At 37.5% G+C, this 115343-nt stretch carries 88 protein-coding genes, 1 tRNA gene and 1 pseudogene (1 of these 90 running past the window's edge); 46 read left to right on the forward strand and 44 right to left on the reverse strand.

Annotation, left to right across the window (positions count from 1 at the left end):
- Positions 1-394: 394 nt before the first annotated feature.
- Together PSF86_RS16190 and PSF86_RS17910 are read left to right on the forward strand one after the other, a co-directional pair.
- Complete coding sequence (locus tag PSF86_RS16190; protein ID WP_277901139.1) at positions 395-715, forward strand: Arm DNA-binding domain-containing protein; 321 nt, start codon at positions 395-397, stop codon at positions 713-715.
- Positions 705-1226, forward strand: a complete 522-nt coding sequence (locus PSF86_RS17910; protein ID WP_407933344.1) for a phage integrase SAM-like domain-containing protein — start codon at positions 705-707, stop codon at positions 1224-1226. The genes PSF86_RS16190 and PSF86_RS17910 overlap by 11 nt, the downstream gene beginning before the upstream one ends.
- Here PSF86_RS17910 and PSF86_RS16195 read toward each other — a convergent pair.
- The 7 genes and pseudogenes from PSF86_RS16195 to PSF86_RS17960 all read right to left on the reverse strand — a co-directional run.
- A complete protein-coding gene (locus tag PSF86_RS16195) occupies positions 1203-2492 on the reverse strand; it encodes a BamA/TamA family outer membrane protein (RefSeq protein WP_277901140.1) in 1290 nt (429 codons plus the stop codon). The genes PSF86_RS17910 and PSF86_RS16195 overlap by 24 nt on opposite strands.
- A gap of 80 nt (positions 2493-2572) precedes the next feature.
- Complete coding sequence (locus PSF86_RS16200; protein ID WP_277901141.1) at positions 2573-3364, reverse strand: hypothetical protein; 792 nt, start codon at positions 3362-3364, stop codon at positions 2573-2575.
- Between the two features lie 133 nt (positions 3365-3497).
- A complete protein-coding gene (locus PSF86_RS16205) occupies positions 3498-5867 on the reverse strand; it encodes an arylsulfatase (RefSeq protein WP_277901142.1) in 2370 nt (789 codons plus the stop codon).
- A 214-nt stretch (positions 5868-6081) separates the two neighbouring features.
- A complete protein-coding gene (locus PSF86_RS16210) occupies positions 6082-7548 on the reverse strand; it encodes a DUF1254 domain-containing protein (RefSeq protein WP_277901143.1) in 1467 nt (488 codons plus the stop codon).
- 78 nt (positions 7549-7626) lie between these two features.
- The gene (locus PSF86_RS16215; RefSeq protein ID WP_277901144.1) at positions 7627-8697 is read right to left on the reverse strand and encodes a DUF1254 domain-containing protein; all 1071 of its coding nucleotides are present in this window, start codon (positions 8695-8697) and stop codon (positions 7627-7629) included.
- Positions 8698-9318: 621 nt separating this feature from the next.
- On the reverse strand, positions 9319-10875 hold the full coding sequence (locus PSF86_RS16220; RefSeq protein WP_277901145.1) for an arylsulfatase: 1557 nt from the start codon (positions 10873-10875) through the stop codon (positions 9319-9321).
- Between the two features lie 415 nt (positions 10876-11290).
- Positions 11291-11708 (reverse strand): annotated as a pseudogene (locus PSF86_RS17960) (IS982 family transposase); the annotation flags it as partial.
- A 155-nt stretch (positions 11709-11863) separates the two neighbouring features.
- Between PSF86_RS17960 and PSF86_RS16225 the strand changes: the two are divergent.
- The 13 genes from PSF86_RS16225 to PSF86_RS16285 all read left to right on the forward strand — a co-directional run bounded on the left by PSF86_RS16225 (position 11864) and on the right by PSF86_RS16285 (position 28309).
- Positions 11864-12643: a gluzincin family metallopeptidase gene (locus PSF86_RS16225; RefSeq protein ID WP_277901146.1), complete on the forward strand. Its 780-nt coding sequence runs from the start codon at positions 11864-11866 to the stop codon at positions 12641-12643.
- A gap of 5 nt (positions 12644-12648) precedes the next feature.
- Positions 12649-13299: a CPBP family intramembrane glutamic endopeptidase gene (locus PSF86_RS16230; RefSeq protein WP_277901147.1), complete on the forward strand. Its 651-nt coding sequence runs from the start codon at positions 12649-12651 to the stop codon at positions 13297-13299.
- 175 nt (positions 13300-13474) lie between these two features.
- Positions 13475-14260 carry a phosphatase PAP2 family protein gene (locus PSF86_RS16235; protein ID WP_277901148.1) on the forward strand — a complete coding sequence of 262 codons (786 nt, stop codon included), beginning with the start codon at positions 13475-13477 and terminating at the stop codon, positions 14258-14260.
- A gap of 164 nt (positions 14261-14424) precedes the next feature.
- Complete coding sequence (locus PSF86_RS16240) at positions 14425-15654, forward strand: TolC family protein (RefSeq protein WP_277901149.1); 1230 nt, start codon at positions 14425-14427, stop codon at positions 15652-15654.
- Positions 15655-15656: 2 nt separating this feature from the next.
- Positions 15657-16580, forward strand: coding sequence for an efflux RND transporter periplasmic adaptor subunit (locus tag PSF86_RS16245; RefSeq protein WP_277901150.1), 924 nt, complete (start codon positions 15657-15659; stop codon positions 16578-16580).
- Positions 16577-19588: an efflux RND transporter permease subunit gene (locus PSF86_RS16250; RefSeq protein ID WP_277901151.1), complete on the forward strand. Its 3012-nt coding sequence runs from the start codon at positions 16577-16579 to the stop codon at positions 19586-19588. Before PSF86_RS16245 ends, PSF86_RS16250 begins: the two co-directional genes overlap by 4 nt.
- A 42-nt stretch (positions 19589-19630) precedes the next feature.
- Positions 19631-20308: a response regulator transcription factor gene (locus PSF86_RS16255; RefSeq protein ID WP_277901152.1), complete on the forward strand. Its 678-nt coding sequence runs from the start codon at positions 19631-19633 to the stop codon at positions 20306-20308.
- Positions 20309-21565: a sensor histidine kinase gene (locus PSF86_RS16260; RefSeq protein ID WP_277901153.1), complete on the forward strand. Its 1257-nt coding sequence runs from the start codon at positions 20309-20311 to the stop codon at positions 21563-21565. It begins immediately after the preceding gene.
- Between the two features lie 97 nt (positions 21566-21662).
- Positions 21663-24086: a TonB-dependent receptor gene (locus tag PSF86_RS16265; protein ID WP_277901154.1), complete on the forward strand. Its 2424-nt coding sequence runs from the start codon at positions 21663-21665 to the stop codon at positions 24084-24086.
- 66 nt (positions 24087-24152) lie between these two features.
- On the forward strand, positions 24153-24605 hold the full coding sequence (locus tag PSF86_RS16270) for a PepSY-like domain-containing protein (RefSeq protein ID WP_277901155.1): 453 nt from the start codon (positions 24153-24155) through the stop codon (positions 24603-24605).
- Positions 24606-24725: 120 nt separating this feature from the next.
- Entirely contained in the window at positions 24726-26732 is a 2007-nt protein-coding gene (locus PSF86_RS16275) for an LTA synthase family protein (protein ID WP_338424037.1), read from the forward strand.
- Positions 26729-27610: a diacylglycerol/lipid kinase family protein gene (locus PSF86_RS16280; protein WP_277901156.1), complete on the forward strand. Its 882-nt coding sequence runs from the start codon at positions 26729-26731 to the stop codon at positions 27608-27610. The genes PSF86_RS16275 and PSF86_RS16280 overlap by 4 nt, the downstream gene beginning before the upstream one ends.
- A gap of 213 nt (positions 27611-27823) precedes the next feature.
- Positions 27824-28309: a phosphatase PAP2 family protein gene (locus PSF86_RS16285; RefSeq protein ID WP_277901157.1), complete on the forward strand. Its 486-nt coding sequence runs from the start codon at positions 27824-27826 to the stop codon at positions 28307-28309.
- 94 nt (positions 28310-28403) lie between these two features.
- Here PSF86_RS16285 and PSF86_RS16290 read toward each other — a convergent pair.
- The 5 genes from PSF86_RS16290 to PSF86_RS16305 all read right to left on the reverse strand — a co-directional run bounded on the left by PSF86_RS16290 (position 28404) and on the right by PSF86_RS16305 (position 31040).
- Positions 28404-29526 (reverse strand): IS3 family transposase gene (locus tag PSF86_RS16290; RefSeq protein WP_277901158.1). Its coding sequence is split into 2 segments (ribosomal slippage): positions 28404-29274 and positions 29273-29526, totalling 1125 coding nucleotides; the frame shifts between segments, so codons are not numbered across the junction.
- Between the two features lie 47 nt (positions 29527-29573).
- The gene (locus tag PSF86_RS16295; protein WP_277901159.1) at positions 29574-29843 is read right to left on the reverse strand and encodes an IS3 family transposase; all 270 of its coding nucleotides are present in this window, start codon (positions 29841-29843) and stop codon (positions 29574-29576) included.
- The gene (locus PSF86_RS17915) at positions 29788-30354 is read right to left on the reverse strand and encodes an IS3 family transposase (RefSeq protein WP_407933339.1); all 567 of its coding nucleotides are present in this window, start codon (positions 30352-30354) and stop codon (positions 29788-29790) included. Before PSF86_RS17915 ends, PSF86_RS16295 begins: the two co-directional genes overlap by 56 nt.
- Before the next feature lie 66 nt (positions 30355-30420).
- Positions 30421-30705 (reverse strand): transposase, encoded by a 285-nt coding sequence (locus PSF86_RS16300; RefSeq protein WP_277901160.1) that lies wholly within the window; start codon positions 30703-30705, stop codon positions 30421-30423.
- A gap of 253 nt (positions 30706-30958) precedes the next feature.
- Positions 30959-31040, reverse strand: a tRNA-Leu gene (locus PSF86_RS16305).
- Between the two features lie 199 nt (positions 31041-31239).
- Here PSF86_RS16305 and PSF86_RS16310 point away from each other — a divergent pair.
- From PSF86_RS16310 to PSF86_RS16330, 5 genes are all read left to right on the forward strand, one after another.
- On the forward strand, positions 31240-32628 hold the full coding sequence (locus tag PSF86_RS16310) for a dipeptidase (RefSeq protein WP_277901161.1): 1389 nt from the start codon (positions 31240-31242) through the stop codon (positions 32626-32628).
- A 375-nt stretch (positions 32629-33003) separates the two neighbouring features.
- On the forward strand, positions 33004-34392 hold the full coding sequence (locus tag PSF86_RS16315) for an aminopeptidase P family protein (RefSeq protein ID WP_277901162.1): 1389 nt from the start codon (positions 33004-33006) through the stop codon (positions 34390-34392).
- An 18-nt stretch (positions 34393-34410) separates the two neighbouring features.
- On the forward strand, positions 34411-36642 hold the full coding sequence (locus PSF86_RS16320; RefSeq protein ID WP_277901163.1) for a S9 family peptidase: 2232 nt from the start codon (positions 34411-34413) through the stop codon (positions 36640-36642).
- Between the two features lie 112 nt (positions 36643-36754).
- Positions 36755-37165, forward strand: coding sequence for a hypothetical protein (locus PSF86_RS16325; protein WP_277901164.1), 411 nt, complete (start codon positions 36755-36757; stop codon positions 37163-37165).
- Between the two features lie 72 nt (positions 37166-37237).
- Positions 37238-38338 carry a DUF4407 domain-containing protein gene (locus PSF86_RS16330; protein WP_277901165.1) on the forward strand — a complete coding sequence of 367 codons (1101 nt, stop codon included), beginning with the start codon at positions 37238-37240 and terminating at the stop codon, positions 38336-38338.
- A 9-nt stretch (positions 38339-38347) separates the two neighbouring features.
- Here PSF86_RS16330 and PSF86_RS16335 read toward each other — a convergent pair whose 3' ends face one another.
- From PSF86_RS16335 to PSF86_RS16355, 5 genes are all read right to left on the reverse strand, one after another.
- Positions 38348-38920 carry a sensor histidine kinase gene (locus tag PSF86_RS16335; RefSeq protein WP_277901166.1) on the reverse strand — a complete coding sequence of 191 codons (573 nt, stop codon included), beginning with the start codon at positions 38918-38920 and terminating at the stop codon, positions 38348-38350.
- Between the two features lie 104 nt (positions 38921-39024).
- Positions 39025-39438: a hypothetical protein gene (locus tag PSF86_RS16340; protein ID WP_277901167.1), complete on the reverse strand. Its 414-nt coding sequence runs from the start codon at positions 39436-39438 to the stop codon at positions 39025-39027.
- A gap of 6 nt (positions 39439-39444) precedes the next feature.
- The gene (locus PSF86_RS16345) at positions 39445-39924 is read right to left on the reverse strand and encodes a hypothetical protein (RefSeq protein WP_277901168.1); all 480 of its coding nucleotides are present in this window, start codon (positions 39922-39924) and stop codon (positions 39445-39447) included.
- On the reverse strand, positions 39890-40054 hold the full coding sequence (locus tag PSF86_RS16350) for a hypothetical protein (protein WP_277901169.1): 165 nt from the start codon (positions 40052-40054) through the stop codon (positions 39890-39892). Before PSF86_RS16350 ends, PSF86_RS16345 begins: the two co-directional genes overlap by 35 nt.
- 38 nt (positions 40055-40092) lie before the next feature.
- A complete protein-coding gene (locus PSF86_RS16355) occupies positions 40093-40287 on the reverse strand; it encodes a hypothetical protein (protein WP_277901170.1) in 195 nt (64 codons plus the stop codon).
- Positions 40288-40596: 309 nt separating this feature from the next.
- Here PSF86_RS16355 and PSF86_RS16360 point away from each other — a divergent pair, with 309 nt between their 5' ends.
- The 4 genes from PSF86_RS16360 to PSF86_RS16375 all read left to right on the forward strand — a co-directional run bounded on the left by PSF86_RS16360 (position 40597) and on the right by PSF86_RS16375 (position 45181).
- Entirely contained in the window at positions 40597-41385 is a 789-nt protein-coding gene (locus PSF86_RS16360; RefSeq protein WP_277901359.1) for a DUF3050 domain-containing protein, read from the forward strand.
- 94 nt (positions 41386-41479) lie between these two features.
- Positions 41480-42376: a metallophosphoesterase family protein gene (locus PSF86_RS16365; RefSeq protein WP_277901171.1), complete on the forward strand. Its 897-nt coding sequence runs from the start codon at positions 41480-41482 to the stop codon at positions 42374-42376.
- Between the two features lie 2 nt (positions 42377-42378).
- Positions 42379-44475 carry an outer membrane protein assembly factor BamB family protein gene (locus PSF86_RS16370; RefSeq protein WP_277901172.1) on the forward strand — a complete coding sequence of 699 codons (2097 nt, stop codon included), beginning with the start codon at positions 42379-42381 and terminating at the stop codon, positions 44473-44475.
- Between the two features lies 1 nt (position 44476).
- A complete protein-coding gene (locus PSF86_RS16375; RefSeq protein WP_277901173.1) occupies positions 44477-45181 on the forward strand; it encodes an SGNH/GDSL hydrolase family protein in 705 nt (234 codons plus the stop codon).
- A gap of 2 nt (positions 45182-45183) precedes the next feature.
- Here PSF86_RS16375 and PSF86_RS16380 read toward each other — a convergent pair whose 3' ends face one another.
- The 4 genes from PSF86_RS16380 to PSF86_RS16395 form a co-directional block, all read right to left on the reverse strand.
- Positions 45184-45513, reverse strand: coding sequence for a 2Fe-2S iron-sulfur cluster-binding protein (locus PSF86_RS16380; protein ID WP_277901174.1), 330 nt, complete (start codon positions 45511-45513; stop codon positions 45184-45186).
- Between the two features lie 185 nt (positions 45514-45698).
- Entirely contained in the window at positions 45699-46751 is a 1053-nt protein-coding gene (locus PSF86_RS16385; protein WP_277901175.1) for an NAD(P)/FAD-dependent oxidoreductase, read from the reverse strand.
- Positions 46752-46919: 168 nt separating this feature from the next.
- On the reverse strand, positions 46920-47159 hold the full coding sequence (locus PSF86_RS16390) for a NifU family protein (RefSeq protein ID WP_277901176.1): 240 nt from the start codon (positions 47157-47159) through the stop codon (positions 46920-46922).
- Positions 47160-47172: 13 nt separating this feature from the next.
- Positions 47173-48300: an Mrp/NBP35 family ATP-binding protein gene (locus PSF86_RS16395; protein ID WP_277901177.1), complete on the reverse strand. Its 1128-nt coding sequence runs from the start codon at positions 48298-48300 to the stop codon at positions 47173-47175.
- Positions 48301-48667: 367 nt separating this feature from the next.
- Here PSF86_RS16395 and vap15 point away from each other — a divergent pair, with 367 nt between their 5' ends.
- On the forward strand, positions 48668-48898 hold the full coding sequence (gene vap15 / locus PSF86_RS16400) for a type II toxin-antitoxin system VapB15 family antitoxin (RefSeq protein ID WP_277901178.1): 231 nt from the start codon (positions 48668-48670) through the stop codon (positions 48896-48898).
- On the forward strand, positions 48879-49307 hold the full coding sequence (locus PSF86_RS16405) for a putative toxin-antitoxin system toxin component, PIN family (RefSeq protein ID WP_277901179.1): 429 nt from the start codon (positions 48879-48881) through the stop codon (positions 49305-49307). Before vap15 ends, PSF86_RS16405 begins: the two co-directional genes overlap by 20 nt.
- 138 nt (positions 49308-49445) lie before the next feature.
- Here the strand turns inward: PSF86_RS16405 and PSF86_RS16410 are convergent, their stop codons facing one another.
- The 3 genes from PSF86_RS16410 to trmB form a co-directional block, all read right to left on the reverse strand.
- On the reverse strand, positions 49446-49775 hold the full coding sequence (locus PSF86_RS16410; RefSeq protein WP_277901180.1) for an MGMT family protein: 330 nt from the start codon (positions 49773-49775) through the stop codon (positions 49446-49448).
- Positions 49776-49865: 90 nt separating this feature from the next.
- Positions 49866-50510, reverse strand: a complete 645-nt coding sequence (locus PSF86_RS16415) for a LysE family transporter (protein ID WP_277901181.1) — start codon at positions 50508-50510, stop codon at positions 49866-49868.
- Positions 50510-51184: a tRNA (guanosine(46)-N7)-methyltransferase TrmB gene (gene trmB, locus PSF86_RS16420; protein ID WP_277901182.1), complete on the reverse strand. Its 675-nt coding sequence runs from the start codon at positions 51182-51184 to the stop codon at positions 50510-50512. Before trmB ends, PSF86_RS16415 begins: the two co-directional genes overlap by 1 nt.
- Before the next feature lie 70 nt (positions 51185-51254).
- On the opposite strand from trmB, the gene PSF86_RS16425 reads away from it, so the two are divergent.
- Positions 51255-52406 carry a glycosyltransferase gene (locus PSF86_RS16425; RefSeq protein WP_277901183.1) on the forward strand — a complete coding sequence of 384 codons (1152 nt, stop codon included), beginning with the start codon at positions 51255-51257 and terminating at the stop codon, positions 52404-52406.
- Here PSF86_RS16425 and PSF86_RS16430 read toward each other — a convergent pair.
- Positions 52359-53420, reverse strand: coding sequence for a sensor histidine kinase (locus PSF86_RS16430; protein ID WP_277901184.1), 1062 nt, complete (start codon positions 53418-53420; stop codon positions 52359-52361). The genes PSF86_RS16425 and PSF86_RS16430 overlap by 48 nt on opposite strands.
- A gap of 77 nt (positions 53421-53497) precedes the next feature.
- Complete coding sequence (locus PSF86_RS16435) at positions 53498-54184, reverse strand: response regulator transcription factor (RefSeq protein WP_277901185.1); 687 nt, start codon at positions 54182-54184, stop codon at positions 53498-53500.
- A gap of 272 nt (positions 54185-54456) precedes the next feature.
- On the opposite strand from PSF86_RS16435, the gene PSF86_RS16440 reads away from it, so the two are divergent.
- The 4 genes from PSF86_RS16440 to PSF86_RS16455 all read left to right on the forward strand — a co-directional run bounded on the left by PSF86_RS16440 (position 54457) and on the right by PSF86_RS16455 (position 60022).
- Complete coding sequence (locus tag PSF86_RS16440) at positions 54457-57171, forward strand: TonB-dependent receptor (RefSeq protein WP_277901186.1); 2715 nt, start codon at positions 54457-54459, stop codon at positions 57169-57171.
- Positions 57172-57206: 35 nt separating this feature from the next.
- Positions 57207-58406 (forward strand): beta-helix domain-containing protein, encoded by a 1200-nt coding sequence (locus tag PSF86_RS16445; RefSeq protein WP_277901187.1) that lies wholly within the window; start codon positions 57207-57209, stop codon positions 58404-58406.
- A gap of 132 nt (positions 58407-58538) precedes the next feature.
- Positions 58539-59513: a LuxE/PaaK family acyltransferase gene (locus PSF86_RS16450; RefSeq protein ID WP_277901188.1), complete on the forward strand. Its 975-nt coding sequence runs from the start codon at positions 58539-58541 to the stop codon at positions 59511-59513.
- 62 nt (positions 59514-59575) lie between these two features.
- Positions 59576-60022, forward strand: a complete 447-nt coding sequence (locus PSF86_RS16455; RefSeq protein WP_277901189.1) for a YHS domain-containing (seleno)protein — start codon at positions 59576-59578, stop codon at positions 60020-60022.
- A 9-nt stretch (positions 60023-60031) separates the two neighbouring features.
- Here the strand turns inward: PSF86_RS16455 and PSF86_RS16460 are convergent, their stop codons facing one another.
- Positions 60032-60892 carry a hypothetical protein gene (locus tag PSF86_RS16460; protein WP_277901190.1) on the reverse strand — a complete coding sequence of 287 codons (861 nt, stop codon included), beginning with the start codon at positions 60890-60892 and terminating at the stop codon, positions 60032-60034.
- A 199-nt stretch (positions 60893-61091) separates the two neighbouring features.
- Between PSF86_RS16460 and PSF86_RS16465 the strand changes: the two genes are divergently transcribed.
- Positions 61092-62111, forward strand: coding sequence for a LacI family DNA-binding transcriptional regulator (locus PSF86_RS16465; protein WP_277901360.1), 1020 nt, complete (start codon positions 61092-61094; stop codon positions 62109-62111).
- Between the two features lie 41 nt (positions 62112-62152).
- Here the strand turns inward: PSF86_RS16465 and PSF86_RS16470 are convergent, their stop codons facing one another.
- From PSF86_RS16470 to PSF86_RS16490, 5 genes are read right to left on the reverse strand one after another with little or no spacing between them, the layout of a single operon-like run.
- Positions 62153-63052, reverse strand: a complete 900-nt coding sequence (locus PSF86_RS16470) for a GyrI-like domain-containing protein (protein WP_277901191.1) — start codon at positions 63050-63052, stop codon at positions 62153-62155.
- Between the two features lie 15 nt (positions 63053-63067).
- Positions 63068-64426 (reverse strand): vanadium-dependent haloperoxidase, encoded by a 1359-nt coding sequence (locus tag PSF86_RS16475; protein ID WP_277901192.1) that lies wholly within the window; start codon positions 64424-64426, stop codon positions 63068-63070.
- A 4-nt stretch (positions 64427-64430) separates the two neighbouring features.
- On the reverse strand, positions 64431-67691 hold the full coding sequence (locus tag PSF86_RS16480) for a VCBS repeat-containing protein (RefSeq protein WP_277901193.1): 3261 nt from the start codon (positions 67689-67691) through the stop codon (positions 64431-64433).
- Positions 67684-71037, reverse strand: coding sequence for a VCBS repeat-containing protein (locus PSF86_RS16485; protein WP_277901194.1), 3354 nt, complete (start codon positions 71035-71037; stop codon positions 67684-67686). The genes PSF86_RS16480 and PSF86_RS16485 overlap by 8 nt, the downstream gene beginning before the upstream one ends.
- Positions 71034-74255, reverse strand: a complete 3222-nt coding sequence (locus PSF86_RS16490; RefSeq protein WP_277901195.1) for a VCBS repeat-containing protein — start codon at positions 74253-74255, stop codon at positions 71034-71036. Before PSF86_RS16490 ends, PSF86_RS16485 begins: the two co-directional genes overlap by 4 nt.
- A 348-nt stretch (positions 74256-74603) precedes the next feature.
- On the opposite strand from PSF86_RS16490, the gene PSF86_RS16495 reads away from it, so the two are divergent.
- Positions 74604-75887 (forward strand): sensor histidine kinase, encoded by a 1284-nt coding sequence (locus tag PSF86_RS16495; protein WP_277901196.1) that lies wholly within the window; start codon positions 74604-74606, stop codon positions 75885-75887.
- Positions 75884-76570: a response regulator transcription factor gene (locus PSF86_RS16500; RefSeq protein WP_277901197.1), complete on the forward strand. Its 687-nt coding sequence runs from the start codon at positions 75884-75886 to the stop codon at positions 76568-76570. The genes PSF86_RS16495 and PSF86_RS16500 overlap by 4 nt, the downstream gene beginning before the upstream one ends.
- Before the next feature lie 53 nt (positions 76571-76623).
- Here the strand turns inward: PSF86_RS16500 and PSF86_RS16505 are convergent, their stop codons facing one another.
- The 6 genes from PSF86_RS16505 to PSF86_RS16530 all read right to left on the reverse strand — a co-directional run bounded on the left by PSF86_RS16505 (position 76624) and on the right by PSF86_RS16530 (position 88857).
- Positions 76624-78228 (reverse strand): RagB/SusD family nutrient uptake outer membrane protein, encoded by a 1605-nt coding sequence (locus PSF86_RS16505; RefSeq protein ID WP_277901198.1) that lies wholly within the window; start codon positions 78226-78228, stop codon positions 76624-76626.
- An 11-nt stretch (positions 78229-78239) separates the two neighbouring features.
- Positions 78240-81329 (reverse strand): SusC/RagA family TonB-linked outer membrane protein, encoded by a 3090-nt coding sequence (locus PSF86_RS16510; protein ID WP_277901199.1) that lies wholly within the window; start codon positions 81327-81329, stop codon positions 78240-78242.
- Between the two features lie 240 nt (positions 81330-81569).
- Positions 81570-83003 carry an alpha-amylase gene (locus PSF86_RS16515; protein WP_277901200.1) on the reverse strand — a complete coding sequence of 478 codons (1434 nt, stop codon included), beginning with the start codon at positions 83001-83003 and terminating at the stop codon, positions 81570-81572.
- Between the two features lie 214 nt (positions 83004-83217).
- A complete protein-coding gene (locus PSF86_RS16520) occupies positions 83218-84288 on the reverse strand; it encodes a SusF/SusE family carbohydrate-binding protein (protein ID WP_277901201.1) in 1071 nt (356 codons plus the stop codon).
- Positions 84289-84304: 16 nt separating this feature from the next.
- A complete protein-coding gene (locus tag PSF86_RS16525; protein WP_277901202.1) occupies positions 84305-85933 on the reverse strand; it encodes a RagB/SusD family nutrient uptake outer membrane protein in 1629 nt (542 codons plus the stop codon).
- Between the two features lie 11 nt (positions 85934-85944).
- Positions 85945-88857, reverse strand: coding sequence for a SusC/RagA family TonB-linked outer membrane protein (locus PSF86_RS16530; protein ID WP_277901203.1), 2913 nt, complete (start codon positions 88855-88857; stop codon positions 85945-85947).
- Positions 88858-89156: 299 nt separating this feature from the next.
- Between PSF86_RS16530 and PSF86_RS16535 the strand changes: the two genes are divergently transcribed.
- The 8 genes from PSF86_RS16535 (at position 89157) to PSF86_RS16570 (ending at position 100716) form a co-directional block, all read left to right on the forward strand.
- Entirely contained in the window at positions 89157-90179 is a 1023-nt protein-coding gene (locus PSF86_RS16535; RefSeq protein WP_277901204.1) for a LacI family DNA-binding transcriptional regulator, read from the forward strand.
- Positions 90180-90387: 208 nt separating this feature from the next.
- On the forward strand, positions 90388-91761 hold the full coding sequence (locus PSF86_RS16540) for an MFS transporter (RefSeq protein WP_277901205.1): 1374 nt from the start codon (positions 90388-90390) through the stop codon (positions 91759-91761).
- A gap of 10 nt (positions 91762-91771) precedes the next feature.
- Positions 91772-92431: a beta-phosphoglucomutase gene (gene pgmB / locus PSF86_RS16545; RefSeq protein ID WP_277901206.1), complete on the forward strand. Its 660-nt coding sequence runs from the start codon at positions 91772-91774 to the stop codon at positions 92429-92431.
- Between the two features lies 1 nt (position 92432).
- On the forward strand, positions 92433-94727 hold the full coding sequence (locus tag PSF86_RS16550) for a glycoside hydrolase family 65 protein (RefSeq protein WP_277901207.1): 2295 nt from the start codon (positions 92433-92435) through the stop codon (positions 94725-94727).
- A gap of 107 nt (positions 94728-94834) precedes the next feature.
- Positions 94835-96679 carry a glycoside hydrolase family 13 protein gene (locus tag PSF86_RS16555; protein ID WP_277901208.1) on the forward strand — a complete coding sequence of 615 codons (1845 nt, stop codon included), beginning with the start codon at positions 94835-94837 and terminating at the stop codon, positions 96677-96679.
- A gap of 76 nt (positions 96680-96755) precedes the next feature.
- Positions 96756-98555, forward strand: a complete 1800-nt coding sequence (locus PSF86_RS16560; RefSeq protein WP_277901209.1) for an alpha-amylase family protein — start codon at positions 96756-96758, stop codon at positions 98553-98555.
- A 107-nt stretch (positions 98556-98662) separates the two neighbouring features.
- The gene (locus tag PSF86_RS16565) at positions 98663-99415 is read left to right on the forward strand and encodes a glycerophosphodiester phosphodiesterase (protein WP_277901210.1); all 753 of its coding nucleotides are present in this window, start codon (positions 98663-98665) and stop codon (positions 99413-99415) included.
- Between the two features lie 38 nt (positions 99416-99453).
- Positions 99454-100716: a BaiN/RdsA family NAD(P)/FAD-dependent oxidoreductase gene (locus PSF86_RS16570; RefSeq protein ID WP_277901211.1), complete on the forward strand. Its 1263-nt coding sequence runs from the start codon at positions 99454-99456 to the stop codon at positions 100714-100716.
- A gap of 50 nt (positions 100717-100766) precedes the next feature.
- On the opposite strand, the gene PSF86_RS16575 is transcribed toward PSF86_RS16570, so the two are convergent.
- Positions 100767-101240, reverse strand: a complete 474-nt coding sequence (locus tag PSF86_RS16575) for a TspO/MBR family protein (RefSeq protein WP_277901361.1) — start codon at positions 101238-101240, stop codon at positions 100767-100769.
- 147 nt (positions 101241-101387) lie between these two features.
- Here PSF86_RS16575 and PSF86_RS16580 point away from each other — a divergent pair, with 147 nt between their 5' ends.
- From PSF86_RS16580 to PSF86_RS16590, 3 genes are read left to right on the forward strand one after another with little or no spacing between them, the layout of a single operon-like run.
- Positions 101388-102470, forward strand: coding sequence for a diphosphomevalonate decarboxylase (locus tag PSF86_RS16580; RefSeq protein ID WP_277901212.1), 1083 nt, complete (start codon positions 101388-101390; stop codon positions 102468-102470).
- A gap of 31 nt (positions 102471-102501) precedes the next feature.
- Positions 102502-103440 carry a mevalonate kinase family protein gene (locus tag PSF86_RS16585; RefSeq protein ID WP_277901213.1) on the forward strand — a complete coding sequence of 313 codons (939 nt, stop codon included), beginning with the start codon at positions 102502-102504 and terminating at the stop codon, positions 103438-103440.
- A gap of 13 nt (positions 103441-103453) precedes the next feature.
- Positions 103454-104362, forward strand: a complete 909-nt coding sequence (locus tag PSF86_RS16590) for a geranylgeranylglycerol-phosphate geranylgeranyltransferase (protein ID WP_277901362.1) — start codon at positions 103454-103456, stop codon at positions 104360-104362.
- A gap of 43 nt (positions 104363-104405) precedes the next feature.
- Here the strand turns inward: PSF86_RS16590 and PSF86_RS16595 are convergent, their stop codons facing one another.
- From PSF86_RS16595 to PSF86_RS16605, 3 genes are read right to left on the reverse strand one after another with little or no spacing between them, the layout of a single operon-like run.
- A complete protein-coding gene (locus tag PSF86_RS16595; protein WP_277901214.1) occupies positions 104406-106358 on the reverse strand; it encodes an OmpA family protein in 1953 nt (650 codons plus the stop codon).
- A 12-nt stretch (positions 106359-106370) separates the two neighbouring features.
- Entirely contained in the window at positions 106371-107297 is a 927-nt protein-coding gene (locus tag PSF86_RS16600; protein ID WP_277901215.1) for a PorP/SprF family type IX secretion system membrane protein, read from the reverse strand.
- Between the two features lie 52 nt (positions 107298-107349).
- Positions 107350-111981 carry an Ig-like domain-containing protein gene (locus PSF86_RS16605; RefSeq protein WP_277901216.1) on the reverse strand — a complete coding sequence of 1544 codons (4632 nt, stop codon included), beginning with the start codon at positions 111979-111981 and terminating at the stop codon, positions 107350-107352.
- A gap of 431 nt (positions 111982-112412) precedes the next feature.
- Between PSF86_RS16605 and PSF86_RS16610 the strand changes: the two genes are divergently transcribed.
- Positions 112413-113282 (forward strand): pseudouridine synthase, encoded by an 870-nt coding sequence (locus tag PSF86_RS16610; protein ID WP_277901217.1) that lies wholly within the window; start codon positions 112413-112415, stop codon positions 113280-113282.
- On the opposite strand, the gene PSF86_RS16615 is transcribed toward PSF86_RS16610, so the two are convergent.
- Entirely contained in the window at positions 113268-114629 is a 1362-nt protein-coding gene (locus PSF86_RS16615) for an MptA/MptB family glycosyltransferase (protein WP_277901218.1), read from the reverse strand. The genes PSF86_RS16610 and PSF86_RS16615 overlap by 15 nt on opposite strands.
- Positions 114630-114700: 71 nt before the next feature.
- Positions 114701-115343, reverse strand: partial view of a cellulose synthase family protein gene (locus PSF86_RS16620; protein WP_277901219.1) — the 3' end only. The gene runs 839 nt beyond the window's last position; the window shows 643 of its 1482 coding nt (coding positions 840-1482); its start codon lies beyond the right edge, outside the window — the gene reads right to left on this strand; it ends in the stop codon at positions 114701-114703.

Genomic DNA, 115343 nt, shown 5'->3' on the forward strand with positions numbered 1-115343 from the left:
AATTGGTATTCATACGTCTGGTTATCAGACTATAATTTACGCTAAATACAGGATAAAAACAAGCAAATGCTCCTGTATATTCAATAAAAAAGCTGGCCCGGTTATGAGACAGCTTCTTTTTCGTGCGGGTGAAAGGACTCGAACCTTCACACCTTGTGGCACTAGATCCTAAGTCTAGCGTATATTCGCACAAAGAAATCTAAATTACCTGATATATAATTAGTTACATTTTTATTAATCTGCTATAAATATATTTAATAGCATAAAAAATTGATAAATGTTGTACCTATGTTGTACCCGAAAAATCCAAGAAAACATGTATCTTTAGGATGTTATTTGAGTAAATATTTACACAAATGTTGTACCTGATTTGGCTTTCGCAAACAGGTAAGCAATGGCAGCAAGCATACAAATTATTCTTAGAAAAAGACCTAACAGTGAAGGTCTTTATCCGCTTGCCATCAGAATAACTAAGGATCGCCATTCTACATACAAGTACCTTGGTCATTATATCGATATTGAGGACTGGGATGATAAAAATAAACTTGTCAAAGAATCACATTATAATTCAGAAAAACTTAATGAACTTATTCAAATTAAACTAAACGAAGCCCAAAAGAGGATGGTTTCTTTGCAAGCTAAGGATAGGGATGCAACTGCATTTTTTATAAAAAAAGAAATATATAAGCCATCAAAAAAATCTAATTTTTTTTGATCTTGCCAAGGAGCATCTTGATGAATTAGAGGCATATAATAAGCACAACCGACATTCTAGTGATTCAGCTTATATTGGGTATATCTATAAGTTTAATAGGTCAAGACAGTTATCATTTAAAGAAATAGATGAAAGATTTTTAAATAAACTGAAAATCTATTTAATTCAAGAGCATTCTCTTTGTTTAGTATCCATCATGAATGTTTTTGTGCTTGTTAGGATGCTTTATAATAAGGCTATCAAAGCAAGGATTGTTAAAAAGAAACTATATCCATTTGGCAGTGATAAAATTAGAATCAAATTTCCTGAAACTGAAAAGGTCGGTTTAGATATTGATGAAATTCAAAGAATTGAATCCTTGGACAACTTAACATATGGAGAAACTCATACGGTGACAAGCTTTTTATTGATTATAAAGGAAAGAAACTATCCATTGTCAATAAACAAACAGGGGAAATTAAAGAAGTTGAATTTTTTAAAAACATCCCTAAAAATTCTCATTCAATCTTAAAAATAAACCTTTGGTGCCATAACTTCCCCAACCATAATCAATCCCGATATTGGTTCTGGCTTTTTGGCTAATATTAAAACGAAGCCCTAAACCGCCGCCTGGTTCTATATATTCAAACAAATCAATACCATTGCTTTTGCCACTAGCTGTGGTGGCATTGGCGTATAAAACCAGTCCTAAAAGTTTCGGGTTCTTTTTAGAGGCATAAAGGTGCTTTCTGTATTCTACGCCGGTAAACATTAAATGATTTCCTCTAAAGCGTCCTTGCGCATAAGGTTCACCTGTTTTAGAATATTGGTCCCATCCTATTGCTGGAAGGTTCATATATGGCAAATCCCCGGATACAGTAAAATTACCAACCATCCATAAGGCTAGAATATTATTGTTGTCTGGGGTGAAATTGAAATAGTCGCGGTATTCTATCCAGAGTTGCGACGAGCTTTGGTCACTGCCTAAAAACTCTGGATTTATTTTGTATTGTACCATGGCGTAACGACCTTGATACGGGTTGTTGATGTTGTCTCTGGTGTCGTAAACCCCGTTTAAAGACAATCCTACCAAGGTACTTTTGTCTTGTTTAAAACCATAGCGCTCGTTATACGCATAATATGGGGTGATTACTGGAGTGTCTGCCTCCAGATCTAATAATTGATCTTTTATATTTCTAAAGAAATCTAAATGTAGACCAAGACCAGCATAAAACGGCGAATCGTTTATTTGCCTTAGATAGGTTTCGTAAAATCTGAAAAATGAGAACTCCATCATATCGGTTTCCGAAGTGCCTTCAATAGAGCTATCGTCAAAACCAAAATTATTGCTAGCCATTCGTGCTGATTGTGGTCCTGTACCCAAGCCCCAAGTAGGCTGCGATGAGTTTAAGTACCGCCAATCACCTAATAAAATATATTTGTTGTCTTCACCATATATGGTCGATTTTAAGGTGATAATGGTTTGCTTTTTGGTAGTATGCGCCAAACCGAGTAAGGCATTCGATATCTTGGTGGTTTCGGGTTCTCCCAAAAAGCCACTTACCGAAGCGCCTACACCATAAATAAAACCAAACGCAGGATTGGCACCTATAACTGGTACGGGTGAAAAGTAAACGGTTCCTTTAGTGGGAGGTTCTTGTTTTTTTAGTTTTTTGGCTTCCTTTTTAGCTTGTTTACGTTGCTTATTACTTGCAATGGTATCGTTTTGAGCTAGAGCCGAAAAGGATAGCATCATGATAATAATGCAACTGTAAATGATTTTAATATGATGTGTCATAAAACGTTGTGGTTAATGTGATTAATTAAAAATAATTTGTAACTGAAACACCGATTCCCAAGTACCAACAATATCGGGTCTTACGGTGTTATAAAACAGTTGGGCTGCGGCACAATAAATAATTTAGATTCTTCTATTTTAAAGGTTTTTCCAGCACCCCCACCAAGAGAGAGTAACAATTGGTCGCCACTTTCGGCCAGCCAATTGTTAACGATCGTGGCATTACTTTCTAAAAACCAGCCTTTAGCTAAATTGTAATAGGTGAAATATTGAAAGTTAAAGGAATTTACTTTGTTTGTACCTTCACCCCCTAACGACCAATAATTTTGAATGACAAAACCATCCGAAAACGTGTCGCCACCATGGTTGAATAATACGGAAGTCCCCATGCTCACACGGTTGCTCCCTAAAATGGGCTCGGTACGCGTGGGTAATTGAATGGCAGGTCCCACACCCCAACTAATGTTGCCCTTTTTCTCGATGGAAGTAAAGAACCCATTAAATAAAATATTATCCAAACCACCTGCATGCGCTCTACCGCTTTCTTGAGTGGGCGTAGGATAAATAGGTACATGGCTAGACGAATTAGTGGACGAAATAGATTGGAACGAAATAATGGTATAGGTAATCAATTTCAGATTTTCACCTAATCGAAATGGCCAAACCGGCTGAATGGAAAAGGACTGCGCCATACCGCCATCAATAGGCAATAACACTTCCTGCAAATAAATACTGCGTAAACCAGCTATAGGGTCTTGACGTTTTCTGGCCATGTCTTCTACAAAAAGTTGTTCTAGAGCTTCAGTCTGCGAATAAGCGTCCATACAAAATAAACAAATACACAAGCACAAGAATAGATAAAACTGCTTCATAAAGTTTAAATTTAAAACGCTGCAAATGGTTTTCAAGACAGTGTTTGTATGTGAAATTAATTAATGATCTGTCTAATACGGCCCTTACAATAGTTTGCTATTATTTTCTTAGTAATTTCACCAAAATATTTGTTTACATGTTTATATACTTAATCGAAGTCTCTCCAATGGTTCCGTTGAAAGAAAAAGGAGCTTCCTTATGGTAGTCTAGTGAGACAGGCGAGTCGCGGTCTGTTCCAATATCGAAGGTGGCATTACTAGTAAAATGCAAAGACATTCCGTTAGGAACTCGTCCAGAGGCAACTTCTTTACCATCTACACGAATAACCACATCTATAGGGCCTCCAATTTTGTCTATAAGCTTAGATTCTATAGATATTTTCTTTTGTCCAGGTTTGATGGTTTTAGATTGTATTTTGGTTCTTCTTACCATAAACAAATTAAATTCGTAGTGCAGTTGATTGTCTTTAAAGAAGCAAGTAACTCCACCGCCCATTCCTGCTAAGGCGTACAATACGCCATTGGCATTTTCTGGCACATCAACTTCCATTTCAACTAAACTACTTACTTTATCAAGTTTCGGTGCTGTTGATTCAGGCATGTTGGATATAGGGTGGTTAAAAACCCACTCAGTTCTATTTGGTGCAGGGGCATCTTCTGGGTGATAAAGTGCCGTAGACCATAGGCCTCCACCAATAGGTAGATTTTTATTTTTAGCAGATTCGGTTAGAAAAAGGGCTTTCATTTCTTCTAATTTTTCTGGGTATTGGGCAGACACATCGTTGGCTTGCGACCAGTCTTCATCTATATGGTACAACTCCCAGGTATCTGTTAGGGGCGACCATTCTTTAATGCCTTTTGGAATTCCACCAACCCATGGGGTGCGTGGTCCTGGAGCAGAAGCAAACCAGCCTTCATGATAAATGCCTCTGCTGGCCATGATATCGAAAAATTGAGTGGATCTACGCCCCTTTGCTTTTGTATCGTTAAACGAATAGGCTAAGCTTATGCCATCCATAGCGTCTTGGGTAAATCCATTAACCACGTTAGGATGTTGTATATCTAAAAGTTCATAAACAGTAGGGGCAATATCAATACAATGATGAAATTGCGAGTGAGGTTTACCGTCTGGTTTAATCGATTTAGGCCATGATACTGCAAGCGGATTACGAGTGCCTCCAAAATAAGCACCCTGTAGCTTGGTGCCTTGGTATGGAGTGCTTCCGGCCCAGGCCCATCCAGCGTGGTACATATTGTCTGTTAATGCGGAGCCTAAAACATCTAAGCCTCCTATGTCATTCAACGCAGAGATATGTTCTGAAATTTTAGTAGGAATACCATTTTGTGCTAATTGTTCGCTTATGGTTCCGTATAAGCCTTCTGAGGAAGAACCGTTATCGCCCCAGATATAAAAAATAATGGTGTTATCCAGTTCTCCTGCAGCTTCTATTTCATCTAGAATACGTCCCGCTTGTGTATCTGCATGTTCTGTAAACCCAGCAAAAACTTCCATTAAACGACGTTGAAAGGGTTTTTCATTTTCTGGGATGGATTCCCAAGAGGCCATTGTTTCCGCTCTTGGAGTTAGTTTTGCGTTTTCTGAAACCCAGCCAAGTTTCTTCTGGTTTTCAAAAACACGTTTTCTGTATGCATCCCATCCATCATCAAATTTGCCTTTGTATTTATCGGCCCATTCTTTCATGACTTGGTGTGGCCCGTGGGAGGCACCTGGTGCCCAATAAACAAACCAAGGTTTATCTGGTGCATAGGCTTTTTGTTCCCTAAGCCATGTAATGGCATCGTCTGCAATATCCTCAGATAAGTGGTAATGGTCGTTGCCACCAGAGGTTTCGGGGTGGTCCACAAACGTTGTGTTTCGCACCATGGTAGGCTCAAATTGAGAGGCCTCCCCAGCTAGAAAACCATAAAAATACTCAAAGCCATAGCCCGTTGGCCAATAGTCGAAAGGACCTTTTGAGGTAATTTGATCTTCTGGGGTATTATGCCATTTACCAAAAGCTGCCGTGTTATAACCGTAAGCTTTGAGTACTTCTGCCATAGTAGCTGATGTTTTTGGGATAATACCGCTAAATCCATCAAAGTCGTTTGCAATGGCCGAAATTTGTCCGTTGCCTACCCGTGTATGGTTTCGGCCTGTAAGAATTGCAGCTCGGGTAGGGGAGCACATGGCCGTGGTGTGGAAACGGTTATAGGAAATGCCATTTTCAGCCACTCTATCGAGTGTTGGGGTATGAATTTCACCTCCGTAGGTGGTTGGAAAACCGTTACCTACATCGTCAATTAAAATAACTAAAATATTAGGTGCATCATCTGGTAACCTTTTTGGGTCTTCCCGTTTTTGATAACTGGAAGTTTCTATGGTAACCCCTGGTTTAGAAGCCGACGGTGTGGGCGGAAACGGTAAAACATCTTGTGCATTTGCACTAAAGGCAAAAATCAAAAATATGAGGGGGAATAATAGTTTATTATATTTTAGGTACATGATTAATAGTTTTAATTATTAATATTATGGTTATAACTAGAACGTTTTTGTGGTTTTTTAAGTTTTAAGAAAGGAATTGATTGATGGTTCCTTTTTATAAATAATGTTAATCTTGTCCGAATCATGATGGCCATTCCTGTGAATAATAGATTCCAATCATAAATAATAAAACCTCTAAAGTTATAGAAACTAAGAGGTCTATTAATATATTAAGTTACCTCACGTTCTTTGTTTGTGGCGGAGTCCAAGTGCCTTCGTAAATGGCTTTTTTAGGACCATAAGCTCTAATATAAAGTGAATACACGCCTTCTTTAGGCGATGGTAACCAGTTGTTTTTCAATCTGCCTTTTGGAGCATTTGGCTGTACATAAATGGTTAAACTACCATCGGGATTATACACTAAATCTTTGTTTTTAGTCCCTAAAGAATAGCGGTCTATCTCGTTAGGATAAAAGAAATGTTGTTCGTTATAAAGAGTTAAAGACCAAAATCCATTAACAGGGGGTGTTTCCCCTTTTTTAAAAGTCACTTCATAATTGTTACCTCCCGTTAAGCGACCAGCGCTTGAATCGAAATCATTTCCAAAATACATGGTCTCGAATGGAATGTTTGAAAACATATTTCCCTTAGCTGTTGCCGTACGTTGAAAATAGCCAAATCCAAATTCGGCTGCATTCTTTTGCGTGCGCCATCCGTTTCCGGCTTCAACTCCATTGTTTCTAAATTCGAACATAGGTTGAATGATTTCCTTTTCGGTTTCTACAGCAACATCAACTAAGGCTTGTTGTAATTCTGGATTGTCTTTGGCAGCATCCAAAATTTGCTTGATCCAAGCATACATCGCTTCCTCTCCTGGTAGTGCTGGTACTTCTTCCATCACCTCTGGTAGTTGCTCAAAGAATGTTTCTGGTACCACCCATGCGGTCTCGCCTTTACTTCCAGCATTCGGGTCTGGAATGGTTTTCGCTTCGGTCCAATTAATTGTTTTCATTTTACCTGTGTATTCGCTAGCAGGATACTGGACAATTTGGTTAATCAGGGGTTGGATGTCTTTTTTGTCCTGTTTGGTATCATCCATAAATACACGTGGAAAAATAGCTCCTATGTTGGTTGGCGATTGATAGACAGCTTCTACACCTGCTGGTTTTTCACCAGACCAATCCGGTCCAACAAACATATAAAACCCAGGTTTGGTGTTGTACATACTTCCTACTGTAGCAAAGGAATTACTGCGTTGGTCAACAATTTGATACACCCAAAAGCGATCGTCAAAATCAGGGATTTGAATAATAACAGCTGGGTCTTTTTTAAAGTTTAAAAAACCTAGTCCATAAACCACGTCTTGATTCGGACTGGTAATAAAACGTTGTTCTGGCGCCAGATAATCGTGCAGCATGGTATTTTGGTTGCTAGGTGCAACGGGTAGCACGCCACCCATATAACCACGAAATGGCGCTTTACCACCAATTTGTGCTTCTCGGTTGTGCATGTTTACCAAAGGCCATCCCCATAAATAAGCCATCTTACCAATGGCTTTGACGTATTCTTTAGAAAGTGGCGCACCTGGTATTGGTGCTTGGACTTCGCTTGCTTGGGTGGGTTGTGGCACTTGTCCACTATGTTGGGCAAAGCTGCTTATGGTTCCTGCCAAGAGGAAAATAGATAACATAGATGTTTTCATGAGAGTGATGATGTGTTTGTTTAGATCTTCAAGAGTTTGAAAACCATGAAGATCTATGATTAATTAATAGCTTTTAGGTTATTGAACGACTTCTATCTTTACATTGTTCTTGTCAAGATTATGTACATAATCTATAACTTGCTCTGGAGTATCTGGTACGTAAAGACGGATAACCATAGTCCAATTATCCACTGTGTCTAAATTGTTTTTTTGATCTGGACAGTTAAAATAAAAAGTAATCGAACCATCGGTATCCTTTTCGGCATTTCTATCTCTTAAGGCATAGTTTTCTGTGGCTATCCAACCTCTCATATCATAAACTGTAACCGACATAAATCCACCTTTGTCGTATTGTAAAGGCGGTTTTGGTAGTGTAATTTTAGAGCATACACTACTCTTCTTGGCTTCGCCTTCCGGCATTATTTTGGGCCAGTAAATGGCGTGTTCTTTGGGTAAACCAGCCCATCCGCCTGCCGCAGCAATAGTGTAATCTTCTTGGCTAACTACATCAGGAGTTCCGAAGGCTTTCCAAGATCTCACCTTGGGGCCTTGGTACAATAAAGAGTCCCGAACTCTGTCTAATGACGCTTTATCAAACCCTTTTGGTGTGTAGGGTTTGTTGGATTTTGCTTTAATGATGTAAGCGTCTTGGTGTTTGTGCGCATCGGTATAACCCGCTTCGTTTTCGGGGCGGACTTCGGTACGGGTGTTTAGCCATACATAGTTGCCTTTAGTAAGCATGTCTGATGTTATGTGTAAACTATCGCCAGGGTAGAGTACAGCAAAGGTGTATTGATTTTCATCAAAAACCTGTATTACCGAATATTTATCCCACTCCGGATTTATAAGTGTTGCGCCTTCGGAGCAATCTACTACGGCATGACTATATAAACAGTCTTGATTTTCGCGAATGACTACTTGGGTTTTAATGTCGGAATATTCGCGGTGATGGTTAAAGGTGTTTACAGGCACTTCTTTCATTAAATCTGAAAAATAATGGTCGGTTTCGGCCTCGACAAAGTTTTTGGTGGTTACTATAATATTATCAGGCTCTGTTGGTTTTTCTTCCTTCTCAGAAACAGTCTCCTTATTATTTTTTTTGTTATTGTTGGCACAACTTACAGTAAGAAGTAATACTGCAACAATCATAGCAAAAAAATGAATTTTTGTTCTCATTGTACTCTTAATATGGGTTGATACTATATTTGTTGTAGTGTATGGGGAAAGAAATATAATTTAAAGATATGAAGTATTTATAAAAAAATACGATAAACATACATTTATATACAAAAAACAGTTAATTCGATGTTAAAACATTAAAGGTAAAACTTATTTATGATGATTATTTTAAAACTATAGCAGGCTAAAACTACTATCTTTGAGTATATCCAAATTTTGATAAATGGAAAATCTTGTATACAATAAATGAATGGTTAATTCCAGATTAATATATGAAAATAACAATTTTATAATTAAAGTATGATTGATTAACAATCACTTAATTTATCAGTTGCAAAAAACTAATTTATTTTATTGGTTTATTCAAAAAACTCATTATGTTTGCACCGCTTTACAGATAAAGCAATGCAAAAGGAAAGTTCTTTATTAGATGAGTTACTTATTCGGTTATCTGAACATTTAAAATTAGGATAACTCATTGATTTTAAGCAATATGATGTTGGGTTTAGGCAGGTTGCCACCCAGATATTTTTCTAATATAATAAGTACTTTCCACGAAATATTAATGGTTGAAATACCTTAAACGGAACTTTATTTTCCTTCTTGTCCAGCGGTTAAAGATTTCATTACTTCATCTAAATTAAAAGAAGCCGGTCTTTGTCTTGGAGGATACTTTTCGAATGTTTTAATCATTTCCGCGGCGATTGCTTGAGAAGCTCCTCCAGCAAATTGCACAATACCCTCCATCCACTCGTAATAACTATTTGCGTTGTGCTGGGCTCTTTCAAAAGGATCCATGCGTAGATCAAATACCAAAGGTATTCGTAATTGCACAAATGGATACATCCAAACACCAAACTTAGATGATTGTTGTTCCATAAATACTAACTTCCATCTATCATAACGCATAGCGACAAGTTGCCCATCATCGTTCCAGTAATAAAACTCTCTTCTTGGCCAATTTGTAGCTCCATATTGATTTTTAGACTCCTGTTTTTCGTCTGTAAGGAAAGGCAATAAGTTGTATCCGTCTAAATGGACATTGTAGGTTCTGTTTACTCCTTTATAACCATTTAATAGCTCTTGCTTAATGTTTGGTTTTCCAGCTGCGGCCATTAAAGTTGGAACCCAATCATTCCCAGCTACTATTTGATTGACTACCTTTCCAGCTTTGATTTTCCCCGGCCATTTTATAATACAAGGAACGCGATAGCCCCCTTCCCAGTTAGTGTTTTTCTCTCCTCTAAAAGGTGTAATACCGCCATCGGGCCACATATTAAAATGCGGACCATTATCAGTCGTATAAATCACAATGGTATTATCATCTACGCCTAAATCTTCCAACTTTTTTAAGATTTGTCCTACTTGATCATCGTGCTGTACCATTCCATCAGCATATTCATTCAAACCAGTTTTTCCATCATATTTTTCAGGAACATGGGTTACATAATGCATACGTGTAGTATTAAACCAAACAAAAAATGGTTTATCTGCTTGAACCGATTTATCCATGAATTTTTCTGCAGCATCTAAAAACTCCTGATCTACAGTTTCCATTCTTTTCTTTGTTAATGGCCCTGTATCTTCTACTTTCCCATCTGCAGTACTGTGGATAACTCCTCTTGGACCAAATTTCTTTCTAAACTCAGGGTTCATGGGATAGTTGGGATTCTCTGGGGCTTCTTCTGCATTTAAATGATAAAGGTTCCCATAAAACTCATCAAATCCGTGATTGGTCGGTAAAAATTCATCCAAATCCCCTAAATGATTTTTGCCAAATTGACCGGTAGCATATCCAAGAGGTTTTAATAACTCAGCTAAGGTTGGATCTTCTGGTTGAATCCCTAATGTAGATCCTGGTATCCCTACTTTAGTCATTCCTGTACGAACAGGCATTTGACCTGTAATTAAAGCGGCACGACCTGCCGTACAGCTTTGCTCTGCATAATAATCTGTAAAAATAGCTCCTTCATTGGCTAGTTTATCAATATTTGGAGTTGTATACCCCATCATACCGCGATTATTATAGCTTAAGTTCCAATAACCAATATCATCCCCCATAATGATAAGAATATTTGGTCTGTCTTGCCCAATTATAAAATTGAATAAAAATAATGCAACAGGTAAAAGCATAAATTTGTTTCTCATGATACATATTTTATTGATGAAAATAAAACAGTAGGAGGGGGAAGGGAATTAATCCATTGTAAATGTAATTATATAATAGATTATCTAAATATAATATTTTTAACGATTACATAAAAATATTATACTTTTTGTGTCAGTCATTGTCTCCAATAAACTTCTCCGACAATAAAGGAGGGAAGCTTGTCTGAGATATGATAGGGGAAGGCATAAGCGATAATAATGATAGTAAATATTTATTAATTCCGTTGTGCATTTTAAATAATGCTAATTTTATATTATTGAGATTTCTATTAAATAGGAACTTGTTGATATATTGTACAGCCGTAAAAGCGGTTATTTTGAACAATACGCTGGTTTTGAGCCTTTAAAAGCTTTAGCGTAATTATGCCTTATTATAAAATAAATTTAGCTACACTTGTGTTGATAGATAACCTTTGCCTGGAAATATATGGTTTTCCTCTTTACATATCTTTGACCAGGTACTCCGTGATAACTTAAAGACTTCCAAAGGCATGCTATCAAGCAAAAAATAGTCTTCAAGCTCATTAAAACAAGAAGTTAATTTTAACCGTATTTCATTTAGGTTGTCCGCTAATCTTCGTCTTCTTCTATTATATACGCTACGCTTTATCCTTGTCGATAGTTTCTCGGAAAGTTTTCTGGACAGGTCATTTTCACTGTCTATGCCCATATACTCAGCAGTTAGGCTTAGACCATGGGATTCCACCACTTAGGGTTGGTTCTCGGTTTTGATACTTTAAAAGTTGTTCTTTTGATATTTTTCTTAATACTTTCAATATTCTTTCGTAATTTGCATTTAAGTTATTTGTTATTAATGTTTTACAGCTAAAACAAATTACTGATTATCAGTAAGGTGAACAACTTTTCTCTTTTAATTCATAATGCACGACGGGTTAATCCTATTATAAAGTCAAGGTCGGCCATATGATGAAACAGGTATGATTTCAGCAAAAATGTATCGATTAAAATGAAAAAAATTAAAAAGTTCCTTGTTTCCTTTGCAGCTTTGATTCTTGTTTTATCAATAGTATATTTTTCACCTGTAGATAGGAATAATTTTAAGACCCGGCATTTTACCTTTATATATAGTGACAAAATCGATAAGGAATTAATCCTTAAACTTTCAGGTGCATTAGAGGATAATTATGTACGCGTTAGCACTGATTTAAAAACAAAACCTTATCATAATATTGAAGTTTATATTTACGATCAAAGATGGAGATATGTCAAAGCTACCGGGAATTGGAATGCATCAGGTAATATAGAAGGTGTCTCGAAACTTCACTTTATTAAAAAAGCTTGGGGTGAGAATGATGAACAAAAAGTGGCAGTCCATGAATTTGCCCATGCGGTAACATTAAAATTGCTCATAGATCAAGAAACCCTCCCCATGGATTCAAATGTGTTTGATAAGAAATTTTCCTCTTTTCCCATATGGCTTTGGGAGGCGATAAGTGTATATGAAGCGCAACAATTTGTCGACCCGAGCACCTTGTCATATATGGATATGGAACATTACCCGTCTCTCCCAGAACTCGACAAGCGGTTAAAAGGAGGGAAAATTTATAGTTGCGGTTATACTATTATTGAATATATCCTATTTAAATATGGCCGTGACGGTTTTATTCGCCTTATTAAAAATTATGGGGATCTAGAAGCTACTTATCATATAACAGATAATCAATTTTCAAAGGACTGGCATGAATTTTTGATCCAAAAATATATAAAAAGTAAGTACCCGATTTAAACTGTATGAAAACAAAAATAAAGAAAGGCTTACTGGATCTCCTGACAATACTGTTCGTTGTTTTATTTCCCCATTATGTCCCGCTCCCTTTTTATTCGTACGCCATTATCTGTTGGGTAACTGTATGGTGGGTATTGCACAGGCAAAATAAATCATTAAGGGATTTAGGGTTGATAAAAAATGGGGTCACTGTAAAAGTGCTCCTTGCCGGGACGGTTTCGGCCTTAATTTGGGTAGCATTCATGAGGTGGGCTTATCTTCCAGTGGTACGGTATTTTTTTATTGTTCCCGAGTATACGGAGTATAATTTTATTCAGGACCATATATTTACTTTTGTACTTATAACCGTTGCGGCCTGGATAATAGGTGGTTTTTATGAAGAAATTATTTTTAGGGGGTATATCCAAACAACCATTGAAAATTGGCTTGGAGTAAGGAACTCATTTTGGTTCTCCGGTCTTATAACAAGCGTGATATTTGGATTATACCATTGGCAACAGGGATTTTTAGGTGTTATGGCCGCAGCCTTGGGGGGCCTATTCTGGACCTGTTTGTTGAAAAGGTTTGGAAGGAACCTTTGGTACCCCATTTTCTCCCATGCCATTTTTGATACCATTACTTTGACATTGATTTATCTAGGCCTGTTCAATGCATGAAAATTAGTTTGGTAGGGCTGTCTTTGGCGTCCCTTCCAAGGGCACTTTATAAATAAATGAACCTTCCAAAAGGATTTATGTTCTTTAAATCAACTTTAGAATTCAAAAATACATTTGGCAAAACTAAACAGGTACCCGGCTAATTTAATAATGCGGTACCCATTATGCCATGCCCATGAATGTACATTTCGTTAAAACAAAGAGGGGTGTAACTTTTTTAATCCTTTTATTGTCCTTTGCCTGCTTTGGCCAAAAAAGAGCAGACAAGGATTCCATAAATATTAAAGGCCCTACCAATATACGGTTTCAGTATAAATCATTGATCGTGCCTTCCGTTTTGATAGGTTATGGCCTTTTGGCGACGGAGAGCCATACACTTATAGACTTCAACGGAGAAATCAAAGAAGAGGTAAATGAGCATATCGATGAGAAGTTTACCATGGACGATATCTCTCAATATGCTCCTGCCCTGGCGGTATATGGACTTAATATGGCGGATATTAAGGGTAGGAATACCTTAAGGGACAGGACCGTTATATTGGGGACTGCTTATTTGATAATGGGATCGAGTGTTACCGGCTTAAAGGCCATTACCAGGGTAGAGCGGCCCGATGGTACTTCGAGGAACTCTTTTCCTTCGGGGCATACGGCTACGGCCTTTATGGGAGCGGAATTTTTATATCAAGAATATAAGGACGTTTCCGTTTGGTATGGTATGGCTGGGTATGCCGTGGCGGTAGGGACTGGCTTTTTTAGGATTTATAACGACAGGCATTGGTTCAGCGATGTTGTCGCTGGGGCCGGGATCGGGATTCTAAGTACCAAGATTGCATATTGGGTCCATCCGTTTATCAATAAAAAGTTATTTCCCAATCATGTGAAAGAACCGAAGTATGAGAAGGCATTTGCCTCTTTTTATAACGGCAGGGAAGCCGGGGTCGGTGCAGTTATCCGGTTTTGATAATAGGAATGCCAACCATTTTCCAGGACCTGCCTATTAAAACCCCAATGGCAACATCTTTAAAATAACTTTAGAATTGCTAAATATATTTGTTCATTCTATAATGTAAATTTGTGCGTACTATTCTTTTTTATAGCTTTCTGTTTTTGTTTGCTAGTTCTATAATGGGACAAGAGCAAAAGAACCTTAAATATTTTATTAATCAAGCGGAGGAGCATTTACCAAATGTAAAGGAAATTGAAAACCTCAAACGAATCGGGGAGTTGCAATATGAGATTATCAAGGCTCAACATAATGCATTTCAGGTGAATGCAACCACAGATGTGTTGGTAGCCCCTTATTTTAATAATAATGGAAAGTTCATTGACATTACTACAAGCCCCTCTAATAGTGCTTATGGTTATGATGCAGGCATTACAAATGGAGGGCTTTATTCTGTACAGGTTAATATTACCAAAAACTTATTTAATAAAAAATTGGTAGACGGACTTTTATTGCAAAGTAAACTAACCAATGAAGGGATATTGTTATCATCGAGTGCTATGGTGCATACTTTAATAAAAAATATTACTGATACATATATCCTAGCTTATCAACAACAATTAAAAATTGAATTTACCAAAGAGATTCTAGCGGCACTAACACAAAGACTTGATGTGGTTGAGATATTAGTGAAAAACGGAATTCTTTCCAATAGTGACTATTTATTGTTAAAACTTGACATAGATTCAAAAGGTATTGAACAGAAGCAAAACAGGATAGCTTTCAATACTACTATAATTCAACTATTTTCCTTGTGTGGAATTTCAGCTAAAAAAACAGAAAGTTTACTCCCTCCCATCTTGGATTACAAAGAAGCTCCAAAAACTTTCTTTTACCTTAAAAAGTATCGAAATGATAGTTTACAACTCAAGTCTGATGAACAGGTTTTATTAAATCAGTATAAACCAAGTTTATCGCTTTATGGAAATACTGGAGTTAATGCAGTGGAGCTGTCGCATATTGATCATAGAATTGGAGCTAGCGTTGGCTTACATCTTGCCATTCCTATTTATGATGGGAAAAGGCGTAAATATATGTTGGATCAAAATAAATTAAAAAGAGAGAACCTAGAAGGGTATAGAAAAAATGATGCTGTTAAATTAAATAATGATTTAATGGCTTTGGATAATCAAGTGATTGCCTTGCAGAATCAAATTACCTTGCTTAACAAACAATTGGATCAGTATGCCCATATCCAAGAAATCTATAAAGAAAAGTTCGTGCAGGGACAGGTTTCTATTGTTGATTATTTAAATGTTATTCAGAGTTATAAATCGAACATGTATACCAAATTACAAGCACAAACAAATTTATGGCTTTTAAAAAGTCAGTTTAACTATACAAATTGGTAATTATGAAGATAGATATCTCAAAATTATATTTGGTATCCATTTTTTTGATAATAGCGATTGGATGCAATACACCTCCTGTAGATCAAAATAGAACCAAGGCCTTTGTTAGGGTACAAACGGCAACGGTAAATAAAGGAACTATAGATCAATATCGTTTATTTAATGGGGTTACCAAATATCAACGCAAGGAAGATATCCGAGCCAATGTTACGGGTTATATTTCTACAATCAATTTTGAAGTTGGAAATTCTATTCGTAGAGGGCAGGTTTTATGCTATATAAGAACAAAAGAACAACAAGCCCTTGGAGCTGCAATAAGGATAGATAGTACACTGGCTAAACTTACCATTCCCATGGCAATAAAGAGCGAGGCAACCGGTGTTGTTTCCGTTATAAATTATAATGAGAATAGTTTTGTTTCAGAAGGGGATATTATAGCCACCGTTATACAACCTAATTCTTTGACAATACAAGTAAGCATTCCTTTTGATCAAAGTAAAGAAATTATAAAAGAAATGCCTTGTGAAATTGTTTTAAAAGATACCACTATCAATGCTAAAATTAGTCAACAATTACCCATAATTGATCCTTTGACCCAAAACCAACAATTTTTAATTGAAATGCCAAAGATTATTTTACCAGAGAACTTAAAAGTGCAGATTCGGATGTTGGAAAAAATTGCTGAGAATGCGATGGTACTTCCCCGATCTGTCATACAGACTAATGAACTACAAACTAAGTTTTGGGTTATGAAAGTTTTAAATGATTCTTTAGCTGTAAATATTAACGTAATACCACTAATGCAAAATGATTCTTTAGTTCAAGTAAGATCAACTTTGCTAGATTATAAAGATACTATTATTACTAAGGGAGCATATCAATTACAAGATTCCACTGTTGTCCGCATTGAAAACCCTGCACCGTGAATATAAATTTCGTAAAATACAAATATCCCTTTTTGTTTTTAGCAATACTATTGCTAGCTGGTGGCTTTATTTCTTATCAAAAATTGCAAACGGGATTGTTTCCAGATATCACTTTTCCAAAGATTAAAGTGATTGCTGATGCTGGGCAACAACCAGTGGATAAAATGATGACTGCGGTTACCATTCCTCTAGAAAATGTATTGAGGCGAACAGAAGGATTACAATACATTCGGAGTACCACCTCTCGAGGAAGTTGTGAGATTTCCGTATATCTAGATTGGGATACTGATATTAATACAGCCAAAGCCCAAATAGAATCCTATATTAATCAATCACAGGCAAATATTCTTCCGAACACCAATTTTTTAGTGGAAAAAATGAACCCTTCTATATTGCCAGTCATGGGGTATTCCTTAGAGGGAGATAATTACTCCTTAGTTGATTTAAAAAAAATAGCTAAATATCAAGTAAAACCATATTTATCTAGTACAGAAGGAGTTGCTGATGTTGTCGTGGTTGGAGGAAAGGAAAAAGAGTATCAGGTGGTATTGAATCCTATGAAGTTCAATGAGTTGGGGATAGGCATTTCTTCCGTTAAAGATGCTATTATCAATGCTAATATTCTTCAATCTAATGGGTATATAGAGGACCATAATCGTATGTATTTAACACTTATTGATAATGCCATAACTCAAAAATCCGATTTGGAAAACATCCCAATAGTTAATACTTCTACTGGATTTATTCGCTTAAAAGATATTGCTACAATTGAGATTAGAGAGGTAAAAGAATATGTTAGAATATTAGCTAATGGGAAAAACACACCCCTTATTGCCGTAGTAAAGCAACCTACAGCCAATTTAATGGAGGTTTCCGTTGAAATAGAGAAGAAAATTGATGAATTGGCAAACATCTTACCCAAAGGAGTTTATCTAAAACCTTACTATAAGCAAGCCGATTTTGTTGGCAAAAGCATCAGGAGCATTAAAGATGTTCTATGGATAGGACTTTTATTGGCGCTGTCTGTGGTAATTTTATTTTTAAGATCAGTTTCAGCTAGTTTATTGGTACTTCTTACCATTCCTATATCTTTATCACTTACTTTGATGGGTTTGGAGGTTTTGGGATATTCATTTAATATAATGACCCTTGGTGCCATTGCTGCTGCCATTGGACTTATGATTGATGATGTGGTAATCGTGATAGAACAGATACATAAAATTCGGGAGGAATATCTTGAAGAATCTATAGGATTGATTGTCCATAAAAGTATTCACTATTTATTTCCAGCAATGATAGGGTCATCCCTTAGCACCTTGGTCATATTCATTCCATTTATTCTTATGACAGGAGTTGCTGGGGCATATTTCAAAGTAATGGCCTTTACTATGATTATAGCGCTCGTAGCATCCTTTGTTGTTTCATGGCTGATATTACCCGCTTTGGCAATTTTTTTATCTAATAGACCTCATAAAAAGAAAATAAATATACAAAGAACCAAATGGGTTCATTTTATTTTAAAGCGCCCGTTTCTTGGTGTGTCATTTGTTATATTATGTGTTTTAATTTTATTGGTTATTCCTTCTAGATTAACTACGGGTTTTTTACCTGATATGGATGAAGGGAGTATCGTGTTGGATTTCAATAGTCCACCCGGTACTACCTTAAAGGAAACCAACCGTATGCTTGCAGAAGTTAATCATATATTGAATAATCAAGAAGAAGTGGAAGCGTACTCTGCTCGTATAGGAACTCAAATGGGCTTTTTTATTACGGAACCAAACCGAGGGGATTACCTTATTAAATTAAAGGATTCTAAAAGTAAAAATACTACAGCAGTAGCTGATGAAATAAGACAAAAATTAGAGAAATCAGTTCCGCAGCTTACGGTAGATTTTGGTCAGGTTATTGGAGATATGTTGGGTGATTTGATGAGCTCTGTACAACCGATAGAAATTAAAGTATTTGGATCGGATGTGAAAATACTTCAAACACTTTCAAAACAAATTGCTGCTGAGATGGAGCAAGTAGAAGGAACTGTGGATGTAAATGATGGAGTAATTGTTGCTGGCCCCACACTCTCGATAATACCAAATACCTATGCCCTTTCTCAATTGGGACTTACGGTAAATGACTTACAAATACAATTGCAAACACAAATAGAGGGAATAGTGGTAAGTACAATATATGAAAACGAACAAGTAGTGCCGATTCGTTTGGTATATCCCAATGTTAAAAATTTAAGTATTGAAAATATCAGAACTACAAAAATAATTTTACCAAATGGATCACCAATAGCTATTGATAAAGTAGCTAACATAACCTTAGAAAAAGGGGTGGCTGAGATTAATAGGGAAAATCAAAAATCAATGGGCGTGATTACTGCGCGATTAGATCAGCGTGATCTAGGGTCTGCCATAGTGGATATCAAGGATCGGATTGCCCAAAAAATCAGTATGCCACAAGGATATCATTTGGCTTATGGGGGTGCTTATATAGAGCAACAAAGAGCATTTCAGGAATTGTTATTAATTTTAATGAGTGCTATTCTATTAGTTTTTATGATTATTCTCTGTTTGTTTCGAAAACTTAGTATTGCTATTATGATACTCATTATAGGGGTGCTCGGAGTTGCAGGCTCTTTGATAAGCCTCTATATTACAGGAACTCCTTTAAATGTTGGTAGTTATACAGGGATTATTATGATTGTAGGGATTTTAGGGGAAAACAGCATTTTTACCTATTTGCAGTTTTTAGAAACAGATTCTAGGTGGACTGCTTTGAAAAGAATTGAATATGCTATTGCTGAAAGATTACGACCAAAGTTAATGACAACTACAGCTGCAATGATGGCTTTGATTCCTTTGGCACTTGGCATCGGAACAGGAGCACAATTACATCAACCATTGGCAATTGCAGTTATTGGAGGATTATTATTTGCATTGCCACTTTTATTAGTGGTATTACCCACGATGCTTGAATATATTGAAAAAAAGCGAAATCAATAGGCAGAGTATTAATTTTTAAAATGAAAAACTAATTTTAAGGCTATGAAAATATTAATTGCAGAGGACGAATTTTCTTTACAGCAGTCTATTGCTATTTACCTTGAAAAGGAAGGCAATGTATGTGAAGTGGCGTCCGATTTTAATGAAGCGTCTTATAAGATATCATTATATGATTATGATATTGTAATACTAGATCTCAATTTATTGACAGGGAGTGGAATTGATATCTTAAAGCAATTGAAGAAGAAGCAGGGTGCTAATACCGCGGTTATTATTATATCCGCAAACAATTCCTTGGATGATAAATTGGAAGGTTTGGATCTCGGAGCAGATGATTATTTAACCAAGCCATTTCATTTGGCAGAGCTTAATTCCCGGGTGAAGGCAATCTTAAGAAGGCAAATGTTTGGAGGAGGTGCTATTGTTGTTTTTAATGAGATTAAAATAGACACTGATGGACATGTGGTTACTGTGGGAGAAAAAGAAATTGTACTCACAAAAAAGGAATATGATTTGTTACTTTTTTTTGTTACCAATAAAAATAGGGTACTATCCAAGGAAATTATAGCAGAACATCTTTGGGGAGATAATAGTGATTTAATTGATAATTTTGATTTTATTTATGTGCATGTCAATAATTTAAGGAAAAAACTCACGAAAGAAGGTGCAAAATATATTAAAACAGCTTATGGTAGTGGTTATAAATTCATAGAAGATTAAATGAAAAAAAGGAGTAAAAAGATCGGCCTGATACAAAAGACTTCCAGTATTTTTATAATAGTGAGCTTACTGTTAATGTCTTTGAGTTCAATTGCGCTATATTTCTATGTACGAAATATTTTAGAGGCTGAAATTGAAGAGGAGTTGTATTCCACAACCGCTAGGATTGAAAGCATACTAGAGGCGGGTAAAAATCCATATTCATTGCCGCCAGTGGTAGAGGTAGGCACTTCCAAAGAACTCCTTCCTGATATATTGAAAGACACCTTGATCTATGATCCCTCACAAGATGAAATAGAACTATTTAGAGAGCTATCAAGTTTTAAGAGAATCAACAATATTAATTATAAAATATCAGTAAGGGATCTTGTAGTAGAATCTGAAAATATATTAATCGCCATAATCATTTCCTATTTATTAATCATTATAGTTGTTTTTGTAGTGTTGTATTACTTCAATAAAGTGGGGAATTCCTATTTATGGAAACCATTTTTTAATACGCTAGAACAAATAAAACAGTTTTCTCTTACCGCCAAGGAACCCATAGTATTGTCAAGTTCTAATATTAGAGAGTTCAGTGAACTGAACACCCAAGTAAAAATACTTACTGATAAAGTAAGGGCAGATTATAACAATCTAAAGCAATTTACAGAGGATGTTTCCCATGAATTACAAACTCCCTTGGCCATCATGCAGGTTAAAATAGAGAGTGTTATAAATGACGCACCATTAAGCAACCAACAATATGACCAGTTGACATCCATTCAAAAAGATATTAAGCGAGTAACTCAAATGAATAAGGGATTAACACTGCTTACAAAAATAGAGAACAATCAATTTATAAACCCAAAGCAAGTTTCATTGACTTCTATCGTAGAGGAGAATATTGCTAATTTTAAAGAGATATTCCAACAAGATATTCAGTTCGTAAATGAAAATGAGCTTTTGGTGACTATGGATTACCATTTGGCAGAAATTCTTTGTAATAATTTAATTTCCAATGCTATAAAGCATCATATAGGTAGTGGGGATATTGTTATTGAAATTTCTAACAAGAGTTTATCTGTTAGTAATAAGGGGGAGAAACCAATTTTACATGTGGATCAGATATTCAATCGTTTTTATAAAGAAAATGAGAGTGTGAAATCTACTGGTTTGGGGCTTGCCATTGCAAAGAAAATTTGCGATATGTATAATTTCAAACTTACATATTCATTCGACAAAGGAAGCCATATATTTTTGGTTCAATTTTCATGAGTAAATTACTAGCTGTACCCCACTAATTAATAATTTAATTTTCCACTTTAAACCATCTTTAGATTTACTTTTTAGTTTTATTCAAAATTCGAATATAATGGATAAATTAAAGGTACGATTATTGTCTTCCTTTTTGGCAATATTTGGTGTTTGCGAAGCTCAGGAAAAAATAACAGTTTCCGGAAAAGTTAAGGATAGTCAGACCAATGAAGTTTTACCTTATACATCCGTAACAGTAAATAAAGAAACTTCTGGAGCGTTTGTAATAGGAACAATAACAGATGAAGCGGGTGATTTTATGCTAGAAGGATTACCTTTGGGCAATTATAGTATAAACATTTCTTTTGTAGGTTATCAGCAATCGCAACGGAAGATTTATGCAAGTGGGATAAATACTACTTTTACTCTAGGTGTAATTCCACTGAATCCAACATCCGAAGCTTTGGAAGCAGTGGAAGTATCGGTAAAAAGAGAAGTGACTAATGCTGCATTAAGTAAAAAAAGTTTTTCACTTACCGATAATATAGCTAATTCCGGTGGCTCGGTATTGGAAGCTATGAAATCAATGCCTGGTGTTACTTTTGATCAAGAAGGAAAAGTGTTGTTGAGAGGAAGCGATAAGGTCACTGTGCTTATAGATGGAAAACAGTCCAGTTTAACTGGTTTTGGAAACCAAAAAGGATTGGGAAACATTCCAGTTTCAAATATTGATAGGATTGAGATTATTAATAATCCTTCGGCTAAGTATGATGCGAATGGTTTAGCAGGTATTATTAATATTATTTATAAAGAAGAGCAAGAAAGAGGTGTTAATGGAACCATAGGGCTTTCATCTGGAATAGGAGCATTCTCTATACGTAAGGGGGATCTCCCAACCGATCTTGGTTCTTATTATATGAATCCAAAATTAATCCCAAGTATAGATTTTAATTACAGAACTAAAAAGTTTAATTACTTTGTTCAGTCAGAAATTATCATTCAAGAAGCACTTCCCAATAATGAGTTTACAACTAGATTGTATAGTGACGGAAGTGAAATTGCATCCCAAGTTCCAGAAAATAGAAAACAGTTTAGGGCCATCTTAAAAGGAGGCGTTGATTGGAATTTAGATGAGAATAATAGGTTTACTTTTTCAGCGATGTACGATAGAGAAAAGCATATCGATACCTCTCAAGTCGCTTTTATTAACTTAGCTTCCAGTCAAAGAGAGCGATATTATAACTGGAAGGAAGAAGAGATAACAAGTAATATTAATGTGGTTGCAGATTATGAACATTCATTTGAAGAACCTGGGCAAACCTTTAATGCAAACCTACAATATACAAGAGGTTTGGAGGATGAAAGATATTTTTTGAACGATAGTTCTTCCATTCGCATAGGGAGGGATGTTACACATATTAAAGCGGTTGAACACACATTAGGTTTGTCAGCAAATTATGCACAGGCATTGGCAGCAGGGAAGTTGGAGGTTGGTACCAAAGTTAGAGTTCGCCGTCTCCCTGTTGATTATTCTGTTGAAAGAGGAGATAATTCAATTATTTACGAAGGACTTGGAGATTATTCCGATTGGGGAGAGAATCTCTTTGCAGGATATGCAAACTTTGTCTATGAAAGAGCACATTTTGAAATAGAAGCAGGTTTAAGAGCGGAGTATACCCAGGTTTTTTATACCCTTGATCCTGCAAATATTTACTACGATTCCAATGATGATTATGACTATTTTAAATTTTTTCCAAGTATACGATATACTCAAAAACTCAACCAAAATAATAATTTGTCGTTTTTTTATAATCGTCGAATTGATCGTCCTGGAGAAGCAGAACTCAGAATTTTTCCAAAATATGATGATCCTGAACTCTTAAAGGTAGGAAATCCCTATTTACGTCCTCAATACACAGAAGCCATAGAATTGGCACATAAATTTTCATGGAATACGGGTTCTTTGTTTTCCGCTTTATACCATAAAAAGATAACCGATGAATATCGAAGGATCTATAGTGTTGATAATTCAAATCCAACGTATGACATTATCAATAGAATATATCAAAATACAGGAAGGACATTGTCAAGCGGCATAGAGATACTATTTAATCAGGATATTTCTTCTTATTGGGAATTGGGCCTGAGTGCAAATTTTTTCAATAATAAGATAGCAGCCTATACTGGAACTGTCTTGTTTCCCTATGAAAGACCTTTTTATATAGAAGAGTCTAATGCAAATGCAACTATTTTAAAACTAACCAATGAATTTCGGTTACCTTGGGAATTGCAATTTCAGGTGCTAGGGCTTTATTATTCACCAAAGAATATACCACAAGGAAAAGAGCTTTCTCGTTCTTCAATAGATATTGGTGTGAAGAAATTAGTTTGGAATAAAAAAGGAGAGATTGCTTTTTCAATGAGTGATTTATTTAATAATTATGGAATTCGACAAGAAATAAATGAAAGTGATTTTACTGCTTTATATCAGAATTATTACGAGACACAAATAGCGAGAGTCTCTTTCAAATATAAGTTTTAGAAGCTTAAACATTTCTTTAGAATTGGTGATTAACTTTAGTGTTATTAACTAAAAAAATAATACAAAATGAAAGTATTAAATTTATTGTTTATGGGGGTCTTAATTACAGGGCTCAGTGCCTTTGGATATAAAAAAGAGGTTCCAGAAAAAGTGGAAGAAGCTTTTAATAAAAAATTCCCAGAAGCTAAGGGTGTACATTGGGATCAGGAATCTGATCATGAATGGGAAGCAGAATTTAAATGGGACGGTCATCGCTATTCAGCTAATTTTATGGACGATGGAACCTGGAAGGAAACTGAACATGAAATTAAGTTTAAAGAATTACCAGAGAGGGTTCGAATTTCCTTATTCCAGAAGTTCCAGGATTATAAAATCAAAGAGCAGGAAATTTCGGAAACATCTAATGGAACTCTGTATGAATGTGAAATAAAAAAAGGAAAATCAAAACTAGAAGTGGCCTTTGATGAAAAAGGAGAACTTATGAAAAAAGAAGTGTTAACGGAAGAAGAAGAAGATTAGGTTTTGTTTTTTTTCGATTTAGTATAAAGGGATTTGAATTTGTTTTCAAATCCCCTTTTTTTTAAATCAATGCAATCGCATCTTTAATTTTCCTTTAGATTCTGATGATAATTTTACCACTTGAATTTTGATAGAGTTATTTATATGTGGTACAAGTTATCCCCTAAGCGTTTTGAATTATTGAAGGTTTTTGTTCTTTTCTTTGTAGGCCTTTCATCTGTTGTAAGATTAATCTTTTTATTGTGGAACCTAAGTGAGGTTGACGTCGATTTCTTTGATATACTACGAATTTTTATGACAGGTCTATTTTTTGACCTGGGAACAATTTCGTTTTTTACCATCCCTTATCTGCTGTATTTAATGATAATGCCTAATAAATGGGTAGGGAGCTTATTTGACCGAATAGCTACCTATACTGGTTTTACCATAGGAATATTAGTGCTCTATTTTTCTTTTTTTGCAGAAATTACATTCTGGGATGAATTCCATAGAAGATTTAACTTTATCGCGGTAGATTACTTAATCTATACCTATGAAGTAGTTCGAAATATAAATGAGTCCTATCCCTTGCCAATTTTAATTTCTAGTATCTTGTTGTTGACTGTTGGTACCATATATTTAATATATAAGTGCAATAGTTTTGAACATGTTTTTAAAGCACAAATATCATTTAAAACGAAAGTATTATTCTCCTTCCCTTGGGTTGTAATAGCCATTTGCTTTACCATGTTTGTCTCCAATGAAGCTGCTGATTGGTCAGGAAATCGATATAATAATGAACTTTCAAAAGCCGGGATTTATTCCTTTTTTGCCGCCTTTAGAAATAATGAGCTTTCGTATACAGAATTTTACAAAACCCTTACCAAAAATGAATCCTATGCTTTAGTAAGTAAACAATACGAAGCTTCTGGGGATTTAATTGATCGTGAAAAAAATCCTATATATAGAAATATTCCACCTCATGATACACTTCAACGTGGAATAACCCCGAACGTTATATTTATTTGTGTAGAGAGTTTAAGTGCCAAATTCTTAGGAGTATTTGGCAATGAAAAGGGGCTTACTCCGAATTTAGATAAACTTTCTAAAGAAGGTGTTTTATTTTCAAACCTATATGCAACCGGGACTAGAACAGTACGAGGAATGGAAGCTATAACCTTGTCGATACCACCAACACCCGGACGAAGTATTGTCAAAAGAGAACACAATACAGGTATGTTTACCATCGGTGAAGTATTTAAAAATAAAGGATATTCACGTAATTTTTATTATGGAGGGGATGGTTATTTCGATAATATGAATGCCTATTTCAGTGGAAATGATTTTAATATTATAGATAGGGGAAGAGAGTTTTTGATTGGTGATCAAATAAAAACCATTAGAACTAATATTAATGATAACGAAGTAAGCTTTGAAAATGCTTGGGGAGTTTGCGATGAAGATATTTTTAATAAAGTTATACAGCAGGCAGATATACAATCTGTTAGCGGAAAACCTTTTTTTGATTTTATTATGACCACTTCTAATCACAAACCATATACATATCCAGAAGGTAAAATAGACATTCCATCAGGAAGTGGTAGGGATGGTGCAGTTAAATATACAGATTACGCAATTGGAAAATTCATTGAAAAAGCTAAATCGAAACCATGGTTTAATAATACCGTTTTTGTAGTCATGAGCGATCACTGTGCTAGTAGTGCTGGGCGATGGGAACTGGATGTTAAAAACTACCATATTCCTGCCATTATCTATAATTTGCCTAACCAAAGTTCTAAAAAAATAGATAGACTCTGTTCCCAAATCGATATCTTCCCAACATTATTCGGGTATTTTAATTGGAAATATAACTCAAACTTCTTTGGGCAGGATATAACAAAGAAATCTTCAAATACAGCAAGAGCATTTATTGGGAATTATAGAAAATTAGGCCTTTTAAAAGGGAATAATCTTATGATTCTAGGAGATCAAAAGACTGCTAATTTTTATAAATGGGATAATATCACAAATGGTCTTACAATACAAAGCGTATCCAATGACTATTTAAATCAGACGATTTCTTTTTATCAAACTGCTGATGATTTGTATACAAGTGGTAAGCTTACTTTAAAAAGTTTAAAAGAATGAAAAATATTCATTTCATTGTAAATCCAATAGCTGGAAAAGGGAATAAAAATATTGATCAAAAGCTTTTGGATGGCTATTTTCCAAAAGCGCTCTATATATTAGTAATTAAGTATACAAAATATAAAGGTGAGGCTGTTGTGCTAACTCAAGAATCTGTTAGTCAAGGAGCAGATATTATTGTTGCATGCGGTGGTGATGGAACCATAAATGAAGTAGCTTCTGTTTTAGTGAATTCTCAATGTATCTTAGGAATAATACCAATTGGTTCAGGTAATGGACTAGCTTCTCATTTGAATATTCCTAAAAATATTGAAAAAGCCCTCATGATCATTAAGCATCAAGTTACCAACAAAATTGATGTGGGTATCTGTAATGGTAATTATTTTTTTAGTAATACAGGTTTTGGGTTTGATGCCAAGGTAATACGAAACTATGAAGGCTTTAATGGACGTACCCTTAAGAGTTATTTAAAAGCTTGTGCTGTTACTTTTTTTAATGATAAAAAGGATGATTCTCTGGTTGTAACCATTAACGGGACAAAAATGTATAAAGACCCATTTTTAATTTTTGCTTCCAACTCCAATGAACTAGGGTATAATTTTAGTCTTACCCCAAAGGCATCATTAAAAGATGGCCTTTTGGATGTGCTTATAATCCCAAAAATGCAAAAACTACAGTTGGTATGGTTTGGGATAATGTTGATTTTCAAAAGACATCTAAGTATAAAGGGAGTGGTTAGTTATCAAACAAATAAGCTGGACATAATAAGAAATAAAGGGAAGTACCTTGAATCTCAAATGGATGGAGAATATAAAATTTTAGAAGAAATAAAGGTATCCATCGAATTATTAAAAGACTCAATTATAGTGATTAATTAAGTGTATTCTTTAAAACTTTAGAATTTCTTTAGAATCGTGATTTACTTTTGGATACTTAATCCTAAAATAAGCATGCCTATTATATTAAAATTACTTAACTGATAGCATTACCTCATGTATTATCTTTTTAATTCTACTACCAAAATCTTCTATTTTAAAATTCAGAAGTGTTTTATATTTTTTATCTATTTTGCTTGCTTTTGGAATTTGAGATTGTATTCACAAGAAAAAGCGATTGAAACTTCAGGAGATATTCTTTTGTATGCGATGCCAGCTATTTCATTGGGATCAACCCTTATCATAGGTGATAAACAAGGGTCTTGGCAGTTCTTAAAAGGTTTAGCCGTAAATGAAGCTATGACTTTTGGATTAAAACTAGCTATTACTAAACCACGACCCAATGAAGCTAATAATAATTCTTTTCCATCAGGGCATACCTCCACGACATTTCAGAGTGCGGCTTTTATTCAAAAAAGATATGGTTGGAAGTATGGAATACCCGCATATACTTTAGCTGCGTTCACAGGATATAGTAGAATCTATGCAGATCAGCATGATATATTAGATGTCTTGGTGGGAGCGGCAATAGGTGTTGGTAGTAGTTATTTATTTACGAATGAATATCGAAAGGAGCGTATGGAAATTACATTTACATCCAATCGAGATAATATATTACTGGGATTTAATTATAAGTTCTGACACCAATTTTCATTTGTAAATGAGATGTTTTTAATTTATCACTTGTGCCTTTTTAGCAATAAATTGTAGGTGGGCTATTGACCTCCTCCCATATTTAGGTACTGGTCATAACTAGAGAATCTGGGCTATTTTCATTGATTTCAATGTACTCATTGGGTGACATGTCACCCAATGAGCTGTGTGGTCTAAACCCGTTATAGTCTTCCCTCCAAATATCGAACTTTTCTTGAGCATCTTCCCAAGAGAAGAACCAGTTTGTATTTAAACATTCATCTCTGAAAGATCCATTGAAGCTTTCTATAAATGGATTATCAGTAGGTTTTCCGGGTCTTGAGAAGTATAATTCAACATTGTTTTCATAAGCCCATTTATCCAATACTTTACTGATAAATTCACTTCTATTATCTACTTTTATGCGTTTAGAATAAACTCTTGCACTAGTAACTAAATTATCCATCACCCCAACAACATCACTTCCTTTAAGGGATTTTCCTGCATATATAGCTAAACATTTACGACTATAATTATCTACTACAGTTAAGGCCCTGAAACGGCTTCCGTCGTAGAGTTGATCTGTCACAAAATCCATACTCCAGCACTCATGTAAACTAGAGGCATTACCAAGAGCAGGCTGTCTATGGGCTGCACACCGACTTCTTTTAGGTCTCTTAGATCTGAGGTTTAAACCTTCTTCGCAATACACTCTATAAACGCGTTTATGATTATCCATAAAGCCTTCCCGGCGAAGCAAGATATAGATCCTCCAAAACCCATAGCGTACCCGTGTTGCTGCTATTTCTTTCATTCTCATACGCAGCAATTCATCTCCACGTTCTTTGGGTGTATAATAAAAAACGCTTTTGTGCAGCAATATTAGGCGTACACAACGGTTGATGGAAATATTATATTCCATACGAATATTGCTGACCATCTCCCGTTTTCGAGACGGCCTCAGAACTTTTTTTAAGTACGTCCTGAAGAATCTGCTTGTCAAGACTTAAATCAGCTACAAGCTTTTTAAGCTGCGCATTCTCCTCCTCCAAGTTTTTAAGCCTTCTCAGTTCAGAGACACCCAGACCACCGTATTTTTTCTTCCAATTGTAAAAGGTAGCCTCGCTGATTCCCATCTTGCGACAGACCTCAGAAAGACGTGTTCCAGTCTCAACCTGTTTTATCGCAAATACAATCTGCGACTCGGTATATTTTGATCGTTTCATAAGCAAATAATTTATTTAAAGTTAAATATTTATTTGCCAGAAATACTCTAGTTTTTATCAGTCTGATTTAATGGGAGGAGGTCACATATTTCGATGTACTCAAAAACAGCGGTTTTAGCCTGCTCTATAGTTTTAAAATCATCATCATAAACAAGCTCTACCTTTAATGTTTTAAAGAAGGATTCAGCAACTGAATTATCCCAACAATTTCCCTTTCTACTCATAGATTGAGTTACCAAAGGATTGGATTTAATAAAAGTTCTAAATGTTTTTGAGGCGTATTGTATCCCACGATCTGAGTGAAATATTAAATCCATGTTTATAATACGCTTGCTTATAGCCATTTTCCAGGCTGGAATAATAGTTTGATCGGTATGTAAACTTACTTGTACTTAATGACCAACCTATTACCTGCCTGTCAAACAAATCAATAATTGTGGTTAGGTATAACCACCCTTGATTGGTTTGGATATAGGTAATATCGCTAACCCAAGCTTCATTTAATCTACTGGGATTAAAGTTTCTGTTCAATAAATTTCTGCAAACCGGATAACTGTGATTTGAATCGGTGGGAGCTTTAAATTTTCTTTTGTGTTTGCTTACCCAATTATTAGCCCTCATAATTTTAGCTACTCTAAACCTGGATATACAGTAGCCTTTACGTTTAAGTTTTTCTGCTATTCGTGTAGAGCCATATCGTTTTTTGCTCTGGTCAAATTCCGTTTTAATCAAATCCGTAAATAGGCTAAGTTCCAATCTTCGTTTTGAGGGTCCAGCCGTATACCATCTATAAAAACTACTCCTACTGACTTTAAATACCTTGCACATCCTCTTGGGTAGGATATAAATGTTTATAGCTGGCTATAAATCCATAGATTTAGCTTACGCTGATTTTCAATTCCCATCGCTCTTGGAGAAGATGTGCACGGCCTTTTTTAATATCTCAAGTTCAAGTTCCTTTTCTCTAAGAGCTTTGCGCAGTCTTTTAACCTCTAATGTGTCATCAGGCACTGCTTTTTCTGGCTTAGGAGATATTGTTGTTCTGGCTGCCTTTCGCCATTTATAAATCCTTTGGACTTCTAAACCCAACTCGTCTGCTAATTCTTTTATATTCTCTCGTTGGTAACTTAACCGAACTGCTTGCTCCTTTAATTCAGGACTGTAATATCGTTTTTTCATGTTTCTAAGATATTTGTTTTATAACAAACAGTCTTAAATTTTATGTCCGAGTAAAAGTAGCAACTCCACGTTACCAACGAGAGGAGGTTAATCCAACGTATTTTTGATAATCTGAGGTATTTGACTAATAATTAATGGAAGAATGACAAAAGTAAAATGGTAGCAGAAAGCTGGAAATAAAATTAGAAAGCTGAAAATCGGTGATTTGTTGTACCCAAATAAAAAAAGCTCCCAAAAATTTGAGAGCTTTTTGTGCGGGTGAAAGGACTCGAACCTTCACACCTTGCGGCACCAGATCCTAAGTCTGGCGTGTCTACCAATTCCACCACACCCGCATTTTATATTTTTATGAACTTTTTTGGCTTAATTACTAAGTCCAATCTGTCTGTCAATTCCCCGCCTGTACCATAAAGGGCACGTATTATACCCGCGACGAATTTGTGGGTGCAAATATAATTCAATTTTTGAATATTCAAACTTTATAATCAAAAAAACTTCTTTTTTTGTACATTTGATTTTACAACAAAATACTTCATGGAAAATATAAAGTCGTATATCGATACGCACAGGGATCGATTCATATCAGAACTTATAGAATTATTAAAAATGCCATCGGTTAGTGCCGATCCAGCTTTCTCCCAAGACGTCCTTAATACTGCCGATGCCGTTAAAAATGCACTGGAAAGGGCAGGTTGCGATCATGTCGAGATTTGCGAAACTCCCGGATATCCAATTGTCTATGGAGAAAAGATAATAGATAAAACACTTCCCACGGTTTTGGTATATGGCCATTATGATGTACAGCCACCAGATCCCATAGATTTATGGGAATCGCCTCCTTTTGAACCAATAATAAAAGAAACCGAACTGCATCCCGAAGGAGCTATTTTTGCACGAGGTGCCTGTGACGACAAAGGGCAAATGTACATGCATGTAAAAGCCTTGGAATACATGACGCAAACAGGAAACCTTCCCTGTAACGTGAAATTTATGATTGAAGGAGAAGAAGAAGTGGGGTCCGAAAGCCTGGAATGGTTTATTATCAACAGCCGGGAAAAGCTGTCCAACGATGTTATCCTGATTTCCGATACCGGAATGATAGCCAAAGACGTCCCGTCCATTACCACAGGCTTGCGCGGCTTAAGTTATGTTGAAGTAGAAGTAATAGGCCCCAACCGTGATTTGCACAGCGGCTTGTACGGCGGTGCGGTGGCCAACCCCATTAACGTGCTCAATAAAATGATAGCCACATTGCACGACGAAAACAACCATATTACCATTCCCGGTTTTTACGATAAAGTAGATGAACTTTCTGTAGAAGAGCGCGCCGAAATGGAAAAGGCACCTTTCTCATTGGAAGATTATAAAAAAGCATTGGCCATAAACGATGTGTATGGCGAAAAAGACTATACCACCAACGAGCGTAGCAGCATCCGCCCGACACTGGATGTAAATGGAATATGGGGCGGTTATATTGGCGAAGGTGCCAAAACGATAATTGCCAGCAAGGCATCGGCCAAAATATCCATGCGGTTGGTACCGCACCAAGATTGGCGGGAAATAACCGATCTGTTTCAGGCATATTTTGAAAGCTTGGCACCGGCAGGGGTAAAAGTTATTGTAAAACCCCACCACGGCGGGCATCCATATGTCACGCCTATAGACAGCACAGGGTACCAGGCGGCAAGCAGGGCATACGAGGAAACCTTTGGCAAAACGCCCATCCCGCAACGTAGCGGTGGGAGTATCCCTATTGTTTCTCTGTTTGAAAAGGAATTGAAAAGCAAGACTATATTAATGGGCTTTGGCCTCAATAGCGATGCCATACATTCGCCCAACGAGCATTACGGCATATGGAATTATTTAAAAGGCATTGAGACCATACCATATTTTTATAAATACTTTACCGAATTGAGCAGGTAAAGTATTCTGAAAAAACAAAAACTACCCTATGGCCTGCAAGGTTTTTTTCAATCTTGCAGGAGTGTGCATATATAATATTGCCGAGACATAAAAAGCGATCCGTTTACGAAAAAATATAAATCAGTTCTTATTTCGTGGATTAGTACAGCAATGGGGGATTTGCCAGTTTACTGGCAAAAAAGCCAGAGCAGTGCATGGGAAAGCCAGAGCAGTGCTCATTACCCCGGTATAAATAAATTATTTCCCTTAGCTTCTTATAAAACTACAAATATTAACCGGAAATGATACTAAATTAACCTTAACACCTTAAATTGTTGCGAAACCCCCGTATTATTGTCAAATTTGAAAGATTTTATTCCCATAAACCATAAATCTATGTTTTCACAAGAAGTTTATATAGCCAGAAGGGCAACATTAAAGTCCAATTTAAAAAAAGGTGTCTTGCTTTTTCCTGGAAACGGGGAAAGCGGGATGAACTGCAAGGACAATTGGTACCCCTTCCGCCAGGACAGTACTTTTTTATACTACACGGGCATTAATATTCCCGATGTTTATTTTGTAATTGATATTGAAAACGATGAAGAAATCCTTTTTGGCAACAACCCGACACCCGAAGAAATAGTTTGGATCGGTGCCGTAACACCATTGGAAGAATTGGCCGCAAAGGCTGGCATAAAAACGGTAAGACCGTTAAAGGAGTTGGCTTCATATGTCCAGAAGGCCCAACAACGGGAGGCCGTTCATTATTTGCCGCCATACCGCCCTGCAACGGTTGTCCAGATATGCCAATTCTTGAATATCCCGGTTTCCGAAGTAGAAAAAAAATGCTCGGTTCCCTTTATCAAGGCCGTGGTGGCCCAGCGTGAAATAAAAGAGGCCATTGAGGTAGAGCAGATCCATAAAGCGGTAAATACAACCGCTGCCATGCATACCTATGCCATGCAAAATGCCGTGGCCGGTAAAACCGAAAAGGAAATTGCAGGCGATTTACAGGCCATAGCCATTGGTGGTGGCGGGAACATTTCGTTTCCCATCATCCTTACAACCAACGGGCAGTATTTGCACAACCATGCCACCGAAAATAAAATTAAAAACGGCAATTTGGTATTGTGCGATTGCGGTGCAGAAACCAGCATGGGCTATGCGGGCGACATGACGCGCACATTCCCCTCGGCAGCGCGTTTTACCGATCTGCAAAAAGAAGTATACAACATCGTGCTGTATGCGCACAACTCGGCCATAGAAACATTAGAGCCGGGCGTGCGCTTTAAGGACGTGCATTTATTGGCGGCATCCAAATTGGTAGAAGGATTAAAAGGAATGGGGCTCATGAAGGGAAATACAGACGAAGCCGTACATGCCGGGGCACATACCTTGTTTTTTCAATGCGGTCTGGGGCATATGATGGGCCTTGACGTGCACGATATGGAAAACCTTGGCGAACCCTATGTAGGCTATACCGATAGCTTGGAAAAAAGTACGGTATTTGGCTTAAAGTCGCTGCGGTTGGGAAAAGAACTGCAAGAAGGCTTTGTAATTACGGTAGAGCCCGGTATATATTTCAATCCGTTTTTAATTGATGCCTGGAAAGCCCAAAATAAATATGCCGATTTTGTGAATTATGCTGCCGTTGAAAAATTTAAGGATTTTGGCGGCATCCGTATTGAAGAAGATTTTTTAATAACCAAAAACGGTAGCAAGTTATTGGGCAACCCATTGGCAAAAACCGTCGATGACGTTGAAGCACTCAAAAATGCTATTTAATAAACTTACTAGATAAAAATGAAAAAAATAAACTGGCTTTTATACTTTTTCCTAACGGTTTGTACCATAGCGCAGGCACAGGAAAAGCTTACATTGGATGCTATTTATAATTCTTCGGAATACCGGGGGGATTACCAACGGCCCATTTCGTGGATATCTGGGGGCGATGCCTTTGTAACTATTGAAAAAAACGATGAAGGAGAAGACCAATTGATAAAATATATCAGTAAAAACAATAAAAAAGAGGTGTTTGTTGCTGCGGAAGCATTAACTTCTACAGAAACGTCAAAAGCGTTGCCTATTGAAGATTTTACCCTTTCTGAAGACGAGAGCAAAGTATTGATATTTACAAATTCCAGCAGGGTATGGAGGTCTAATACAAAAGGCGATTATTGGGTATACGATTTTGATACCCAAAAGTTGCAACAAATAGGGAAGAAATTTCCGTCATCGTCGCTTATGTTCGCCAAATTTTCAAACGATAATAAGTACGTTGCCTATGTACACGATTTTAATATTTACAAAGAAGATTTTAATACCGGAGAAATTACACAATTTACTACCGATGGTACCAAAGATATTATTAACGGTACATTTGATTGGGTGTATGAAGAGGAATTTGGTATGCGCGACGGTTTCTCATGGAGCCCCGATGCAAAACACATTGCCTTTTGGCAGTTGGATGCATCAAAAATCGGGACTTTTTACATGATTAACAATACCGATTCCATTTACTCAAAGCCAATTCCTGTTCAATATCCAAAAGTAGGGCAAGATCCATCGAGTGCTAAAGTGGCGGTGGTAAATACTTCCTCTAAAAAAATAGACTGGATAGCCATTCCGGGAGATCCGGTGCAACATTACCTTCCCGGAATGCAATGGGTAGACAACGATTTATTGTTGATTCAGCAAATAAACAGAAAACAAAACCAACTAAATATCTACACCTACCGTCCGTCTACAAATTCGGTCAAAAAAATCTATACCGAAACAGAAGACACGTGGGTGGATATTGGGTATCCAGATGTGTCGTCCAACCAGTGGGGCGGAAATACATTGTTGCTTACCGGTAACAACACTGCCTTTTTGCGCATGACAGAAACCGACGGATGGCGGCATGTTTATAAAGTTGATGTTAAAACCGGAGAAAAAGTAGTATTGACGCCTGGCGAGTACGATGTGGCATCGTTTTATGGCGTTTCAAAGAAAGAGTTGTTTTTTAGTGCCTCGCCCGACAATCCTACGCAACGGTATTTGTATAGTGTTCCGTTAAACGGAAAAGGGACTTTAAAAAGGTTGACTCCCGAATTGTACAGTGGGATTAACACTTATAATATTGCCCCAAATGGCAAATATGCCATTCATAATCATACAGATATTAATACGCCAAGGACCACGCGCTTGATTAGCCTGCTAAACCATAACACCATTATAACCTTGGTGTCTAATGAGCGGCTAAAACAAAAACTGGGCAATTTGGAAATGCCCGTCACCGAATTTTTTACGGTAACCACTTCCGAAGGAATTGAAATTGACGGACGTATAACAAAGCCTGCCAATTTTGATGCGTCTAAAAAATACCCCGTAGTGTTTAATGTATATGGCGAGCCTTGGGGGCAAATGGCAACCGATAGCTGGATTGGTTTGTACGATATGTTTTTGGCACAACAGGGTTTTGTGTTAATAAAAATGGACAACCGTGGAACGCCTTCTTTAAAGGGCAGTAATTGGCGTAAGTCGATTTACAGAAAAGTAGGGGTTGTAAACACCAAAGACCAAGCATTGGCCGCAAAAGAAGTTTTAAAATGGAATTTTGTAGATACAGACCGCATATCAGTATGGGGCTGGAGCGGTGGCGGCTCCATGACATTGAATTTAATGTTTAGATATCCGGAAGTTTATAAAACCGGTATTGCCGTTGCTGCGGTTGCCAACCAGTTGTTTTACGATAATGTTTATCAAGAAAGGTATATGGGGTTGCCGCAAGAGAATAAGGAAGACTTTATAGAAGGATCGCCCGTAACTTATGCAAAAAACTTGGAAGGGAATTTATTGGTAGTCCATGGCACTGGAGACGATAATGTACATTACCAAAACACCGAATATTTAATAAATGAATTGATACGGCAGAACAAACAGTTTGATTTAATGGTGTACCCCAACCGTTCGCATGGTATTTACGAAGGGCAGAACACATCACGGCATTTGTATACGCTCATTACTAATTATCTATTGGAGCATAACAAGTAAGTTTTAAATATAAACATTGTTTTTACGATAAAACCGGGGCAAATGCCTCGGTTTTTTATGGAATAGTATTTGATTGTACTATGGCTATTGACTAATTATACCATAAAAAATCATGAAAATTACATATAGAATCTTATATGTGCTCTTTTTAATAATAGCTTGTAATGGAGCATTGGCACAATCAACAACAAAACATCAGTCTGTATTATATATAAATGTCATTATTAATTATGAAGGTAAAATAAAGATCAAGGATAATGTTTTAAACTTGAACGAAGTTCAAGTCTATACCCGCAATTATGTAAGACAACAACCTGCTTTTAAATATAATGGGGTTGTATATAGGGTTTATGCAGATGAAGATTTAGAATTAGGGACGATAATGGATTTAGAGCAAGAATTGCAAAAAGCCTTTGAAGGAAAAAGAGAACGCTATTTATTGAATACGAAAACGGTTACATTGGACGAGCCCGATCTGTGGAATAAATTGAAAACACTGGAAATCAAAGCTGTAAAAGATTAATTATGATAAAAAATGTAAGATTTTTATAGTTTAGGCGTTATATGGAGTATCAATCTTAAACCTAATTATGTTATGATGAAAAAATTTTTCTGGATGTGTTCGGGCGCCGATACCGATATTCTTGAACAATGTTCCAAAGCCGAACAGATAAAACAGGCCGGAATTGGAGGCACCGTATTTTTTACGGCCGTAATGGCAACCATTGCAGCATCGTATGCATTGTATACGGTTTTCGATTCTATATGGACGTCCATTTTCTTTGGTTTGGTTTGGGGGCTACTTATTTTTAACCTGGACCGTTTTATTGTTTCAACCATTAAAAAGAAAGACGATTTTAAAAGCGAGCTATTGCAGGCTTTACCAAGAATTGTTCTGGCCATTATCATTGCTGTTGTAATTGCAAAACCACTTGAGTTGAAAATATTCCAAAAGGAGATTGACCAGGTGTTATTGGAAGAAAAAAACCAAATGACGCTCGATAACAAGGAGCAATTGGCACTTCAGTACACGCCACAAATGGAGGAACTTTCAACCGAAATTAATGGTTTGAAGAATGAAATATCCCAAAAAGAAAACGAAGTGAACAGTTTATACAATACTTATATAGCCGAAGCCGAAGGCAGGGAAGGTACCTTAAAAATTGGGAAGGGCCCTGTTTATAAAGAAAAAAGGGAAAAACACGATACAGCCCTTGCAGAACTCGATGAATTGAGGGATAAAAACAATAACAAAATAGCAGTTAAGGAAGCCGAAATTGCCTCGTTGCAAGAGGGGTATTTAAAAAAAGTAGAGAACACCCAACCAACCATTGATGGTTTCGATGGGCTTATGGCACGTGTCAATGCATTGGATAAATTGCCGTGGCTGCCTTCGTTTTTTATTTTTCTATTGTTTTTGGCTATAGAAACGGCACCAATAATATCCAAGCTTTTGGCACCCAAGGGCGAATACGATATCAAGCTGGAAGATGCAGAAAGCACCGTTAAAAATTGGGTGGAACAAAAAGAATATCAGCGCAAGCAACAATTGGCAACCGATGCCATGATTAATGATAAAGTGTATGAAGATTTAGCCGCCGATGATGAACTATATCAGTACAAAAGAAAAACAGCGCGAGAGGTTTTGCAACTTCAGGCCGATGCATTTTATAAACAGCAAAAACAGAATTTGTAGTATAGATAGTTATTCTTCTGGCCTAATTGGGAAAGGGGCTACAACGGTATAGCCATGCCTTTTTGGCGTAAAGGAAATGTTTCCGTCGATTTTGTTAAATATTTTGGTCAAACTTTGCTGTCCAATGCCATTGCTTTGGGCCGTGAATTTCGATTTTATCTTTTTATGGCCATCGTCCCGGAGCTTAATATAGCAAGTGTTGTGCTTAATGGTGATATGGATGTCCAGGTTTTTTGCATTGGCGTGTTTAATGGTGTTGGAAATACTTTCTTTTATTAAATGGTAAATGACCCTCTGTTCTTCCTTGTTAAAGGAGTTTATATTATGCTCTTTTACATCGGTGCTCATGGTAACGGTAATATGCAACAAACCTACTTCGTCAAACTGGTGCTGTAGCCCTTCCAGGTATTCTACAATATTTAAGTGGCGGTCTTCTTTTTCTCCATTGATAAGGCTGTGAGCAAAATTTCTGGAATCGCGGTATATAGTGTCCCATTCTTCGATGATTGAAGAAAACCGTTGCTTGGAACTTTCTGTAGTGGCGTTCTTTTTATAATCGGGTGTAAGGTATTTTACTGCCATAATATTGCTCAATAAATCGTTGTGTATTTTTTCCCTATTTCTTTTCTGTTGTCTGTAATTTTCCTGTCAACATCTTTTAGCGAATCTTCAAGCAACCGTATCCGTTAGTTGTGTTTTTCTTCATTTATTAAATTTTTAATTCTGTTCTGCTTTGCCCTCAATATAGTTATTCCAATTAGCAACAAAATTAAAATAGTGCTCAAGGAGTACAGTAAAAGGTCCCTGTTCCTTTTTTCGCTTAGCTTGTTCTTAAGGGTAACGATTTCCAGTTCTTTTTTATGAAGATTGTAATCCCTGTCTGCAATAGCTATTTCGCCTTGGTGTTTGTATACCTCTTTGGTAATAGCGGCATCATGAATTTCTTCCAGGACCTTGTTGGCATTTGCATAATCTTCATCTTTTTTCAACCTTTTATAAAGTTTTTTGGCAATAAACTCCTTGTAGATATTATCTGTAGGTTCTATTGACAGGTTGTTTAAAAGAAAGGAAAGGGCTTCGTCTTCTTTATTTTTTTCCATTTTAAGCTACGCGGCCAATACTTTTTTAGAATAGTCCAACCGGATGTAAAAACTATCAAAAAGCCCTGTTGGGTTTACCTTTTCAAGCTCTTTTTGGGCGGTTTCAAAGTTATTTTCAAAATAGGCGATGTATCCTTTTCTTAAGTGATATAAAAAAGACCATAGATTTTCTTTTTGAAAAGTGTCCGGATATTTTGCAAGCATCTTGTCAAGATGGTTTTTTGCATCGATGAGGTGTTTTTTGTCCTGATCCCCCATGTACTCAAAAAGCGAAATTTCAATAAGGTTGCTGGGGATATACCTGTTTAAGAATTCCTGAAATTCTTTAGTAGAATAAACCGAAGCAATGGAATAAACTTCATCTTGGATTTCAATACATTTGTCAAATTGAAACGTTTTAAAATATGCCCGCGACAATGCAAGGTATGTGCTCGGGAGGTAGCCCAGGTCTTTATATTGATTTTTTCCCCACCAAGGTGTTGACAATAATTATGCCCGGGATATAATTGTTTACTTCAATATAATTTGTGGCTATGAGCACCTCTAATGTAAATAATTTGTAGTTGTTGCCCTCTGGAAATTTATGGACATATTTTTTTAAGGAATCCCCAGTCATTGTGTTTCGTTAAGTTGACTATAATGATGGTTAAAATTCTAGAGCATCAATATAAAATAGCTTTGCAGGCGATCTCTTTCCTTTAACGTGGTAACGTTCCTTTTTAAAACTTCAAGCAAAGAATCCTTTTCCCTATTATATTCAGGCAATATCAAAGAAGTACTGGCAATAACATATGTAAGCTCATTTAGGTCGAAATTGGTATAATCAACCGGCTTAATAGAATCTGCCATTGCGTTATAAATTCTTTACTAATGCCATGCTGTGTATAACATAATTGTATAGTAAAGAAGAGAGAACTTGGTATTGAAAATTTCCTCAACATGTTTTTTATTAAAATTACTTGGGGGGAAATAAAAGGGAAATGCTATGCTTTCTTGATATTAGAATATGAAGTTACAAAAATAAACTATAATACTAATTATTTTGAAAAAAATTATAGTATCATGGCAACCACGCTTCATGCTATTGAATACCAAAACGATAAAGCATGTAAAACTTGTTTCTCACAGATTAATAAAATATTTTTGCCGAAAAATTCCATGATACAGTCTGTAAAGAATACAATTAATGCAGAACGCCGTGCATTACTAACCCATGAACTATATGGTAAAATACAAACGCCACAAGAATTACAATTGTTCCTTAAGCACCATGTATTTGCAGTTTGGGACTTTATGTCCTTACTAAAAGCGCTCCAAAACTCATTAACATGCACAACACTGCCGTGGAAACCTGTTGGAGCACCACAAACAAGATACCTTATTAACGAAATTGTATTGGGTGAAGAAACCGATGTAGACAAGCAGGGTAATTATAAAAGTCATTACGAAATGTACCTTGAGGCAATGGAGGCTTGTGATGCCCCAACAGATGAAATAGAAAGTTTTGTGAACTCCATAGCCGGTATGGAAACAATTTTGCAGACAATTGACAAAGCCGACCTTAACGCTTCGATAAAAGAATTTTTAACCTTCACCTTCAAGCTCATCGCAGAAGGAAAGCCACATAAAATAGCCGCCGCGTTTACTTTTGGCAGGGAAGATTTAATACCAGAAATGTTTACGGCAATTTTAAAAAGCATGCAAAAGGACTTCCCGGAACTTATGCTTGAAAAATTAATTTACTATTTCGATCGACATATAGAAGTAGATGGCGATACCCATGGCCCACTTGCCCATAAAATGATCGAAGAACTATGCGGAAACGATTCAGAAAAATGGAACGAGGTAACACAGGTTGCCAAAACAGCGTTGCTTAAACGAATTGTTCTTTGGGAAGGGATAGAAAAGGAAATTTCGCTCTTGCAAAAAGTAGCACCTATTAAATAGGGATAACGCTTTTTATTATGTAGAAAGTTTATTTCCTTTTGAGGGGCACGCCATTAAATGGTAAATATTGAAATTAAATATTTATTTTTAAGGCATGTCTACACACCAACGTTTTGATAAGGCTTTTAAAAACGCAAAGATTGTCGAGTTCGACGATACTTCAAAATATATACTTTTTAGCGATTGCCACCGGGGTGACAATAGTTTTGCCGATGATTTTGCAAACAATAGAAATACTTATTTTCATGCGTTAAAACAATACTACAACGAAGGCTTTACCTATTGCGAATTGGGCGATGGAAACGAATTGTGGGAAAACCTTCACTTTAACAGTCTTTTCGAATCGCATAAAAATGTTTTTTTATTGCTAAAACATTTTCACGATGCCAATAGGCTGTACTTGCTTTATGGTAATCACGATATGGTTTATCAAGATAAAAAAACAATAAAAAAACATTACGATACTTGGTTGGACCCAAATTTAGGCGAGAAAGTGCCGTTCATGCCCGGACTGGAATACCACGAGGCAATTATCCTTCAGCATAAAAAAACAAAACAACAAATATTTTTGGCGCATGGGCACCAGGCCGATTGGCGTAACCATACCTTTTGGAGGTGGAACCGTTTTATGGTAAGGGTGTTATGGAGGTCGCTACAGGTTGTTGGAATTTCCGATCCCACCAGCCCCGCAAAAAACAATACCGAACTTATAAAAATAGAACGCCGTACAAAAAAATGGATAGCCGACAGGAAGAATCAGTTTACCATTACCGGGCATACGCACCGCCCACGGTTTCCAGAACCAAAAGATATTGCCTATTTTAACGATGGCAGTTGTGTACACCCAAGAAGCATTACGGGAATTGAAATTCAAAATGGGGAAATAGCACTTATAAAATGGTATGTAGACACTACCGACGATGGCTTTTTGCAAATTGTAAGGGCCGTTTTGGAAGGCCCAAAAAAAATAATAGACTATAAAACAACCTAAAAATGAAGAAGTTTTCCTTTTTGTTTATGTTGTTAATGTTCTTGTCGTGCGCCAAAGAAGAAAATGGACCATCAACATACAAATGGAACGATTATTTGGGAGGTTCCGATAGAAATCATTATACAGATCTATCTCAAATTACGCCCCAAAACGTAAACCGGCTAAAAATTGTATGGTCGCATAAATTGAGGGACAGCGGTCAGATGCAAATGAACCCGATAATTGAAAACGGCCTTGTTTATGGCGTTACAGCAAAAGTTCAGGCTTTTGCCTTGAATGCTGTAACCGGGGAAGAAGTCTGGAAGTTTGGCGACACGTTAAAAGCATGGCATAGTACCAGTCGCGGAGTGGCCTATTGGGAAGAAAAAAACGATAAGCGTATTTTGTATACCGTAGGCCCATATCTATATGCCTTAAATGCCATTTCGGGAAAGCCTATATCAACATTCGGGAAAAATGGCAGGGTAGACTTGCACCTTGGGCTACCCAAATCTGCACAGAAAAAATTTATAATATCCAATACACCGGGGACTGTTTTTAAGGATTTAATTATTATGCCGGTACGCCTATCGGAAGGGGCGGATGCGGCCCCGGGCGATATTCGGGCTTTTAATGTAAAAACAGGTGCTCTGGAATGGACATTCCATACCATTCCTTATCCAAATGAAGAAGGATACAATACATGGCAAAACAAAGAAGCTTATACAAACAAGATGATTGGCGGCGCAAACAATTGGGCAGGAATGGCCGTAGATACAAAGCAGGAAATTATTTACGTACCTACAGGTTCTGCGGCCCCCGATTTTTATGGCGGCAACAGGGAGGGGCAAAATTTATATGCCAATTGTTTATTGGCGCTCAATGCCAGCACAGGAAAACTTTTATGGCATTATCAATTTACGCACCATGATATTTGGGACCGCGATTTGCCGGCGCCGCCCAATTTAATAGAAGTTAAACGCAATGGAAAGGTTGTTAAAGCCGTTGCCCAAGTAACCAAGCAAGGCTATGTGTTTGTTTTCAACAGAATTACCGGAAAACCTTTGTTCGATATAGATGAAGTACCTGTTCCCGCTTCAACATTAAATGGAGAAGAAGCATGGAAAACACAGCCCATTCCCAAATTACCCAAGCCATTTGCACGGCAGAGCAGCGATTTAACAGAAGCCGATATTAGTCCGTTTGCAGGAAATAAGGAAGCTTTAAAAAAGAGGTTCAATACTTTTAACAAAGAAATATATGCCCCTCCGGGATTGAGTCCCGTTTTATTGTTGCCCGGTTATGATGGCGGTGCCGAGTGGGGCGGGGCGGGAGCCGATGCTAAAAACGGAATTTTATATGTGAATGCAAATGAAATGCCTTGGATATTACAAATGGAAGAAACACAAGAAATTTCTTCCGGAACTAGTATTGATGGCTCTGGTCTTTACAAAATGTATTGTGCCACGTGTCATCAAAAAGATATGGGCGGATTGCCGGAGAGCGGGTATCCATCGTTGAAAGGCCTTTCGGATAGGCTAACAGAAGAAAATGTGCTCGATTTGATAAATTCGGGAAAAGGAATGATGCCCGGATTTCCACAGCTATCCAAGGACGAGAGGGAGGCAATTTTAGCATATATTTATAAAGGGCAAAAGAAAGAAGTTGAGAATAATTACGTAAATTTAAAATATAAACCCCCGTATAAGCATACGGGATATAACAAGTTTTTAGACAGCAATGGGTTACCGGCAATTGCCCCTCCATGGGGAACATTGTCTGCCATTGATTTAAATTCGGGAAAGTACCTTTGGCAAGTACCATTGGGGGTTACAGAAAGTTTAGGCAATAAACGAACGGGCACCGAAAATTATGGGGGTCCCATTATTACCGAAAACGGACTTTTGTTTATTGCGGCTACTAAAGATGGATATTTTAGAGCTTTTAACAGAAATAATGGTAACTTGCTCTGGGAAACAAAACTTCCGGCGGCATCTTTTGCCACACCTTCAACGTATATAATTGAAGGAAAACAATATATTGTATTGGCTTGTGGAGGCGAAAAATTAGGGACCCCAAAAGGGAACCAGATAATTGCCTTTGCATTAGAAAATGAATAATATGAAGAAAATTATACTTTTTTTAGCAGTTATTACTTTTGTAGGATGTACAACACAAAAAAAAGTTGTACAAACAACTACTCCAGCTACCCCAACGTTTAAATATTTGGCCTTGGGCGACAGTTATACCATAGGCGAAAGTGTATGCGAAAGCTGTAGTTTTCCTATTCAGTTGTTAGAAAAAATAGCAAATGAAGAAAAGGAGAAGGTTGCTTTACAGATTATAGCTAAAACCGGTTGGACTACTTCAGATTTGATTAAAGGAATAAAAGACTCCTTGCCACAAGGCAACCAAGACTTGGTTACGTTGTTAATTGGAGTGAACAATCAATACCAAGGGAAGGATTTTTCGTTGTACCAAGAAGATTTTCCGGCACTTTTAACCAAGGCCGTTCAATTGGCGGGAGGCGATACTAACCGTGTAATTGTAATTTCAATACCCGATTATGCGTACACCCCTTATGGACAGAAAAAACCAGATCCCAAAAAAATATCAACCGAAATAGATCAATACAACGCTTTTGCAAAAAAAATAGTTGAAGCCAACGGGGTTTCGTTTGTAAATATTACCAACATCAGTAGGGAAGGGCTTAATAATCCTGCTTTAATCGCTTCAGATGGTTTGCACCCTTCTAAAGAATGTTATAGCAGTTTTGTTTCTCAAATATTGTTTGAGGTGAAAAAGAAAAATATATTGAGCAAATAAAATTATATTTCGGGGGCCAATTCAACTTCAAGTCCGTCAAGATCTTCGGTCATTTGTATCTGGCAACCAAGGCGACTATTATCTTTTACATTAAATGCCTCCGCAAGCATTAAATCTTCGTCATAGCTCATTTCGGGCAATACATGGTCTGACGTTACATAACATTGGCAAGAAGCACACATGGCCATGCCTCCGCAAACACCGATGGTACCTTCGGGGGCCAGCTCGTACGAACGTACAATTTCCATAAGGTTCATGGCCATATCTGTTGGGGCCTGTACTTCGTGTACGTTACCTTCTCTATCTTTTATCTTAATGGTTATATCAGACATTCGTTAAAATTTTGAGCGACAAAAATAAATAAAAGTTTTTATCAGTCTACTAATTTAGTAGGGAATTGTTGTTAAAACTTCTTTTTGAGAAATAAATTTTTTGGTAACGGCATGTAAAATTAGTAACCAGTATATAAGGGCTGTTTAAAATTTGGAATGCTATACCTGATTTATGGAATAATGGCTTATTTAATAGATTTCACAACTGCTTTTTCTGCCTCTTTCCTGCTTCCGTCAAAACCGTCAACTCCACTTACGGTTGTGTACTTCATTACATATTTTTTATCAGGAAAAATACGTTTGTAGGCACTTTGGCACATTAAGGTAGCTTCATGGAACCCGCAAAGGATTAATTTTAACTTTCCGGGATAAGTATTTACGTCGCCAATAGCATAAATTCCGGGAATATTGGTTTGGTAGTCCAAAGTATTATCTACTTTAATCGCATTTTTTTCAATTTCCAGTCCCCAATTGGCAATAGGACCTAATTTTGGCGAAAGCCCAAATAAGGGGATAAAGTGATCCAGTTCCAGATTGAATTCTTCACCTTCTTGTTTTATGGTAATGCTTTCTAATTTTCCGTTGCCTTGGAGCGCAGTTACTTCGGCAGGTGTAATTAAGTTTATTTTGCCTGTTTTCTTTAGGGATTCTACTTTTTCTACCGAATCCAATGCCCCTCTAAACTCATTTCTTCTATGGATGAGTGTAACTTCATTGGCAACATCGGCCAGAAAAATACTCCAGTCCAAAGCAGAGTCGCCACCGCCGGCAATGGCTACTTTTTTGTTTCTGTACAACTCAGGGTCTCGAATAATGTATTCAATGCCATTGTCTTCAAAATTGGTTATATTATCCAGCTGTGGTTTTCTGGGTTCAAAGCTCCCCAGGCCACCTGCAATGGCAACAACGGGCGCATGGTGTTTGGTACCTCTGTTGGTGGTAACAATAAAAGAACCGTCATTTTGTTTTTCAATGGTTTCGGCACGTTCGCCCAAAGTAAATCCTGGCTCGAAGGGTTCAATTTGCTTCATAAGGTTAGCTACGAGGTCGCCTGCCAATACTTCTGGATATGCTGGAATATCATAAATAGGCTTTTTGGGATATATTTCGGCACATTGTCCACCGGGTTGTGGAAGTGCATCAATAAGATGGCATTTTAATTTTAACAATCCGGCTTCGAAAACAGAAAAAAGTCCTGTTGGTCCGGCACCTATTATAAGAATATCTGTTTTAATCATTGAAAAATAATTTTTAAAAGAGTTTACTGCCTTTCTCTTTTTTATAAAATATTATTTTGGGCAAGATTATTATCTTGTCCACTATTATTTACGGGCATTTATCAAGATTTTCCCCACGTCTTTTAAGTTGGGTGTTGGGGTGGTAAAAACCTGTTAAGTGCACCCTAATTAATCTATGTTGATAACCTGTTCTATTTGCGGAGCATACTTTTTAATGGTCATTTCCACACCACTTTTTAGTGTCATTTGGTTAACACTACAGCCAACACATGCTCCTTCAAGCTTTACTTTTACAAGTTTGTCGTTATCGATGGAAACAAGGCTTATGTTGCCACCGTCGCTTTCAAGAAAAGGCCTGATTTCTTCAAGCGCTTTCTCTACGTTTAATTTAACTTCTTCCGACGTCATTTTTTTATAATTATTATTTTTTTACCGCTGCGCAACCCGCCATTGTTGTTATTTTAATGGCTTCGGTTGGAGGCAGGCTTTTGTTGCGGTTTACTACCTCTTGCACTATGTTTTTGGTGAGCTCCTTAAAGGCACCTTCAAGTGGGGTATTGTCTTGTAGTGCTGCAGGACGCCCAACGTCTCCTGCTTCCCGAATGCTCTGCACCAATGGGATCTCGCCTAAAAAGGGCACTTTCAGGTCGTTAGACAGGTTTTTGGCCCCTTCCTTACCAAAGATATAATATTTGTTGTTTGGTAATTCTTCGGGCGTAAAATACGCCATATTTTCCACGATGCCCAACACGGGAACGTTAATGCTCTCCTGTTGGAACATGGCAACTCCTTTTTTTGCATCGGCCAGGGCTACATTTTGCGGAGTGCTTACCACAACGGCACCGGTAATTGGGAGCGCTTGCATAATACTTAGGTGAATATCTCCGGTTCCTGGTGGGAGGTCTAAAAGCAAAAAGTCCAGTTCGCCCCAAGCAGCGTCAAAAATCATTTGATTGAGTGCTTTGGAGGCCATGGGCCCTCTCCAGATTACCGCTTGGTTTGGTTGGGTAAAAAAACCGATTGAAAGTATTTTTACACCATAACTTTCAATAGGTTTCATTTTCGACTTTCCATTTACGTTGATGGCCAACGGTTTTTCGTTTTCCACATCAAACATAATCGGGGCCGAGGGACCGTATATATCTGCATCCAACAAACCTACATTAAAACCCATTTTGGCAAGGGTTACCGCCAAATTTGAGGTAACGGTAGATTTACCTACACCGCCTTTTCCCGATGCAACGGCAATAATATTTTTTATGCCCGGGATTGCTTTTCCTTTTATTTGAGGTTTTTCTGGTGCTTCAACTTTAATGTTCACTTTAACTTTTGCCTTTTGGTAAACTTTATCATGAACGGTCTTTAATATTTCAATCTCCGTTTTCTTTTTGGCTTGAAGGCTTGGGTTGCCAATGGTAATATCTACAACTACTTCATCTCCAAAGGTCATTACATTGGTAACGGCCCCACTTTCAATCATGTTCTTTCCTTCCCCAGGCACAGAAATCGTTTCGAGTGCCCGTAACACTTCTTTTTTATCTATTTTCATGTATTCTTCTTGTGCAATTCTTTTTTAAACTCATTCTAAATTACAAAGATACGTATTAAAAGTTAGAAGTTAAATAGATGTTGAATTATAGCGTTGAAAGTTTGTAAAGTTGAAAAGTTTGTAAAGTTATATGATGAAGGATGAGTTAATTAAAGAGTTAAAGGAAGAAAAAAGTTAAAGTTTTGCATTTTGATGTTTGTGATGCTGGATTTTAATTTTTTGAAGATGAAGAAGTTTAATGTAAACTTATTTTTACTGATTAAAATTTCCTCTGTAAGTTTTTTAATCTTTTGAACAATGTTTTATGCATGATACGAATCGACGGAGAAATATTATTAATTTTAACTAAATTTGAAAAAAGGGAGTTATGAAAACGGCAATACAAATAGATATAACTTTTGAGCAAATTTTAGAATTGGTAAAAAAGTTACCTACAAAACAAAAAATAAAACTTACAGAAGAACTCGAAAAAGAGGGGGTGAAAACCAAATTGTCTAAATTGCTTGATAAATTTAAAACTGATGAACTTAGTATAGAATCTATTAATGACGAAGTAGAAGCGGTAAGACAAAAATTATATGGCAAGCAAAAGCATTAAGGTAATTTTTGACACCAACGTATGGATAAGTTTTCTTATTGGTAAACGGCTAACAATTATAAAGGAATATATAGTTGATGGACGAATAATAATTATTACTACTGAGCAATTATTAATTGAAATAAAGGAGGTTACAAGACGCAAGAAACTTAAAAAATATTTTTCTCAAAAGAACGTAGAAGAGTTAATCCAACTACTTGAAATAATTGCAATAGAAGTTCCTGTTACACCAACTCATGCCATAAGTAGAGATCCAAAAGATAATTTCCTGTTAGATTTAATAGATTTCTCAAAAGCAGATTATTTAGTTACAGGAGATAAAGATTTATTAGAACACAATCCCTTTAGAACTGCCAAAATAGTTAACCCTTCAGATTTTGAAAAAATACTTAAAAAAATTAAAAACTAGATAATTGTTGAGCAGATTCATTATAAACTTTAATGAGTTAAAGACAAAATTGATTAAAGAGTTAAAGGAGAAAAAAGTTAAAGTTTTGCATTTTGATGTCTGTGATGCTGGATTTTCAAGCCTTAAACACAAAAATACCTAAAGCTCTTTTGCCGGATCCCAAAAATAGTTTTCAAAATTTTGTATTTGATTGTCTTTTACTGGAATACCTTCGCTTTCCAACAATTGCTGCATTAAATTAGTGCCTTGAAAATGGTGTTTTCCGGTAAGGATTCCCTTTTGGTTAACAACCCTATGTGCAGGAACATCGGCTTTTAGGCCACTGCCGTTCATGGCCCAGCCCACCATACGTGCACTTCGGGCGGCACCCAGATATTTGGCAATGGCACCATAGGAAGTTACTTTTCCATAGGGGATTAACCGGGCAACATCGTATACGCGTTCAAAAAAGTTTTGGTTGTCTTTCATGGTTGGAATGCTGTAGGATTGTAAAGTTAAGTGAAAAAGAACCGAAAAATGAAAATTATTATAAGCTTCTTTATTGGGAGAATAACCGGTTTACGCTTCCATATAAAACAACCTGATAAGGGTGATAATAAGTAACAAAGCCATTAAAGCACTGATGATATAATCGGAATAACGGGAAAAAGTATCGGTTCGGTCTTCCAGTTTATCAAAATAAAAAACATACATATATAGCATGGCAAAGGTGCCCATACCGGCTGCTATTACAAAAACAAGAATGTCCCATAATTGAAATTTAATCCATCCGGAAACGTTCCAAGCGGCATTGAGGCCACAAAAATAGGCTATTGGCAATACATTTAGGGCAGCGATTAGCATCCCTTTTAAAAAAATATTGATCCTTTTGTTTTCAATATTTACCTGCCTTACTTTTTTCGTGCTTTTGTTTTTCTTGGCCATGATAAAAAAATAAATGGCAAAAAAGGCAAAGACAGCCAGTGCAATTTTAAGGAGGATGTCTATTACAAACGGGTTGTTGTATAGGTATTTTGAGATAAGCACGCCAATATATGCCTGTAGCGACACAATAAGCGAGGCGCCAATGGCAAATATTATTCCGTTGGTCTTTCCCCGTTGGGCACTTGTCTTTGCGGCCGTTATATTTACAAGCCCAGGGAAAACAATGGCCATGAGCGATGCAGAAAAGGTAGCAAAGAAAAGAATGATTAAATGTGGCATCAATTAGGTTTAAACTTTATATAAGTAATAGGTTTTCCTACCTCAAGATACTGATTTTCGTAGAAAGTTTGTATAGAAGTTACTTCTTCTGGACTCCCTTCGTTTTTATATACGTTATGATTTGCATAAAGAACCTCGTATTTTAAGCCGTGGAGCAGGCCCAATGTATAACCGTGCATAAATTCGCTATCGGTTTTTAAATGGACTACCCCATCTTTGGTAAGGATGTGGTTATATCGCTTTAGAAAGTCAAGATTTGTGAGCCGGTGTTTGGTTCGCTTGTATTTTATTTGGGGGTCGGGAAAAGTAATCCAGATTTCATCAACTTCGTTTTCATTAAAGATATATTCAATAAGCTCTATTTGAGACCTTACAAAAGCAACGTTTGGGAGGTTTTCTTCAACGGCTGTTTTTGCGCCCCGCCAAAAACGAGCCCCTTTTATATCGATGCCTATAAAATTTTTGTTCGGGTTTTTTTTGGCAAGAGCTACGGTATATTCGCCTTTTCCACAGCCCAATTCCAGTACAATGGGGTTGTCGTTATTAAAAAACGTTTCGTTCCATTTACCTTTTAATAAAAATTCTCCATAAACAAGATCCTCTCTTTTTGGTTGTAATACGTTTGGAAATGTCTCGTTCTCTTTGAAGCGTTTCAGTTTATTTTTACTCCCCACAACAATTATTTAATTAAAAGGCAAAATTAAGGAAATCTTTCTTAGTTGAAAATAGACTTCATTTGTAGTTATGATTAAAAGTCGACAGCCCAAGGGCGAGCCAAACCGTAAAGGCATTTCAGGTAAGCAGAAATCAGCAATCCAGATAGATAACGAGATATCTCCGGCAAGGAAAAAAATTCTCGTGGCCCCATTAAACTGGGGTTTGGGGCATGCCACGCGGTGCATTCCTATAATAAAAAGCTTGCTTGAAAATAATTTTGAGCCCATAATCGCTTCGGACGGGGATGCATTGAACTTACTTAAAAAAGAATTTCCGGCCCTTACTTTTGTTGAAATGCCTTCGTATAAAATTAAATATTCTGAAAAGGCAAAATACTTCAAACTTAAAATGCTTTGGGATTCGCCCAAAATCCTAAAAGCAATGAAAAAGGAACACCAACAAACAAAGCATTTGGTGAAAGCCTATAATTTATGTGGGATAATTTCGGATAACCGTTTGGGGGTATATTCAAAAAAAGTTCCTTGTGTTTTTATTACACATCAGTTAAACGTATTAACGGGCAATACCACGTGGGTTAGTTCTAAGGTACATCAAAAAATAATTGACCGATATAACCAATGTTGGGTCCCCGATGTTGAAGGCGAGCCTAATTTAAGCGGAAAGCTTGGACATTTGCAATGTAAAAACGAAAAAATAAAATACATCGGGGCTTTAAGCCGACTTGAAAAAAAAGATACGGCAAAAAAATACCGTTTAATGGTAATTATCTCCGGGCCCGAGCCACAGCGGACCCTGTTAGAAAAGCATTTACTTGTTGAAACCGAGCGTTTTTCGGGAGCTGTTCTTTTTATAAAAGGAAAAATAGAAAAGGAACAGCAGGTAACCCAGCAAAAAAATACAACCATCTATAATTATATGAATTCTGCTCAATTGGAAAATGCCTTTAACGAAAGTGAACTGGTACTTTCCCGTTCTGGCTACACCACCGTTTTGGATTTGGCTAAATTGGGGAAAAGGGCATTTTTTATACCCACGCCCGGGCAATACGAGCAAGAATATCTGGCCGAAAGGCTTCAGCAAGAAAACTTGGTTCCCTATTGCAATCAGGACGAGTTTGCAATAGAAATGCTGGAAAGAACAAAAAATTATAAAGGTTTAAGTGAAATAGCATCAAATTTCGACATTAGCGGCTTTTTGAGTCTTTTCGAGGGTAAATGAAAACTCCGATCCTACCCCGAAAACACTTTCTACATATATTTTTTCCTTGTGTGCTTCAATAATGTGCTTTACAATGGAGAGACCAAGGCCCGAGCCGCCTTCTTTTCGACTCCCGCTTTTGTCTACGCGGTAAAAGCGTTCGAACAGCCTAGGGATATTTTGTTTTTCTATGCCTTCGCCATTATCGGTAACCCTAACAATTACTTTGTTTTTAATAAGATTTTCAATGCTTATTTCGGTGGTTCCGCCTTCTTTGCCGTATTTTATAGAGTTTACAATTAAATTGGTAAGCACCTGCTGTATACGTTCCCTGTCGGCATGCACCAAGGTAGGTTCTTTATAATCTTGATCGAAAGTAAGGGTGATTTTCTTTTTATTGGCTTTCATTTCCATTAAATCAAACACCCCCTGTACCAGCTCTATAATGTCAAAATCTTCATAATCCAGATGAAGGTCGCCCGTTTCCAATTTGGTAATCATGTCCAGGTCGCGCACAATATAAATTAGGCGCTCTACGCCCTTACTTGCCCTGCTGAGGTATTTTTTTCTAATGGTTTTATCGTTCATGGCGCCATCCAGCAAGGTCAATATATAGCCCTGCACGGTAAAAAGAGGGGTTTTAAGCTCGTGCGAAACATTTCCCAAAAACTCTTTTCGGTAAACTTCGCGTACTTTCAAGGTCTCTATTTCCAGCTTTTTGTTATTGGCAAATTTTTCTATTTCTTCGGTTAAAGTACGCATATCGGTAGTTACTGGCTGATCTTGAAACGAAGTAGATTCCAGTAGCGAAACGTCGTCATATATTTTTTTTACCCTTTTATAGATGAAGTTTTCAACACGGTATTGAATGATAAAAAATGAAAATGCAAAAATAGCGCCTATGAATATAAAGATGTAGAGCGGAGAATTCAACTCAAAATAAAAGAATACGCACAGGGCAATGGTGGCACAAAGTGTAACCATGCCAGATGATCTAAGAGCAAATCGATACGATTTTTTTAGTTTGGTTTTCAATTGGCCTAATTTGAGCTGGTAAAATTACAATAATTCCAACAACCAGCTTTGTAGCATTTAAAATAGGAGAAAAGGGGTTAAAGTACAAATTTATAACCTACACCTTTAACGGTCTTAAAGTGATCGTCCCCAATTTTTTCGCGTAATTTCCTAATATGTACATCAATGGTCCTCCCGCCAACAATAACTTCGTTGCCCCATACCTTATCCAAAATCTCGTCGCGTTTAAAAACTTTGCCGGGCCTGCTTGCCAAAAGCGATAACAGTTCGAATTCCTTTCTGGGCAGGATAATTTCGTTACCGGCCTGCACAATTTTGTATTCGTCGCGGTTAATGGTAATGTTGCCAACCTTTACAATGCTTTCTACAGGTTCTTCCTCATCTTTCAAGCGTCTTAGCAAGGCTTTTACTTTACTGATAAGCACTTTGGGCTTAATGGGTTTTGTAATATAGTCATCGGCACCTGCATCAAACCCGGCAACTTGAGAATAGTCTTCGCCGCGTGCCGTTAAAAAGGTAATAATGGTTTCCTTGAGGTCGGGCGATTTTCTTATTTGCTCGCAGGTTTCAATTCCGTCCATTTCGGGCATCATTACATCGAGAATAATAAGGTGCGGTTTTTCTTTTTTTGCTTTGGCAATTGCTTCAATGCCATTTTTGGCAGTAGAAACATTGTATCCTTCCGAAGATAGGTTGTAACCAACAATTTCCAATATATCCGGTTCGTCGTCTACTAACAGAATTTTGATGTCTCTCTTTTTCATTTTGAGATAAAGTTTGGTTTTTGTCTTTCTGCAAAGACGTTAAAATGTGCTTTTGTTTTGAAATTGTGTAACACTAAGATTAATAATTAGTTATGCTTTTGTGTTTTTGCTTTCAAAGGTCAAAAGTAAAGATAATATTAAAAAATAAAAGCACTTAACATTCATTTAATATCATAACATAAATGTAACATACGTCTTACTCATGTTTAACATGTGGATAACTTCGCTTTTACATATGGCTCGTTTATTTGCATCGGAATTAAAATCAAAAAATGAGACATTTATTTACAGTTTTATTACTGTTTGCCGGCGCGGTACTATATGCGCAGGAAACTACAGGTTCAGTTATCGGTGTAATTACCGATAAGGAAATGAATAACGATCCGTTGCCATTTGCCAATGTGCAAATAAAAGGATCTACAAAAGGCACAACCACCGATATGGACGGGTTGTATGAAATAAGTGGCGTGGAGCCCGGAACATATACCATAGTAATAAGTTTTGTAGGGTACGAAACATTGGAAGTACCGAATATTTCGGTGCAGGCCGGTAAAGTAACCGAATTGAATACCGCTTTAGGAGCAGGAAGAGTTAGTTTAGATGAAGTAGTGGTGACCACTACCGCCCGCAGAGATTCGGAGACAGCTTTGTTATTAGACCAGAAAAAAGCGGTGGAGATAAAAACTTCTATTGGCGCACAAGAGCTTACCAGAAAAGGGGTAAGTGATGCAGAAGGAGCAGTTACCAAAATTTCTGGAGTAAGTAAACAGGAAGGAGTTAAAAATATTTTTGTTCGAGGATTGGGAGATCGGTATAACTCTACTACTATGAACGGGTTGCCTTTGCCTTCAGATGATCCAGAATATAAAAATATATCACTAGATATATTTTCTTCAAATATTGTGGAAAGTATAGATGTTAATAAAACTTTTAGTACAGGACTATATGGAGATATAGGGGGGGCTAATGTTAATATATCATCTAAAACATTGGCTGTTGGTCAAGAATTGATACTTGGTGTAAAAACAGGGATTAATACAAATACAGTATCTAAAGATTACCTAACAATTGATGGAACTAATTTCTTGGGCTACAAAAAGAGTATGAAAACCCCAATTACAGATATTGATACATATGATTTTCAAAATTCATTAAATCCAAATAGTCAAAATTTGCAAATAGATAATGGGTTGTCTTTAGGAGCTGGGAAGAAATTTATGATAGGTGATTCAAATGCGTTAAGTATGTATGTGTATGGATCTGCTAATGGAGATTACAATTATAGAAAAGGAAACATAAAACAAGCAAACGCTCAAGGCTTTATAGGGAAAGATTTAAATTATGATCAATATAATTATGCCATTTCTAAAATAGCCATGGGGAATTTCAAGTATCTATTTGGAGACAGTAATAGTGTTTCTTATAATACTTTATTGATAGATACTGATAATCAAAGTTTATCAGAATATGATGGTAAAAGTGTAGGAGTTTATGATGAAGATGATACAAGTATAGGAACTACTTTTATTAGGAGGCAACAGGTTAACAACACTACTCTATATGTAAATCAATTGCTATCGGAATTAAGCTTTAATAAATTTAATGTTAGTATTGGAGGTTCATACAATACAACAACTGCATACGAACCAGATAGAAGAACAAACACTTTTATTCATGATGTTCAACAAGACACATACTATACTGCAACAGGGACATCAGCATATAACAATAGGTATTATTCCGAATTGGATGAAAAAGATTTAGCAGGAAATCTCGTTTTAGGATACAAACTTGGAGAATTTGATAATGAAACCAATAATAGAATAGAAGTTGGGGTCAATTATAGGAATAACAAGAGAGATTTTAATGCATATCAGTATAATCACAATTTTGATTCTCAAATTGAAATTGAAAAAGATAACCCAGATGCTATTTTTAATCAAGAAAATCTCGATAATGGGGTATTCAATATTATCCCAATAGACCAATATTATAGTGGCGAGCGAACAACAGTGGCAGCTTTGGTTAATTTTATATACGATTTGTCTCCTTCAACTACCTTAAATATAGGGGTTAGGGGGGAAAGTATACAACAAGAAGTAGAATGGAACACAACAGTTTCTTCCAGTGAATTTAGTGATGCCGGAACTATTGACCATAATTATTTATTACCCTCTGTAAATTTAAGATATAAATTAAGCGATAAAAATATTTTTAGGATTGCTGCAAGTAAAACATATATTTTGCCACAATACAAAGAAGTAGCCCCTTTCTTATATGAAGATGTTAATTTTTCAAGTCAGGGTAATCCAGATTTAAAAGCTTCAGACGTATACAATTTTGACTTAAAATGGGACTATTATTTCTCTAACGAAGAAATAGTATCCCTAACAGGGTTCTATAAGTATATAAAGAACCCCATCAATAGGGTTTATGTAGCTTCTGCAGCGTATGTTCTTTCATATATAAATCCAGGAGATAAAGCAAATGTGGCCGGAATTGAAGCTGAGTTGAAAAAGAAAATTTTTAATGTTGAAAGCGAAGAATCTACATCCTCATTATTTTATGGATTAAATGCTTCGTATTTGTACTCAATACAAGACCTTACGGATAAAACTGCTGCATTTACCAATACTGAGGACCAATTACAAGGAGCATCTCCTTTTTTGATTAATACTGATCTTACCTACAGAAACAAATCTGAAAAAAATGAATTTGCGGGATCGGTTGTGTTTAATTATTTCAGTAACAGAATTTACTCTTTAGGATCTCAGAATAATGAAAACATTATGGAGAGAAGTGTTCCTACACTAGACTTTGTTTTTAGTAATGAATTTAATGAGAATATTAGCCTGAGCTTAAAATTCCTCAATATTTTAAATCCAAGTTATCAATTAACTCAAGAGATTGAAGGTGGTGACGATGTCATCATTGGAAATTATAAAAAAGGGATTAATATGTCCCTTGGTCTAACATATAAATTTTAATAATTAAACTATAAATTAGAAAAACAATTAGAATCATGAAAAATTTGAAAACCTTTTTGAGTATGGCTGCCATCGCAGTTATTTTAGCATCTTGTTCAAGTGATGATGATAATTCAGATAATCCTATTGAAGAGAAGGATGGGAAAATCACATCTACAACTGATCCCGATTATGACCCGGCAAATCTTCAAGGTGAAGTAGTTGGAGATATTACTTTAGCGGCAAATACGGCTTATACTTTAACAGGCTCGTTAAAAGTTACTGAGAATGCTACATTAACTATTGAAGCAGGGACAACAATTACTGCTCATGCAGAGTCTGAAGCAGATAGAACTAAATTGTATATTACAATAGCTCCAGGATCCAAAATTATGGCTAATGGTACTGCAACTGCACCAATAACTATTACCTCTGATGATAAAGAAGCGGGTGCATGGGGAGGTTTATTAATAGCTGGTAATGCACGTCAAAATAAAAATGATGGTGGCACTGCAGTTGCCGAAGTTGGAGATGGATTAACTTACGGAGGAGATAATGACGAAGATAATTCAGGTGTTATTAAATATATGATTCTAGAATATACAGGATCTGCTATTAATTCAGAATCAGAATTTAATGGATTTACTTTTTATGCTGTAGGTAATGGCACTACCGTGGAGAATATTGCTGTTATGAGTGGGTCTGATGATGCTTTTGAGTTTTTTGGAGGCACAGTAAACGTAAAAAATGCATTAGGTGTTAATGTTAAGGATGACATTTTTGACTGGACTGATGGTTGGAGAGGAACTGCAACCAATTTTTATGGACTTAGAGAAGACGGATTCGATTTACAGTCTGAAGATCCAAGAGGAATTGAAGCAGATAGTAATGAAAATGATAATGCTGCTGAACCAAGGTCAAATCCAACGTTTAATGGATTGACTATTGTGAATAAATCTAACTCTATTGCTTTTACAGATGCAATAAAATTGAGAAGAGGGACCGATGTAACTATTACAAATGCCCTTGTATTGTTACCAGGTACTGCTGGTGCAGAAGATTTTATAGACTTAACCGACGGAAAAGGCCCTGCTAATATGGTGTCTATAAATGTTACTTCTGAAGGGATGACTATTGATGATGTTAAGAACGAACAAGATGCTGAAACTCTTGTAGATATTTCTAATATAACTGTTGGTGCTGGAAATACAGGTGCAGATGCTTCAGCCTTTGATTGGGTTGGGATTACTCTGTAAAAGAAATAATATATAATATACAACCCCCGACATGCAGCAGCATCGTCGGGGGTTTTTGTTCTTCATAAAACTTTTACAATACAACGCCTCAAAATTTTTACTTCTATTATCTTTGCCTTGTATTGACAAAGAATGGACACACAGGCAATTTTTAATATAAAAAGCAAAACCGAATTTCATGAAACTGCTTTGCAAGTTTTTAAATATCAGTATCAAAACAATGCTGTATATCAAGACTTTTGCAACCATTTAAAACGTACGCCCAACAATGTGTTTGCTGTTGAAGGAATCCCTTTTTTGCCCATTCAGTTTTTTAAATCGCATAGAATAGTTTGCAATGCGAATCCCGAAGAAATTATTTTTACCAGTAGCGGCACCACGGGAAGCACAACCAGTAAGCATTTTGTAACCAATGTAAAAGTCTATGAAGAGAGCTTCAGAAAGGGTTTTTCTCATTTTTATGGAAGTATTCGGGAATATAGCATTTTGGCATTGTTGCCAGCCTATTTAGAGCGCAAAGGCTCATCGTTAATTTATATGGTTAACGATATGATTGAACAGTCCAATGCCTCTGAAAGCGGTTTTTATCTCAATAACCTTGACGAACTGGCGCAGCAATTATCAACATTGGACAAAATGGGCCGTAAGGTCTTGTTGATAGGTGTTTCTTTTGCACTCCTCGATTTAATAGAAAAATATCAATTCAATTTAAAAAACACCATTGTTATGGAAACCGGCGGCATGAAAGGGCGTAGAAAAGAAATGATCCGTCAGGAACTTCATGCGTTACTCTGCAAGGGTTTTGGGGTTGAAGAAATTCATTCAGAATATGGAATGACCGAACTTTTATCGCAAGGGTATTCAAATGGAAAAGGTATTTTTGAATGTCCGCCGTGGATGAAAATTTTGACACGCGATACAGAAGACCCATTAACCGTTTTAGACGAAGGAAAAACGGGAGGAATCAATGTTATAGACCTTGCAAACATCAATTCTTGTGCGTTTATAGCTACGCAGGACCTGGGAAGGGTAAAAGATAACAAATACGAAATAATTGGCCGTTTCGATAATTCGGACATTCGCGGATGTAATTTAATGGTATTGTAAAAATGTTGTTATTTGTGTAATGTTGCGTGCACAAGTACAACTAAGCAGGAAACAAATAGATCATGAAAACACTTCCCGCCATACTTTTAATATTTACCATGACCGCTGCTTTTGCGCAGTCCATAGATTACAATACCAAAAAAGGGGCCATTGCCGAAGGCTACGACGTAGTTTCTTATTTTGAAGGGAATCCCACCGAAGGCTCTGCCGATTTTAAAATAGATTACGACCATGTGCTTTTTAAGTTCAGTTCAGAAGAAAATCTAAAGCGTTTTCGGCAAGACCCCGAAAAATACATACCGCAATACGGCGGATATTGTGCCTATGCCATTGCCAGCGGAAAGAAAGTAAGGATAAACCCCGAAACTTTCGAGATAAGGGACAAGAAATTATACCTTTTCTATAATGCGCATGGCACCAATACACTCGATTTATGGAAAGAAGAAGGTGCCGAAAAACTTCAAAAAGAAGCAGATAAAAACTGGCAGAAGATTAAATTTAATAATTAGCAGGCCAACCTATAAGCGCAAACGGTAGATGTTCCCCCCGAGCTTTCCTGTCTTCTCGTCAGAAATATACAGGGTATCTTCGTTTATAAAACAAATACCTTCTTTTTGCGAGTCGTAACCAAGGTCTATACGCTTAACGTCCCCGTTAAAAAAATCATCTCCCGTAAAATTGCTCAGCAACCACACCTTATCATGGCTTAACAAAGCTATTTTCTTTTTGTCGGGACTTATGTCTGCCGCCGTAACCGTACATTTTCTGTCGTGCCCGCAGGTTTTAAAACTGGAAATATATTGAGCCTCATGTCTTCCCGAAACAGCTGGAACACGATACAACAATGTAGTTCCGTCAAAAGGTTTGGCACGGTTCTTTGTAAAAATATAGAAGTTTCCGTTCCAGAAAAAAAAGGCTTCGGCATCAAAAAGACGATGCTTCTTTTTGGGTGGAAAATTTTTTTGTTCCGGGTAATAAAATTCAATTTTTTCTGCGGTGGCCTCATCTGCATTTATCATTTCCGGATTAAAAACCTTGTAAATCCTTAAATCTTTTCGCTTATTGTCATTATTACCAAAATCCCCGATATATAAATTTCCGTCCCCGTCTTTTGCGAGCTCTTCCCAGTCTTTGTTTTTTGCGTTTTTTAGTTTAATTTCCCTAACAAGCGAGCCCTTATGATCAAAACCATAAATATGGTCTTTGTTCCCCGAATCGCCAATGGCCCAAATAAGACCGTGGGGCGAGATAGTTTGTATGCCCGAGTTTTCTTTTAGTATGTCGCCGGTATTGGCAATTACTGTAAGCTGGCCGTAATCTTGCTGGCATGATAAAAATAAAAAAGATAGCAGGTAGGTATTAAAAAAATGCAATGTCATGGTAATATTGTTTATCCCCTGTCGGAAGTGTATTAATTATATAAAAAACGGGATGTACTAATGTGCCCTTCAATTAAATGCACAACACCGACAAATAAGGTTGATGGTGTTAAAATACGAGTTACTTGGCGAAATAAAAAGCAGAGTTTAATTGAAAAAGCTTAATTTTGATATCAGCTATAAAAAGAAGGACAAACCAATGAAGCAAAAAATAACGCTAAAAGAAATTTCTAGAAGATTTAATGTTTCCATATCTACGGTTTCAAAAGCATTAAAAGACAGTCCGGAAATAAGTGAGAAAACCAAGGAGATTATTCAGGCTTTTGCAAAAGAGCATAACTACAAGCCCAATAATATAGCATTAAGTCTAAAAAACCAAAAAACCAAAAACATAGGGATTATCCTTCCCGAAATAGTACATTATTTTTTCTCGTCGGTCATAACCGGGGTAGAGCGTTTGGCCACCGAAAAAGGGTATAATGTAATTGTGTGCATTTCCAACGAATCTTTCGATAAAGAGGTCATCAATATGCAAATGCTTGCCAATGGAAGTATAGACGGCTTTATTATGTCGCTCTCAAAAGATACCGAAAAGAAACAGGACTTTCACCACATCAACGAAGTAATAAATCAGGGAATGCCGGTGGTAATGATAGACCGCGTTACCGATAAGGTAAATTGCGATAAGGTAATTATAGACGATTTCCACGGTGCCTACAGTGCCGTTTCCTATTTAGTTGAAAGTGGCCGTAAAAACATAGCGTTGATAACCATGCCAGATTATATGAGTGTTGGTAAACTACGTACCGAAGGCTACAAAAAAGCGCTAATCGATGCAGGTATACAGGTAGATGAAGACCTAATTGTAAAAGTTGAAGATTTTTACAGCGGTTTTGAACCTGTTGAAGAACTGCTAAAAAACCATAACGTCGATGCCGTTTTTGGCGTAACCGAATTTTTTGCGGTCTCAGCCATGAAAATTGCACAAAAAATGGGTAAAACAGCTCCTAAAGACATTTCGTTTGTCGGCTTTACAGATGGTATCATCTCCATAAGTAGCAGCCCCTCGTTAACCACGGTTAGCCAGCACGGTGAAGAAATAGGTGAGAAGGCAGCCGATTTATTGATAAAACGGCTGGAAGAAGAAGATTTCGAGCTAAGGCCATACGAGACCGAGATTATCAAATCCAGTCTGGTTAAACGGGAGTCTACCCAATAATGGCAATCTCTCTATAAATTAGAGACAAAAGTTCTTCCCGTTCAATCTTCAATAGGTATATATACATCTGTTTTCCATTTTAAGGCATCTCCACCAAGGTTTGGGTTGTTATTAAAGACCTCTATTACCTTATTGCTTACATTAATGGCGTGGTTATCGGCATAATTATAGAGGGCAAACCAAGCATGTTGCGTATACATATAATTGCCATGAAAAATGGCCAGCAATGCGGTGTTTTTACTTACTTCTCTTAAAAAAATAGCTTCTGATGGAACGGGTAGTTTTTCTATCCCCTTTACGGGAAAACAAAAATCCATGTCAATACTATCGGTAAGCTTGTTATATTCATTAATAACAACCATGGGGTTGCCATCTGGCTGTATATTGTTTTCAATGATATAATTGCTTAAATAATTATAATTACGCATCATCTGTCCAGCCTTTCCTTCGGGGGTGGTCTTGGCATTTACACAAACACATTGCTTGTTTGGCATGGTAGCGGTGCCTTCTATTTGTACTTTAAAAGTTGAAATGTTTAAGTCTAGCGTTTTTTTAAAATTGATTAATAGGTCTTTGGTCGTGGCCGTAAAATCGGTTTTAAAAAAAGGGGCCGTTATCCGGTTGCTTATACTCTTCCCGGGTTGTTTTATGCCAATATTTACTTCGGTAACAGAATCGTTAACACTATTAATGTCCCAATAAAGCATATAGTTTTTGCCTTTATAGCTTAGCTGCTGTGTAAGGGAAGCATACAAAGTACTGTCTATGGTTTTTGTGGCAATGGCATCGTTTGTATTGTGCCAATTGGAAATGCTGTAAAGGATACTCCCCGCACTTGTTTTTTCCTTAAAAGTATAAATGTAATCTGACTTTTTAACAAACAGGTACCAAACAAGAACTGCCAAAAGGAGCAGACCAATAACAAAAAGGATTTTTTTCATTTAATGTTTCCGGTTTTATTTATTTAGGGCAATTTTTTCATTGCTCATATCGCTTAACTTGTTTAATATATACCCTGCCATGTTCCTGCCTTGGTCAATGCCAACCTCAATGGCCGCCCTGTAATGAATACCGCCATACATCCTGCTCATTGCAGCTTCATCGGCCGCTTTATTAAAAGAAGGAAAAGATCTTATGGGAATGCCATATGGAGTTTCAGTATCATCGTCAAAAGAAAAATTATCCCCAAAAATAGAAGTCAGCGTTTTGGCCGCAGCACCAGAAACCACCGAATGTCCACTGGTATACTCGGGAAAAGGCGGCGTTTGTAAAATAGGTTTCCAGTTTTCGTCTATATACAAGTTGATAACTGTTTCCGGGCGTATTAAATTACTCCTGTATTTTTCGTCCCAACAACTTATAAATCCATCAAAAATGGCAATGGCTGTTTTGGTATAGGCAAATACCGTTTCGTTAAAGTTGGTTTTCGCTTTTCTACAGGCAATTTTTGTAATGCCTATCCAATGTGCCCCGGGGGTAATTTTTTTGGTGGCAAACATTAAATGACCTTTGGTAACGGATACATATGGGTTACAGTCCCAAAACTGCGCAATGGCCACACCATCGGAAGTATCGCCTTCTTGGGTTATTCTATTTCCAACGTCATACACTTCTTTTGCTTCTTTAAAAAACTTGCTATCCTTATCCAAAGAAAATTCTGGCGGTGGAATAGGTTTAAATTGAGAAGCAGAATCTATAACCAAGGTCCTTATTTTGTCCCAGTGTGGCTCAATGCCGTCCATATATGCAGGGGGCGTGGGCTGCCACCTAGAGGGGTCGTCCGTATCGACCGTAAACTTGGGCATGGTGCGCGTTTGTTTGTAATTGTCTTTATCCATCCATGCTTTCATAAAAGAAACCACATCCATGGCATACTTTTTTGAAGTTTCAAACTCTGTTTCATTAACTTTTTTCCATGAGGTATACAAACTATCCTGATAACTGGAAATACGGTCTTCTGAAAAGATTAAAGATTTGCTTAGTTCTAAATGGGCAATCAATGCAGCTACCCGATAATTAACATGCTCAGTGTTTTGGGGTTTTGGAATGGATTTTAAACCATTGAGTTTTCCGGCAAGGGAATTGTAATTCGGATCGTCGAGCGCCATAATTTCGTATGCGGCAATGTCTGGATAGACAAAAATCCTGCTCACTACTACGGGCGAGAAAATATCGTGTATCATTACTTCAACAACTTTGTCTATTGCTTGATGCATGTTTTCTGAAGTAATTTCGATTGGTTTTTCTTCTTTGTTGCACGAAGCCAATATTACCAATGAAATGATGCATAGAAATGAAAGAAAAATACGTTTCATCTGTTTATTTTTTGTTGGTTTTTAATTTGTATAATTCAGCTTTCTTATCGTTAATGGTAACCAATAAATAAGCCTCATTGTTTATGCTTAGTATGTTCAATGCCGTAACTGCTTTACTAGATAGGTCCAGGCCTGCATGCAACGAAAGTTCTACATGTTTATCGTTGTAAATAATGGCTCCCGGAAAGGCATCGAACCTGCCATGATATGGCTTTGTGCCGAAATAATTTCCTGCGGCAATAACTTCGTTTTCTCCATCGGCATTTACATCGGCAGTGGCAAAAGTTGTTATGGGGGAAAGTTGCAGTTTATTTGTAAACGGACGGAAGGTAAAGTTTCCTTTATTGTTTTCCAGCCAACCCGATTGCAAGTTGTGCACCTCTAAAAGGGTAGCGTTGTCCAGTAATACTTTGTCGAATACTTCTTCCAGGCTCTTTCCCGCAAAATCTTTATAGGTGGTAAATTTTTTTCGCATTAAAGACACCAATTGCTCAGAGAGTTCGTCCATATTGGCTATTGTATAATACTTACCATCTTTTTCAGCCGCAACAATGGTTTCGGTACGCTTGTTCTTGTCAAAATCGGCATAATACATTTTTAAAGGATATTCCTTGCTGGCCTTGAACTTGGAATTGGTGCCCCAATTGCCCAATATGTAATCCATGTCACCATCGTTGTCCATGTCAAATTCTGTAATGCCCTGCCATAAACCGTGGAGCTTTTCTTCCAAAGGGAATACTTCTTCAAGATTGCTTCCCGTATTTTTATAAAACTTAGGGGGCATCCACTCGCCAACTACAATTAGGTCTTTTTTTCCATCCTCGTCAAAATCGCTCCAAATGGCATCGGTAACCATTCCCGCTTTTTGTAGGGAAGGATTTTCCATAACCGAAAAGCTGTTGCCTTCATTTATAAGAAGGAAAGAATTTGGAATGGCGCCAAAATCATAAGAAACCGCATTGCTGCCCAGAAAGATGTCCAATTCGCCATCGCCATCAAAATCAAAGGGTTTAGCAACTGAAACATTCTCAAATTGTTCTGGTAACACGCCTTTTATCATGGTGGAGTCTCTGCCAAGGTATAAAATATTTTTCAGGGGCTCCATTTTAGCATAAAAATCGCCGCCGCCGGTACCAGTAAACAAATCGTTTTTTTTATCGCCGTTCAGGTCGGCAATAAAAGCAGCAACAACTTCGGTAACAGAATCGTTTTTAATAATATTGGGCGTATTTTTTACAAAACCACTATCGGTTTGCATATATATCATTGCGGGTTTAAATTTAGAACTTCCAAAGAAAATGTCTTCTTTTCCATCTCCGTTAAGGTCGCCAACGGCCGTGGCAGGACCACGGTCTGAAATTTGGTACGGAATAAGTTTTTGTCTTAAAAAATCTATATAATTATCTTCTTCGTGTTTAAAATCAATGCCCAAATTGCCATCTATTTTTGTAAAGAAAGACGGCTTGTCTGTAAGTAATTTGTTAATGGCAAAATGTTTTCTGTTATTTTCAGGTGAAACCACTAAAGTTTGATTTTTGGTCACATTTTTAAGTGTTTGGTAGGTTTTGTCGGGCCAGACAACCCATAGCGAGTCTATATTGTTTTTATTGTTGTACCCAAAATGCACAATAGGTTCTGATGAAGCTTGAAAACCCCGTACGGTATACAGTTCCCGATATTGCATATGGCCATTTTGAAAAGAAAACACTTTTGTGCCAATGCCAAAACTATTGGGTTTTTTGTAATTGAATTTTAGCTTTATGTATTTTCCGTTATCGTTTGTTTTATTGATATAGATCCCGACAGGCTGATCAATGTTGTTGGTAATTATGTCGATGTCTCCATCGTTATCGAGGTCTCCCATGGCTGTTGCCCCAGAAATTAGAGTATCTTTTACAATCCATTTTCCCGATTGGTCTTTAAACTGAAGGTCTTTTTGGCCTTCAAAAATAAAATTATGGTATGCTCCGGAAGGCATCAGGTTGATTGCTTTTTGATCGACCAATTTTGTGTTGTCCAGTTTTTTACGAATCTGCTCGTTTGAAGCAAATTTTATAAAATCAAGATCATTGGGCCTTTTTGGTATTCCATTGGAAATAAACAGGTCTTGCTCCCCATCTTCATTAAAATCGGCAAACAAGGCACTCCAGCTCCAATCGGTGGCCGCAATGCCGCTCATTAAAGCCGTTTCGGCATAATTTTCGCCTTCTTGATTTATTTGCAGCATGTTTCTGGTGTATTGATAATGATAACCAAGCTTTTCGGTACGCATTTTAAGCATTTGTACATTTTCGTCCCCGGCAGAAGACTTTAATACCGTTTCGTCATTGGGGAGCATATCCAGGGAAAGGATGTCCGGAAAACCATCGTGGTTAATATCGGCCACGTCATTGCCCATGGAAAACCTACTTGTGTGGCCAAAATGCTTTTTAAGGCTTTCGGTAAAAGTTCCGTCGCCATTGTTCAGGTAATAATAATCGTCTTCATGAAAATCGTTTCCTACGTAAATATCGGGTAATCCATCCTGATTAAAGTCAGATACCGCCAACCCCAATCCATAACCGTTAACACCACCATAAATTCCGGCTTCTTCACTTACGTCGGTAAATGTACCATTGTCGTTTCTCATTAATTTATCGCCGGTGGCATAATTTCTTTTGTACCTTAAATCGGCCTTGCCATACGATTCCTGTGTGTGCACGGCATGGTTAAGTAAGTAAAGGTCCAAATCGCCATCTTGGTCATAATCTAGAAATGCCGCCGAAGAACTGTAAGAGTCAAAATCGAGGCCATATTTTCGTGCACTTTCGGTAAAGGTTAAATCACCATTGTTAATATACAATTCGTTATGTCCCCTAAATCCGTTTATGCCAACAACAGCACATACATAAATATCGAGCAAGCCATCGCCATTCACGTCGCCCATTATGGCTCCTGTATTCCATGTGCTTTCCCCGCCGATTTTAGCAGATGTGGAAATGTCTTCAAACTTTAGGTTCCCTTTGTTGAGGTATAATTTGTTTTTTACTTGGTTACCAGAGAAAAACACATCGGGAAGCCCATCGTTATTAATGTCGCCAATGGCAACACCGCCGCCGTTGTAGAAATATAAATAATCAAGGATATTTAACTCTTTGGTGGGAGTAACTTGGTTTACAAAGTCAATGCCTGTGTTGTCGGGAGTAGGGTTGCTAAATAAATCCCCTTCATTTTTACAAGAGACAACCAATAATAAAGCCAATATGAAGACAGGAAATTTATTCATGGATTTCATTTACTTTAAAGATTTTTGGTTGCTGATTGTTAATACCGAGCAAAATGTAAGTTTTGCCAGAGGCATCTTGAAAACGTTTAATGTTTTTTACTTCGCCTTTTACAAACATGCCTGAGGTGTTGTAGTTTTGCCATTCAAAATCTCCTTGGCCATCGCCTAGAAGAACACTGCCATAATTAGCGTCCAAGCGGGAAAATTGCGGTTTAAACTCGTAATTATTACCGGCCATGATTAAATCTGGGTTTCCATCATTATTTATATCATTGCAATAAATATCGCATACACACGAGAACTGCACTTGGCTTGGCAGTATTTTTATATCGTATTCGCCGTTTCCTTTATTAACGGCCACTATGGATTCTATGGTATTGACTTCTTTCACGATGGAATTGTTGAACACCTCTGTGGAAAAAAGTTCCTGAATGGATTTTTTTGAATATTCCGAAGCTTTTAGATTTTGCTTTTTTAAGGAAGACAATTGTTTGGTCAATTCTTTTTTCATATGAATGGGCATATCCTTCCCGTTGATGGAACGCGTTACTATTTGTTCAATGGTACCGTTATTGTCGTAATCGTTGATAAACATTTTCATGGGTGCATCAGCAGAAGCTTTATAGGCAATATTGCTTCCTTGATTGCCCAATATTAAATCTATATCGCCGTCATTATCAATATCGGCACTTTCAATGGCGTTCCACCAACCACTGTAATTGTCCAGTTGCGTGCTTTCAAGCGCAAGATGCCTGCCAGAATTAAAGAGCACTTTTGGAGACATCCAGTCGCCAACAATTACAAGGTCTTTTATAGTATCGCCATCCATATCGACCCATTTGGCATCGGTTGCCATACCAACATTTTTTAGGTCGTAAGCCTTACTTTCGGTAACATCTTTAAAAGTACCATCGCCTTGATTTTCCAAGAGCAGGTGCTTTGGGTCTATGCCGTAAATTCCCGGGACACTGCGAGAGCCTATAAAAATGTCGGTATCGCCGTCGGCATCAAAATCGTAGGGTGCAATTACAGAAATATTATGAAGGGTTGCGGGAATATTTTGTTCGCTTTTAGCGAAGTTTCCCTTTCCGTCGTTAAAATAAACTCTTGCTTTATAATATGTGGCATCGGCTTCTTCATTACCGCCCGTTCCTACCATTAAATCGAGGTCATCATCATTATCAATATCAAAGAAAACGGCATAGGTATCTTCTAAGTTTTTATCATTATCAAAAGCATTCTGGTCTATTTTATATAATTTACTATTTCCCTTGTTATTATATAATGCCCCCGACTGGTTTTTTGCCCCGCCGATATAAATATCTTCATTTCCATCATTGTCAATATCACCCACGGCGACCGCTGGGCCTTCTTGGGAAGTCATTTTACCAATAAGACCTTCATAATCAAAATCTACAAAATTGTCTTCTTTATGTGGGTTAAGCGCTTTTGTATTAACTTCTGTTAAAAGGGTTTGTTTTGGAGCATATTTTTTAGGATTGTATTTTTCGCTAGCATTGGCTTGTTTTAATTTAATGACCTTATTAACGGCCAATTGAGTTAGTTTTTCTGTGGTGCCATTGGGCCAAATAATACGTAAGGAATCTATTTTTTGGGCCTTGCCAACTCCCAAGGTGGCGGTATAATCCATAGAAGATTGAAAACCTCGGTAAGGAATATGCTCATAAAGTATGGTTTTGTCCTGGATATACAATTTGGCGGAGGCACCAATGGCAAATATGTTAGAATTATCTCCTTTGAACCGTAATTTAATATAGTTGTTTTCTTTTAATTTATCGCTATTGTTTTTATATACAAATGCCTGCATGTTAACATTATTAACAACAATATCCAGATCTCCGTCATTATCCAGGTCTCCATAAGCAACACCGTTGGACATGCTGGGGGTATTAAAGCCCCATTCTTCTGTTTTATCTTTAAAAGTTAAGTCTTGGTTGTTTTTATAGGCATAGTTGGGAATTGGTTTTACAGGCATTTTGTCAATAATGGAATCAATGGCCTGTTTTTTCCCGGTAAGCGCCATATTTTGTATAATTTCGTTCGCAAAAAAGTTTACAAAATCAATATCGGTTAGATCGTGGTTTATGCCATTGGCCACATAGATGTCTCGGTAACCGTCATTATCCATATCGAATAAAACACCTCCCCAGCTCCAGTCTGTTTTGGCAATGCCGCTAAAATACGCTGTTTCAGAAAAAGATTCGTTTCCATTGTTTATTTGAAGCGTGTTCTGCATGAATTGTTGCGAGAAATCCTTTCTTTGTTTGAGCCTAAAAATATCATAGCCTTCAAATTCTGTTACGGTTTTAGTTCTCTGGTCTCCTTCGGGAAGCATGTCGGTAATAAAAATATCGGCAAGCCCATCATTGTTAATATCCGACATATCCACGCCCATGGAAGAAAGGCTTAAATGCGAAGTCCATTTTTGTATTTCTTCCCTAAAAGTTCCATCATGGTTGTTGATATAAAGGTAATCCCTTTCGTAAAAATCGTTCGAAACATAAATGTCTGGATAAGTATCTTGGTTAATATCACTTATCATAACACCTAGCCCAAAACCTATCAGGCTTCCGTAAATACCGGCTTTTTCACTTACGTCCACATATTTTCCATTGTCGTTTCTAAGGAGCATATCGCCAACACCCTTAAAAATATCCGGAACACCTTCCCAGTCCTGCGCCCTTACTTCCCGTTGTTCGGCATATCCCAAACTACTTACGGGGATATTACTGTTGTTTAAAATATAGGCATCTAAATCACCATCTTTGTCATAATCAAAAAATACGGCATGTGTTGTAAATCCACTTTTTGCCAAATTATAGGCATCGGCCTGTTCTGTAAAGGTTAGATCGCCGTTGTTAATATAGAGGTCGTTATCGTGGTTGTTCCCTTCCATGTTCCCGGCATTGGCCACATATATATCCAAGTAGCCATCGCTATTGATGTCGACCATGGTAACGCCTGTAGACCACGGTTTATTCCCGCCAACCCCTGCTTTATCGGTAATGTCTTCAAATTTAAAATTACCTTTGTTAATAAACAGTTTGTTTTTACCCATATTGGCAGTTAAGTATATATCGGGCAGGCTATCGTTATTAATATCGCCTATGGCAACCCCGCCGCCGTTATAGAAATTCCTATATTTAAAAATGTTGAAATTTTTTTGATTTTCAATTTCGTTTATAAAATCTATACCGCTTTCTTCATGGGGAACCAAGGAAAAAAGAGTCTCCTTTTTTTTAACGTTATCATTTTCTTGTTTCGGGTTTTTGTTACAAGAATAAATGATAGAAATCAGGCTTAATCCTAAAATTATTCTTTTCATGGTGCTGTTGCTTTAGTTAGAAAGATTGGTTTGCCATTGTTTATGGTAGCAATGTAATATGGTTTGTTGCCGATTGTTATTTTTTTAATACTCCTTGCGGGGCCCGAAACATTAAACTGCTGCGGTTGTTGCACTTTAAAAAATCCATGGGTATCATTTAATAATATTAAACCATGTAAAGCATCGAGTCTTCCTAGTTGGGTACTTATTTCGTAGTTGTTCCCAATCAAAATAACATCTTCAAAACCATCATTGTTAAAATCGTCGTTTAATATATCGAACACGCAAGAGGTTTGGGCCATAAATGGCAGTTTTGTTGCCAGGAATGTGGCGTTTCCTTTATTTTCAAAATACATGGAAGCCAATTCGAATACCTTTTTCTTAGGGGTATTCTTTATTTTTTCCTGCGGAAGCAATTCAGAAAACCGTGCATTTGCAAAATCGGTATACGAAAGAAACTTCTTGTTTAGCATGGGCATTTGCTTTACAAGTTCGTCTTTTGATGAAAAAGTGGTTTCTTCTCCCTGATAGAAATAAGTTACAACGGGGTCGGTCTTTCCATTATCGTCAAAATCATTAATGTAGAGCGTAACAGGGTTTTTCTTTGATGCTTTTAAACGGGTGTTGAGCCCCCAGTTTCCTGCCATTATATCAATATCCCCATCATTGTCAAAATCGGATGCTATTACACTGTTCCACCAGCCATTGGTATTTTCTAAGTTGTTTTCTTGAAACCTAAGCCTTTTTCCGTCGTTTATAAATATAGAAATGGGCATCCAATATCCGGCAACAATTGCATCGGGTAGATCATCGTTGTTTAAGTCTGTCCATTCAATATCCTGAACATTTCCAAGAGTTTCAAAATCGGGTGCGAATGTAGGTGTAATGTCTTTAAAAACACCTTTTCCGTTATTCTGAAAAATATATTGTTTTGAAGTCTCTCCAAAAGTCCGCGGCTTTCCGTTGGAGGCAATGCATATATCTAAATCCCCATCATTGTCAAGATCAACAGCTTTTACCATGGAGGCATTTATGAATGTATTTTTAAATTGTAGCGTATCTTTTTCAAAAACACCATTGTTATTAAAATAGAGTAGTGGTTCTAGCGGCGTGCCAGATGCAAATTCATTTCCACCATTTACAACTAAAAGGTCTAGGTTGCCGTCGTTGTTAGCATCAAAAAAAATATTGTCAATAGCTTCACTTTTGGCATCTTTTGCAAATAAATCTGGTTGAATTTCTGTAAAAGAACCATTTTCTTGCTGTGTAAAAAGGGCAGAAGCCTGCATCTTTGCCCCGCCAATAAATATGTCGTCCAAGCCATCGTTATTAATGTCACCAATGGCCGTTTTTGGACCTTGATTGGTATTGGCAAAAGGAACTAATGGGTCGCGGTTAAACTCTATTGATGTTTGATCTTTGTGTTTAAAATTTAACGAACGTTTGCTGTTCTTAACGAAAATGTCAGGGCTTTTGCTTTCTTGGTAATAATTGCCTTTGGCATTTTTATAATCGAGTATTATGGACGAGTTGAGGGCAAGATTGGTCTTTTTTTCAAATTTTCCATCGTTCCATACTACAACCAACGAATCTATGTTGTGTTTTCCCAGCCCGATTAGCATTTCTGGCGCAGTAGCAGACATAAACCCTCTGGATGTGTAGTTTTCATTTACAATAGTTAGCGAATCTGCGTAGACTTTAACCTTGCTTCCAATACCGTTTAGGTTTTTGTCATTTCCTTTAAATTTAATTTTTATAAAATTATGGGTCAACATCTCCATTGAGTTGTTTTGTAGCAGGAAAGCATTTTCATTGACATTGTTTACTGCTAAATCTAAATCCCCGTCATTGTCAAGATCGGCATATACACTACCGTTACTATATGATGGAATGGGGTCGTTCCAATCCTTGGTGGCATTGGTAAAGGTTTGATTTCGGTTATTTTTAAAAAAATAATTGGCTACGTGTTTTTTGGGGATCTCATTGATGAATTCCATATCTTCTTCGGTCATTCCCTTTCCTAGGCGTTTTTGAATTTTTTCGTTTGCAATGAAACTAATAAAATCCATATCGTTGGTAGCCCCCAAAATACCATTAGTTATATATACATCTTTATAACCGTCGTTGTCCAAATCGGCTATTAAAGGAGACCAGGACCATTCGGTAGCTGCCAGGCCGCTTGAAAAGGCTGTTTCGGTAAAACGGTTGTTGCCATTGTTAAAATGAAGCGCATTTTGCATAAACTGGGGCGCATATCCGTTTTTTAAATAGTTGCTGTATATTTGGTAGTTGTATTCAGACCCCGATGTTTTATAGCCTTTAAGGTCTTCTGGAAGCATATCTACCGAAACAATATCTGTTAAACCATCGTTATTCACGTCGGCAATATCATTCCCCATTGAAAAGTGCGTGGTATGCCCGAGTTTTGTTTCATCCGAAGCAATTATTTCTTTATATGTACCGTCTTTTTGATTAATGTACAAATAGTCATTCTCGAAAAAATCGTTTCCCACATAAATATCAGGATACCCGTCGTTGTTAATATCAGAAATGGCCACGCCGAGCCCATAACCAATACTTCCTTGATAAATACCTGTTTTTTTAGAAACATCTTGATAGGTCCCATTATCATTTCGGAACAATTTATCGCCATATAGACTATCTATGGCATTTCTCTTTTTACCATTTCCATACATTCTATTGGGATGTACCGAATGATTGAGCAAATACATATCCAGGTCGCCGTCTAAATCATAATCAAAAAAGGTAGCTTGCGTTGCATAACTTGAAATATCAAGATTGTAAATATGCGATAGTTCCTTAAAGGTGGGAATTCCATTTCTGTTATTCCCTTGGTTAACATAAAGGAGGTTGTGTTTTTTTTGTTTGGAGAGCTCACTTACCCGGCAAATGTAAATATCAAGCCAGCCATCATTATTAATATCTACTGTGGTAACGCCAGTTGTCCAGTTGTCAGGATTTTTTATTCCGGCCCTATCGGTAATGTCTTCAAATTTAAATCCGGTTTTATTTAGAAAAAGTATGTCTTCTGTTTGGTTCGAAGTAAAATAGAGGTCGACCCATCCATCATTGTTAAAATCACCAGCAGCAATACCGGCACCGTTGTAATAATATAAATAATTAAGAATATTTAGGTTGGGGGAGTTGGTTAGTTTGTTTTTAAATTCAATGCCGGTTTTACTTGCTGGAACAGCCATGAAAAGCTTCTTTTCCTTGGAGCAGGAAAATAGCATCGCTATTATAAGAAAACATATAATTCTTACGGCCATTATTTTTTATTATACTTTTTAATCCCACCACCTTTTGGATTTTATATTTCACTTTTCTTAAGCATTTATATAAAAAAGCTAACCCATAAGTTAGCTTTTTTATACTTTTAATTGTAATGAAGAATTTTTAAAACTATTTTGAACACTGCTAATATAATACCTACTTGTTTAGGTTTTAATTAACGATAAGCGAAAAAGATTAATAAAAGGTTAATTTTATTAATAAAAGGATAACAAGTGTTTGGAAAGCTAATTTTTTAGTTAATTAGAAGCAATATGCTAAACTATAAAAAAGGATATATCATTATTTTTATCGTCTCGGTGATAGGTTTGGCCTTTATACAATATCAGTACTTAAAAGTGGGACTAAACTTGGCCAAGGTACAGTTCAATACAAAAATTGGACAATCCATACAAACCATTAAATCGGATTTAAGCACGCAAAACGAGCTTACTTTTTTAATGCAACAGGCCATTACAAAAGATACTTCTCATTTTAAATTAAGTATAGATAGCCTGCAAGACGCTTCGAGCCATTTTTTAAATGATTTTTTGGTGGACCGTTTGTTGCAACGGGGAATTAAAACATCTTTCCAATACAGGCTGTACAAAAACGACAGTACGGTGTATTTAACATCACCCATCTATAACTTGGCCAATAAGGAAGGCCTTAAGTTTCCCATTGTGCTCAATGGATATTTACCAGATAGTATTGGCCAACGATTAATCTTGGAATTACAATTTGAAGACGTAAACAGTTATTTTCTATCTCAATTAAACGGGTTGACAATACCGAGCTTAATATTTATAATAGCCATTATTTTAGTGGTTATTTGGGTATTGCGTTCCATGTACTGGCAACGAAATGTAATTACAACCACAAACGAGTTTATTAATAACTTAACACATGAGCTTAAAACCCCGGTGTTTTCCATAGGCTTGGCGGCCAAACTGCTTGAGGACAAGGCCACACAAGAAACCGCACCAATTATAACCATTGTTAGGGAACAAAACGAAAAGCTTAAAAGCCATATTGAAAAAGTGCTTGATCTGGCCGGTATAGAGAACAAAAAGGGAGTTGTAAAGCTTAAACTTCAGGATTTTTATCCTACACTGGAGCATTTGGCCATGTCCTTCTCCAGATTATCTTCCATAGAAGGTATACAATTTAAGTATGAATTGCAGGACGGCCCTTATACCATTTATTGCGAACCGAGCCATCTTGAAAATGTGGTCAATAATTTACTGGATAATGCCAAAAAATATTCAGAGGACAACCCAACAATCAATCTAAAGGCGCATGTTGCAGGCGGTTATTTGTATATTGCGGTAACCGATAAGGGAAAAGGGATAGACGAAACCAATTTAAAACACGTTTTTAAAAAATATCACAGGGTTTCATCCGGCGACATACAAAAAGTGCGGGGATATGGTTTAGGGCTGAGCTATGTAAAAGAAATTGTAAAACTGCACAAAGGAAAAGTTTTATTAGAAAGTACAATTGGTAAAGGAACAACCGTTACCATTAAATTACCAATGCAAAAAAAGAAAAATAAATGAGAAAGCTATTATTGGTGGAAGACGATAGTTCGTTAGGGTATTTGTTGACCGAATATTTAAAGATGAAGGATTTTCAAATAGTATGGGCAACCAACGGTATTGAGGCTTTGGAAATACTAAAAAAAGAAGTCTTTGATCTCATAATACTGGATGTTATGATGCCTGAAATGGATGGTTTTACCTTGGCGGAAAAAATCCGTGACCTCTATTCGTCCATACCATTCATGTTTTTATCTGCCCGGTCCCTTAAAATAGACGTGCTCAAAGGGTTTTCGCTTGGAGCGGTCGATTATTTGAAAAAACCGATAGACGAAGAAGAATTGGTGGTTAGGGTAGAAGCTTTGTTAAACAGGTTAAATATTGGCATAAACACCTCCCTACAGGAAGAAATAATATTGGGAGGATATCTTTTTAACCCTGCTACCCAAGAATTAAAATATAAAGACGAAATAATTTCGTTAACATCAAGGGAAAGCGAACTGCTGTTGTTTTTATGGAGAAGAAAAAACGAATTGTCGCTTCATAAGGACATATTAACAAGTATCTGGGGCGAGAACGATTATTTTAACCGCAAAAGTTTAAACGTATTTATATCGCACCTGCGGAAGTATTTAAGCAAAGATCCAAGGATAGTAATTGAAAATGTACACAACAAAGGTTTTTTGTTGAAAGTAAAAGAATAAAGATGCCCGCAATTGCGGGCATTTTACATGTTCAAAATAGTACAAAACACGCGTTAGTATCCTTCGTTTTGTATTAAATTAGGATTTGTAATAATGGCAGTTTCCGGAATTGGGAACAATACCCTAAATTCTTCGGTATTGTCTTTAAATTCCCATGTATCGGTAAATGTACCAAACCGGATCTGGTCGTTACGCCTCCAATATTCTCCATAAAGTTCCCTTCCGCGTTCGTCCAGTAAATCTTGCTCTGTTAAAGAACCAAGGGGAGTAGCGCCCCTAATAGTCCTTAACTCATTTACCAAGGTAAGGGCATCTTCACCAGAAGAGCCACCGCGCATGATAGCTTCTGCCTTCATTAAATGAGCGTCGGCATACCTATATAATACCATATGTGTGGCAAAAGAACCGTTTACGGGGCTGTACTTAAGAACCCTGATTCCTGTTCTTTCATTGTTGCCCAGTAAGCCGGGAAGTTCTTTGGAATAAACAAGGTCATTTCCTTGCCTGTCTTTTAGTTTCTCTCCGTTGGGGCCATATTGTTGCCCTATTAAGAAGCCAAAACCAATATTAGAGCCATCTTTTATTCCATCTTCATCAATGTCATCGTCTGGCAGATTGTCCTCATCATCACCATCTGGCTGATCGGACGGAACACCTGCCAATGGAACGTAACCCCTTCTTTCTTCTTGTCCCGATCCGGGCGTGTTTATATTTGGGTCTCCTTCAAATAGGTCGTAGAATTCGGCCAAAGTTGTAAAGCCGTTCCACCCTCCACCGGTATTATCGGGTGCACCTTGGTTGTAATGAAGTCCGTTCCATATACGGGAACCTATATCAGAAGTTGTAAAAAAGATGGTTTCGGTGTCTGTATCATTGGTAAATAATTCAAAATAGCCTTCTTGAAGAGCAAACCCGTCTGCCTGAATATCGTCTACCAATTCAACTACTTGGGTCATATCGGCTGGATTTGGGCTTTCTGCCCCCGTATAGATATGCTTGTTTAGATATAGCTTGGCAAGCAAATAGCGGGCAGATGCCTTGGATGCTTTTATTAATCCTTCGCCAGGGCCTGTACTTGGCAGATCAGAAATTGCTTCGGTTAAATCCTTAACAGCAAACTCATAGGCTTCGGTCCTTGTCATTACCGAAGGGTTTACATCTGGCCCATCTTGTGGCGACCTAAAAGGAACTTGACCGAATAGATCCATTAACCAAAACATGCTATAAGCTCTAATAAATTTTGCTTCGGCCGCTTGTTGGGGCGTGGGCTCGCTCAATGGGTCAATAATGGTTGTAGCATTATATACATTTGAATTTAATGCATTCCATGTGTTTTTGATAAGATTATGTGTTGTGCTCCAAGTATGGCCGTGCAATGACCTCCATACTCCATTATCGCCCCAGTCGGTACCTCTAGTGGGGACTAAGAATTCATCTGACGACACTTCGATAATTCCATACATGTCTTCCTGTGTCTGAACTTGACCTCTTACAGAATTGTACAGGTTTTCTAAGCTTTCTGTTGCATCCACTCCTGTAAATTCGCCCGACAGATTTGGAAAACGAGAGTCAGTTTCTTCAATTTCCAAATCGGTACAGCCGGAAATTCCGAGAAGAAGAGCAATGATTAATAAATTATATATTTTTGATGTTTTCATTTGTCAATTTTTTAAAAAGTTGCATTAATTCCAAACGTAATCGTTCTCGGTCTTGGAAAACTTGTGTAATCTATCCCCAAAGAAGGAATGTCGTTTAAAGGTTTTGGAGTGTTTACTTCTGGGTCTAAACCAGTATAATCTGTAATTACAAATAGATTTTGTCCAGTTACGTTAAACCTTAAAGCATCGAGAAACCAACCTTCTCTTATCGGGAAGTTATAGCCAATGGATGCATTTTGCAATCTTACAAAATCTCCTTTCTCCAAGAACCTTGTGGAAACGTCGGGTGCATTGGCGGGCGATTCACCATTTGTCAATACATTTTGGGTAACATTTTTACCACTGCCTATAATACCTGCGGTAAAGAAGGCATTGGCATTGTTATTATAAATATACTGCCCAAATTGCCCCGTAAAGAATGCATTGAAATCCCAGTTTTTGTACGATAAGCTGGTAGAAAGCCCAGAAGTTACTTTTGGTAAGGCACTTTTATCAACAAATTCCTGTATGTCCCCATTTGGGTATACGGAAATACCATTTTCATCATATCCTCCAAATTTTCTTAGGTAGTAAGAAAACAAAGGATATCCTCCAGTTAATAATTGCGCATAGGCTCCGGTTAATCCGTTACCATTAATGGCACCAGTTTGGATTTGCCCATCAAAGTTCTTAACCATATTATCGTTGTATGCAATATTAAATCCTAGGTTCCAGTTTAAGTTATCTGCTTGGATTAAGTCGTAATTAATTGCAAATTCAATACCCTTATTAATAACATCGGCATCTACATTGCCAAAATAAAAGGGTTGAGGCGAGGGCTGGGCAGCTTCCTGTTTTAACAATAGGTCTTTGGTTGTTTTATGGTAAAGGTCAATACTACCGTTTAAACGTTCGTTCATAAACCCAAAATCAATCCCTATGTTTGCTTGTGCGGTTTCTTCCCATTTAAGCGTACTGTCGGGAAATGCAACCAATCCAAGTGTTGGAGGGTTAACATCTCCACCATTGCTAATACCAATACCGCCAAAACGTTGTCTATAGGTAAAATTTCCATATCCTAAACCATCCTGATTACCGGTAATACCATATCCTAAACGAAGTTTAAGTGTGGAAAAGGTTTCTCCCACAAAATCTTCTTGATCGAGCCTCCATGCAAAAGCTCCGGAAGGAAAATAACCATATCTATTATCGGGTCCAAATCTAGAAGATCCATCGGCTCGTAGTGTAAAAGTGAAAATATACTTTTCCATGAGCGTGTAATTAACCCTTCCAAAATAAGATTGTAACTCATCGGTATAATCATAGGTATCGGCCGCCACCGCAGTTAAGGGTACACCCGAAGGAGCGGATAGAGCTTCGTTTCCTGATATTTCTGGGAATAAACGGTTAACAAAAAGCCCGTCTGCATCATATCCATATTGTTGATACGATCCTGTAATTGAGTTTTCTATGATATTTCTGGACATTTCCAGTTCGTCGAACATTTCGTCCATGTTCCTTGATGAGTATCCAAAGCCTTGGACAGTTCTCCCGGCTGTTTTAAAACTTTGATAAGAATATCCAACCAAAACTTCCAACTTAGAATTGCTAAAATCCTTTGTATAGTTAAGGGTGGCATCGAATAATTCGTTTTTATTGTAATTATTGGCAAAGAAGCCTTTACCATTTACCGGTGCCCCATTACTTAATCCAGTAATATTACCGGACAATGCCTGGTTTTTTTCTGCGGAAGACTCGTCGTACCCTAAATTGATTTTAGCTTTTAAACCTTCAATGATTTCATACTCTGCCGAAATATTTGCCAGATACCTGTTTGTATTGGTCATGTCTTTAAAATATTCCAAAGCCTGTGAAGGAATTATATCATTACCTGTTGAAAAAGTCGGGTCTGTAGGCCATGTTGGATTGGCAAAATACGTAGCACCCAATAAATCTCCGGTAGAACCTGCTGTATTTGTAATCATTGGAGCATCGTCATTCACTCTGGAAATTGTACCGTTAAAATCAATTTTTAGCTTATCGTCTAAAAAGCGTTGAGAAAGGTTTACCCTTCCTGTAATTCTTTCTTGAGCCGAGTTTCTTATGATTCCGTTTTGATCGCTATAGCTAAATGAAGCCCTAACAAAACCAGAACCGTAATTGTTGGAATATGCCAAGTTTTGATCTGTAGAAAAAGCAGTTCTCATTAAATAATCCTGCCAATCTGTATCTGCTCCAAAATCCAAGGCGCTTCTATCGCCCCCATATTGATCTATTGCATCAAGGTATTGTTCCCTGTCTAGTAAGTCGAATGTTTTTGCGGCTACAGAAACACTGGTATTTGAAGAAAACTCAAACTTTCCGCCCTGGCCTGCTTTTCCGCTTTTGGTAGTAATTAAAATAACCCCATTGGCGGCACGGGAACCATAAATAGCCGTTGCAGAGGCATCTTTTAAAACGGTCATGCTCTCAATGTCGTTCGGATTTAGGAAATTCAATGGGTTTTTTGCCGAACTTGTACCTGCTCCTAGATCGGCTCCATCAGCGGCAGTATTATTTCCGGCTAGGGGAACTCCATCTACTACAAATAAAGGATTGTTGTTTGAGCGGACAGAAGCGGTACCTCTAATCCTAACTTGAACACCTGCTCCTGGTTCGCCACTGGTTTGGGTAATCTGTACTCCGGCAGTTTTACCTTGAATGAGTTGTTCGGGAGAAGCAATAACGCCTTGGTTAAAATCTTCCGACCCAACAACGGCAACAGCTCCGGTAGCATCTTCTTTGGTCGTGGTACCATATCCAATTACTATTACCTCGTCCAGTGCCTGTGCATCTTCTGTTAAGGTTGCATTAATGGTAGATTGCCCGTTTACCGGGATTTCCTTACTGGAAAAACCTACATAACTGAATACCAAAACAGCACCCGATGCAACATTGTCCAAGGTGTAATTTCCGTCAAAATCTGTTTGCGTTCCATTTGATGTTCCTTTTACCAGAACATTGGCCCCAGGAAGTGGGCCGGTTGCGTCAGAGACTGTTCCACTTACAGTCTGGGCTTTAGCCATGCTGAAACACAGAAATGCTCCAACAAGGACTAAGCCTTTCAGAAAATTGTTCTTCATACAATTAAATTTTAAAGTTCAAATAGTTAGCTTCATTTAACACGGTGTCTAGCCGTTTTCTTTGTGTAAGGTGGTTTTTTACTATTTAAAACGACTGTATTTTAATGTTAAATAGTTTTAAAATTATGTGAATATATGAAAATATTACAAGTTATATGATAGAAATATAAAAAAAATAGCTAAAATTTTAACGTAACAATAATTGTTGTTTTTACTTTTAAATGATGTGTGTATTGCCTATTATTTTGTTGGGGTAACAGACCAAATAGTATAACTATTTGCAGGTACTTCAATATAAGCTTCTCCATTTGTATCTGAAAGGGATGTAGCCATTGAATTTAGGCTATAATCCATTAAATAACTGTTGTTCCAGTTGGTTTTTATCAATCGTTTTTTAATGTTTTCAGAAGTGTTGATGTATAAAATTAATCCGGGGTTTTCGGCATTGCCTTTTCTTTTCATAATATATTCATCGTTATCTACATACAAGATTTCTGTTTCACCTGAAGCTAAACTATTATGGATTTTAATTAGCTGTTTCAGTTGTTCTTTAAAATCTTCGTTTTCATAATCAGTATAAAAAATAGTTGGATATCCCGGGTGCGTCAATATATAGGCATAGGCTTTTAGCTTGTTTTCTGAGGAAATATTGTTGTCTTCGTTGGTATCTTTCTCTGTATCATGATTTGCAGTAAAAGTTACTGCTTTGTCTGGGTGTGTTTGCCAAAGCATTTCTTTTTCAAGGTATGTCAAGTCGTTATACCTGTCTAGGGCTTCATCAAGTTTGTAGAAAGTTGAGAAATCAAAAACGCCACTATCGGTTTCGTTTATGTAGTTTGCCAATACTTCTGGGTTTCCGTCCCAAAGCTCGCTTACGGAGAAACCTCCTACTTCGTCAAGCCACATTTTTACTACCAATGGTTCGTAGCCCAAGACATAATCAAAGCGCCAGCCATCAAACCCCATTACGTTTTTATAGTATTTGGCTACCGAATTATCTTTTTTCCATAACCAGTTTTGTACATATTCTTGATGATGATCTAAATTTTGTTCGGGATAAAACAAGCTCCCATCATCATAATTGCTAGTGCTGTTTGGATAGAAGTTTTCATAATTTCTATTGAACATTCCCGATGCATTTCCATGTGTTTCATCAAAAAGGGTATAAGTATTTTTATCGCGGTAGGGGTTGTATTCTTCGCCTCCTCCTGAATTATGATTGATAACGATATCGGCAATTACTTCCAGGTCATTGTTATGTGCTTTGGTAATTAAATTCTCCAATTCTTCACGGCTTCCAAAACGGGTTTTTACGGTAGCATGTTGCTCAAATTCGCCAAAGTCAAAATAGTCGGAAGGATCGTACCCCATGGAATAGCCGCCAGATTGCCCTTTTGTAGCTACAGGAAGCCATAATCTGTTAATTCCCGAAGCGCTCCAGTCATCGACTTTTTCAGAAAGTATGTTCCACCATTCACCTCTGGGTTCTACGTCCCAATAAAAAGCTTGCATCATTACCCGGCTTCCATTGTCGATACTGGAAAGATCCAAAGGAACCAGTTCAATATTGGTTGGGGTTTCGTCGGGGTCGGGGCTCGTGACTTGGTCGTCGTTAGTGCATGCACACATCCATAAAGCAAAAAAGGGAAGTATAAAAGAAATTTTAGTTTTCATCTGTATAAAATTTTTAAGACATTCGGCAATTCGCAAAAATTCTATTCATGTCGGTTGGTAAATTTCTGCATGAAAAAATTTATGCTCATCTCATAATTGAAGAATTTATTTTTAATGGAAATTTATGTATGTCAAAAACGGAAGACATATACATTTACATCTTCCGCTTTCTACTAACTATATATACAAAAGATTTTGCGTACTGTTTGTAAAATTACAATGCTTCCAAGCTGTATTCCAGCGTGTCGAAATTCACTGTAATATTATAATTTCCGGCTGTTACAGGAATGTTGTCTCCTCCATTATCTATGGTTCCATCGGTTCCATTGTCGCCAAAATTTACACCCCAGTCATTGTTTAAGCGAAATTTAATTTCACCATCGGTAAGCGTGGTTGTTGCATTCCAGGTATTTGTTGCGGCATCAAACGTTAAAGGGGCATCCGGGCCATCCCATCCGTTTGGAGTTGCGTCGCCCACTAACCCCCATGAATATGGCTCTAATGAATATGTAAGTTCGTTTGTGTTAAATGCTATTTTATAGGAGCCTGCCGTAACTTTAATATTGTCGCCTGCATCCTCTAAAGTGCCATCGGCTCCGGTATCTCCATAATTGCTGGCCCAATCGTTGTTCTCTCTAAATTTAATTTCGCCATCTGTCAAGTTAACATATGCCATAATAACATCTGGGTCGTCTGTTTTAATAAAAGGTACATCTGGGCCGTCCCATCCATTTGGAGCGGCATCGCCCACAACCCCCCATGTGGTTAAAAGGTCATTGGTATTATCGTTATCGTTGGCTTCAACCAAAACTACATTAATAGGTACTGCTTCTGAAAGTTGTTCTACAGTGTTGGCAGCATCGTTGCCTACATAGGCCCTTACACGAAAATAGAGTGTCCCGGTGTTGGGCGCTTCTGTTTCGGGATCATTGTCCAGCCCGGCATCAGTAGCCAAATCCAACATGTTTTTTACGGTAACGCCATAATTGGTTTCTGTTATATCGTTGGCAAGTGCATCAATACTTTCAAAGCTTTCTGTGATTGCTGCTTGCAATTCGTATTTTATCGGGGTAGGGGCATCAAAATCTACCGCATTCCAAATAAAGCGTTCAGCTAGATTGTCGCCATTTTCCGCACTTATTGAATAGGCATCCAAAAAAGTATTTTCAAAGGCTATTCCGTCCGGATCGGGTTTGGCAATAAAGGTAAAGTCATCGTCGCTGGAACAAGCATAAAAGCTTATTGATGCTACGATTATAACGAAAAGGTATGTTGTTTTTTTCATTTTTCTTGATGTTTTGTTAGTAACCAGGATTTTGAGTTAGATTGGTATTTATGGAAATAATATTTGCAGGTAACGGAAACAGGTTTCTGTATGAATCTACAGCGGCCCCATTCTTTACGCCTCCTTTAAAAGGCCATACGTAGCTTGCGGTTGTAAACAAATTGTAACGAATTAAATCTGTTCTTCTTTGTCCTTCCCAATAGAGTTCACGTGCTCTTTCATTCAGTACAAAGCTTAATGTTAAATCGCCAGAAGCAATGTTGCCATTGGTATTTCCATAGGCACGTGTTCTTAATTGATTGATATAACTTACGGCGGTATTTACATTGCCACCAGAACCGCCTCTAAGAACTGCTTCGGCATAATTAAGATAGATTTCTGCCAAACGGATTAACGGAAGGTCGGTATCTACAAAATCGCCTCCGGCATCGCTTCCTGGATTTCCTTCAGAAGTAACATTTTTAAATTTGGTAATTGCATAACCATCAGTAAATGTATTGGCAATGGTATTAATCTCATAACTCTGACCATCGGTATAAAATAGGGCCCTTGTGTCTTCCCATGCTGTAGGGAAGCCATCGTCGTTAAAAGTTGTAGCGGCATCATCAAATTTTTCAACCAAAGCACTGGTGGTACGGTTACCGCCCCAGCCACCATTAACCCCAAAGAGTGAAGGGTCCATATCGCCACCAATGGCAGCGTGTACTAAAAAAGTAGTTCCTCCGTATGTGCGCGATTGATTTCCGTCAAAATTAATGGCGAAGATAAATTCGTTTTGGGCTCCGTTTGCATTGTTGTCTGCTAGAAAAAGTTCGTCGTAGGCCGAACCATTTCCATTGGCATCATTGGTGTTGATACTGTAAGATGAAACAATTGCTTTTTCTGAATAGGTAACCGCTTCGGTATATTTGTTTTCTCCTGTCCAGACTTCTGCATTTAGGTATAATTTAGAAAGTAACGCCCAAGCTGCAACACGGTCTACGCGGCCATATTCGTTAGCCTGACTTTCTTTAAGCAGGTCTTGGATCTCAAGTAATTCTGATTCTACATACTGAAAAATTTCAGTCCGGTTGCTTTGTTCCGGGAGCTCTGTAGAAACAAGTGTTACCAAAGGAACGTTTCCATATAAATCAATTAAGTTATAATAAGCAAAGGCTCTTAAAAAACGTGCTTCCGCAATAAAGTATTGCACTTCGGTATCTTCGGCCAAGCTTTCGGCATTTTCAATAAATGAATTGCAAAAAGATACTTCTTGTGCCAAGCGGTAATACATAGCCGCAGTAAAGTCATTGCTGGAATCCCAATTCATTTCATGTAAATTAGGAAGTCCGGGATCTCCCCAACCTACCACAGCATTGTCGGTAGTTAACTCGTTGAGGTTGAATAGCATTCTTGAATATTGCGAGGTTCCTTCGTCAATTCCCGTAATATCGGCTTGTCCAGCAGGACCTTCTTGTCCTGTAAGTGCTAAACTGGCATACAATTTTGCGAGGGCTCCTTTAGCTTCATCGGCATTGGCAAACACATTTTGCTCTGTAAAGCTATCGGGATCTATTGTTGGATCTTGGTTGAGGTCATCATGACAGCCGCTAAAAAGAGCGCTTGTTATAGCTAAAAAGGTTAGTATTTTATATGTCTTTTTCATCGTGTCTTAATTTAAAAATTTAGGTTTACTCCAAATACAAACGATCGTGGCCTTGGGTAGAAATTGTTGTCAATCCCCCCGTTTATTTCAGGGTCTAAACCATTGTAATTTGTAACAATGAGTACGTTTTGAGCCGACCCATAAAACCTAAGATTGGTGTTCTCTATAAAGTCACGAAGCGTATAACCTAATGTGATATTATCTATTTTGAAAAAAGAGGCATTTTGCACATAATAATCGCTTTCTAGGTTAACTTCGGTCAATGCTTTAAAACCTGTGTTGTAATAATCGGTATGCAGGTTGGTAAGAATACTGTTTTCGGTAGCCCTACGCTCATAACTTTTGCTGGATGCCATGTTGTTGTATACATAGTTTCCTAAATTGGCCCGTGTTACTACTGCCAAGTCCCAGTTTTTGTAATTCAAATTGGTATTTAAGCCCATAATTACATCGGCGTAGGGGTTTTTGTATAAATAACGGTCGTCGTTATTAATTTGGTTATCCCCGTTTCTGTCTACAACAGCACCTTCAATTGGTCTTCCGTTTTCATCATAAACTTGCTTGTAGACCCAAAAACTATAAGGAGCATATCCTTCTTTGTGAAGTTGAATCCTGTTTCCTGTTCCTCCATTGATTTCTCCAACTTCTACTTGATCGGGAAGGTTGGTAAGCTCGTTATCGTTAAAAGAAATATTGTAGCCGATGCTCCAGTTAAAATTGTCGGTTTGTACTGGAATTGCATTTAATTCAAACTCAATTCCTTTATTTACCATATCTCCAATATTTTTTTGAATGGAGTTGGAAAAGTTAGTAAAAGGGTCTACCGTAACATTACTGATCAGGTTTTCGGTTTTTTTGATGTATGCATTGACAGAACCAGAGATTCTTCTGTTTAAAATGCCGTAATCTATACCTGCATTGAGCGTGTTGCCAACTTCCCATCTTAAATTTTCGTTATAGGCCTCCGGTCGAAAGGTTTGATAAAAGCTATTGCCGAATTGATAATTGGCATTCGATTGACTTTGCGTATATCGGGTTAGGTATAAATAATCAGAAAGACCGGATACATTTCCAATTTCCCCGTAACCAATTCTCAGCTTCAACTCGTTTATAACTTCAGAACCTTCAAGAAACTGTTCGTTGTTGATGTTCCACGCAAACGCAAACGAAGGAAAATAACCCCAACGGTCATTTGGATTTAGTTTAGAAGAGGCATCTGCCCTTAATGTGGCTGTAAACAAATAACGGCTGTCGAAATTATAATTTAACCTCCCAAAATAGGAAAGTAAAACGCTTTTGTTTTTATTAATTGTAGTAGGAGGGATGCCATCTTCTTCTTTTTCACTGTCATAATTATTATCGTCTTCTTCAAAGCTTTGGTATGAATACCCAACTACTGCATTTAAGCTATTTTTGTCATTAAAATCTTTAACGTAGGTTGCATAAGCATCAAAGAGCTTATTGGTTGCAATGTTTCTGTAGTTGGAAAAAGATCCATTCCAGTCAGATTGCGAAGAAGGCATCTGGTCGGAAACAATGGTTCTTCCATGGCTGTTGGATTTATCGATACCAACATTAATAGTTGCTGTAATATCTGGGAAAAAGTGAAGCTTGTAGTCTACTTTTGCATTCCCGATAAAACGCCTTACTTCAGCGGTATCATCTTTTAAGTTTACAAGTGCCACGGGATTTGTAGGCGCTAAATTATTTTGTACACTATCTGCGTTAAGCCAGGTAAAATAACCACCAAAGGGAGAATTTGGATCGTAAATAGCCTGTGTGGGATCGAAATCTACCGAAGCCCCAATAGCATCTCTGTTGGCAAATGCGTTTTCGGTATATGAGCCGCGACCGTTTAATTCTATTTTTAAATGGTCGTCCAGAAAACTCGGGCGGAGATTTACAGAACCGGTGGTCCTGGAAAAATTATCACCTTTTAAAACCCCATCTTGATTGGTATACCCTACCGATGCACGTATAGGCATAAAACCGGCAATGTTCCCGGTGGTGCTAAAATTGTGGTCAAACCCAAATGCTTGCCCGTAAATTTCATCTTGCCAATTGGTGTTGCTATTTCCTAATCGGTTTATGGCATTTTCATCGCCTATGTCATTAATGAGCGTCCTGAATTGATTGGCTTTCATTACAGCTACATAAGATGTTGGATCGTACAAGGTAGTCGAACCTGAATAACTAAATTTAAACTCGTTTCCTTTACCTTTCTTGGTGGTAATCATAATAACACCATTGGCAGCACGCGATCCATAAATGGCAGTTGCCGATGCGTCTTTTAAGACCGTCATGCTTTCTATGTCGTTCGGGTTGATAAAATTGAGCGGATTTCTGGAACCACCCACACCATCGCCATCGGCTAATGGAATACCGTCAACAACATATAACGGGGAGCTGCTTAAAGATAATGAACCTTGTCCGCGAATAATAATGTTTTGTCCTTCTCCGGGGGCACCGCCGCCCGAACTTATGGAAACACCGGCAACCTTTCCTTGAATTAATTGTTGCGGAGATAAAACAGGGCCTTGGTTAAAGTCTTTAGACGATACCAAATCGACCGCGCCGGTTACATCTTTTTTACGTACAGCCCCATAACCAATAACTACTACTTCTTCAAGTTGTTGTGTGTCTTCGGTTAAAGAGACATTTAGGGTGCTTCCACTAACGGTTGCCTCGCTGGTTGTAAACCCTATGTACGAAAACTGAAGAATGGTCCCATCTTCAGCTTCCATTTGAAAGTTCCCATCAAAATCGGTCGTTGTTCCCTTGGTACTTCCTTTTATAAGTACATTAACACCCGGGATGGGTGTTCCTGTAGCCGCTTCGGTGACCGTTCCGCTTACCGATTGTTGTGCAAAAGCACCCAATGGAACCAGGAAAGCCAGCAGCGTGAATTTCTGAATTAGCTTCATAGATTGTTAGATGATGATTTAATTAACAGTTAGCTTTATTTTTACTTCTCAATGTAAAACTGCTGTAAATTTTGGGTAAAGAAAACGTTTGAGCAAATCTCGAAACCTGCGAAATCGATGTAGTGTTTACAACTTTTTATTTTTTAACAGTTTGGCCCATAAACGAACCTTAATTTTCTATTTTGTAATAAAAGCAGGTCTTTTTTAAGAATTTTTCATTTTTGACCGTATAAAATATACTTGCAACAAACCTATTTTAGTGCGTACTTTTGTTGAATTGCAACCTTAAGCTCTATTCTATGAAAAAGAAAATAACAATGAAAGAAATAGCTAGGGAATTGGATGTTTCCATTTCCACGGTTTCCAAAGCCTTGAATAACAGTTCAGAAATCAGTCAGGATACCATAGATAAAGTTCAGGCCTTTGCAAAACTATATAACTACAAGCCCAATAATATTGCATTAAGTCTCAAGAACAAAAAAACCAAGAACATTGCAGTTATTATTCCGGAGATTGTGCATCATTTCTTTACAATGATTATAAGTGGAATAGAGCATAAGGCAAATGAATTGGGCTATAATGTAATTGTCTGCCTTTCAAACGAATCTTTTGCCAAAGAAGTCATCAATATGGAAACCATGGCAAATGGGAGCATAGACGGGTTTTTATTGTCATTATCAAAAGAAACTTTGTTGAAAAAAGATTTTCATCATTTACGGGAAGTCATTAATCAAGGAATGCCTTTGGTGATGTTCGATAGGATTTCTGATGAAATTTATTGTGATAAAGTTATTATTGACGATGCAAGAGCCTCCTATAATACTGTAAAGCACCTGGTATATTCCGGTTGTAACCGAATTGCCTTGCTAACAACACCCGATTATGTTTCTGTAGGGAAATTGCGTACTTCGGGTTATATCAATGCTTTAATGGACGAAGGGATAGAAATTGATGAAAAACTTATTGTTAAAATTGATAAAATAGAAGAACTTGAAGAAAAAGTGAAGGTACTTTTTGATACACAAACTTTTGATGCTGTTTTTGGAGTGAACGAATTGTATGCCGTGGTGGCCATGCGCGAGGCGCACAATAGAGGGTTTAAAATTCCGCAACAAATGAGTTTTGTAGGATTTAGCGATGGTATCTTGTCAAAATATGCCTATCCAACTTTAACCACAGTGGTACAACATGGTTACGAAATGGGGCAGAAAGCTGCAAAAATGCTTATCGACCGCCTCGAAAATGAAGATGATGACGGTAGCTATAAAACAGATGTTATTAAAACCTCAATTCTTCAAAGGGAATCTACCAAACCTATTTAACCAACAATTCAATAAGTACAGACGAAAAATTTTCGTAATATCTTTTCGTAAAGAATTTTACCTGGGCAATAGATGTTAAATAACTGCTTGGTAATAAAAAAATTGTATCTTCGCCAACATCAAAACTTATTTTTACTTCTCAATAAACTATATTTAAGTTTTGATAAGTCATAGCGCTTATCGTATTATAAATTAATACATTACGATAATGAAAAAGCGTATTTTAGGTTTCTGGGAAATATGGAACATGAGTTTCGGCTTTCTCGGGATACAATTTGGGTTTGCACTCCAAGGCGGGTTTATGTCGCGTATATTCCAAACACTAGGCGCCGACAAAGATAGCTTGCCTTTGTTATGGATTGCGGCTCCACTTACAGGATTGATCGTTCAGCCCATAATAGGTTATTTTAGTGATAAAACCTGGCATTCCAAGTTAGGAAGACGCCGGCCTTATTTTCTTTTTGGGGCTATATTGAGTTCTCTGGCCTTATTTTTTGTCCCGTACTCATCTGCTTTATGGATGGCAGCTGGCTTTTTATGGGTTTTAGATGCTTCCATAAACATTAGTATGGAACCTTTCAGGGCTTTAGTTGCCGATAAATTGCATGAATCGCAACGATCGTATGGGTTTGTAGTGCAGGCACTTATTATTGGTGTTGGAACATTGGTAGCTAGCAATTTGCCGTGGTTGGTCAATATTTTGGGAGTAAGTAACGAAGCGGCACCGGGAGTAGTGCCCATGTCGGTAAAAATAGCCTTTGGCATTGGGGCCGTAGTTTTTATAACCAGTATTTTATATACCATTTTTACTACTGATGAATACCCGCCCGAAGACATGGAGGCTTTTAAAGAAATGAAAGTTGCAAGCAGAGGGCGATTTGTGCAAGATATTTTTGAAAATATTGGAAAAATGCCTAAAACAATGGTAAAACTGGGCGTGGTCCAGTTTTTTAGCTGGTTTGCCTTTTTTACTATGTGGAGCATGGCCATGCCTGCATTGACCGAACATGTATATCAAGCACCGGCACCTGTGGAAAAAGCATTTAACTTGGAAAATATAGAACAGCAAAATGCTTTTAATGTGGCCAATAAAAAATACCAAGATGCATCAGACAAAGTAGGATCTGCAATGGGCATATATGGACTTTCGTCCATGGCTTTTGCTTTGGTTCTTGCTTTTTTCGCTTCAAAAAAACGCGTTAACAGGAAGAACACCCATATGTTTTCACTTATAATAGGCGGTATTGGGTTTATATCCATGTATTTTGCTACCAATTTATGGCACCTTTACGGGAGCTTTTTGTTGGTGGGAATAGCATGGGGAAGTATTTTATCAATGCCTTATGCCATGCTTTCCAGCGCTATCGATGCCAAAAAAATGGGCGTTTATATGGGGCTCTTTAATATGTTTATAGTATTGCCGCAAATTCTTGCCGCTTTAGGTGGAATTAATTATATGTATAAACTATTGGGCGATGCTACCATAAACGCTATGATGATAGCCGGTTTTTGTTTAATTCTGGCCGGTTTGGCAAACCTTCTTATAACAAATAAAAAAGCAATTGCTTACACTTTAGATTAATAAAAAATAAATGAAAAAAGAAAAAGGATTTATATTCGATTTGGACGGCGTAATTGTAGACACTGCTAAATTTCATTTTTTAGCATGGAAAAAAGCAGCGGCCGAATTTAACTTCGAGCTTACACCCGAGCTCAACGAAAAGTTGAAAGGCGTAAGCAGGATAGATTCATTAAATAAAATACTTAAATGGGCAAACGCATCGGTTACCAATGAAAAATTTGCCGAACTAAGTTCAGATAAAAATGAAGATTACCTGTCGTATGTACAAAAAATGACAAAAAAAGACATCCTTCCCGGTGTTTACAATGTTCTTAGTAACTTGAAAGAGGATAATTACCCAATGGCCTTGGGTTCTGCCAGTAAAAATGCCTCCACAATCCTGGAAAAAGTAGGCTTGCTGGATATGTTCGACAGTATTGTGGACGGAAATAGCGTAAGAAAAGCAAAACCAGATCCAGAGGTGTTTTTAATTGCCGCCAAAAACCTAAAAATCCCCCCGAAGAAATGTATTGTCTTTGAAGATTCCGAAGCCGGGATAACGGCTGCAAACAATGCCGGAATGATTTCCGTAGGAATTGGCAACAAGAAGCATTTGGGACATGCAGATTATATGTTTGACAATTTTAATGAAATAACATTTGATTTTTTAAAACAACTTCAACCAAAATAAAATGAATCAGGATTATATAGTGCCAAACGAATGGTCCTTAATTGAAGAAGGATTTCAGGCCGAAAAAGTAAAATCTTCCGAAAGTTTGTTCAGCATGGGGAACGGCGCCATGGGGCAACGCGCAAACTTTGAAGAACAATATTCGGGCGCCACTTTCCAGGGAAGTTACATTGCCGGGGTGTACTATCCCGATAAAACCAAAGTGGGTTGGTGGAAAAATGGCTATCCGGAATATTTTGCAAAAGTATTGAATGCTCCCAACTGGATTGGAATTAATATTGAAATTGAAGGCGTGCCGCTCGATTTATACACTTGCAAGTCGGTTAAAGATTTCCGGAGGGAATTGAACATGAAAGAAGGCTGGCACAAGCGGAGCTTCAAGGCCATTTTGCCCAACGATATAGAAATTGAAGTAACTGCAACCCGGTTTTTAAGCTTATATCTCGATGAGGTCGGCGCCATAAAGTACAACGTTACCCCTATTAACAAAAATGCCGAGGTTACTTTTATTCCCTATGTGGATGGTGGGATTACAAATGAAGACACAAACTGGGACGATGCTTTTTGGGACGTTTATGATGCCGATACCGAAGGAAATTTTGGATATGTAGTTTCTAAAACCAATAAAACAGAATTTCATGTATGCACGGGAATGGTAAGTAAAATTTTTCTGGACGAAAAACAACAGCAACCAACCCCCGAAATCAATAAGGAATTGTTGAAAACCAGTTTTGGTTATAAGGTAACTGCACAAAAGGGGCAAACTGCATCTATTGAAAAAATGGGCGGTTATGTAACTTCTTTAAACCACCAAAAGGTTAATTTAATCGAAGCTTCCATGAAGGTCCTGCAAAAAGCTTCGGGTCTTGGTTTTGAGGCCCTGCTTCAAAAACAAAAAGAGGCTTGGGCTGCCATTTGGCAAATGGCCGATATCACCATTGAAGGCGATGTAAAGGCGCAGCAGGGAATCCGGTTTAATATTTTTCACCTTAATCAGACCTATTCGGGAAAAGATGCCCGGTTAAATATTGGTCCGAAAGGCTTTACCGGAGAAAAATACGGCGGAAGTACATATTGGGACACCGAGGCATATTGCATTCCCTTTTACATGGCCACAAAAGACGATAAAGTTGCCCGGAATTTATTGGCATATCGGTTCAACCAACTGGAAAAGGCCATGGAAAATGCCGAAAAGCTTGGTTTTAAAAACGGTGCCGCTTTGTACCCAATGGTAACCATGAACGGCGAAGAATGCCACAACGAATGGGAAATTACCTTTGAAGAAATACACCGTAACGGAGCCATGGTATATGCCATTCATAATTATACACGTTATACGGGCGATTATGGTTATATTCTTGAGATGGGGCTTGAGGTCATGATTGCGATAGCACGTTTTTGGTATCAGCGGGCTAATTTTTCATCGGCAAAAAATAAATATGTTGTTTTAGGGGTTACCGGTCCCAACGAATACGAAAACAATGTCAATAATAACTGGTATACCAATTACATAGCAAAATGGTGCCTGGAATATGCTGCTGAAAATATTGAAAAGGTTAAAACCGACTTTGAAAAAGATTACAATAGAATTATAGATAAAACACAATTAGCTGCCAAAGAAGTAGCGCAGTGGCTCGATGTTGCCACAAACATGTATTTTCCGTACAGCGAAGACCACCAAGTGTTTTTGCAACAGGACGGTTTTTTGGACAAAGAGTTGATTACCGTTGAAAACTTACCAAAAGACCAACGCCCGATAAACCAAAAATGGTCATGGGACCGTATTTTACGTTCGCCCTATATAAAACAAGCCGATACACTGCAAGGGTTTTACTTTTTTGAAGACCGTTTCAGCAAGGAAGAATTAAAACGCCACTTCGATTTTTACGAACCCTTTACCGTTCATGAATCGTCGCTTTCGCCATGCGTTCACAGTATTCAGGCAGCCGTTTTGGACAGGATGGAACAGGCATATACATTCTATTTGCGGACCTCCCGCCTGGATTTAGACGATTATAACAAGGAAGTGCACGAAGGGCTTCATATTACTTCCATGGCCGGAACATGGATGAGCATTGTTGAAGGTTTTGGCGGTATGCGCGTAAGAGAAGGAAAACTTACTTTCCAACCGAGAATTCCTAAACAATGGAAAGGTTTTTCTTTTAAGGTGAATTTTAGGGGGCAGATCGTTAAAATAAATGTAACTCAAAACGGAACAGCTTTTACAACAGACGGAAAAAACGACTTGACAATTTTGTTGAACGGGAAAGAAACACTGATAAAAGCAAACCAATAAAGCATCTTTTTAAATAGATAATAAAATCCCTTTAAATAAATTGTGGAGGTAGCAATTCGCAACTAACAAAGGGATTTTATTTGGACGTAAAAATAAATCAATCTGTAATGAAAAATAAATATACACCCTTCTTTATAATACTATTGATGTTTGCGTATGCAAATCTACAAGCACAAATAGAACGAGTGGAACCGCCGTTTTGGTGGAGCGGAATGCAGAAAAGCGAACTTCAATTGATGATTTATGGCGAAAACATAGCCTCTTTTCAACCAAAAACAGATGAAATTGCTATTTTGGAAGTAAAGAAAACAGAAAATCCAAATTACCTGTTTGTAACCATTGACACTAAAAATGTAGTTGCTCAAAAATTTAATATTGATTTCGAGAAAAACGGAAAAGTTGCTTTTTCTGAGGAATACGAATTAAAAGAACGCAAACAAAATTCGGCACAACGAAAAGGTTTCGATTCATCGGATATGATTTATTTATTGATGCCCGATCGTTTTGCCAATGGAAACACTAAAAACGATAGTCAACCTAATGTAGTTGAAAAAGCAGACAGAACCAAGCAAGGTGGTCGGCATGGAGGCGATATTGAAGGAATTATTGAGCATTTAGATTATATAGAATCGCTTGGCGCCACAGCCATTTGGAGCACGCCGCTTTGTGAGGATAACGATACGGTTTATTCATATCATACGTATGCGCAGAGTGATGTGTATAAAATAGATCCGCGTTATGGCACCAATGAAGATTATAAAAAATTGGCTTCCGAATTGCACCAACGAAACATGAAACTCATCATGGATTATGTGGTGAATCACTGGGGTACAACACATTGGATGATGGACGATTTGCCCACCTACGATTGGATCCATCAATTCCCCGGTTATGCGCAAACAAATTACCGCATGAGCACGCAAATGGATCCGAATGCTTCAGAAATTGACGCAAAAATGTGCATGGATGGATGGTTTGTAAAATCGATGCCCGATTTGAATCAAAGCAATCCTCTTGCTCTCAATTACCTAATTCAAAATGCTATTTGGTGGATCGAATATGCCGATTTAGACGGTTTTCGTGTAGACACTTATTCTTACAACGATAAAAAAGGCATTGCAACATGGACCAAAGCCGTAATGGACGAATACCCGAATTTTAATATTGTGGGAGAAATTTGGTTGCACGACCAGGCCCAAATAGCCTATTGGCAAAAAGACAGTAAAATTGGGGCTATTCAAAATTACAATACCTATTTGCCGAGCGTTATGGATTTTACCTTGCACGATGCGGTATCGTCTGCTTTTTATGTTGAAAATCCTTCTTGGGATAAAGGGATGATTCAAGTGTATGAAAACTTTGTGAACGATTTTTTATATCCCGACATAAACAATATATTGGTGTTTGCCGAAAACCATGACACGGGAAGGGTTAATGAAATTTACAACGATATTCAGGATTATAAATTGATAATGACATTATTGGCAACCGTACGTGGCATTCCCCAATTGTATTACGGGTCCGAAGTAGGGATGAAAGGCAATAAAGGTAAAGGCGATGGTGATATTAGGAGGGATTTTCTAGGTGGTTGGAAAGAAGATGCCCAAAGTGCATTTGTAGCTTCAGATAGAACCGGATTGCAAAATGAATATTTCAATTTCACTTCAAAAATATTCAATTGGCGAAAAAAGGCAACTGCTATTCATAACGGAAAAACCACGCAATACCTTCCGCAGGACAATGTGTATGTGTATTTTAGGTATAACGACAATCAAAAAGTAATGGTCGTTATCAATAATAGTAAAGAAAATAGAACACTGGATTTAAATAGGTTTAAAGAGAACCTAAAGGAAGCAAAAACCGGAAAAGAGATTATTGGCGGGGAAGAAATTTCTTTGGAAAAGCCTTTAAATATTGTTGGAAAAACAAGTTACATTATTGAAGTTTTATAAAATGATAATGCTGAAAAACATTTTTATTCCATGTGTGTTCTTATCTTTATTCATGGCGTGTAACCCCAATAGTAAAATGGACAATTTAAAGGAAGAAAAGCAAACCAATTCAAAAAAAGTAGTATATCAGGTATTTACCAGGCTATTCGGGAATACCAAAACTACCAATAAACCTTGGGGGACCATTGAAGAAAACGGAGTTGGTAAATTTGTAGATTTTACCGATAAGGCTTTACATGAAATTAAAGATTTAGGGGTTACGCATATTTGGTATACGGGTGTGCCGCACCATGCTTTGGTGAACGATTATACCCAATATGGAATTTCCAACGACGACCCCGAAGTGGTAAAAGGACGTGCCGGCTCACCATATGCGGTTAAGGATTATTACAACGTAAATCCCGATTTGGCTGTGGACCCGGCACATCGTTTGGATGAATTTAAACAATTAGTGGAGCGTACACATAAGGCGGGCTTAAAAGTAATTATCGATATTGTGCCCAATCATGTTGCCAGAAAATACAAAAGCATTTCGGCTCCAAATGGGGTAGAAGGTTTTGGGGTTCTTGATGACACTTCGGTTACTTATAAAAAAGACAATAATTTTTACTATAACCCGAATGAAGCCTTTAAGTTACCGGAATGGAAAGACGGATACCTTCCTTTAGGGGGTGAAAAAAATGCTTTAATTGATGGTAAGTTTGACGAAAACCCTGCAAAATGGACAGGAAACGGGGCAAGGGCCTCACAACCCGACCAAAACGATTGGTACGAAACCGTAAAGGTGAATTACGGAATTTCTTCAGGCGGACAAAAGGATTTCGACACGCTTCCCAACAATTTTGATGAAGCCGATTATAAATTGCACTATGAATTTTGGCAAGACAAAGAAGTTCTCGATTCTTGGAAAAAATTTAAAGATATTGCCTTGTACTGGCTGGATGTTGGTGTGGATGGTTTTCGTTACGATATGGCCGAAATGGTTCCGGTGGAATTTTGGAGCTATATGAATTCGGCTATAAAAACAAAAAATCCAGATGCTTTTTTAATGGCAGAGGTGTACAATCCTGATTTGTATCGTGCATACATCCGTATAGGAAAAATGGACTATTTGTACGATAAAGTAGATATGTACGATTCCATCAAGCATATTATGAAAGGTTACGGTTGGACAGACCATATTCCGGTAGTACGAAATAAGTTTGAAGATATTGAGCTGCATATGCTGTATTTTCTGGAAAATCATGACGAACAGCGTATTGCAAGTCCGCAATTTGTAGGAAAAGCCGAAACAGCCAAACCTGCTATGACGGTTTTGACCACCATAGGAACTTCACCAATAATGATTTATTTTGGGCAGGAAGTGGGCGAGCCCGGAGCCGAAGATGCCGGATTTGGCAAACCTAGTCGGACTTCAATTTTCGACTATATTGGCGTGCCGCATCACCAACGATGGATGAACAACGGGAAGTTTGATGGCGGCCAATTATCCAAAGACGAAAAAGCATTGCGGGATTTTTATAAGCGACTGCTCAATATTGCCATTCATAATGAAGCCATTATGGGGGAAAGCAGGGAAATTCATTATTACAATAAAGAACATACAAACAATTATAATCACCGGGTATTTTCATTTGTCCGCTATACAGCCAATGAAAAATTGATTGTAGTTTCAAATTTTGACGAAGAAACATCTTATGAGTTTGCGCTTAAAATTCCGAAGGAAATTATTAGGGAATGGAAACTTAATAAGGAAAATTACATTTTGACCGACTTGTTATATGGCGATAAGAACAACTTATCGTTAAGAAACGATGAAGGCACCATAAAAATAAGGATTAATCCGTTGCAATCGTTTATTTTTGAAGTTTTATAAAGTCGGAAAGTTATATAAACGCATATGTGCTTTTTAATTCCCGAAAATATCGAGCTGGAAAAGTCGAGACGAGTTCCTAATAGATAAAAAGTCAAAACCAAAAACAAATGATAAAAAAAGTAAGCGTATTCTCCGTATTTTTAGTGCTTCTACAAAGTTGTACGGAAATGAAAAAAGAACCCATTGCAATTGGTCATCGTGGCGCCAGGGGGCATGTGATAGAAAACAGCCTGCCATCCATTAAAAAGGGAATGGATTTGGGTGCAGACGCCATAGAAATCGATGTTTTTAAAATAGCAGACGGCTCGATTGTGGTTTTTCACGACGATACGGTCGATAGGCTTACCAAAGCAAGCGGACCTATTGAAAAATACACAAAACCGGAACTGGACACGCTTTCATTGGAAGGCAATGTTAAAATTCCAACGCTAACCGAAGTCCTTGACTTGATGGATAAAAAAGCCATGCTTAATATCGAGTTGAAAGGAGCCGGAACTGCCGGGCCGGTATACAAAATTGTTCAGCAGTACATCCAAGAAAACGGGTGGATTTTAAACGATTTTATCATTTCCAGTTTTAAATGGGACGAATTGGAGAAAATGCGCGGTTTGGATGCTCAAATTCCAATAGGTATATTAACCAGTAAGGACATACAAGGGGCCATTGCCGAAGGAGAAAAGTTAAAAGCTGTAGCCATTCACCCCAATTACAAAAGCCTAAATGCAGAAAATGTAAAGGAAATGCATGCCAAAAACTTTAAAATATATCCATGGACGGTAAACGATTCTGCTGATATTCAACAAATGAAAAGTTTTAATGTTGATGGAATTATAACCGATTATCCAGAGCGGGTGCGGTAACTCAATCGTCATTTTAAATTAAAACCTACCTTTGCCACATGGTTTTTGATGCAATTATAGTTGGCGGGGGTGCTGCCGGATTTTTTACGGCCATACAAATAGCTACGCTTCGTCCTACACTAAAAGTGCTTATCCTTGAGCGAGGAAAAGAGGTGCTTACCAAAGTGAAAATTTCAGGAGGCGGACGTTGCAATGTAACGCATGCCGAATTTGTGCCAAACGAATTGGTAAAAGCATATCCAAGAGGAGAGAAAGAATTAAAAGGGCCTTTCCATGCTTTTTGCAGTGGAGATACGGTTGCCTTTTTTGAAGAAAGAGGCGTTCCGTTGAAAATTGAAGAAGACGGACGGATGTTTCCCGAAAGCGATAGCTCGCAATCTATAATTGATTGTTTTTTAAATGAAACCGAACGTTTAGGGGTGAAAATAAACACCAATTGCAGCGTAAAAAGCATAACAAAAACCGAACAAAAAGGGGCATTGTGGCAATTGAAAACCCAACAAGGAGATTTTTACTGTAATTATTTAGCCATTGCTACCGGCAGCAACCCGAAAATGTGGAATCAATTAAAAATGCTCGGCCATACCATTGTTTCGCCGGTACCATCGCTTTTTACGTTCAATATTAAAGACAAACGGATAAATGGGCTCATGGGCGTTGCTTCACCTGCGGAAGTGAAGTTGTTTGATAAAAATCATATGTCCATTAAATTGGAAGATGGAAAAAAAGCAATGGCAAGCGGGCCTTTGCTTATTACGCATTGGGGAATGAGTGGCCCGGCGATATTAAAGCTGTCGGCTTGGGGCGCAGGGGAACTCCATCAATTAAACTATCAATTTGTTATACAGGTAAATTGGCTTCCGCAGTATGATGAAGAAGAAATTTTATTGGTTATCGAGCAAGCCAAAACTTCCGAAGCAAAAAAAATAGTGTTCAATACGCGTCCGTTCGATTTGCCAAAACGGCTTTGGTTTAAGCTTTTAGAGGCCTCAGGAATACATCAGCAACAAAAATGGGCAGAAGTAGGTAAACAAGCCATCCGAAAATTAATACAGGAACTTACGGCGGCAAAATTTTTGGTAAACGGGAAAAGCACTTTTAAGGAAGAATTTGTAACGGCCGGAGGGATTGATTTAAAGGAAATAAACTTTAAGACTTACGAAAGTAAAGTTTGCAAAAACCTTTTCCTGGCGGGTGAAGTTTTAAATATCGATGCGGTAACGGGCGGTTATAATTTTCAAAACGCATGGACCGGAGGTTATGTGGTAGCGCAGGCAATTGCTGAAAATACATCTATTTAACCGATTTTAATAATCCAACAAATCTAACCAAGTCTAACAATCTAAAAAATCTAATTTAACTGCCAGATACTAAAATTAAGCACTGTTGCAAAACAAACCCAAAGCAAATAAGGAACAAGTAGGTAAGCGGCCGTTTTGTTTACTACTTTAAACCATTTAATGGTAAGGGCAATAAGCACCAGTAAGGTTAAAATTACCAATAATGCCCAAAATGGTTTATGGAAACCAAAAAAAACAATGCTCCACATTGCATTGAAAATAAGCTGAAACCCAAAGTGGTACAAAGCCGTTTTTACCCATTTATGGTAAAAACCGCGTGCCCAAACTATTCCGGCGGCTATGCCCATTAAAATATAAAGGAGGGTCCATGCCGGGGCAAAAACCCAATTGGGAGGGTTAAAAGACGGTTTGTTGAGGGTTACATACCAATCTCCAACCGAGCTTTGTGTAACAAACCCCGATAAAAAACCTACCGTTAAACATATAGCAACAGCAATGAGTATCCGGGAAATTTTTTTTGACATCATATGGCTAGCTTTATAACCTAAAAATAGTAATTTATTTAACATGTCAATACAAAGGGCATAAAAGAGTCTAAGTTGCAAACACTTCATCCTAAAATACATCCATACTTGTAAGTTTGGTTTATATTTGCGTAAATTTTTCGATTAATGACTGCAGAAGCATTTATTCCCAGCCCATATCAACAAAAACCGGCAAAAGGTAGCCACTCATGGAAATCGCCAAGCAATATCGCCTTGGTTAAATATTGGGGGAAAACAACGCCTCAAATCCCGGCCAACCCTTCCATAAGCTTTACTTTAAACAATTGCCACACCATAACCACATTAACGTATACCAAGCAAACAACTGTAAGTGCCGATTTTAGTTTTGATGTTTTTTTGGATGGTGAATTAAAACCTGGTTTTGCCCCAAAAATCGAAGTTTTTTTGAAGCGCATAGAAATATACATGCCCTTTTTAAAAGAATATCATTTTAAAATAGAAACGTCCAACTCTTTTCCGCACAGTAGCGGGATTGCTTCTTCAGCAAGTGGAATGAGCGCTTTGGCATTGTGCTTAATGAGCATGGAAAGAGAATTTGTAGCCAATATGGACGACGGGCTTTTCTTGAAAAAGGCATCTTTTTTGGCCCGTTTGGGTTCGGGTAGCGCATGCAGGAGTATAGAAGGGCCAATAGTAACCTGGGGCACCCACAAAGAAATTAAAAATAGCTCTGATTTTTATGGAATTCTCTATACAGAAGAAGTAAATGATGTTTTTAAAAATTATCAGGATACAATTTTATTAGTAGATGTCGGGGAAAAGCGGGTAAGTAGTACGGTTGGTCACAACTTAATGAATAATCATCCCTTTGCTGAAGAACGATTTGTACAGGCAAATAGTAATTTATCAAAATTAAGATCCATTTTTAAAAGTGGCAATTTAGAAAAATTTATTGAAGTGGTAGAAAGTGAAGCATTGACACTTCATGCAATGATGATGACCTCCATGCCCTATTTTATTTTGATGAAGCCAAACACATTAAAAATTATAGAAAAGGTATGGGAATACAGAAAGGAAACGGGAAGCCATTTGTGCTTTACGCTCGACGCAGGCGCCAATGTACATTTGTTGTATCCTGAAGCTGAAAAAGAAACAGTTTTGCAGTTTATTAAAAATGAACTCGTTGCATATTGTAAAAAGGGGAAGTATATTTGCGACCAAATTGGTTTTGGAGCTAGAAAATTGTAAATTAGATAACAAAACGCGACTAAGTATAAATATGAAAGGACCACTGTTTTATTCAAAGATTCTACTTTTTGGTGAATATGGAATCATAAAAGACTCCAAGGGATTATCCATTCCTTATAATTTTTATAACGGGGCACTTAAAGTAAGCAAGGAATTGGATGATGATGCAAAAAAGTCCAATAAAAGCTTGCAACGATTTTCTGTTTACTTAGAAGAATTGCAAAGCAAAAATCCTGACTTGGCCAGCTTTGATATTGAAAAACTCAACGAGGACATTGCCAGCGGAATGTATTTCGATAGCAGTATACCGCAAGGATATGGAGTTGGAAGCAGTGGTGCCTTGGTAGCAGCAATATACGATAAGTATGCTTTTGATAAAATTACGGTTCTTGAAAACCTAACAAGAGACAAACTCTTAAAGCTAAAAGCCATTTTTGGAGAAATGGAATCTTTTTTCCATGGAAAATCTTCGGGTTTAGATCCTTTAAACAGCTATTTAAGCATTCCCATCCTTATTAATTCCAAAGATAATATAGAGCCTACCGGAATACCTTCGCAGGCTACCAACGGAAAAGGAGCTGTTTTTTTGCTCGATAGCGGAATGACCGGCGAAACGGCACCGATGATACAGATCTTTATGGAAAGTATGAAACAGGAAGGCTTTAGAAACATGCTGAAAAACCAATTTATAAAACATACCGATGCCTGTGTTGAAGACTTCTTGAAAGGAGATGTAAAGTCATTATTCGGAAACTTAAAGCAATTGTCTAATACGGTATTTAATAATTTTAAACCGATGATTCCTGCCCAATTTCATAAACTATGGAAACAAGGGATAGACACCAACGATTACTATTTAAAATTATGTGGATCCGGTGGTGGCGGTTATATACTGGGATTTACCCAAGATATAGAGAAGGCAAAAAAAGCACTACAAGGTTACAAGTTGGAAGTGGTTTACAATTTTTAAATACATCCATATGATAATTAACCGAAAGCAAAAGCTTTTACTTCTTAAGTTGTTAAGCCTTTTTTCGGTGGTTCGGGGTTACAATATCTGGGTTATTGTACTGGCTCAATACTTGGCTTCTGTTTATATTCTTGCACCCGAAATTCCCGTGCACCATATTCTTTTCGACCCGTATTTGTTTGCCATTGTTTCGGCCTCGGCCATAGCCATTGCTTCGGGGTACATTATCAATAGTTTTTACGATGCAGAAAAAGATCTTATTAACCGTCCTACAAAAACCATGTTGGACAAATTGGTAAGTCAGCGTTTTAAATTAACTACTTACTTTGTGCTTAACTTTTTATCGGTCATCTTTGCCAGCTATGTATCTTTTCGGGCAGTAGTATTTTTTTCACTTTATATTTTTGGTATATGGTTTTATTCTCACAAACTTAAAAAAGTGGTTTTTGTGGGCAACTTTGTATCAGCTACTTTGGCCATTACGCCTTTTTTTGCGGTTTTTTTGTATTATAAAAATGTGCAGCCGGTTATATTTGTACATGCCCTCTTTTTGTTTTTGGTAATTTTAATACGGGAAATGGTAAAAGACCTGGAGAACATGAAAGGAGATATGGCACAAAACTATAAAACCATCTCAGTGGTTTATGGGGAACGTACATCTAAAATAGTTATCTCGCTATTAAGTTTTTTAACTTTGATACCTTCTTATCTATTAGTAACAACCTTTGAGGTAGGTTATATGTACCTCTTTTTTTATGCCTGTATGTTGCTAATGTTGGTTTTTATAGTTTTTTTATGGAAGTCTTCTTCCAAGGTACATTATTTATTGCTTCATAATATATTGAAATTCATTATTGTATCGGGGGTTTTTAGTATTTTGTTGATTGATGTAGATTTGGTACTGAATAGGATTTATAATTAGAATAAGCCTTTAACGATGAAGTTAAAGGCTTATTTTGGAGAATTTAAAAGCCTGTTAATTGCTCTTTTTGATCCTCTATAATGATAAAGTTCGATCTGCGGTTAATTGCATGCTCGGCTTCTGTGCAACTAACCCCGTTGGAACATTTATTAAGCAGCTTGCTTTCCCCAAAACCTCTGGCCCCTTCAATCCTGTTTGCATCAATGCCATTGGCAATTAAGTACCGCTTGGTGTTTTCGGCCCTTGCGTTTGATAATTTATGGTTATAATCATCAGACCCTCTACTGTCCGTATGCGATTCGATCATGATATTTATGCTTGGAAACTCGTTCATTACATACAATACTTTTTCCAATGCCAATTCTGCTTTTGGCGTTATGTCGGCCTTGTCGTATTCAAAAAAAATAGGGTCTACGTCAATTTTGGTCATATTTCCTTCCTTAACGGTCAAGCTTTCCAACGATGTAAGGTATACGTCATTGTCCTCTAGTTTTTTCCCCGGTTCATCGGTAGTCTTTGCATACAATGTTTCTGAAGTATACCTGGATTTGGAAAAAATAAGCTCGTGCTCTTTTTTAAAAGGGAGTTTAACTTCATAATAACCATCTTCATCACTCTCTATTTGAGTATAGAGCGTATCGTTTAAAATATCGTTTACAACTATACTTGCATTTGCAATGGGTTCTTGGGTTGTTTTGTCGTATACATAACCCGAAAAGGTTTGGTATTGCATGGGTTCTTTCTTTTTAAAGAAGTAGATATCGTCGTCTCCTTTCCCCAAGCTTCTGTTGGATGCAAAATAACCGGTTCTGTCTTCAGGGTTGTAAATAAGGCTAAAATCGTCCATGTTGCTATTTAATGCAGGCCCCATGTTTAAAGGAATTTCATAAGCTGTTTTAGACTCTATTTTACTGGCAAAAATGTCCAGTCCCCCGAGTCCATAATGGGCATCAGACGAAAAATATAAAACACTGTCGGTAGCAAAAGGGAACATTTCCCTTCCGGCCGTATTTATCGTCGCACCCAAATTTACAGGTTTGTTTGTTTTCCCGTCTTCAAATATTTCAGCAACATAGATATCAGAAGCACCATATCCTCCGGGCATATCCGAGGCAAAATAGAGGTATCTTCCATCGACGGAAATGGCCGGGTGCCCGCAGGAATAATCTGTGCTGTTAAAAGATAGCGATTCTACATTGGTAATTTGGTCGCCTTTTACGTACCCCCGCAAAATTTCAAAATTGGAAATCCCATCCTTATTGGCTTTAAGCCTGTTCTTTTTTGTGTAATTTTGAGTAAAGTAAACAAACCTTCCATCTCTGCTAAAGCACAAGGTAGCATCATGGAAACCAGAAGTAGCATTCGACCCAAATTTTTCCGGATTGTTAAGTTCTCCATTTGCTTTGTTCCTTTCGGCAATATAAATATCCAAATAGGGTTGTTTGTTCCACATATAGATTTTTTCTTTTGAAATGGAGGTGTCCCTTGCCGACGAGAAAATTAAATAGTCTCCATAATAAACAGGGGCAAAGTCCGATTTTGAAGTATTAATGTCAAGATTGTCAATTTTATACAAAGAGTCACTCTCCTTAATATTGTCAAGGTACCTTTTTTGTGTGGTAACCATTTCTATTCTATTGTAATCATCAGCATAAAAATCATTGATCAATTTGTTTGCTTTTTCATAATCCCTGCTTGCTTTGGCACTTTGCACATATTTTATAAAAGTGCTTTCCTTCATTTTTTTATGGTTGAGATGATACAATTCGTCGTACCATTTGTATGCATTTTGGTAGTCGCATACATTAAAATAGCAATCGGCTAATTTTTCAATTATAGCATCTTCCATGCTGTTGGTATTGGCAATGGATTTCTTGTATAGCTCGGCCGCTTCTTCAAAATGGTAATCGGCATACAATTGGTCTGCTTTCCATGTATTTTTCTGTCCAAACAGGTTTACATGTACTAAAATTATAAGTATTAGAAATTTTTTCATAATAGTAAAGTTTTAGAAAAATCTAGGAGATTTTGCTCTTTTGTTAAGGTTAGGTAAAGTATATCGTAGCATGATTTCATGAGACCCATCGTTGTATTTGGTGAGCTCTGTTGTAGAATAGTCAAAGGCATAACCGGCAAAGAAACTTCGCGATATTTGAAAACCGAGCAGTACGCTTAGCGCATCGTTAAACCTATAAGATGTGCCCACGGTAAATTTTTCCTGTATCAACGCATTCAAGGAAAGATCCACGGTAACAGGAGCTCCTTCGGTATATTTCAATAGGGTGGAAGGCTTCAGTTTAAAGGCCGGGGTAATATCAAACACATAACCTCCAATTAAATAAAATTCGGTAGTTTTATCTATTACCAGTTCGTCGTCGTCGTTGTAACTTTTGGTCTTTATAAAATTGGGTGCAGAAACCCCAACATACCAATTACTGCTGTACAAGTAAGTGCCGGCACCAATAATGGGCGTTACATTGTTTACGTTATTGTTTAAAATAGGATCGGGCTGATCTGCATATTCGCCTTCAGACCAATCTACATTTAAAATATCTATTCCCGCATTGATACCAAACGACAAGTGCATATTGTACGTTATTGGAATGCTATACGAGAAAACACCGTTAATGTCCAAATCGTTTGATGGGCCAATATTGTCGTTTATAACAGTAAGTCCCAGGCCAATGCGCTCCCCAGACCTTCCGGCCACGGTTAGCGATTGTGTGGTTGGGGCCCCATCGATGCCCACCCATTGAGACCTGTGTATAAGTCCAGCTTCTATCCTGTAATCAGAAACATAACCAGAATTGAGGGTCAATGTATTGTACATATACTGTGTAAATTGTGGCTGTTGCTGTGCGGTGGCCAGATAGCATGTAAGCAGTGTTATTGCAATGAGAACAACATTTTTTATATATGAGTTTGAAATTTTCATGAAACTATATTTTTATTGAAGTTTTTTTAGATGAATGAGTTATGGTCCTGGTTTATTTGGCAATGTATAGCCAACCCGATTTGTCCTCTCCCAGCTCATCAATTTTAAGTGAATAGAAATAGGCTCCCGCCGGAAGCTCTTTGCCCCTGTTTACTGCTCCGTTTACATTGGCAATCCCAGTCCAGTCGTTTTGGTATCCTATGGTTTCGTAGACTTTGTTTCCATACCTGTTGAAAATCCTTAATTCACTGTTTGGGTAACGTTCAATGCATTCTATCCTAAAATAGTCGTTGTACCCATCGTTATTTGGCGTGAATTCATTAAAAACGGTTAAACAACTTAGCTCCAAGGTAACTTCTGATGAATTGTTATTTGCATCTCCATCTTCTGGAGTCGATGTTTCTATTGAAGCAATATTGGTATGTATGCCAGTTGGGTTTACTTGAGCCCTAAGCGTTAGCGTGGCAGTTTCGTTTGCACTGAGCGCATCTATTGTCCAACGGCCATTGGCAGGTTGGTAATAACCTATTGAAGCAGTATGTTGCTGATAGGTAAAACCACTGGCAAGCACTTCGTTTACAATGGTATTGCTAAATTGTGTTTCTCCGTTATTAACAACGCTAATTGTAAACGTTACAATCTCACCCACTAACGGATTTAAATTATCGACCGTTTTTATAATACTGATGTCGGATACCGGAATATCCTCGATGGTTAACTCATCAGTAGTAGTATCGGTAGTAGTGCCTCCAGTACTATTGGTAACCGTTGCAATTACGTCATAGGTTCCTTCGGGTATTTCATTCCCTTCGGGAACCGTTAATTCCCAAGTATCATCCTCATTATCGGTTAAGTTTCCATCACCTTCGGTATAAGTTTCCCCGTTTAATTCAACCGTTAATTCATCAGAAGAATCTGCGGTTCCCGTAATAATTGGTGTTGGATCGTTGGTGGTAACAGGAGTAACTACAGGTGTAGTGGGGTCTGGACCGGTTCCAACTTCAATAATGCTAAGCTCGTCGGTAGTATTGTCGGTAACAGATTCACCGGTAATATTTGTAAGTACGGCCACGACATCGTAGACACCAGGGCTCAACGAATCCATTTCTGGAATGGTCAGGGTCCAGGTATTGTCATGGTTATCCTGCAAGTATCTTCCGCCTTCGGCATAATTAACCCCGTTTACAATAACCATTAAATTATCGGCAGTGTTGGCCGTTCCGGTAATTGTAGGAGTTTTGTCTTCGGTTACCAGCGGATTTACAGTTGGTATGTCCGGTGTCGAGGTATCAATGGTAAGTTCGTTAAGTGTCGTGTCGTTGTTTGTATTTCCAAAATCATCTGTTACCGTTGCAACAATATCATAAAATCCATCAGGCAACGGATGATTGTCTGGAATAGTTAAACTCCATGTGTCATCCCCATTATCGGTTAGATTCCCATCGCCTTCCGTATACACAATTTCGTTTACTTCAACAGTTAAATTATCGACAGAATTTGCTGTTCCTGTAACTGTTGGCGTATTATCAGATGTTGCCAAAGTATCAACGGTAGGAGTGTCAGGAAGACTGGAGTCTATGGTAAGCTCGTCAGTGGTATTATCATTAGAAGTATTCCCAGCTTGATCGGTAGCAGTGGCCATAACATCGTAAACCCCATCGGGAAGCTCGTTTGCATCGGGTATTTGAAGAGCCCATGTATCATCACCATTATCGGTTAGGTTCCCATCGCCTTCCGTATATGTAATACCATTTACTGTTACGGTTAATTCATCTTCTGAAGAAGCGGTTCCGGTAATCTCCGGAGTTGTGTCGTTTGTTACAAGTTGATCTACCGTAGGGAGTTGAGGTGCCGTGGTGTCTATTGTCAACTCGTTTACCGTGGCATCGTTGGCGCTTAATGCCCCTTGCGTTGCAACTGCGTTAATATCATAAATCCCGTCGGTAAGGTCATTTGCATCGGGTATTTGAAGGGTCCATGTATCATCGCCATTATCGGTTAGGTTCCCATCGCCTTCTGTATAAGTTATTCCGTCTAATTCAACGGTAAGATCGTCTGTGGAATTTGCCGTTCCGGTAATTTCGGGTGTATTATCATTGGTGGTGAGGAAATCTACCGTTGGATTGTCTGGTGCTAAAGAATTAATGGTCAGTTCATCGGTTGTGGTGTCATTGGCTGTATTTCCCGCATTGTCTGTAGCAGTGGCCATAACATCATAAACCCCATCGGGGATCACGTTTGTATCTGGAACCACCAATGTCCATGTGTCATCCCCATTATCGGTTAGGTTCCCGTCGCCTTCTGTATAGGTTACCCCGTTTACGGCAACCGTTAATTCATCTTCTGAAGAAGCGGTTCCGGAAATAGTTGGAGTATTGCTATTGGTGGTTAATGGATTAACCGTTGGGATCTCGGGATTTGTTAAATCAATCGCAAGTTCATCTGTGGTGGTATCGTTGGCCGTGTTTCCAGCATCATCAGTTGCTGTAACTGCCACATCGTACACACCTTCGGGGAGCTCATTTCCTGTTGGAATGGTCAAGCTCCACGTATCATCACCGTTGTCGGTTAAATTTCCATCGCCTTCGGTATAACTTACCCCATTTACAGAAATAAAAAGGTTATTGGCAGAGGTTGCCGTTCCTGTAATTGTTGGTGTTGTATCGTTAGTGGTTTGTGGGTCAACCGTTGGAACAACAGGAGCCGATGTATCTATTGAATAACTTTCGGTAGCACTTGCATTACTAGTACAAGTACCATTACTAGTTTCTACAATGGCGTTAACTGTCAAACCGGGATCCGCTATTAGGTCACTGCCTTCTACCTCGATGCTATAGGTTAAGTCGTTGGCAACTGTGCCCGCATATGGAATTTGGTTAATTACCAATGTTACCATGTCTCCAGCTTGGACATCGCCCCCAACACTTCCCGTAATAATTACGGTCCCTTGAGATTCATTTATGTTGATGATGTCATCGGCTGTAATGTTTGGATCTATGGTGATGCTAGGCGTTAATGAATTTGCAATAACATCAACCGTAGCCATGGCCAAATCTCCGGCAGCATTGTCGCAACCTGTAATTGTATCGGTAATACTTACATAATAATCGATGGGCGTATCTGTGGGCATTAAATTATTTACCGTTAAAACACCTTCTTGATCTACATTATAGGTAACACCGTTATTGGTTAGCCCATCTGTAATGGGCGAAGTTTTATCGGCATCAAAAAACCAAGAAAAAGTACCGGTTATGCTGCTCGACGGAACGAGGATGACATTGCTTGATTCGCAAACAGGGTCTTCGTTTCCAGTAACCGTAATGTCTGATGCCGTTGGCCTTGCCGATGTTTCAACTTCAACAGCAATTCTGGCAGATTCTTGTGTACAGCCTGGTCTGGCCACTGCAACGTAAAAAGTAGTATCTTCTGTAATTTCGGGAGTAGTAAAACTTTCACCTGATGCGGTTATGGCTAAAGGGGTGCCACTTGTGGAAGCCGAATACCACCTTAATTCTTGATCGCTAGGATTTGAAGTAGCAACAAGGCTTGCGGTATTTCCAGAGCAGACCATATTTTGACTTGCATCTATATCTATTACCGGTAATGCGGGTGTTCTGGTTATTCCGTATAAATCCAGGTTTTGTGCAATCTCTACATTTAATAACGAAGTATATCTAACAGTAATCCTATCAACAGGTTGCCCAATTGAAAATGGAATGGTAGTGGGCAATCCATTATTGGCATTTATTTGTATAAGCGTTAATAAATCTACATTGAGCAAAGAAGAAAAAGGGATGGTTTGCACGACCTCTCCATTATTGCTGGCAATAATAGTAATATTGTTTAAGGCACCTACTGCCAACAAAGCCGGCATAATGCCCATTTTAAGGTTAAAGTTATCGGTTGTATTGGAACTTCCTTCAAAATAAGCAGATTGTTGAATTGAAGCGGCAACACTTAAAAGTCCCAAGTTTAACTCTGAATAAGAATTTGGATCGTCGTCGATAAAATGGTGCGGGTTTTCCACACCTGCGCCGCCAAGGTTTATTAAGTCCAATGTAATCCCTTCTCCGTTGAATGAAGTAAAAGTTGGGATTCCACATTCGTTTGAGCTGGTAACATAATAGGCCCCGTATACGCCAAGCCTTTTTGTGTTTCCAAGTCCAATTAAAGAACCCAGCCTACTGGTCAGCCGTATGCGGTCGTAATTTTCATTAGGGGTAACGGCAACATAATAATCTTCGTTTTTATCTACCACAATGCGCAGCCTGTTCTGGGAAAAATCGTCATCTATTTGAGAACGTCCCGTAATAATGGGGTTGTCCTCTCCATTTAATGCAGATACGGTAAATTCCTGATTTCCTATGAGCACAGTCCCTAAAACCTCCGAAAGAACATCGCCAAGATCCCCGCCTAAAAGGGCCGGCAGTAAATTGGCTTCGGTGTCAATTTTAATATAGGTTGTGGTATTGGCAGGAACCGCAGATGGATATTGAAGTTCTATATGCCCTGAATAGGCACCAATCCCTATAGCTATTCCGGAACTGGCCCTTACATTGGCTTTGGTAGACAGATCGCCATCGTTTGCATTGTTGGGATCGTCGGTCTGGTCAACACTACTTATTGTAGTGGTAAATACTTTGTTTTGTGCATAAGCGCCCACATTTAGTAATAGTGTCGCCATAAACATGCATTTTAAAATAATAGAAATAGTAGAGTTTCTCATAAGTATTCGTTTTAAAAGGTTTAGAATAGGCCTGAGGGGAATACTTTATGGTTTTAGGGGACAAGGGTAGTTTTGGAGAAAAATAAAATTGTAAATAGTCCTTAGAAGTGAAAGAATACTCCTTAGTTTTTAGATATAAGCGAATGATCTCTACTATATTCATCAACTTAAATCTACAGTATATACGAAGTTTAATTTTGAGAGGTTTTGTTAAAATAGTGTTAAAATATAGATTAAAATGTTTGTTTTACCGACAAAGTGTATTATTATGTTAGGGAATGTTATAAAAAACAGGGGGAAGTTATATTCATATCAATCTGTTAAATTAATTAGAAGCTGATTTTAAGCAAATTGAATACTATTACCATATCTTTGCAAAAAAAGAGATAATGAGCAGACAAGATAGGTCTAAAAAAGGAAAAAGCCACGGCAGACAAGGTGGAGGAAGCAAGAAGTTTTCGGGCAGGCAAGGCGGAGGTGTAAAAAAACAAAGCCAGGCTAGGGGAAATGCACCTGTTAAAAATATCCATTCAAATAAAAAAAGCCAATTGGCTCCAAACGAGGTTAGGCTTAATAAATATATAGCCAATAGCGGGATTTGCTCCAGACGGGATGCCGATATATATATTGCTTCGGGAAATGTAACCGTAAACGGTGAAGTAATAATTGAAATGGGCTATAAGGTAAAGCTTACCGACGAGGTGAAGTTTGATGGCCGTGCCATTAAACCCGAAAAAAAGGAGTATGTACTTTTGAACAAGCCAAAAGGATTTATTGCATCAAATGACCGGAACTTGAAAAAGAACGCTTCGGAATTGATAGTCCACGCTTCAAAAAGTAGACTTAGTCCGGTTGTAAAATTTGACAGGACCACCACGGGATTACTTTTATATACCAATGATGATGAATTGGCCCAGAAACTTTCAAGCATACATAATGTCCGTAAAATATATCATGTTGTATTGGACAAAAATTTTAAAAATGACGATTTAGTTCAAGTAAGACAAGGATTGGTTATTGATGGTGCAACGATAAAGGTTGAAGATATTTCCCCGATTGAAGGAGGCAACAAAAATGAAGTAGGAATAAAAATATACAGTGGTATTAACAATATAGTAAAGAAGATTTTTGCAAACTTAGGTTACGAAATAGTAAAAATGGATTGTGTTTCTTATGCCGGGCTTACCAAAAAAGATATTTCCAGAGGAAATTGGAGGCACCTTACCAAGCAGGAAATAATTAACTTACAAATGCTTTAAAATGGGTTTTCCCAAATATACTTCTTTAAGGAAACAACCGTATAAAATACAGTATTCCACAGCAATTAACCATAAATTTTCTTGATAATTAGCATTTGCATATGCCTGATAACTTAAAATTACCACCAAGCTCCACAGTATCGGGAATTTGTATCGGGTAAAAATGCACAATAACACGGGGGTTGCAATATACCAAGGATGCACAGTTGTGCTCATGCTGTAATAAAAAGAAATTGCCATCAACAGGGAAACCATTAATGTTTTTAATTGATGGTTTTTTCTTATAAATGCCAAGCCAAGTATAAAAAGGAAAACTATAAATGCCATTCTTGTGCCCGCGGTTTCAATAATGTTATAGCCCTTCATATAAAAACCAATTTCGCGCACCAAATAATAAAAACTGGCATTAAACTCAAATTTATTAAACCACAGCCCAATGGTTTCAACGTAACGGGAAATTAATTCCGAAGAAACAAAAGGGATAAAAGTAGCCAAAAAGATTACAAAAACCACAGCATAGAACAACAGGAACCTTAAAATATTTTTAGCATTAAAGTTGTTTTCTGATTTGAACCAGCGGATAAAAAAAGGTAAAAACACCAGCGGAAGTAATTTAACCGAAATGGATACCCCCATAAAAAGTGCCCCGACAAACCATTTTTTCTGAATAATGAAATACAGTGCAACGACTAAAAAGAAAAGCATGATACCTTCAAAATGAAGATTTCCGGTAAGTTCTATAATGATGAACGGATTTAAAAAGTACCAAAATATTTGATGCTTGGGAAGGCTTAGATGCGTTAATAATTTCTTGCCGAAATATAAAATACCAATATCTGCAAGGATAATACAAATTCTAATAAAAATAATGCTTCCCAAAATACTTGTCTCACCAAAAAAATTGCCAAGAAAGAAAAACAACTGGTTCACGGGCGGGTAATTGCTGTAATGCCCTGCACTTAAGTTCCCCATGCCCTGAAGCAATTCCCGGTAATCGCCCGCGTTAAAATTGCCGTCCTGCATGAGCTGCAATGGGGTATGGATAAACGGGTTAATCCCGTCTGCAGTAAGTTTTCCGTCCCAAAGAAACCTGTAAAAATCTTGCGAAAGATTGGGAACGGCAACAATAAAAACAATTCGGGAGAGCATGCCAAAAACCAATAAGAAATTAAAATTTCCTTTTTCAAACTGTATTGTTTTGTAATAAAAATAGAAAAGGGCAACATATATCCCCATAAGTTTCACCGTGTCGGTACGTTCTAGATCGTATGCGAAACTTGTGTAAAAGAGCAAGGACGATAAGACAAATAATAGGGGATATTTATGTGTTTTCCAATATGGAATCATGCCTAAAATGTATGGTTAGTTGTTTGGTTAAATGCTTCAGGTTTGCCATAATTTATATTGTCTCCCAATAATTACTTGGGCCTTATGGATTGAAAAAATACAAAACTAAAGCCAAAAAATACCATTAAATGAAACGGAAAGAAGCTAAAATCTTTTAAAATAAATGCATAGATAAGTCCGAATAAAAAATACAGCATCAAAAATGCTTCAAAAAATAAATTTTTAGAAATAGATTTAGATACATATTTATTGCCCTGCCAACGGTCTTTAATGCTCATTACATTAAACTTGGGAGTCCGTATAAATTCACTTTTTTTGCCACGATAACCCTCTAAAACCGCCATGCTGTTATGAAGCGTAAAACCTAGAACAATGGTAAAGAAACGGATAAAATCTACCGTATAATTGGCAATGTTCATGTTTTTACCGGCATGTATGTATTTATAAGGAAACCAATAACAAATATACAGGATAAGTGTACTGGCAATAAAAACCCACGTAAAGTTAACAACCCAAGGCGGTACAATGTTTTGTTGCTGGATAAACCATATGGGAATGCTTAAAACCGCTACTAAAAGGGCACATAAAAACATGGAGCTGTTAAGCAGGTGTGCAACCCCATGCAATTTGGTTTTAATGGGGATGTTTCTTGAATTTATAACGTTGCCAATGTTTTTCTTAAAATTCTCTGCCCCGCCTTTGTTCCACCGAAAC

Source organism: Galbibacter pacificus (genome assembly GCF_029603165.1).
Classification (GTDB): Bacteria; Bacteroidota; Bacteroidia; order Flavobacteriales; family Flavobacteriaceae; genus Galbibacter; species Galbibacter pacificus.

Bases quoted from the DNA above. Each gene is read 5' to 3' on its own strand.
- PSF86_RS16190 (WP_277901139.1), top strand. From the start codon at position 395: ATGGCAGCAAGCATACAAATTATTCTTAGAAAAAGACCTAACAGTGAA.
- PSF86_RS16195 (WP_277901140.1), bottom strand. From the start codon at position 2,492: ATGACACATCATATTAAAATCATTTACAGTTGCATTATTATCATGATG.
- PSF86_RS16200 (WP_277901141.1), bottom strand. From the start codon at position 3,364: ATGAAGCAGTTTTATCTATTCTTGTGCTTGTGTATTTGTTTATTTTGT.
- PSF86_RS16205 (WP_277901142.1), bottom strand. From the start codon at position 5,867: ATGTACCTAAAATATAATAAACTATTATTCCCCCTCATATTTTTGATT.
- PSF86_RS16210 (WP_277901143.1), bottom strand. From the start codon at position 7,548: ATGAAAACATCTATGTTATCTATTTTCCTCTTGGCAGGAACCATAAGC.
- PSF86_RS16215 (WP_277901144.1), bottom strand. From the start codon at position 8,697: ATGATTGTTGCAGTATTACTTCTTACTGTAAGTTGTGCCAACAATAAC.
- PSF86_RS16220 (WP_277901145.1), bottom strand. From the start codon at position 10,875: ATGAGAAACAAATTTATGCTTTTACCTGTTGCATTATTTTTATTCAAT.
- PSF86_RS16225 (WP_277901146.1), top strand. From the start codon at position 11,864: ATGAAAAAAATTAAAAAGTTCCTTGTTTCCTTTGCAGCTTTGATTCTT.
- PSF86_RS16230 (WP_277901147.1), top strand. From the start codon at position 12,649: ATGAAAACAAAAATAAAGAAAGGCTTACTGGATCTCCTGACAATACTG.
- PSF86_RS16235 (WP_277901148.1), top strand. From the start codon at position 13,475: ATGAATGTACATTTCGTTAAAACAAAGAGGGGTGTAACTTTTTTAATC.
- PSF86_RS16240 (WP_277901149.1), top strand. From the start codon at position 14,425: ATGGGACAAGAGCAAAAGAACCTTAAATATTTTATTAATCAAGCGGAG.
- PSF86_RS16245 (WP_277901150.1), top strand. From the start codon at position 15,657: ATGAAGATAGATATCTCAAAATTATATTTGGTATCCATTTTTTTGATA.
- PSF86_RS16255 (WP_277901152.1), top strand. From the start codon at position 19,631: ATGAAAATATTAATTGCAGAGGACGAATTTTCTTTACAGCAGTCTATT.
- PSF86_RS16260 (WP_277901153.1), top strand. From the start codon at position 20,309: ATGAAAAAAAGGAGTAAAAAGATCGGCCTGATACAAAAGACTTCCAGT.
- PSF86_RS16265 (WP_277901154.1), top strand. From the start codon at position 21,663: ATGGATAAATTAAAGGTACGATTATTGTCTTCCTTTTTGGCAATATTT.
- PSF86_RS16270 (WP_277901155.1), top strand. From the start codon at position 24,153: ATGAAAGTATTAAATTTATTGTTTATGGGGGTCTTAATTACAGGGCTC.
- PSF86_RS16280 (WP_277901156.1), top strand. From the start codon at position 26,729: ATGAAAAATATTCATTTCATTGTAAATCCAATAGCTGGAAAAGGGAAT.
- PSF86_RS16295 (WP_277901159.1), bottom strand. From the start codon at position 29,843: ATGGATTTAATATTTCACTCAGATCGTGGGATACAATACGCCTCAAAA.
- PSF86_RS17915 (WP_407933339.1), bottom strand. From the start codon at position 30,354: ATGTGCAAGGTATTTAAAGTCAGTAGGAGTAGTTTTTATAGATGGTAT.
- PSF86_RS16300 (WP_277901160.1), bottom strand. From the start codon at position 30,705: ATGAAAAAACGATATTACAGTCCTGAATTAAAGGAGCAAGCAGTTCGG.
- PSF86_RS16310 (WP_277901161.1), top strand. From the start codon at position 31,240: ATGGAAAATATAAAGTCGTATATCGATACGCACAGGGATCGATTCATA.
- PSF86_RS16315 (WP_277901162.1), top strand. From the start codon at position 33,004: ATGTTTTCACAAGAAGTTTATATAGCCAGAAGGGCAACATTAAAGTCC.
- PSF86_RS16320 (WP_277901163.1), top strand. From the start codon at position 34,411: ATGAAAAAAATAAACTGGCTTTTATACTTTTTCCTAACGGTTTGTACC.
- PSF86_RS16325 (WP_277901164.1), top strand. From the start codon at position 36,755: ATGAAAATTACATATAGAATCTTATATGTGCTCTTTTTAATAATAGCT.
- PSF86_RS16330 (WP_277901165.1), top strand. From the start codon at position 37,238: ATGATGAAAAAATTTTTCTGGATGTGTTCGGGCGCCGATACCGATATT.
- PSF86_RS16335 (WP_277901166.1), bottom strand. From the start codon at position 38,920: ATGGCAGTAAAATACCTTACACCCGATTATAAAAAGAACGCCACTACA.
- PSF86_RS16340 (WP_277901167.1), bottom strand. From the start codon at position 39,438: ATGGAAAAAAATAAAGAAGACGAAGCCCTTTCCTTTCTTTTAAACAAC.
- PSF86_RS16350 (WP_277901169.1), bottom strand. From the start codon at position 40,054: ATGACTGGGGATTCCTTAAAAAAATATGTCCATAAATTTCCAGAGGGC.
- PSF86_RS16355 (WP_277901170.1), bottom strand. From the start codon at position 40,287: ATGGCAGATTCTATTAAGCCGGTTGATTATACCAATTTCGACCTAAAT.
- PSF86_RS16360 (WP_277901359.1), top strand. From the start codon at position 40,597: ATGATACAGTCTGTAAAGAATACAATTAATGCAGAACGCCGTGCATTA.
- PSF86_RS16365 (WP_277901171.1), top strand. From the start codon at position 41,480: ATGTCTACACACCAACGTTTTGATAAGGCTTTTAAAAACGCAAAGATT.
- PSF86_RS16370 (WP_277901172.1), top strand. From the start codon at position 42,379: ATGAAGAAGTTTTCCTTTTTGTTTATGTTGTTAATGTTCTTGTCGTGC.
- PSF86_RS16375 (WP_277901173.1), top strand. From the start codon at position 44,477: ATGAAGAAAATTATACTTTTTTTAGCAGTTATTACTTTTGTAGGATGT.
- PSF86_RS16380 (WP_277901174.1), bottom strand. From the start codon at position 45,513: ATGTCTGATATAACCATTAAGATAAAAGATAGAGAAGGTAACGTACAC.
- PSF86_RS16385 (WP_277901175.1), bottom strand. From the start codon at position 46,751: ATGATTAAAACAGATATTCTTATAATAGGTGCCGGACCAACAGGACTT.
- PSF86_RS16390 (WP_277901176.1), bottom strand. From the start codon at position 47,159: ATGACGTCGGAAGAAGTTAAATTAAACGTAGAGAAAGCGCTTGAAGAA.
- PSF86_RS16395 (WP_277901177.1), bottom strand. From the start codon at position 48,300: ATGAAAATAGATAAAAAAGAAGTGTTACGGGCACTCGAAACGATTTCT.
- vap15 (WP_277901178.1), top strand. From the start codon at position 48,668: ATGAAAACGGCAATACAAATAGATATAACTTTTGAGCAAATTTTAGAA.
- PSF86_RS16405 (WP_277901179.1), top strand. From the start codon at position 48,879: ATGGCAAGCAAAAGCATTAAGGTAATTTTTGACACCAACGTATGGATA.
- PSF86_RS16410 (WP_277901180.1), bottom strand. From the start codon at position 49,775: ATGAAAGACAACCAAAACTTTTTTGAACGCGTATACGATGTTGCCCGG.
- PSF86_RS16415 (WP_277901181.1), bottom strand. From the start codon at position 50,510: ATGCCACATTTAATCATTCTTTTCTTTGCTACCTTTTCTGCATCGCTC.
- PSF86_RS16425 (WP_277901183.1), top strand. From the start codon at position 51,255: ATGATTAAAAGTCGACAGCCCAAGGGCGAGCCAAACCGTAAAGGCATT.
- PSF86_RS16435 (WP_277901185.1), bottom strand. From the start codon at position 54,184: ATGAAAAAGAGAGACATCAAAATTCTGTTAGTAGACGACGAACCGGAT.
- PSF86_RS16440 (WP_277901186.1), top strand. From the start codon at position 54,457: ATGAGACATTTATTTACAGTTTTATTACTGTTTGCCGGCGCGGTACTA.
- PSF86_RS16445 (WP_277901187.1), top strand. From the start codon at position 57,207: ATGAAAAATTTGAAAACCTTTTTGAGTATGGCTGCCATCGCAGTTATT.
- PSF86_RS16450 (WP_277901188.1), top strand. From the start codon at position 58,539: ATGGACACACAGGCAATTTTTAATATAAAAAGCAAAACCGAATTTCAT.
- PSF86_RS16455 (WP_277901189.1), top strand. From the start codon at position 59,576: ATGAAAACACTTCCCGCCATACTTTTAATATTTACCATGACCGCTGCT.
- PSF86_RS16460 (WP_277901190.1), bottom strand. From the start codon at position 60,892: ATGACATTGCATTTTTTTAATACCTACCTGCTATCTTTTTTATTTTTA.
- PSF86_RS16465 (WP_277901360.1), top strand. From the start codon at position 61,092: ATGAAGCAAAAAATAACGCTAAAAGAAATTTCTAGAAGATTTAATGTT.
- PSF86_RS16470 (WP_277901191.1), bottom strand. From the start codon at position 63,052: ATGAAAAAAATCCTTTTTGTTATTGGTCTGCTCCTTTTGGCAGTTCTT.
- PSF86_RS16475 (WP_277901192.1), bottom strand. From the start codon at position 64,426: ATGAAACGTATTTTTCTTTCATTTCTATGCATCATTTCATTGGTAATA.
- PSF86_RS16480 (WP_277901193.1), bottom strand. From the start codon at position 67,691: ATGAATAAATTTCCTGTCTTCATATTGGCTTTATTATTGGTTGTCTCT.
- PSF86_RS16485 (WP_277901194.1), bottom strand. From the start codon at position 71,037: ATGAAAAGAATAATTTTAGGATTAAGCCTGATTTCTATCATTTATTCT.
- PSF86_RS16490 (WP_277901195.1), bottom strand. From the start codon at position 74,255: ATGGCTGTTCCAGCAAGTAAAACCGGCATTGAATTTAAAAACAAACTA.
- PSF86_RS16495 (WP_277901196.1), top strand. From the start codon at position 74,604: ATGCTAAACTATAAAAAAGGATATATCATTATTTTTATCGTCTCGGTG.
- PSF86_RS16500 (WP_277901197.1), top strand. From the start codon at position 75,884: ATGAGAAAGCTATTATTGGTGGAAGACGATAGTTCGTTAGGGTATTTG.
- PSF86_RS16505 (WP_277901198.1), bottom strand. From the start codon at position 78,228: ATGAAAACATCAAAAATATATAATTTATTAATCATTGCTCTTCTTCTC.
- PSF86_RS16510 (WP_277901199.1), bottom strand. From the start codon at position 81,329: ATGAAGAACAATTTTCTGAAAGGCTTAGTCCTTGTTGGAGCATTTCTG.
- PSF86_RS16515 (WP_277901200.1), bottom strand. From the start codon at position 83,003: ATGAAAACTAAAATTTCTTTTATACTTCCCTTTTTTGCTTTATGGATG.
- PSF86_RS16520 (WP_277901201.1), bottom strand. From the start codon at position 84,288: ATGAAAAAAACAACATACCTTTTCGTTATAATCGTAGCATCAATAAGC.
- PSF86_RS16525 (WP_277901202.1), bottom strand. From the start codon at position 85,933: ATGAAAAAGACATATAAAATACTAACCTTTTTAGCTATAACAAGCGCT.
- PSF86_RS16530 (WP_277901203.1), bottom strand. From the start codon at position 88,857: ATGAAGCTAATTCAGAAATTCACGCTGCTGGCTTTCCTGGTTCCATTG.
- PSF86_RS16535 (WP_277901204.1), top strand. From the start codon at position 89,157: ATGAAAAAGAAAATAACAATGAAAGAAATAGCTAGGGAATTGGATGTT.
- PSF86_RS16540 (WP_277901205.1), top strand. From the start codon at position 90,388: ATGAAAAAGCGTATTTTAGGTTTCTGGGAAATATGGAACATGAGTTTC.
- pgmB (WP_277901206.1), top strand. From the start codon at position 91,772: ATGAAAAAAGAAAAAGGATTTATATTCGATTTGGACGGCGTAATTGTA.
- PSF86_RS16550 (WP_277901207.1), top strand. From the start codon at position 92,433: ATGAATCAGGATTATATAGTGCCAAACGAATGGTCCTTAATTGAAGAA.
- PSF86_RS16555 (WP_277901208.1), top strand. From the start codon at position 94,835: ATGAAAAATAAATATACACCCTTCTTTATAATACTATTGATGTTTGCG.
- PSF86_RS16560 (WP_277901209.1), top strand. From the start codon at position 96,756: ATGGACAATTTAAAGGAAGAAAAGCAAACCAATTCAAAAAAAGTAGTA.
- PSF86_RS16565 (WP_277901210.1), top strand. From the start codon at position 98,663: ATGATAAAAAAAGTAAGCGTATTCTCCGTATTTTTAGTGCTTCTACAA.
- PSF86_RS16570 (WP_277901211.1), top strand. From the start codon at position 99,454: ATGGTTTTTGATGCAATTATAGTTGGCGGGGGTGCTGCCGGATTTTTT.
- PSF86_RS16575 (WP_277901361.1), bottom strand. From the start codon at position 101,240: ATGTCAAAAAAAATTTCCCGGATACTCATTGCTGTTGCTATATGTTTA.
- PSF86_RS16580 (WP_277901212.1), top strand. From the start codon at position 101,388: ATGACTGCAGAAGCATTTATTCCCAGCCCATATCAACAAAAACCGGCA.
- PSF86_RS16585 (WP_277901213.1), top strand. From the start codon at position 102,502: ATGAAAGGACCACTGTTTTATTCAAAGATTCTACTTTTTGGTGAATAT.
- PSF86_RS16595 (WP_277901214.1), bottom strand. From the start codon at position 106,358: ATGAAAAAATTTCTAATACTTATAATTTTAGTACATGTAAACCTGTTT.
- PSF86_RS16600 (WP_277901215.1), bottom strand. From the start codon at position 107,297: ATGAAAATTTCAAACTCATATATAAAAAATGTTGTTCTCATTGCAATA.
- PSF86_RS16605 (WP_277901216.1), bottom strand. From the start codon at position 111,981: ATGGCGACACTATTACTAAATGTGGGCGCTTATGCACAAAACAAAGTA.
- PSF86_RS16610 (WP_277901217.1), top strand. From the start codon at position 112,413: ATGAGCAGACAAGATAGGTCTAAAAAAGGAAAAAGCCACGGCAGACAA.
- PSF86_RS16615 (WP_277901218.1), bottom strand. From the start codon at position 114,629: ATGATTCCATATTGGAAAACACATAAATATCCCCTATTATTTGTCTTA.